The following is a 113,871-nucleotide window of genomic DNA, read 5'->3' as shown; positions in this document are numbered from 1 at the left end:
CATCGAACAGATACACGCTGCAATAGATACACCATCGGAAATCGTTGATGCCGCCTCCAATCGGTGCATCTCCAAAAAACCGATCGTCGAACTCCCAGAAACGGCACAGGGTGCGCTCGATCTCGTTCGGCGAGGCGTGCGCTTTTGTTTCTTGGAGAGCATCATGGGCGAGCTCGTAGCGGTAGTCGGACAGAATCAATTCGCCTTCGTGCAGTCTTTGCAACGCATCGACAGCATTTGGCCAGCTTGCTCGGAACTCCCCCTCAGTCGCGAAAGTTGTGGCCAGCTTCATTTTGACGCCTCATTGACAGGTGTGGCGAAGGCAGAACTGCGAAGCTGACGGGAACACGACGCCATCAGACAGTGGCCTTACGTATACTGGGTAGTCGCTCACAGGTCGCGCTCTCGATCTCCCTAGTCCTTTTCGGACCATTGCCATGCCCTGAAAAGGTCATCGAGGGCCGTGCCAAAGTTGTTGGGGACATTTTGAACACCGACGTCGTAACGTGTCTTTTTGGTCCTCGGCCCGCGCCGTACATCTCCGCACAAGCCGCTCCTTGATGTCATGCCGCGCCAACACCTTCGTCAAGACTTTCCATTCCCGCTCAACCCCGCGACCTCCACGAGGTCACCGTAGCGCAGGCTGAACATGTCCACTTCGCATCCCGGCCTCCCGGCTTCAACCGATGTTACAGATCGCCGCACTGATACAGCTTGATCGTACCGTCCTCGATGTCCTGTTCGGGAATGTCCCACTCATCGCCGTTGTCATCGAGCAAGATCACTCCGAACGCCGAGCGCCCGTTGATGATGCCCTTCTCGCTAACAGCGTCATCGTCTATGGACATAGCCACGGGGCGCCCCAGCGTGAGTTCGTCGAGAGGAATCGGCAGCCAGGTCGCCAGTGGGATGACCTTGCTCATTTCAGTTGCCCCACCTGGCCGATCTCGGTAAGCAGCTCGACATATTGCTGGCGGGCCCCACGCTGTATCATCTCGATCTGCATGTCCGGTGCGCTATACTTGTTTGAGCTCCACTTTTTTCTTTGAGCACCTCTCTTGTTGAGTCAAATGATTGTTAAGTCCGGAGGCTCTTTCAAAACTCGGTTGACGAGCATTGAGCCGAGACACCATTCCGCAACCCTAACGAAAGCGAAACAGCGATCAGGCATCCAATCAAGTCGAGTTTTTCAACAGAATATGCGCAAAGCGTCGCTAAACCATCTCGACCCGCTCGACCAGCTCGGCGTTCCCGACGGAAACGGTCAGATGACGGCAGTCAGCCCCGAAGCGGACCACATCTGGTGACCCGCCGGCCAAGGGAGCACATGCAGGTCGGGCGGATTCCGGACTTTCGCTGCTGCCTCAAGATACACGCTGTTCTGAGAAAAAGCCGACGTCGGACTCGCTTTATGAACTGGGGCGTCTTCATGTTTTCAAAGCAACCTCGGGTGAGTATCGTCCCGAAATGGAAAATGCATCCTTAGATAGGCGGGTCGCCGTACAAGTTCATGACGAGATTGTGGTTCAACCGCTGAGCCAATTGCGCGGTCACCCGTATGTTGTTTTGCTCGGCGAGCCCGGCGCGGGAAAATCGACGGCTCTGGAACAAGAAGCTCTTGCCGAGTGTGGAGAGGTCGCAACTTGCAGGGAAATGATGAACGGCTTTCCGATTGGCGCGTCTGGAACTGCATATCTTGATGCCCTCGATGAATATCGTTCAGGTGATGGTGGCAAAGACAAACTCCTGCGTCTCGCCAACACGATTTCGAAGAGCAGCGTACGCAGATGGCGCCTCACCTGCCGCGCTGAGGACTGGCGCGCAACAGCCGACATGAACGCGATGCGGCGTGCGGCGAACAACGAGCTCATCGTTGTGGCCCATCTCCTGCCGCTGAGCGACGATGAAGCGCAATTGGTCTTGGCCTCTCTGGGAGAACCCGATTCAGAGAGGTTCGTCGGTGAAGCGCGGAACAGGGGTGCCGGTGCATTTCTGGAAAATCCGCTCAGTCTGAGATTGCTTTACTCGGTTGTCGTCTCGAACGGAGTATGGCCGACCTCGCGCTTTGACTTGTTCACGAGAGCCACATCGGCGCTTGCCCACGAATACGACCCGGAGCGCGAAACAGATCCGCGACCTGGGGCGGACGAAATCCTCTCTGCCGCCACTGCCATGAGCTTCTATCTCCTCGCTTCCGGGGCGAAAGGGCTCTGGCGTTCGAACGCGTTACCGCTTGGGTCACCCGAAAACGAGTATGTTGCTACGCATTCCCTAAGGCTCGATAGGCGCGTTCTTGAAGCCGCATTGGACACCCCGCTTTTCAGGGGGGAAGGACACGCATTCGCGCCGTTTCACCGAACGGTCGCTGAGTTTCTGGCAGGCCGATTTCTGGCAAGAAGGGTGGTCGGCGCTGGAGCAACGCACGCTTTTCCGTTGCGGCGGGCGATTAGCCTCATTACCGGAAGCGACCAGAGGGCCCCGAGCGAGCTCAGGGGGCTATATGCGTGGTTTACCGCCCACCTGCAATCGGCAGGAAATTCCCTCGGGGCGAGACGACTCATTGAGCATGATGCCGCAACGGTGCTGGCTTATGGCGACGCCGCGGCGTTCGATACGGCTGGACGAAGAGGTATCCTCTATCACCTGGATCGTGATGACCCGTTCTTCCTCGCCTCGCAGGACGACGCGACTGTCTTAGGCGGGCTTGCCGGCGATGATCTCGCTGACGATTTCAAAGACATTCTCGACGCTGAGGTTCGTAGTCATCTGCAGGTGACGGTGCTTCAGGCTCTCGCGGACGGTCCGCAAGTTAAACACATGTCGGGGAAGCTGCGGGAGATCGTGCTCGACGCTGCCCGACCTCTGTGGATGCGGGAGAGAGCGGCTGAAATCCTCGTCTCAAAAGCCAGCGACAGCAATGGAATTCAACGTGATCTTTTGGACGATCTGGTCGGCATGACGGCGGACCGGGGTCAATTGGCGATCCGTGCCCGCGTCCTGTCGAGCAGGTCAACACAGGATGCTCAGTTCTCGGATCTCCACGCGTTGCTCGAGGATTTCGACAGCTTGCCTGCGAAAACCCTTGATGAGGAGGACTACGACGACACCGGTTCGCTGGTGTCTCTGAGCATTGCGATCGCGCGGTCTCCGCGACCGGATTTGTTCGACAAGGGTATTGGAAGAAGCGATTTTGCGCGCCGGCACAAATCGCAGGTCCAGTCGCTCCTTGATCGTGCGTTTGTCACCACAGTTGAAGCCAACCCGGACATATCCGCCGTTCGACTTTTATCGTGGCTCGGCAATCTCCGAGAACATCGATGGGACATGCTCGACAACGATGTTGCTGAAGCCATTGGAAGGTGGATTGACCACAATTCGGATCGTCGGGAATTGGAGTTGTTCCTCGCTGTCGAGAACCAAAGCTCCCCCGACGAAGGTCCTTGGGTGGTGTGCAACGAATATATCTCGACCGCAAGAAGGCTCCCCTCCGACGCATTGATCCAAGGGTTGTTGGATATCGCCCAAGCGACGAATGGGCGCAAAGCCAGAAAACGAGTGTTTCAGATCGCCGCGTATGCGGCCCGGAGCGAAACGCACTGGCCGAAATGGCAAGAACCGATCGTGTCGCTGCTTGAGCAGGAAGGCGGTTTCAAGGGTTTCATCAAGTCTCTTCTCTCCGACCCGAGCGCGGAATGGAAACGGAAGGAGGCGAAGAGAAAGGCGAACCTGGAAAAGAAAACAGAAAATTCGCGGAAGGCAAATATCGCCGAGCTAACGCCGGTCATTGACATAATCTCAAGAGGCGTACCGGAACAATATGGCGTCTTGAATTGGGCCGCCAAGCACTACCGCTACGCGCAGATCAGCAAAGACAAATCGCCGTTCCAAGACATCGTCAAGTATACAAATGAGGAGATCGCTGCGGCGATCGCGGAAGGCTTCGTCCAATTTGCAATCCATACCGATATCAAGGTTGGTGTCGAAGATCTCGGCAAGGCCCAAGCCAAGCTTGGGCGCTACCCGCAAGAGTATGTCGTAGCGGCGGGGTTGCACCAGGCGCTATTGCATGGCCGTGAAAACGACATCGACGCTTCTCCGTTGATCATCGCCTTGGTCGGGCTTCGGGAAGCCTACTTCAGTGCCGACGACGATCCTTCGATTGCTGTTTGGGCAGCCGACCGCCTTGCCAAGGATCCTGAGCAAGGTGCTGACGTGATGTTGCGGTATTGGAACGCCGCTCTCGATGCTGGCGATGAGGATCTTGACGCCATTCATCGCCTTACGAATGCAGATCAACCGGCACTTGTCTCTCTGTGCATGCTCAACTTGCTCGGCGAGAGGCCAGGGCTGCCGGATCCCGCCCTAAGGCAGGCGATCGAGGCATGCGCCGGCAGTTCGACAATCGGAGAATTGGTCGAACTCGCACGCCGCACATTGGAACGTGATGACCTCGAACAGACCCAACGAAATATTTGGTCGTTCGTCGGTCTGGCGCTGACGCCCGAGGAACTTGCCGGTCGGCTCTCGGAAGAAGATCTCGAAGCTGCTTTGGTGGCTCCAAACGGAGACTTGGCGAAGACATTCAACGAATTAAGTCCAGACATCGACCTGCTGGACAGAATCAGGATTGGGGTTCTTGGGAAAAAACACCCTGCGCGCGACAATGATTGGCAGCACTCTGGTGGAGTGAGCGGGATTATCAGAGCCGCGATCCGGCGTCTCGGAGCTTCAAATTCAGCCGCAGCCGAAGAGCATCTGAAAGAGCTTGCTCCGAGTGTAGACTCGACCTGGGCACCCCATATCGCTCATGCGGCCGCAGAGCATGCCCGCAAGTTGCGCGATGCGCAATTCGCGGCGCCTTCAGTGAGCCAACTGATGGGCGCGCTCGCAGATGGCGCACCGGCGACACCATCGGACCTTTCGGCCATCGTTCTTGAAGAGGTCGAAAGGTACAAGAGGTCGCTCAGGACCGGCAGTGAGACGCCCTGGAAGCGGTTCTGGAACACCGATAAGTACGGGGCGGCGACCGAACCACAGATTGAGAACGAGGACAGGGACCGCCTCCTTGAGTTGCTTCGTCCTCGGTTTGAAGGATACGGAATTGCAGCGAGCCTTCCCGAAGCCCGTCGCGGCGAAAACACCAGGGCCGACATCTTAATGCTGAGCCACGGGGGCAAGAATCTGCCGATCGAGGCAAAACGGCACTACAACGGCGAACTCTGGATAGCCGCTTCGACCCAGCTCGCGGGTTACGCTGCGGATCCGGACGCCTGCGGTTTCGGAATCTATCTCGTCTTTTGGTTCGGCACCGAGTTCAAGGCCCCGAAGAGAAGCGATGGCACCGACGGCCCCGAGAGTGCCGAGGCGCTTGAGGCGATGTTAGAAGATGATCTTCCGCCTCGTTTGAGGGAGAAGCTCTCGGTTGTGGTTCTGGACGTATCTCGACCTCAGTCGATGATTGAGGCCGTCAATAAACGAACAAAAGATGCTTGAAACAGGTGAGTAGGATCACCCCACAGTCAGCAAGTTTCGTCCCAAGTTCCATTAACGACAAAACACCCGATTTCTGTTAAAGTCCATTTTTATTGAACACCCAGCCTACAATGTCGAATCTTGAATGGAAGACCTTGAAGGCTGCAAAGTCCCGCGCTGCTGACCTCGGGCTGCCAGACCATGCTGCACGTGGCCGCGAATGACTGGTTCGGAGTAGCTGCGCTGCAGCGCCGGGCCGGCCCTCGAGCGGCAGGATTGGGCCGGTCAGTCCGGTCCCGGCGCCTGCTGAACCCGACTTTGCAAAGGTCGCTTTCCTGCGCATAGCCGACGCTCATGGCAGCCGAGGCTACACCTATCCCTCGATCCATCTTCCGAGCGACCGAGGGCGCACCGGAGGCAGATGGGAACTTTTTGTCAGGAGGTGAACACACGCTTCAGCGCCTCTGCGTCCAAGAGCTGTCTATTTGTTTGATCGCTTGCGTTCAGCCCGCCACCGAGTCCATCGCTTTCGCTGTGCCTCGGCAATGCGTTGCCGTCCTTCGGGTGTTTTGGGGCCTGTCGAGAGCCCGCCGTGAAACCTGCATCGCGTCTTGCCGGGTATAGCATTTGCGCGGCAAGCGTTGCCACTCCGGGTTCGCGCGCAGCACTGCATCGTGTAAACAGTCATTATATCGAATTGGGGCGCATTTTCTAAGACCTCACCCCCCGCGCGCGCGTAAGCAGGACTATTTCCCCGATGAGAGGTAGGACTGCGGGGCACATCATCATGTAAAAACCTGTCCAAACCCATCGTGCGGAGCAGAAGTTTGGGGGCAAAGCCGCGCAGGTCAACTGTAACCTTGCGCTCCCAGTATCGCACTGTGTCAGCATGCACTCCGGCCAGTGCGGCCAGTGCGGGGCGCGATAGCCCCCTCTGCTTTCTGAGGGTTCGCAATTCTTCACCAGTCATGTGTGTCGCCCTTCTATCGGTGAATTTCGCCATGCATCGGGATTGTGCGGATCGTCCGCGGCAGCGCGCCAGTCATCCAGGGCGATGATCCGCGCCGCGGGTCGGACCTCGGGCCATGCGGCGCGCTCTTCCTGTAGGTCATGGCCGAGGTCCTCGGGCGACATTTCAGGATTCAGGCTGAGCGCGTTTTCCCCTCCGGACAAAACTGACTTTTCTGACAAAACCCCCTCGGGCGAAGGTTTTGTCAGTTTTGTCGGTTTTGTCCCGACCCCGGATGCTCTTTGCGCAGCCTCTAACCAGCGCGTCATGCCTGCCCCCCGAGGATTGCAGGGTTGACCGCGTAGAGACGTTGCGGCCTGCCGCCTTGTGGGCTGACTGGCGATTGCACCGTGCGGATCACATCGCCGTCGAGCAACATGTCGAGCGCGGGGTCGAGCGCGGCTTTCGTGCCCAGCCCGGTCCGGTCGAGCCTCAACACTTCCCGAGACGTAAAGCGCGGCCAGCCCTGTTCGCGGATCACCTGCACAATCCGCCTTGCGGCGCGCTCGGCCTTCGGGCAAGCAGCGTCCGCATAGGCGCGGCGGGCCATCGGCAGGACATAGGCTTCCACAAGGTGAGCGGCCCGGCCAAAGTGCTGCACCGTGATCTGGTGCGGTTCTTCGATCCCTTCGGATGCCCAGTCGAGAAAGGCGAGCACCAACGACAAGCGCGCGGTCAACCCCGGCAATTTGCCGATGAAGGAAAGCATCAGGCCATCGGCCTCGGCTTCCCATTGGCGCACCGCCTGCCGGAATTGGTCCATCAGGTCGCGCGCGTCATCCGTGAAGCCCACAATCCAAGGGCGCTGTTGATCGTGCTCATCGGTCAGCAGGTTGAGCGTCAGCAGCTTCTCGATGATCCGCCGCATCAGGTCTTCATCGGCCCATGCGCCAGGGCGGCGCAGCGGTGCAGGCTCGGGCCAGATCGGCAGGAAGCGTGCGAGCAATCCATCATCATCGGCCTTGAACAAGAGGGTTTTCAGCCGGTCGGGTTGAACGCCCCCCATGACCGCGATGGTGAGCCGGTCGATTGTAAGCGGTTCGCGGCCCATGCGCTCGACGGTGTATCCGCGCCCGCCATATGCCTCCAACCAGAAGGGCCGATCACTGCCCCCGCCGGAATAGCGGGCCATGCCTTCCAGCCATCCGGCCAACTCATCACGCATCTGCAATATGCCGCGAGGCTGATTTGCGAGGATCGCGCCCAGCCGCTCGATTGTGCCGTCATTGACCACAAGCCGCGGGATATGCGGCGGCGGTCCTGCATCAGCCTCTTTCGGCCTGTCTGGTGGCGTCTGGCCCTCCTTGATTGCGGCCTTGACCGCTTCCTTCCATGTGGATTCGGCCAGCTTGGCGATTTCGGCCTTTTCGGACCACGCCTTCTTCTCGGCGTCTGCGGCTTCACGCAAGGGACGCTCGGCAGCGCGCAGCGGTTGCAGGGCGGCGTCGATTGCGGGTGATTTCCCGGCGCTCGGCAAGCCAATCAACATGGCCCAGATCACCGGCGGCTCAGACCAGCCGCGCCACGGCGACACCCACCGGGCGTTGCCGATGACGCTGGACAAAACCGACACAACCGACAAAACCGCATAGTCGAGCGGCGCGCCCTTGGCCTCTGCGGCCTCTCGCGCCCATGTCGCAAAGCGCGAGCCGAACACATCGTCAATCGGCAGTTCCGGGGCGGGCGGGATTTCCGGGCGCAGGAATTTCGCATCCGGCGCGGGCCAATCCGGCGTGAAGTCAATTTCGCGAATATCGGTCATGCCCTCACCGCCTTTCCGGCCAGCACGTCGCACCAGTCCCGGCCATCCGGCGCGGGCAGTAGAGACACGGCCCAGCCGGTCGCATGGGCGCGCTCGGCCAGATCGCGACCGGCGGCCCGGCCCGGATCGTCGCCATCGGTTGCGATGGTCAACCTTCCCGGTGATGGTGGCAGGCGCAGCCCGCGCATCCCGCTTGTCGATAGAGTGGCCCAGATAGTCGCAGGGCGGCCCAGAAGCCCGCTTGCAAGGCTCAGGGCGGTTTCGACGCCCTCGGCCACCACCAGCGGCCCAGGCGCGTCAGTGAGCCTTACAGCGCCGCTAGCGGTTGCCCCGAGCATCATTTTGTCAGGGTCCAGCGGGGCTTTGCCCGAGCCATCGGGGCGCAAATAGGTTCGATGCACCGCAGGCAAGCCCGCGCCCTGCACCGCCGCCACCATTGCCGGATAGCGCTTCGCAGTCGCCCCATGCCAGCAAGCGCCGTGAAAACGCAGCGTGCGGGGCAGGCCGCAGGTGATGCCGCGCCCGAGCAGATACGTCTCCGCGATGGTGCCCGCGATGGGCTGGGCTTCGTTCCAAACCTGTTTTGCTTGTGCCGCCCGCTTTTGCGCTTCGGCCCTTTGTTCAGCTTCGCGCTGGGCCAGTGTTGCCGCGTCCGGGGGAATGTAATCGCCCGAGCGCACGCCAGCCGCTGCCAGAATGTCGAGAAAGGCGCAGCCGCTTTTCTTGCAATCCAGTATTAGCCGCCCGTTGCGGCCATCGGCCAAGGTCAGGGCGTTCTGGCCCTTGTTCCGCTGGGGTTGGCATACGGGGCAAGGTGCCGCCCCGTATTTACGATACCACTTGCCGCCCAACTCTTGTGTCAGTTCGCGTGCGTCGGTCATGTGCCCGCTCCCCATATTAGCACTGCAAGGGCATGCGCGTGCGTTTCGGTCAGGCCATGTGCCTGAACAAGAAAGCGCGTTTGCAGTTCAGTTTTTTGTGCTACTGTCGAATCATCCGCCGCAGTCGCATGGCGATTTTTCCGACCCGGTTCCTGCTCCAACAGGTTCCGGGTCACTTCATTTTCGCCGATCATCTCAAGCGGCCTTGTCCCGCAGATTGCGCAGGTGGGCGTCAACGTCGCCCTCGGGCCAGTAAATCCGGCCACCAAGCTTTATGGGCTGCGGAAGGCGGCCCGCCGCCAAATCGGCATAGATTGCGCTGCGTGAGCGGTTGCCCAGCTTTGCGCGCAGTTCAGATAGAGTGAGGTAAGTCTGCATTCTGCACAGTCCTTTTCTGCTTCGACAAGCGCAGAAAAGCTTGAATTTGCCCGCTTTGGGATTGTGCACGAAAACTAGAAATTAAATCGCAAGGCCTGCGCCGCCTCCCATAAGTCGCGCGCCGCTTGGGGAGGCGGTGGGCGGTATCCGCCTGAAGGGTTCTTGTGACGGCCCAAATGTCCCTGTGAATAGAAGGTTTCGGCAATTTCGGCCCAAGTTGCACCACCCTCGCGTGCATCGAGCGCACGAAGGTATCCGAGCCACTTTGCCCGGTGCCGCCGCATCTGAAGAAGCCGTCCATGACGGTCTTTTTGCAGGGATTTTAAGGCCCGTTCTACATCCTGAAGTTGTTGCGACAAAGGACGATCAATCGAAAATGCGACAACTACTTCGTTTCTTTCCAAGGGCCTTTCCGGCAAATTCCCATCAAACCACGCACCTTCCACGAACCAAACGCAACTGTCGCGCCGCTTATCTTGTTCATCGAACCGGGAGATATCGCCAATTCGGGGATTGTGAAGTCTACTATATCCGATGCGCGCTCTTTCTTCAGCATTACAGCGAACCACAAACTCAGGGTGTTCCGGTTTGACTGGCTCCATGCGAAGAATGGCATCGCGTTCACTTTCTGCCACCCCGGGTCTGTTGCAGGCTATTTTCCAAAAACTATAATCGAATTCATATTGAGCATATTTTTTTGTATCAAATATGTCTCTGACATCAGCTAATCGCCTATAGAACTCCCAACGCCAGCGGCCCAAGCACCACTTGGAGGTGTCTCCATAGGCAGCTTTATCGCGCCAGTCGGGAACGCCCCATTCATTTATGTTTGAATTGACATCATCGTGGTCGTGGGATGGAACGGAGGAGATTTCGCTCGGCTTGATGCGCGCCATCATCCAGCCCCCGCCAGTTGCACCACCTGCCCAGCGCCGCCAGTCACGTGGTCGGCCCATCGGTCTAACAAAGGCGCACGCTTGTCCAGATAGTCTGTGCGACGATAGGCCCGCACCACACCACCATCCACCACATGCGCCAGCATCGCTTCCGCGACTTCATGCTGGGCGCCGGTCGCTTCGGCCAGCCATGTGCGAAGGCTTGTGCGAAAGCCGTGCGGGCGCGCTTCCAGCCCACGCCGTTCCATGTGCCGTGAAAGGGTCATGTCGCTAATCACGCCTTGCCGGTTGTTCGGAAACAGGAAGCCATTGCGGGCATGCGGTCGCGCAAGGTCAATGACGCGCTTGGCTTCATCCGACAGTGGCACGCGAAAATGATCGGTCGCGCCTTTACGGCCCTTCATCGCTTCGGCTGGCACCGTCCACACGTCGTCTTCGATCTGGTCTAGTCGTAGGTTGCGCAGCGGCCCCGAGCGCACGCCGGTCAGGATAAGAAGGCGCAGCGCCAAATGGGTCAGCGTCGGCTCTTCAAGGCTGGCATAGAAGCTTGGAACATCACGCCAATCCATCGCCGGGATATTCTTCGGCTGGTGCCGCGACTTGCCCAAAAGCGCTTTTGCCTTGTCGGTCGCCTGCAAATCCACATCCAAGCCCAGCGCCGCCGCGTGCTTCATCACGATTGAAAGACGGTTCATTGCCTTGCGCGCCGTGTCGGCCTTGGTGTGCCAGATGGGGGCCAGCGTGTCGCGAATGTCGCGCTGGTCGAGGTCGGTCACTGGCACTTTGCCCAGCTTCGGCAAGACGTGAAGGGTCAGAGGCGACAACCACCGCCCAGCCGTGCCATCGCCTTTCAATTCGGCCTTGCGCGCTTCGAACGCATCCGCTGTGATTATGGCCAGCGATATATCCTCGCGCCGTGCCGCGCGTTCTTCGGCTTCACGTTCCTTGATAGGGTCACGGCCCGCCGCCGCGACGTTGCGCCAGCGCTCGCCTTGCTTGCGGGCTTCGGCCAAGGATAGAGCAGGAAAGCCGCCCAAGCCCATTTCGCGCCGCCTGCCGTGAACGGTCACGCGCAGCACCCATTGCGCCCCGCCATCGTTGCGCTTCACCAGCCAGAGCCCAGCGCCATCGCAGTGCTTTCCCACGGGGGCTGATTTCAGAAAGCCCGCCGTCAGCCTGTTTTTCGCGCGCATTATCCGTCCCCCTAAATATCCACCCTAAGCTAGTGGATAAGGCCGGACAGGGCAAGACAGTTTAGGGCAGTTGCCATCTTGTTTTTAAGGTGGATACAGGCGGGGCCGGACAGATAGAAACATTGCAAAACAAGGGGTTGGTGCCTCTCCTGGCACCAGATTCCCCGTTACATCTCTGACTTATGTCTTAGTAAAGAAACAACTTTCTTCGCTTCGCAAGCCAAGATCACCAGCGACTGATCGCTTTTTGATGCACATTCTGATGCACATTCCGACGCACAGGCGCTTGCGTGTGGCGTCGCTTTGCGGCAGCGGATTGGCATGCCGAATTCATCTCCGCGGGTCCACCTACCATCTCCGTCGCCGGGCTCCGAAGCGCTAGTCAGCAGTCGAATCGCGCAAGGTCGTCTACGTCTCGCTCAAGACGGACAGCCTGTCCAAGGCCCGCCGATGGCCGTGCTTTAATGACGAAAGAAGACGCTACCCCGACCCCAATTCTTGCAGGGCGATCTGGCGCAGGGCCATCATCTACTTCCCAGCGCGTCGGTGATCCAAAACTTGACTTGGTGGTCATCACAGACGGGATAGCCGCGCGCGTACAGGCCCTAGCCGCCCTGTCGGACGAGTGACAGCTCTCTTCAATCACCCTGGCACGGTCGAGCAGTGGATCAAGAAGGACAAGATGGCGGAGGGCGACGTGTGTCCGGATGAGGCGGAAAACAGCTCCAAAATGGGTGCCAAAAGCCGTCCGGTGGTCGAAAGTTCGCTCCAGCGGGCGGTAATGCGGTCAAGGCATCGGCCTGGAGCCCGTTCGGCTATCCTCAGGGCCAGGTTCGGGAGCCATCTGGGGAACGTCAGTTATGATGGGTAGAAACATCATTCTTGATATGTATACTGCGCAGTAAAAGAACAACGAACCCATCAACACAGGGAAGGGCTATCCATGAAACAACTCTCTGCCATCCTCCTGTCGGCCGCGTTCTCGACGGTCGTCGCGACGGGCGCCTTGGCGCAGGATCCGGTCAAGATCGGCATGATGCAGGGCTTCACCGGCCCGACAGAGTCACTCGTCAAGCCGATGGCGCTGGGCGGCGAAATGGCGATCAAGGAAGTGTCGGACAGCGGCGTGTTCCTCGGCGGCCGCGAGGTCGTCTCGGTCCGCGGCGACAGCACCTGCATCGACGCCGGTGCCGCCACGGCCGCGGCCGAGCGCCTGGTGACGTCCGAGGGCGTCCACGGCATCAACGGGGCGACCTGCTCCGGTGCCACCACGGCGGTGCTCAACAACGTCGTGCGCGCGAACGGCATCGTCATGATCTCACCGTCGGCGACTTCGCCGGCGCTGTCGACGATCGAAGACGGCGGCTATTTCTTCCGCACGGCCCCGTCAGACGCGCGTCAGGGCCAGATCATCGCCGACATACTGGAGCGTCGCGGAATCGGTTCCGCCGCGCTGACCTACACAAACAACGACTACGGCAAGGGTCTCGCCGATGCGATCCAGGCGGCCTATGAAGCCACGGGCGGTGAAATCACCGCCGTCGCGGCGCACGAGGACGGCAAGGCCGATTACTCGGCCGAGATCGGCACGCTGGCGTCAGCCGGCGGCGAAGTGCTGATCGTGGCCGGTTACCTCGACCAGGGCGGCAAGGGCATGATCCAGGCCGCCCTCGATACCGGCGCCTTCAGCAAGTTCGTGCTACCGGATGGCATGGTCGGCGAGGCGCTGACCAATCACTTCGGCGAGGCGCTGGACGGTTCCATCGGCACCAATCCGGGCACCGACAGCCCGGGCGCCTCGATGTTGGCCGAACTGGCCGAGGGCAAGGACTTCAAGGGCGACGACCCATACGTGCCGGAGGCCTACGACGCCTCGGCGATTATGCTGCTCGCCATGCAGGCCGCCGATTCGACCGACAGCGCCGTCTACAAGGACAAGGTGTTCGACGTCGCCAACGCCCCGGGCGAGAAGATATTCCCGGGTGAGCTTGCCAAGGGCCTGAAGATTCTGGCCGAGGGCGGTGAGATCGACTATGTCGGCGGCACCGCGCTGGAGCTGATCGAGCCGGGCGAGTCCGCAGGCAGCTTCCGCGAGACGGAGGTCAAGGGCGGCAAGTTCGAAACGGTGATGTACCACTAAGGGCATCGCCGGGCGACGGCCTGCCTTCACAGGAACGGCCAGGGAGCTCGATCCCTCGCCGTTCCTTCTTTACCGGAAACCGGGATTGATTGAATGATAACGGTCGAAAGCGTCGCCAAGAATTTCGGCGGCATTCGCGCGGTCGACGGTGTCTCGCTGTCGATCGAGAAGGGCTCGATCACGGGACTTATCGGCCCCAACGGCGCGGGCAAGACGACGCTGTTCAACATCATCGCGGGCGCGTTCCCGCCGTCCTCCGGCGCTATCTATCTGGATGGCGAGGACGTTACCGGCCTGGAGCCGCACGAGCTTTTCCACAAGGGCCTTCTGCGCACTTTCCAGATCGCGCATGAGTTCTCGACGCTCACCGTGCTGGAAAACCTGATGGTCGTCCCCGGCGACCAGCCAGGCGAGCAACTGCGCCACAGCTGGTTCAATTTCGGTCGGGTCCAGGAGATCGAGGCGAAGAACCTCGAGCGGGCGCTGGAGGTGATGGAATTCCTGCAGATCGACCACCTGAAGGACGAACTCGCCGGCAATCTCTCGGGCGGCCAGAAGAAGCTGCTGGAGCTGGGCCGCACCATGATGGTGGACGCCAAGATCGTGTTCCTGGACGAGGTCGGCGCCGGCGTGAACCGCACCCTGCTGAACACCATCGCCACCTCGATCAAGCGCCTCAACGAGGAGCGCGACTACACATTCTGCCTGATCGAGCACGACATGGATTTCATCGCGCGCCTGTGCGACCCCGTCATCGTCATGGCCGAGGGCAAGCTCCTCACCCAGGGCACGATCGAGGAGGTCAAGAACAACGAAGAGGTCATCGAGGCCTATCTCGGCACGGGCCGCAAGCACGAGCGGAAGGCGCCGGCATGAGTTTCCTGAGCGCGACCGGCATGACCGGCGGATACGGCGGTGCCGACATTATCCACGACTGCACCATCACCGTGGAACAGGGCGAGATCGCCGTCGTCGTCGGCCCGAACGGTGCTGGCAAGTCGACGGCGATGAAAGCCGTCTTCGGCATGCTCGACCTTCGTGAGGGCACCGTCACGCTGGACGGCAAAGACATCACCAACATCGCCCCGCAGGACCGGGTCTCCGAGGGAATGGCCTTCGTGCCGCAGAACCGCAACGTCTTCGTCTCGCTGACCGTGGAGGAGAACCTCGAAATGGGCGCCTTCATCCGTGAGGACGACGAGATCGAGGAGACGAAGGAGCAGGTCTTCAGCCTGTTCCCGATTCTGGCCGAGAAACGCAACCAGCCGGCAGGCGAACTCTCAGGCGGGCAGCGCCAGCAGGTGGCCGTCGGCCGCGCGCTGATGACGCGCCCGGATCTGTTGATGCTCGACGAACCGACAGCCGGCGTCTCGCCGATCGTGATGGATGAATTGTTCGACAAGATTCTGGAGATTGCCAAGACCGGCGTCGCCATCCTGATGGTCGAGCAGAACGCGCGCCAGGCACTGGAGATCGCCGACCACGGCTTCGTCCTGGTCCAGGGCCGCAACCGATTCACCGACACAGGCGAAGCGCTTCTTGCCAACGAAGAAGTGCGCCGGTCCTTTCTGGGGGGTTGAATGGAGGTCCTTAACGCACTCGCACTGTTCGCCAACTTCGTCGTCGTTCCGGCGACGGCCTACGGCGCACAGCTCGCCTTGGGGGCGCTCGGCGTTACCATCATCTTCGGAATCCTGAAGTTCGCCAACTTCTCGCACGGCGAACTGATGTCGTTCGGCACCATGATCACGATCCTGGTGACATGGTTCCTTCAGGATATGGGGATAGGCATCGCCCCCTTCCCGACCGCGCTCCTGGCTCTGCCGGTAGGCATATTGGCGGCGATCGGAGTCGCGCTGCTGACGGACCGCATGGTCTTCCGCTTCTATCGCCGGCAGCGCTCCAACCCGATCGTCTTCGCCATTGTCTCGGTCGGCGTGATGTTCGTGCTGGCCGGGCTGATCCGCATCATCATCGGGCCGGCCGACCAGAGTTTCGCCGACGGCCAGCGGTTCATCATCGGCGCTTTCGACTCGCGTGAACTGCTCGGCCTCGACGAGGGCATCGCCATCAAGCAGACGCAGGTGATCACCGTCGTCGTCGCCGCCGTCGTTGTCGCCTGGCTGTTCTGGTTCTTGCAGAAAACACGCTCCGGCAAGGCAATGCGCGCCTATTCGGACGACGAGGATCTGGCGTTGCTCTGCGGTATCAATCCGGATCGCGTGGTCATGATCGCCTGGGTTATCGCCGCCGCGCTCGCGGCCATTGCCGGTACGCTTTACGGCCTGGACAAGACCTACAAGCCGTTCATCTTCCTGCAAATCCTGCTACCGATCTTCGCCGCGACCATTCTCGGCGGTATCGGTCAGCCGGTCGGGGCGATCCTGGGCGCCTTCATCGTCGCCTTCTCCGAGGTGATGGTGACCTACGCCTTCAAGAAGTTCCTGGCCTATCTCGGTCCGGCGGGCTGGGCACCGGACGGCCTCGTCCAGCTGTTGTCGACGGACTACAAGTTCGCGGTCTCCTTCATCATCCTCGTCGCGGTCCTGTTGGTCCGACCGACGGGCATCATCCGCGGGAAAGTGATATGACTAAGAGGGTTGCGCTCCTGTACGGCCTCATGGTCCTGGTGCTGATCGCGATCGGCTTCTACCAGAGCTGGAACGTCGCCTTCGGCATCTTCAATCTGTGCGTCATCTCCGCGGTGATGGCACTGGGCGTCAACATGCAGTGGGGCTATGCGGGCCTCTTCAATGTCGGCGTCATGGGCTTCACGGCGCTGGGCGGGCTGACGGCGGTGCTGATCTCCATGCCGCCGGTCACCGAGGCGTGGGCCGTTGCCGGCGGCGACATCGCGCTGTCGGTTGTGAGCCTGATCGGCACGGTGGCTGCAATCATCCTCGCGCGGCGCACGGTACCGCCGGTGCTAAAGCTGCCGGTAACGCTGGTGCTACTCGTGGTCGGTTATTTCGTCATCGGGTATTTCTTCAATCCGGCGACCGACGCGATCGAGTCGATCGACCCCGCGCTGAGCGGGTATCTCGGCGGCGCCGGGCTGCCGGTGGTGCTGGCCTGGCCGATCGGCGGCCTGGTCGCGGCCGGTGCGGGCTGGTTCATCGGGCGCATTGCGCTGGGGCTACGCGCCGACTACCTGGCGATCGCCACGCTTGGTATCGCCGAGATCATCATCGCCATCATCAAGTACGAGGAGTGGCTGTCGCGCGGCGTGAAGAACGTCACCGGCATCCCGCGCCCCGTCCCCTACGAGGTCAATCTGATCGAGCAGGACTGGTTCATCGGGCTGGCCAACTTCTTCGGCGCCGCGGATATCTCCGATGCCGCCAGCCTCTTTGTCAAGCTGTGCTACGCGGTGCTGTTCATCGCCGTGCTGGCGATCATCATGTGGTTCGCGGAACGCGCGCTACGCTCGCCCTGGGGGCGGATGATGCGCGCCATCCGCGACAACCGCGACGCTGCCGCCGCCATGGGCAAGAACGTCAAGGCCCGTCACCTGCAGACCTTCGTGCTCGGCTGCTTCACCTGCGGCGTCGCGGGCGCGATGCTCACGACGCTCGAGGGTCAGCTCACGCCAACCAGCTACATTCCGCTGCGGTTCACCTTCCTGATTTGGGTGATGGTGATCCTGGGCGGTTCCGGGAACAACTGGGGTGCCGTCCTGGGCGGTTTCATCATCTGGTTCCTGTGGGTCGAGGCAGAGCCATTCGGCAACTGGTTCATGGCGACGGTGACCACGCCGCTGGGCAAGGACTCGGGATTGGCGCAGCACATGATCGAGGGAGCGGCGTATATGCGTTATCTGATGATGGGCGCGATCCTGCTTGTCGTCATGAGGTTCGCACCGAAGGGCTTGATACCCGAACGGTAGCGCCGGATCGCCGGACGGGAGTCTGGCATGGCCGCCCGCCCTGCAATCTCGCCTCAAAGCCCGGTGTCAGGCAAGAACATCATCACCGATCGCGCCGCCAATGCCGAATTCCAGCGCCTCGCACACGCGGAACGCCCGGGCCAGGTCGCGGGTGTAGTCATATGCGGCAAGGCCGAATGGGGCGCCGTTTGCGAGCCGCATCGCCCGGACCGACCGTTAGCGCGTCCACTCGTCTGGATAGCGCGGCAACGAATTCATCATGGATGCCCCCACGGGCTCTTTCCACGCGAGGATCTTCTTGCCCCGTAGCGGCGATGGAATGATCGCACCGTCGATGTGCCGTGCCTCCTCGGCAAACCAGCGGATGAACGATGCGCCATGGGCCACCTCGCCACGCGCCTCGGCCAGCGGTTTGCCCTGTTCTGCTGTCAGAATGCGCGCCAGATCTTCGGTGTTGTCCTGCATGAGGTCATGCCAGCGCATTAGAATGTCGGCCCGCTCGGCAGGGCTCCGGGCACGCCATTCGACCATCGCCCTCTCGGCGGCAGAGATGGCGCGCATTGTCTCTTCTGCGGTGATGTCAGGTATGCTTCCCATCGCTGCACCGCTTGCGGGGTCGATCACCTGCATGTCGGGTCGCGCGATCCAGTTGCCGTCAATCAGGGCAACCTCGCGAAACAGGTCGGGATCGGAGAGTTTCATCGGTCAACCTTTCACTGCGGATATCACCGCTCCGGTGATCTCGTCGGTACCGTGGCTACCGGGTCGCACGCCGATGCCCTGCCCGGTGGTCGCGGCGAGTGCCCTCTCCACCGTTTCCGCAGCTGTGGTCTCGCCCAGATGATGCAACATCATCGCACCCGACCAGATCGCCGCAATCGGATTGGCAATCCCCTGGCCCGCGATATCCGGGGCCGAGCCGTGGACCGGCTCGAACATCGACGGTGCGGAGCGGTCCGGGCAGATATTGGCCGAGGCGGCAAAGCCAAGCCCGCCCTGAATGGCCGCGCCAAGGTCGGTCAGGATGTCCCCGAACAGGTTCGAGGCCACGACCACATCGAGTGTATCGGGCGCCATCACCATCCTGGCGGCCATGGCGTCGATATGCATATGGCTGACCGTAACATCGGGATACTCGGGGGCGAGGATGCGGGTCATTTCGTCCCAGAAGACCATGGAGTATTTCTGCGCGTTCGACTTGGTGACAGAGGTCAGATGCCCGCGTCTTGCGCGGGCCTGCTCGAACCCGAAGCGCAGGATGCGCTCCACACCCTTGCGGGTAAAGATCGAGGTTTCGACCGCCACCTCATTGTCACGCCCCTGATGTACGCGACCGCCCGCGCCAGCATATTCGCCCTCGGTGTTCTCGCGGATGCACAGGATGTCGAATTCGCCAGATTTCAGCGGCCCCTCCACCCCCGGCAAAAGACGGTGTGGGCGGATATTGGCATATTGGTCGAACGCCTTGCGGATCGGCAGCAGCAGCCCGTGCAAGGAAACGGCATCGGGCACCGTGTCCGGCCAGCCGACCGCACCCAGATAAATCGCATCGAACGTGCGCAGCGTCTCGATGCCATCCTCGGGCATCATCGCGCCGGTCTCTTGATAGTGCGCGCAGGACCATGGAAAGGTCTCGGATTCCAGCGCGAAACCGGCAGTGGCGGCCACGGCGTGCAGCACCTTCATGGTTGCATCCGTCACATCTGTTCCGATCCCGTCACCCGGGATCAGGGCAATCTTGTGATTGGTCATGTTCGTTCCCTCAAGGCGGCCGTTCAAAGCGTTGCCAGCACGGATTTCGTGCGGCGATTGGCGGTGTAGGCTTCGCGGCCCAGATCCTTGCCCAGCCCGCTGGCCTTCCAGCCGCCGGTTGGCAGGATGTGGTCACGCGAGCGACCGTAGCGATTGATCCACACGGTGCCGGCCTCGATCCTTCGCGACAGGCGGAGCGCGCGGGCGAGATCGCGGGTGAACAGACCGGCACAGAGCCCGTAGGTCGGGTGCGCGGCCATCGAAATCGCCTCGTCCTCGCTCTCGAAGGTCTGAAAGGTGGCGACGGGGCCGAATATCTCGTCGGTAACAGCCGGGTTGTCCATGGCCGCCCCGGCAAGGAGCGTCGGACGGTAATAGCTGCCTTCGGTGTCAAAGCGCGTCCCGCCACAAAGGATCTCGGCCCCGTGATCGCGGGCGGCGTGCACGATGCCGTCGATCCGCGCGAGCTGCGTCTCCGAAATGATAGGGCAGAAGCCGGGATGCTCGGCCCATGTCGGCGCGGGAACATGCCGGTTGAACCGCTCGGTCAGGCGCTCTGCCAGATCGTCGGCAATTTCGCGGGCCACGATCACGCGCGATCCGGCAACGCAAAACTGCCCGGCATTCGGCAGGATGCCGCGTTCAAGACAGTTCGCCGCAATGTCGAGATCGGCATCGGCGAGAACGACCATCGGGCTCTTGCCACCAAGCTCCAGCGTCATCGGCTTGATCCCGCAGCGGGCGATATTCTCCATGATCGCGGCACCGGCGCGAGTCGAACCGGTAAAGGAAACCTTGTCGATACCGGGATGGCCGGTGATCGCCGCGCCGGTTCCCGGACCGTCCCCCAGAACGACATTGATCAACCCTGCCGGAAGGCCGGCGCGCACCGATAGTTCGGCCATGAAAAGCGCTGACCACGGTGTCATCTCCGACGGCTTCAGAACGACCGCGTTGCCTGCGGCGAGAGCCGGGCCCAGCTTCCACCCGGCCATGGAAATAGGGAAGTTCCACGGCGTAATAGCCCCCACCACACCATGGGGCTCGGAGGTGATCATGCCCAGATGCCCCTCCGCCGTTGGCGCAAGCGTATCGCATTCCTTGTCCGCGAATTCCGCAAAGAACCGGATCTGTTCGGCGGTGACCGGGATATCTCCTGCGATCACCTCGGCGACCGGGCGCGAGGAACAGACAGCCTCCAGACGCGCCAGCGTTTCGGCCTCCTGCTCGATCAGATCGGCCCAGCGGTGCAGTGCGCGCAGCCTGTCTCGCGGCGCCGCGATTCCCCAGCCGGAGGTCCGCAAGGCGGTGCGAGCCGCCTCAACCGCGCGGTCAACCATCGCCGCATCGGCGCGCGGGATCGCCCCCAGTGATGCACCGTTCGAGGGAGCGGAGACCGCGATGTCCTCGGCTGCGGAAACATACTGACCGCCGATGTGATGACCAGGCGGCAGGGTCAACCCCAAAGGATCGAAGGCGAATGTCATGAGAACCTCGTGTCTGTCGCCTTCAACTTGGCGTGGTTGGACTGAAAGCATTTGCCGAAAGCTCCCAGTTGGCAGCATTTTTCGCCGCAAGTGCCAGGTCCGGGCGCAGAAGATGGTGCGACTCAGGCCTGGCTATCGCTGCGTGTCGCGAACGCGGCGAGTGGGGCCGGGCGTGCGGGCGACTGCACCCGCAGCCGGCCCATCTGTGCAGCACGCACCCCCGTTGCCGCCGCCATCACCTCCGCCCCGGCAAGCTGGCAATAGCGCCCCTGGCAGCGCCCCATACCAACACGGCTGAGCGATTTGGCGCGGTTCGCCTCAGACCCGGAGAGAGGCAGGGTCGCGCGCAGTTCGCCGGCCGTGACGCCCTCGCAGCGGCACAGGATTGCATCGTCCGGCAAGGCACGGACCATGTCCGCAGGCCATGGGAAGGCATCGGCGACACCTTTGGCAAAACGGCGCAAGCGACGCGCGCCCCGCAAGTCGCGCGCGTAGCCGCCCATGTCCATCTGGTATCCCAGATCGGCAAGGCAGGCGCGCGCCGCGAGTCGCCCGCTGATTTCTGCGCCGTCGGCCCCGAGCAGCGATATCCCGTCACCCGCGAGATACAGCCCGTCCGCGGCGCGGCCCGCCTCGTCCGTTTCGGGAAGCCATTGCGCCCAGGTATTCGACCACTCGAACGAGGCCCCCGCGAGGTCGGCGAGGGCCGTCTCGGCCCGCAAGTGCCAACCGAGCGCCACCGTGTCACAGGCCGTGCGCTGCATGCGACCGCGCGCATCGCGCCAGTTGATTGCTTGGGGGCCAGTCCCCTCACCCTCGATAGAGGCAAGCGTGACGCCAGCCTTGTAGAGGCGCCCCAAACGCGCGCGCATGCGCAGCCCGCGCAGCGTGACGAAGGGACGAGCCAGCGCCATCCTCGCGCCACCCCTGACCTGTGCGCGCCACGGTGCGGTCTCCAGAACCGCCGCCACCTCGGCCCCCGCGTCGATCAGTTGCGCGGCAACCAGCGTCAGCAGCGGGCCGGAGCCCGCCAGAACCATGCGCCGTCCGAGTGCCACCCCTTGCGCCTTGAGCGCGATCTGCGCGGCCCCCAAGCTGTAGACCCCCGCCATCTGCCACCCGGGTACGGGGGCGAGCCGGTCCGTTGCCCCGGTCGCAATGATCAATCTGTCATAAGGCAGCGATATCACACCGGTCGGTCCCAGCACCTGCGCGACCCCGTCATGCAGACCCAGAATGCTGCATTCGGGGTGATACTCGACCTTCCGGTCGCGCACAAACCCATCAAAGACGTCGTGCAATCGTCGGGCCTTGCCCGCCTCCGAACCATAGAGCGTGCCCGGTGGCCGGGTAAATCCCTCGGGCGGGCGCCGATAAATCTGCCCCCCCGCCCGCGATCCTTCGTCCACGACGGTCGGGCACAGCCCGGCAGCAACGAGCGTCTCAGTAGCGCGGATACCCGCAGGGCCCGCGCCCACGACTAGAATGCGGGTCATGGCAAGGTTCCGGGCCAGTCGTCCGATGGGGATGAACGCAGGCGCATCCCCGCGCGCAACGGGGTTGAACAAGCCCGCAGGCGCGGACCGTCCTCCTGCCACAGCCAGCAATCCTGGCACGCCCCCATCAGGCAGAATCCCGCCCGCCGCTCGGGTCCGAATTCCGCCGCGCGCAAATCAGGTAACGCAGCCAGTACGGCGGTCAGCACCGTGTCGCCGTCCAGCCCTGAATATGCCGCCCCGTCAAAGCGGAAGACCAGCGCTGCGCGGTCCGTCTCGGCCAGCCGCCTTACGCGGCCTGCACTTGGGACGCCGCCCCTCATTCCGCAGCCTCGGCATGGGCGCTAGGGTGTGGGATATCAGGAAACCGCTTGCGGGTTTCGGCGTAGGCGGCGTTCACCCCCTCTGCGCCCTTGCGCGCCTCCATCCGGCGAAAGACCTCTGTCTTGACGAAAAACCGCCAATGCACAGGCAGGGCCATCAGGATATCGGTCAAACGGGCATAGGCGGCGTCGGTCCATTGCGCCTCATAGGCGTCACGCTCCGACCCGAAATGGAAATGTCCATCATGCCCGCGCGCCTCGCCGCGCAACGCAGCGGTCGCGGTCTCGTCGACCTCACCGCCTTGCATGACAACGCCGTAGTCACGGCGCGCGGCCTCTTCCGAAACGTGACCGCGCGCCACGTCCTGCGCCACACGCCATGTCTCGCGGCTCATCGGGTCGCCGCGTCCGCCCCCACCTGCCGAACGGATGGAAAGCACATCACCGGGCTGCAAAATGGCCGTGTCAGCACTGCCCATGCGCCGCGCATCCGGTGTGCCGGGATTGACCACCATTTCCGCCAGTCCAGCCGCGCGCCCCCCCAGAACACCCCAGGGGCGAAAACGCGAGCGGTCGCGGTTACGGGCAGTGATGCGCGTGTCAGGGGCGAAAACGCGAAAGGCCATTTCCGTTGCCAACCCGCCGCGCCAGCGTCCTGCCCCGCCTGTGTCGGGTGCGAGACCGTACTTGACGAACTCCACCGGCACCTCGGTTTCGGTGATCTCGATCGGCGTGTTCTTGAGATAGGCGGCATCCGCGCCCGAGCCGTTGGTGCCGTCGCGATGCGGCATCCCGCCACCGCCGCCGACCACCGGATTGACCGCCGCGATGACCTTTTGCCCGCTGCGCTCGTCATGGGTCATGACATTCACGATGCAGTTGTTTCCCGCGGGAGCAGCGGGCATCCGCTCGGGGATGGCCTGACTGAACGCACCGAAAATCACCGATCGCAGCCGCGCGCAGGTCAGCGACCGCATCCCCACGGCCGCCGGCGCAACCGGGTTGAGCACCGTGCCCTCGGGCGCGATACAGGTGAACGGCCGCGTCAGCCCGGTATTCAGCAAGAGCCGCGGATTGAGCGTGTAGAGGACATAGTAAACCCCGACCAACAGTATGGTATGGCGCGGATCCCCCCCCGAAGGTACGTTGAGAGATGAGCCAAGCTGCGGGTCGGACCCGGTAAAATCCAGCTCGGCGCTGTCGCCCCGAATACGCAGGGTCAAGTGCAGCCGACAGGGATTTGCAAAGTCGCTGTCTTCGTCGGCGTAATCGGCAAACACATAGTCACCATCGGGAACGCCGCGCAGGATCTCGCGTGCCTGCGCCTCGGCCTGATCCTTGAGCGCGGCAACCCCGGAGAGGAAGCCGTCGCCGCCAAATCGTGCCAGCATCGCGTGGACCTTGCGTTCGCCGGTGTTCAGCGCGCCGACCAGCGCCTTGATGTCGCCGATGTTCAGGGCGGGCTTGCGGACATTGGTTTCCATGATACGCAGGATCTGCGCGTCAAAGACCCCCTCGTTGACCAGCTTCATAGGGGGAAACCGCACCCCTTCCTGATGAATTTCGGTCAGCGAGCGCGACAGGGACGCAGGCACCGCGCCGCCCATATCGGTATTGTGTATATGCCCGCCGGTCCATGCCACGATCTCACCATCGTGAAAGACCGGTTTCCAGAGATGGGTATCCGGGGCATGCGTGGCAACATGGCCGGAATAGGGATCGTTGGTAAACGCCACGTCGCCGGGGCGATAATCCTCGACCATGTCGATGGCCCGCCTGTAGCTCAGGCCCGGATACCATGTGGCCCCCAGATCCATCGGCACGGCAAAGGTGTCGCCGTGGCGATCCATCAGCATCACCGTGAAATCCTGTGTCTCCTTGACGAAGGCGGAATGCGCCGTGCGATGCAGCGTATGCGCCATGTTTTCCGCAGCGGCACGGGCATGGTTGGCCAGCACCTGAAGGGTCATCTTGTCAGACATGGGGCTCACTCCGCGAATTCGAGGTGGATATTGAGATGCCTGTCAACGTGGGCGCGTGCGCCCTCCGGAATGGCAAGCGTGGTATCCTCCTGACAGACCACGGCGGGGCCGTCGAAGGTGGCGCCGGCCATGAGATCGGCACGCTCGAAGAGCGGGATATGGCGCGCACCGTTCAGATGCACCTGCACTTGCCGGGCGGGCATGGCGTGGGCGGTCGTCGTGATTGCCTCGGCAAAGTCCGGCTTGGGCGTGACGCCGATCGCCGAAAGCCGCAGGTTCACGATTTCGATTGCGCCCGCCGGGTCGTCGAAATCGTATATCCGGCGGTGCGTCTCATGGAATGCCGTCGCCAGCCGGGCCGGATCGGAGAGCCAATCCGGCTCGAGCGCGGTCTCGATCTCATAGCTCTGACCGGCATAGCGCATATCGGCCGAAAGCCGGATCTGTGCCGCGCCAACATGGCCCTGCGCCTTGAGCCAGGCATCTCCCTCTTTCTGCAAATCCGCGAGCGCAGCGCAAAGTTGGCGGGGGGCGGTGGCGTCGAGATCGGTGAAAACCGTTTGCAGGAAATCGCCCCGCATATCCGCGACCAACCCTCCGAGCGCCGAAACAACGCCAGGTCTGCGAGGCGCCAGAACGCGCGTCATGCCAAGCTCACGCGCGAGGAAGGCACCCAGCATGGGGCCGCCGCCGCCAAACGGCATGAGCGCATAGTCGCGCAGGTCGACGCCCGCGCGCGAGCCCAGTTTCTCGACCTCCACGAACAGTTCGGACACGGCGATGTCGAGAATGGCTTGCGCGGTTTCCTCCACGCTGCGGCCCATCGGCCCGGCAATCCGGGCCACCGCGTCGCGGGCGAGATCGCGGTCGATGCTGAGTTGACCATAGGCCATTTCAGCCTGTCCCAGCCAGCCGCAGACCGCCATCGCATCGGTCACCGTGGGGGCCGTGCCACCACGCCCATAGCAGGCCGGTCCGGGGCTGGAGCCCGCCGAGTCTGGCCCGACACGCAGCACGCCGTGGCTATCGACGCTGGCGATCGAGCCGCCGCCGATCGCGATGGAACTGACCGACACCGAGGGGATATGCAGGGGAAAGTCGCCGATCCGCTCATCGGTCCCGAACTGCACCTCGCCATCGACGATGAGTGCAAAATCGGCCGAGGTTCCGCCGATATCAAGGGTCAGAACATGCGACTCTCCGGCTTGCCGCGCCAGCCAGGCTGCCCCCATCACGCCCGACGCAGTACCCGAAAGCAGCATCGACACACAGTCCCGGCGGCCCTGATGCGCGCTCATCAAACCGCCATTCGATTTGGTCAGCAAGGCGCGCGCTGGCACGCCCCGGCCCGCCAGACGATCCTCCAGCGCGGACAGGTAGCCAGCCACGCGGGGGTGAACATAACCGTTGAGAATAGCGGTCGAACTGCGTTCGTATTCGCGGATCACCGGCCACACCTCAGAGGAAGTAAAGACGAACAGATCGGGGGCCTCGGCCTCGATCGTCGCCTTTACCGTGGCCTCCTGTGCTCCGTTGCGCCAACTGTGCAGAAACGAGACGACAATGCCATCGGCACCGGCCTCTTGGGCCTGCCTCACTGCATCGTGGACAATTTCGGGTGTCGGGGCAACCGGCTCGCTGCCGTCCGCGCGCAGCCGCACCGGGATACCAAAGACCCGATCACGCGGGATCAAAGGCTCTGCCCGGTGGCAGAACAGCGAATACATCTCAGGCATTCCCAGGCGCGCCAGTTCGATCACGTCCTCAAAGCCCTGATTGGTGATGAGCGCCAATCGCGCGCCCTTGCGTTGAAGGATCGTGTTGATGCCCACCGTGGTTCCATGCACGAACCGGGTCACAGCGCCCGGACCGAGCCCTTCACGCTCTTCCAGCAGATCGAGCCCTGTCAGCAACTCGGCCCCCGGATCATCGGGGGTGGTCAGCACCTTGAGCGACGCGATGCGGCCACGACGGGTGTCCAATGCGCAGAAATCCATGAAGGTGCCGCCGATATCGACACCGATCTTCCAATCAGCAGGGGCGGTGTTGCCATCCATCTCTCTTCGATCCTTTCCGGTCATTTGCCGGAACTCGACCAGATCGGGCGCGCGACGTCCAAGACGGATAGAACAGCGGTGTATAAGGTGGGCTTATGTCTCGACGAGCGGGGTGGCATGTAACAGCTTGCGCATGGCCTCTTCGGCGCGCGACAACGTCTTGTCACGTGCGGTCAGGAGAGACACCGGCAAGCCAGGCGCATCCCTCAGCGGAACCGCCACGATGCCGGGAAACTGCGCCCAGGGCAAAAGCGCATCGACCAAGGCGACGCCCAGCCCGGCGCGCACGAACCCGGCCGCCGATATCGAGCTGTCAATCTCGATCTGCGGCGCAAAGATGCCACCGCGTCGGCGCTGGGCCATGTCCAGTTCGTCATGCGGTCGGGTCTGGCTGCGATAGGATATGATCGTCTCGTCTTCCAGATCGGAGAACCCCACCTCTTGCACGCCTGTCAGCCGGTGACCCTCCGGCAAAAGGCAGCAAAAGCTCGTAGTGCCGATATGTTCCACGGCTATATCGGGGGGCAGATCGTCATCGAGCGCAAGGGCCATGGAAGCATCACCAGTGCGCAGAAGGTCCACCATCGCGGCAAGAGGGGCGACATGCGTGCGCAATACGACATCCGGATGCTCGCTACGGAACGTCCTGAGCGCGCGGGGCAGCAGGGACATGCCAGGCGGTGGCGAGGCCGCGATCCGCACCAGCCCGGCTCGGCCAAGCCGCAGATCCGAAGTCTTGCGGCGTAGCCCTTCCAGACCGGCAAACAGGCGCTCAGCCTCTGGATAGAGCTCAAAAGCCTCGGGCGTGGGGCGCAACCTGCCCTTTTCGCGATCAAAGAGGGCAAAGCCAAGTTGCGCCTCCGTATGAATCAGAATCTGGCTGAGCGCGGGCTGCGATATGTTGAGAAGCCGTGCCGCCCCGGTCACGGTTCCGGCCCGCATGACAGCGGTAAAGACTTCGAGTTGGCGTGCGCGCATCCCGCTTCTCCCATAGGTCAGGCTTATATGGTGCCATGTTTCCCGACTTTGACACAACCGGGTTAGCAGGGTCTGATGGTTCAAATTCCTTTGTCAAAAGGGGCATGGCGGCATGGATGTGATCGTTCTGGGTGGCGGTCTGATGGGGACGGCCTCGGCCTTCTTCCTCGCACGCCGCGGCGTCCGGGTGACACTGATCGAGCGTCGCCGGATTGGCGCGGGAGCGACCGTGGCGTCCTTTGGCAACATCCGGCGCAGTGGACGGCATTTGGCGCAATTGCCCCTGGCTGCCCGGTCTCTCGCGATCTGGAACGAGGCGCAGACGCTGTTGGGGCGCGACGTGGAGTTTCGCGCGACCGGGCACCTGCGGCTGATTTTCGACGCGGACGGGTTGGACGACATGCGCAGCTATGCGCGCGCCGCACGGGCCAACGATCTTGCGCTCGAAGAACTCGGGCCCGACGACCTCCGCCGCCGCTTTCCGGGGCTTGGCCCGGACGCCATTGCCGCGTCCTTCTCGCCAAGGGACGGATCGGCCAATCCGCGGTTGGTGGCCCCGGCCTTTGCCGACGCGGCGGCGCGCGCCGGGGCCTGCATCATCGATGAGGCTCCGGTTCTGGACATGCGACAGAGTGAGACCGGCTTTGAGGTGAAATCGGCCAAGGGTGTTCACAAGGCAGCGGTGTTGCTCAATTGTGCAGGTGCCTGGGGCCGGGAGGTGGCAGCGCGGTTCGGCGAAGAGGTGCCGCTTGGCACATGGGGGCCGCAAATGGCCGTGACAGAACCGGTGCCCTATCGCATCTCACCTGTGGTCGGCGTCTGGAGCCGGGCGCATGGGGCTTATCTGCGGCAGGTCGAACGCGGCAACGTGGTGTTTGGCGGCGCTGTCGCGCGCGTTCCGGTGGCACCTGATCCCGGTTTTGCCCAAGCCGATCCGTCCTCTCTGCCCGCTCAGGTGGCGGCTGTGCTGAAGCTGGTTCCGGCACTGGGCGATGTCGCGGTGATCCGCCAGTGGTCAGGCTGCGAGGGCTACGTCGCCGACAACCTGCCGGTGATGGGGGCCTCTGGCACGACACCGGGATTGTTTCACGCTTTCGGGTTCTGTGGGCACGGTTTCCAACTGGGCCCCGGTGTCGGCGACGCCATGGCCGAATTGATCGCCACGGATCGGTGTGCGACACCGTTGGCGGATTTTTCCATCACCCGTTTCGCGGCATGAGATTAGAACTCTGCCACCTTGCCCCACTGGCCCTTGCCAAACCGGCCGAGGCGGTACTGGGCGGTTTCGCAGATCGGGGCGCGTCCGAGGACCATGTCGGCCACCAGATGCCCAACACCTGGTCCGATGCCGAACCCATGCCCCGAGAGGCCCGCCGCCAGCACGAGACCGGGCGTCCCGATATCGGCGTCGATCACCGGCACACCGTCCGGTGTGCTGTCGATATATCCCGCCCACTGCGCCTGGACCGGAATATTCCTGAGTGCGGGCAACAGGCTACGCGCACGCTTGAGCGTCAGCTCAATCAGCGCCTTGCTGGGGCGGGGATCGAGGACGCGGCTGCGCTCCATCGGTGTTTCGCGATCGAAAGCCCATTCCTTGCGCGTTTCGAATTCTGCGCGCCAAGCCTGCGCCCCGCCGGGGCGCAGTGCGCGCCAACGCTTGGCGAATATCGGCAGGAAATGGCGTGCCCCGGCGAGCGCCCCCGGCGTGGGGTCGAGATTGGCCAGTCCCGATACCGCCAGCGTATGCGCGCCGTCGCCACGGCGCGTGACCGACACGGCGGCGGTGTGCAATGCGCGGGGCAGCCCTTCGGCCCCCGGTGCCACGGACAATATCGAACTGCGCACCGCGGCCTGCGGAAACCCGATGCCGTGACGATGCAGAAAGCTGCTGGCCCAGGCACCTCCGGCCATGACCACCACGCGCGTCCGGATCGTGCCGCGCTCGGTAATGACGCCCGAAACGGCACCGGCCTCGGTTTCCAGCCCGCGCGCCGCGCAACCCTGCACAACCGTCCCGCCATGCGCCATGATACCTCGCGCGATCAGCGGTGCCGCGCGCGATGGATCGGCGACGCCATCGCTTGGCGACCAGACACCGCCCTGCCAACACTGACCGGTGGCTGCACCGTGTTCGGTGGCCTCTTCAGGGGTCAGCATCCGGGTATCGACACCTTCACCGCGGGCAAATCGGCCCCATTTGGCCCAGCCTTCGATTTCGTCAGGATCGTTGGACAGGTAGAGCAACCCGCAGCGTCGAAACCCGAGATCAGCACCGATATCGGCGCTCATCTCCTCCCAGAGCGCGAGGCTACGGGTGGACAGCGGCAGTTCCCGGGCATCACGATTTTGCTGGCGGCACCAACCCCAGTTGCGGCTCGATTGTTCCGCACCTATACGGCCTTTCTCGAGCAGAACGACGTGCTGCCCCGCGCGGGCAAGCCAGTACGCGGCGCTGACGCCGACAATTCCGCCGCCAATGACCACACAATCGGCCTGGTCGGAAAGCTCCGAATGGGTTTCGATCTCAAGCAGTGGAGCAGGCATGATTTTCCCATGTGTTTTTCGAAACCTAGCTGTAGGATTTCAGCTATTTGTGCCGCATCTGTAGAGGTGGTCGGCAGATCGTTTCGTATTTGTGATACCGGGTGTACCAATCGCCTCCGGCTTCGCGTGTCGCGCCGTTACATCCAAGGACAGGACCGATGAACAACCTGCAGAAGCTTGACCGAATCGACATTCGCATACTGGCCGAGTTGCAGCGCAACGGCCGCATCACCAATGTCGAATTGGCCGATCTCGTTCACCTGTCGCCCTCGCCTTGTCTGACCCGCGTGAAGAAATTGCAAAAATCCGGCTATATCACCGGATACTCGGCGCTGATCAACGTGGCCAAGCTGGGTGAGACGCTGACCGTGTTCACCGAGTTCACGCTGAAGAACCACCGGCAAATAGATTTTGCCCGTTTTCAGGAATCGCTGGAAAAGATCGACAACTGCGTTGAATGTCACCTGATTTCCGGCGGCTACGACTATCTGGCCAAGTTCGTCACCGCCGGGATCAGTGACTATCAGGAAATCATCGAAGAGCTGATTGACCGCAACTCGGGAATAGATCGCTATTTCAGCTTCGTGGTGATGAAGACCCCGTTCATCAAGCGGCAGCTGCCGTTGACCCGGCTCTTCACAGAGACCGAGTAACAACCAGCAGGCCGGCGCCTCAGCGGTCCGAAAACGCGGCCAGTAGTTCTGGATCCTGTTCCAGGCCAGCGAGCCAACCGGTATCGAGCTGCGGCACCGACGATATCAGCAGCCGGGAATAGGCATGGGTCGCGTCTTGGGACATCCGTGCAGCCGGCAAGGCCTCGACCACCTCACCCTTGTACATGACGAGTACGTCGTCGCAGATCGCCTCGACGGTGGAAAGGTCATGGCTGATGAACATGTAGCTAAGTCCCAGTTCACCTTGCAGCTCCTTGAGCAATTCGAGAATCGCGGCCGCCACCACGGTATCCAAGGCCGAGGTGATCTCATCGCAGAGGATCAGTTCGGGCTCGGCGGCCAGGGCGCGGGCAAGGTTCACGCGTTGCTTTTGCCCGCCCGACAGCTCGGATGGGAGCCGGTGGCGCAACGCCGACGGCAGGTGGACCATATCCAGCAACTCGATCACCCGCTTGTCAGCGACGTCGCCGCGCAGACCCTTGTAGAACCGCAGCGGGCGCGCAATTATGCTGCCCACGGAATGCGCCGGGTTCAGTGCCGTGTCGGCCAATTGAAAGACAATCTGTGCGCGGCGCAGTTCCTGCTTGCTACGTTGACCCAGGGATGGCGCGAGCGTGTGCCCATCCAGCAGCACTTCGCCCCGATAGGCCGGCAAGATGCCGGCAATGGCCCGCGCCAGCGTCGACTTGCCGGACCCCGACTCGCCGATCACACCCAGGTTGCGCCCGCGATAAAGCTTGAAATTCACGTCGCTCATCACCTTGGCCAGCGGTTCGCCATCCTTGATGGGACCGTATCCGGCATAAAGGCCCCGAACTTCGAGTATCGGCGTCTCGGCTTCCGCTTCGACATCCTTCACGGCGACATGTGGCACCGGATCGAAAGCGGCCAGAAGCTCCTTGGTATAGGGATGTTTGGGCGCGCTCAGAATCTGCTCGGTCGTGCCTTGTTCCTGGATCTCACCATTCTTGAGCACCACGATGCGATCCGCGATCTGGGCGACAACGGCTAGGTCATGGCTGACATAGACGCCGGCCATGCCACCTTCCTCCATCACGCGGCGAAAGGCGCGCAGCACCTCGATCTGTGTCGTCACATCCAGCGCGGTGGTCGGTTCATCGAAGATCACCAGTTCCGGATCGCCGATCAGGGCCATCGCCGCCGACAGCCGCTGAAGCTGTCCGCCCGATACCTGGTGCGGGTAACGCTCGCCGATGGTGTCGGGATCGGGCAGCGCAAGCGCGCGAAAGAGACCGCGGGCGCGTTCCTCGGCCTTGGCGCGCGGCATCAGGTCATGGATGCGGGTTGTCTCCACCACCTGGTCCATGATCCGTTTGCTCGGATTGAACGCGGCCGCTGCCGATTGCGGGACATAGGAAATCTCGGTGCCGCGCAGCTTGGCGCGCTGGCTTTCGGTCATTCCCGTGACATCGTGCTCCCCGACGCGGATCGTACCGCCCTCGATGGAACAGCCACGGCGGGTGTGACCCATGAGCGAGAGCGCGATCGTCGTCTTGCCCGACCCGGATTCACCAATCAGGGCCAGGATTTCTCCGGGCGCGATGTCAAAGTCCACGCCACGAATGATCTCGACGTTGCGGCCCGAGTCGGTGACGGCGCCAATCTGCAGGTCGCGGACGGAAACGAGAGGTGTGTCTGTCATCATTCGGCCCTGTCTCTGATCTTCGTGGGTAGGTTGTCGATGAACATGTTGACCGAGATGGTCAGTGACGCGATGGCGATGCACGGAAAAATCACCGCCGGAGCACCGAGGCTAAGCCCCTCGATGTTCTCGCGCACCAGAGCACCCCAATCGGCGTGAGGAGGCTGAACACCCAGACCAAGAAACGACAGGCCCGACAACACCAGAACAATGAAGACGAACCGCAACCCGAAATCGGCAAGCACCGGGCCGAGGATGTTGGGAAATATCTCGAACATGATCATGTAAGGCGTGCCCTCGCCACGGGCACGGGCAACGGTCACGAAATCCATCGTGTTGATGTTCACCGCCAACGCCCGGGCAAACCGGTAGGCCCCCGGCATGTAGATTGCCGCTAGCGTCAACACCAGAACCGGAATGGATGACCCAACGGCGGCCACCACCACGAGACCGAAGAGCAACGAGGGGATACCGTTGAACGCATCCAGAAGCCGCGACAGCAGCGTGTCGAACCAGCCGCCGATCACCGCCGCGATCATCCCGAGGATGACACCCAGGGTGCAAGCTAGCGTCACCGCCGCCAGTGCGATTCCCACCGTATAGCGTGCGCCCATCAAAACCCGCGAAAAGATGTCCCGGCCCAGATAATCGGTACCCATCCAGTGTTTGGCACTTACACCGCTGAAATAGTCCCAGTCGACGATCTTGCCTACCGGGTAGGGCGTGAGCCAGTTTCCGACCAGCGCGACGATGGCCCAGAAAATGATGATCGCGATGCCGATTCGCCCCGTCCAACCAAAGGAATATCCCAGATTGCGCGGCGTCGGCAGACGGAGTTTGCGGGGTGTGATCGTGGGAATCGTCATCACTGGCGCAGCCTTGGGTTCGAGAGGATTGCGATCATGTCCGCCAGTGTGATCAGCGTCAGGTAGCTGACGCAAAAGACCATCGCGCAGGACTGGATCAGCGGCAGGTCGCGGGTGGCGACGGCGTCCACCATAAGCTTGGCAACGCCCGGATAGTTGAACACGGTCTCGACGATGATCACCCCGCCGACGAGATAGGACAGCGACAACGCCACCGCGTTGGCAATGGGACCAAGCGCGTTGGGAAGCGCGTGAACCAGGACCATACGCGGTCTCGACGCCCCTTTGAGCAGGGCCATCTCGACATAGGGGGTTTCGATCGTTTCGATCACGGCTGCTCGGGTCATGCGGATCATCTGGGCCGAGACGACAAAGCTCAGCGTGATGACAGGCATGGCATAGGCTCGCAGCATCGCGCCGATGCTGTCGACATTGACACCGTAGCTGAGTGCCGGCAGCCAGCCCAGCCAAACGGCAAAGACCAGAACGGACAGGGTGGCCACCATGAATTCCGGCACCGAGATCACCGAAATCGTGGCCACAGACACCGCCCGGTCCAGCCAAGAGCCGCGAAACATCGCCGCGATGATGCCAAGGGTGAGTGCCACTGGCACGCAGATGACGGTCACGATCCCTGCAAGGCGCAGCGAGTTCTGCAATCGCCCCCCCAAGAGATCGACCACTTCGATGTCGTTGACGTAAGAGCGCCCCATATCGCCCGTGGCGAGCCCCACCAGCCAACCAAGAAAGCGCTGAAATGCCGGCTCGTTCAGCCCCATCGCCTCGCGTAGCCCGGCAACGGCTTCGGGTGTCGCTGCCTGTCCAAGCAGGATCTGGGCGACATCGCCGGGCAGCATTTCCGTCGCGAAGAACACCGCGAAGGAAACGATTATGAGCGTTATGAATGCGATCCCGAGACGCTGCCCGATGAGACGCCATGTCGTGGTTGACCAGAGCATGGGGCACCCCCTTTTCAGGAATGGAAATGGCCCGCGCATGTTGCCATGCGCGGGCGCCCGTTGGCAGTGGAATTATTCGTCCAGCCAGACGTATTCCGCGAAGGCATAGCCCATCAGGTTGCCCAGAGGATTGGGACGTAGCCCTTTAAGCTCGCTGGCGATCCCATCGATGTTTGAGATATAGGCAGGGATGATCGTGCCCGCCTCATTGGCGACCATCTCCTGCATCTCCCAGTACATGTCGGTCCGCTTGGTCTCATCCAGCAATCCGCGTGCCTCGATCAGCATGTTGTCGAACTTCTCGGATTTGTACTGGCTTTCGTTCCAGGGCGCCTCGGAATGATAGAGCAGCGAGAACAGGATGTCCGGCGTTGGGCGCGGGTTGATGTTGCCGAAATGGACCGGCGCTTTCAGCCAGTAATTCGACCAGTACCCGTCAGAGGGCACGCGCTGAACATCGAATGTCATGCCGATTTCAGATCCTGCCTGCTGCACCACTGTCGCCATGTCGATCGAGGCGTTGGCGGCATCGGATGCGACAATCGGGATTGTCTGTCCCAGAACGCCTGCCTTCTCAAACAGTGCGCGTGCGCGTTCTGGATCATACTCACGGGGCTGCAACTCGGTGTTGTGATAGCGGTTGGCGGGAGAGACCGGCTGGTCGTTGCCGATCTCGGCCAATCCACGCAAGATCGATTTCTGGATCAGTTCGCGATTGACCAAGTGTTTCATGCCCTCGATGAACCCGGCCTTCGCTCCGGGGTCGATGTCCAGACGAATATTGAGATTTGTATAGTTGCCGGTCGTGGTTATTGAGGTGCCCACACCCTGCTGACCTTCCATCATCCGCAAAGAACGTGCATTGATCGCACCCGCGAGGTGGATGTCGTCAGACAAAAGTGCATTGACCCGGGCATTGTTGTCGGAGATCGCAAAGAACTCGAAACTGTCGAGATAGGGACCCGTTGCCTTGAAGTAGTTCGGGTTGCGAGCCGCGATAGAGCGAACGCCCGGCTCGAACTCTTCGAGCACGAATGCGCCGGTGCCGTTTCCCTTGGAGAAATCCGTGGTGCCGTCGGCAACAATCATGAAGTGGTGCAGCGACAGGATGGTCGGCAGGTCGGCATTGGGTTCGGTCAGGACGATCCGGACGTTCAGATCATCGACCGCGGTGATTTCGGCCATCTGCTTGGCGATGGAGTTCACCTTGGAACCGACTTCCGGGTCGAGATGACGCTTGAGCGAGAACACCACATCGGCCGAGCTCAGCGTCTTGCCGTCATGGAAGGTGACACCGGATCTCAGCTTGACGTTCCAGGTCTTGGCATCGCTCGATTCGATCGACTCGGCCAGTTCCATCTCGACTTCGCCGGCCTCATTCAGAAAGGTCAGGCGGTTATAAAGCGCGCAGCAGCGCGTATAGTCGGTCGACAGCGACGCCTTGGCCGGATCCAGCGTGTCGGCGGTAGATGCCGACCAGCCCGCGGCCTTCAGGTGCCCGCCGCGCTTCGGCGTGGCTGCGACCGCCTGAGTGGCCCGCATCAAGAGACCGCCGCCTGCGCCAAGGGCCACGCCCGAGCCCATGAGCATTTTCAGAAGATCACGGCGCGATGCACCGCGGCGGATCGCCTCTTCGACCATCGCGTCATCGCGCGCGGTCCAGTTGTTCGGAGTATCGTTGGTCATGTCTGTGTTCCCTGTGTCAGTTGAGGTTGGTGGTTCAGTCGAGACCCCATCCGGTTCTTTGTGCCGGGTTCGGCCGGGGTTGCGGGCTCAGGTCACGGCCGCACGTTCTGTTGCGTCGGCCAACTCCATGAGCGATCGGAAATGGTAGTCGGGTTCGGTGAATGCCTCGGGCTCTATCGTGGCGCCATAGCCCGCTTGCCCGTGGCGGCGTTCTATCCAGACATTCGTCATGCCCAGCCGTCGCGAGATACCGATATCGTGGTACTGACTTTGCGCCGTGTGCAGGATGTTGTCAGCCGTGCCGCCGGTCGCTTCCACGTGGGCAAACACCTTGTGGAAAAAGGCCGGGGCCGGCTTTTCGGTGCCGGTATCGTCCACGGTGAACCCCGCCCAGAACGGAAAACCCAGTTTTGCCTCGTATTTCTCAAAGGCCCAGCGGCGGGCATTGGTCATGGCGATCAGCTTGTAGTGCTTGCCAAGCCGGGCCAGTGCCTCTGCACTGTCGGGAAATGGGGACGCTTCTCCCACTGCGTCCACCACGCGGGCGCGCAACTCGGCCGTATCGGGCAGGCCAAACCGCGCGGCGATCCGGCTGTAGCAACGACCCAGATCATCCGGGAACAGGCCGGCATCAGGCTCATAGCGTGCCGCACGATAAACCGACAATGCCTCTTCGCCATCGAGATCGACACCAGCCTCCCGGGCGATGGCCGCCATCGCGCCGGTGATCGCAGCTTCGAAATCTATCAGCGTACCCACCACGTCAAAGCTCATGAAGGCGAACGCGGTCAAAGGTTTTGTCATCGTTTCTGTTGTCATCCGACGCTACCTTTTCTTCTCATGTCCCCTTCGGGGGAAGGGGCACCGCCCCGTTTGATTGATCATCGCCCGCCGGACGAAGGCCGTGACGTCGAATTCTGTTGACGCTGCGGCAGATTCTTTCGTTTTGCGGGGGCGCGCGGCGAGAAATGCCGCGCCCCGATTGCGGCCTAGTACCCTTGCTCCCTGTCCACGAGACCTGGGATTGCAGAGCCGTAACGGGTGGCGCGGATCACGGCCAACGCATGACGCGCACCCTCGACCGCATCCGTTTCTGCCGCGGTGTGCGGTGTTATGATGACCCTTGGATCGGTCCATGCCCAATGACTCTGCGGCAATGGCTCGGGCTCCGTCACGTCCAGCATCGCGGCCCGAAGGCGTCCTGCATCAAGCGCGCTGCGCATTGCCTCCATATCAAGCTGCGCGCCGCGCCCGGCATGGACGAGCGCCGCGCCCTCGGGCAGTGACGAGAAGACGTCGGCCCCGAGCAGCCCGCGCGTTTCGTCTGTCAAAGGCAGCAGACAGATCAGCAGGTCGGTCCGGCCGAGAAACGCGGCAAGATCGGCATGGCCGTAGACCTCGATATTGTCGACGGGGTGGCCAGACCGGCTCCATCCCGCGACGTCAAAACCCAGCGACGAAAGGCTCGCCGCCGCCGCACGCCCGATCCGGCCCAGCCCCATGATGCCCACGCGGCCCGCGCTGGCCGGGCGCGGGGGATGCGTGCGCCACTCACCATGCGCGCCCTGCTCCAGATAGCGCGGCATGTCGCGATGCAGCATCAGCGTCGCCATCAGCACCCAGTCGCGTACCATCGCGTCGATCCCGGGCGCCAGTGTACGGGCCAGCGCGACGTCGGGCGGCAGGGCCGGCATCTGATCCACGCCTGCGCCGGTGCTGATCACCGCCCTGAGATTGGAATAACGGCCGACGTCAGCCGGGGGCGTCCAACAGGCCAGATGCGTGATGGCGGACGGATCCTGCACGGCATCCTCGCCCACGACCAGTTCCTCTCCGGCGGCGTCGAAAATTGGCCGCCACGCACGGGCGCGCTCAGGCGGCCCCAGCAGCAAAAGCGTCATGAGCGAAGCACCTCGCGGATTTCAGGGTCCTCCAGTGTCAGGTCCAGTAACTTGCGCGTGCGCTCGACGATCCGGTCGATCTCGGCGTCCGTACAGCACAACGGCGGGGCATAGCCCAGTACCCCCTGCGCAAAGGATCGCAGGATCAGCCCCTGCTCCCATGCGCGATCAAAGAGCCGCGTCGCCGCGTCCAGCGCGGCGGGCAGAGGTGTCTTTTCTTCCTTGTCTGTGACAAGTTCGACCGCCGCCAGCATGCCGCGCCCGCGCACGTCGCCCACCAGCGGATGGTCGGCCAAACCCGCCAACCCTTGCTGCAAGCGGGCGCCCTGAATGCGACCGTTCTCCAGCAGCCCACCCTCGTAGAGCTTCAGTATTTCGAGCGCCACAGCGGCTGAAACAGGGTGCGCGGAATAGGTAAATCCATGCCCGACGGCCTTGGTGCCCGCTCCTTCGGCGATGGTCTGGTAGACATGCTCGCTCATCAACACCGCGCCCATGGGCACATACCCCGAGGTCAAGCCTTTGGCGACGGTCATCAGGTCGGGCACGATGCCTTCGTCTTCGCAGGCAAAGAGCGGCCCGGTCCGGCCAAACGCCGTGATCACCTCGTCGGCGACAAAGAGGATGCCGAGTTCGGTGCAGGCATCGCGCATCGCCTTGATCCAGCCCTTGGGCGGCACGAGAACCCCGCCAGACCCCTGAATGGGCTCGACATAAAAGGCGGCAACCCGTTCGGGGCCAATTTCCTCGGCCTTGGCACGCAAGGCCGCCACCGACGCAGAGATTATGGCCGCGTCATCCGTCCCCACCGGGTTGCGATAGGCGTAGTGCGACGGGATCTTGTGCTGCCAGTCATGGGGCAGCCCAAAGCCGTCGTGAAACACCGGCAGCGCCGTCAGGCCAGCGCCCGCGGAAGTCGAGCCGTGGTAGCCTTGCGCGACCGAGATGAACTGATCGCGTTCCAGCTGACCTCGAGCGTGCCAGTAGTAACGGATGAAACGGATCGTGCTGTCCACTGCGTCCGACCCGCCAAGGCAGAAATACACGTGATCCAGATCACCGGGTGCGCGCTCGGCCAGTTCGGCGGCGAGGCGAATCGGCGCCTCGGCGCCCAGATCGAAATAGCCGGTGGCATAGGGCAAGTCGCGCATCTGCGTCGCAGCGGCCTGAACCACGCTTTCATGCCCGTAACCCGCGTTGACGCACCACAGACCGGCAAAACCGTCGATCAACTCGCGCCCTTCGCTGTCTGTCACGGTAGCCCCGCGCGCCGAGCGGAGCACGCGCACGCCGCGCGCCTCATGCCCGTGGAAGGAAGAGACCGGATGGACAAGGTGCCGACGGTCGAGTTCGACGAGGGAGTTTGTGAGCATGATCGTCTCCGGTAAAATTATCCGAGCGCCTGAGACACAAGGGCGAAGGTCTTGAATTCAGCCGCAGGGGCCACGCCGGGATCGCAGACCATCGCGGTGCCGCCCCCCACATGTGCCAGGCCCAGTGGCGTCACGAAATCCGACAGCCCCGCTGCCTCGGGCAGGTCGATACGCAGGAACGTGCCTGCGTTGCGCAGCACTCCCTCGGCGATCAGCGAACGCGCAGTTGCCGCGTCACGCGCAACCACGGGGCCGATCACACGCCCGCGCCCAAAATCTCGCAAAAGTGCAAAGCCGCCCTCGGCCAGCAGCACTTCGCCCTCAGCCGCGATCCTTTCGAGCAGTGCGCGACGGTCGAGACCGGACGCCGCATGGTCCATTTCCGCCAGCCGCGCCACATCCTGCGCAGTGCCATCCCGCACCGGAAATTCAGGGACGGCTGTCTGCGCGATACCCTGATGCTGGAAAATCCGGTGCGTGGCGCGAAAGCCCAGCTTTTCATACAGCGGCAACCCCTCGAGGGTGGCAACCAGCCGCATTTCCGATCCCCGCGCGAGGTCCATTGCCGCCGCCATAAGCCGCCGGCCAAGGCCGCGTCCGCGCATCGCCTCATCCACGATGATCATGTTGATGAGCGCGACCGCGCCGAAATGGGTGCAACACGCCGTCCCGACAACGCGCGTGCCATGCAGCGCCACGACCCCTTCAGAGACCGCGAGAGCCAATGCCCAATCGTCTTGCGTGTGTGGCCAACCCACCTGTTGCGAGAGGTGCAACGCCTCGGCCACATGGTCGGGCGCAAAAGGGCGGATTTCCATCCCCGATCCAAGCGTGGGTTGCGTGGAAGCGTCTGTCATGAACTCACTCGTCTTGTTGTCGCTTTCACGATAGGGCGCGTGGGTCGGCATGTTGCGCCTGAAGCGTGATCGGTGCGGCAGTTTTCTTTTGCGTCGCCCCGCGTTCGCCGCACGAAATGCTGCCTCTACCCGGCACAGGCCCGACCGAGGGCCAATAGCATGTCATGGCAGGCCCGAAGCTCGGGCAGGGTCAGGTATTCCTCGGGCCGATGTGCGCGGGCGATGTCGCCGGGACCGCAGATGATTGCCGGAATACCCGCCTGCTGAAAAAGCCCTGCCTCCGTCCCGAAACTCACGGCGGCGGTCGCGAGATGACCGGAAACCTCAGACATGAGGGCGGCCAGCGGATGCGCGGCATCGAGGGCAAGGGGCGGATAACTGGAGAGCCACTCCGTATCGACACCGCACTTATCGGCGGCGGCCAGGACCGGGGCGAGCAGCGACCCGGGATCGGTCCCGGCGATGGCGCGGGCCTCGATCTCTGCCTCGGCCCGATCCGGAATGATGTTGAGCGCCTGCCCGCCTGTGACCGTGCCGACTTGCAGGCTGGACCATGGTGGCGCGAACCGGTCATCCCGTGGGCCACGTGCCTGCAACTCGCGCGCCTGTGCCTCGGCAGCGACCAGCGCAGGCAGCAGCGCGTGAATCGCGTTTCGCCCCAGATCAGGACGCGAGCTATGGCCCGCCACGCCCGTCGCGCGCAAACGCAGCGCCGCCTTGCCCTTGTGCGCGAGCACCGGCACCAGCCCCGTGGGCTCTCCGACGATGCAGCCAAGCGGCGCCGCGCACAACGCTGGCAGCTTGGCGATCAGGTGTGGCACACCTTTGCAGCCGGCCTCCTCGTCATACGAGAGGGCAATATGAATGGGGGTGGCCGGAGCCATCGCCGCCAGATCCGGTGCGACGGCAAGGACAGCGGCAACATAGCCCTTCATGTCACACGCCCCACGCCCGATCAGCCGATCGCCGGTCTGGCGCAGGGTGAACGGGTCGGCGTGCCACCCGGGTTCCTCGGCCGGGACGACATCGACATGACCCGACAGGATATAGCCGGGGCGCGTCGCGTCCCCGATCGTGGCAAATAGGTTGGCACGGTCGCCTTCCGGCCCGACGAGGATGCGGCAGGAAATGCCGTGCCCGTCGAGCCAATCCGCGACCGCCTCTATCAACGACAGGTTCGGACGCCCGACAACCGTGTCGAAGCCGACAAGCTGGGCGAGCATCGCATGGGGTGTGCGGGCAAAGGCCATGGTGGCTATGTGTCCTTTTGTCAGATGGCGCGCAGGCATGTTTGATCCTGCACCGAAGCAAGACGGGAGGGGCATTGCTTCGTGCGGTTCCAACGGCACCTTTTGCCGGATCCTGCCCTTACAACGCGATATCCTGCGGCAAGCCCGTCAAACGCGGCAATCCATTCCGCCGCCGAACAGCAAGGATGAAGGCATCGCAGACGCTTTGGAGACCATCATGACCTTCCGCCCCAAGTTCATCACTTTTGACTGCCACGGCACCATGATCTTTTTCGACATGGCCGGCGCGGCGCGCGATCACTACGGTGAGACGCTATCACCCGAGGCGATGGAGGTGTTCATCCGGGATTTCGCGGCCTACCGGCTCGATGAGGTTCTCGGGGCATGGAAACCCTATGCCGAGGTGGTGCACAATTCGCTGGAACGGACCTGCAAGCGCAACGGCGTGGCGTTCGATGCGGATATCGCGACGGCGATCTACCATCGTGTGCCGACATGGGGGCCGCATGCGGACGTCCCGGCAGGCCTCGCCAGGATCGCGGACAAAATCCCGTTGGTGGCGCTGACAAATGCGATGAACAGCCAGATCCCACACAACATCGCCAATCTCGGCGCACCCATTGCCCATGTCTTCACCGCCGAGGATGCACAGGCGTACAAGCCGCAGATGCGCGCGTTCGAGTATATGTTCGATCAGCTCGGGTGCGGGCCGGAGGACGTGTTGCACGTATCGTCGAGCTTTCGCTACGATCTGATGACGGCGCACGATCTCGGCATCACCCACAAGGCATGGGTAAATCGTGGCCATGAACCGGCCAATCCGTATTACGGTTATACCGAGATCCCGGATATCTCCGGGCTGCCCGCCCTGGTCGGGCTATAGGCCAGGTAGAGACGATCATGAAATACGAATCCTACTGGCACGATACCGCCCCCGCCTTCGACGCCGGACACCAAGGCCCGGTCGAGGGCCGCTTTGACGTGGCGGTGATCGGCGGCGGCTTCACTGGGCTGAGCGCGGCGCGTCGACTGGCGCGCGCGGGGGTATCGGTGGCGCTGCTCGAGGCAGAGCATGTCGGGGCTGGCGGGTCGGGCCGCAACGGTGGGCACCTCAACAACGGCATGGCGCACAGTTATGCCGCGGCCAAGGCGCATCTGGGGGCAGAGCGCGCCCACGCGCTCTATCAGGCTTATGACCGCTCGATCGACATGATCGAGGATACCATCGCCGAGGAACGAATTGCTTGCGACTTTCGCCGTTCGGGCAAGCTCAAGCTGGCGTCGAAGCCAAGCCACGTCGCGTCGCTGCGCGCCAATTGCGCGTTGATCGCGCGTGAAGTCGATCCCGAGGCGCGTTGGCTGGAACCTGACGCGCTGCGCGCCGAGATAGGATCGCGCGCATTCCACGGTGCCTGCCTGCAACCGAAATCGGCAATGATGCATATGGGGCGCTATGTGTCGGGGCTGGCGCGGGCGACGGCCGAGCACGGGGCGCTGATCTGGGAGAACGCACCGGTGACGGGGCGGCGCAAACAGGATGGCCTGTGGAGGCTCGACACCCCGCGCGGCCATCTGCACGCGGAGCGGATCATCGCCGCGACAGGCGCCTATGCCGGTGCGGTCAAGGGGGCGCCGCTCAAGCCCTTTTGCAGGCGTATCATATCGGTCGGCTCGTTCATCGTGGCGACGCGCCCGCTGACCGACGCAGAGGTCGCAGCGACCTTGCCCGGCAATCGCACTTGCGTGACCTCGATGAATATAGGCAATTATTTCCGCCTGTCGCCCGACAACCGCCTCATCTTTGGTGGTCGCGCACGGTTTTCAGCCAGTTCCGACCAACGCTCGGACGCAAAATCGGGCGAGATTCTGCGCGCCGGGATGGCGCGGATATTTCCGCACCTTGCAGATATCGAGACCGACTATTGCTGGGGTGGCCTTGTCGGGATGACCAAGGACAGGTTTCCCCGCGCCGGCGAATTGGACGGCATGATCTACGGCATGGGCTACTCCGGGCATGGCGCGCAAATGTCGACCCTGGTAGGTGCGTCGCTAGCGGACATGGCCATGGGGCACCCGGATGCCAACCCCTTGGCCGGTCTGGACTGGCCCACCGTGCCGGGATATTCTGGGCGTCCGTGGTTCCTGCCTTTGGTGGGGCTGTGGTTCTCGATGAAGGATCGGCTATCGTGATGCTACTGCCGGTTAGCCCAGTGAATGGGCGGCAAGCCCAAACATCCTCGGGCCGCTTAGCGAGCGGCGCTGGTTGCCCAGATACATCTCGGTGACCGTGTCGTGGACACCCATTCCGGCCGCTGACAGAAATGCACCGAACTCTTCGCATTCGGCTGGCGTATCAAGACGGACGAAATCACCCTGACTGCGCTGAATGAGCGGCGCCGCAAGCATCATGGCCATGCTCTCGGTTTCGGCGACGAGCGGCCCGATCACCCATCCCCGCCCGAAGCGTCGGCGCAGCGCGAAGCCGCGTATCTCGTCCCCGGATTCGACCACCATCCCGTCGGACAGATGCAGCAGCGCCGCCATCGTGTCATCACGCGCCGCTCCATAAGCGTGCGTGTCCAGTGCGCGAATTTGCGTCGCATCAGCGGGTTCCATGGGACGCAAATCAAGGCCCGGCACAGGCGCGGGCCGGTGGATCTGCCGGGTCACGCCCTGATGCTGCCAGATCGTGCCGAGCGGAACAAAGCCCGCTTCCTTGTAGAGCCGGTACCCTTGGCGCGTCGCGCTCAGCCGCAGATCGATGTCGGGACAGTCGTTCATCACCCTGCGCAACAACCAGCGCCCGGTGCCCATCGTCTGAAGACGGGGCGCAGTGACCATCATGCCCAGCATGGCAAAATCGCTTCCCGCCCGAAAGCACATGGCAGACCCCATCGCGCGCCCGATTTCATCAATCGCCAGATAGCCTTCGCCAAGCGAGATGAGCATGTCGAGATCGCGACGACGGTGCGCCCAGAACACTCCAACCGTCAATTCGTGCAAAAGCGTGCGGTCGGCAGGGCTGATCCGGTGCGCCGTGGCGATGAACTTGTCCACGCGAAAGCTGTCGCGCAGGGTATTGTCCGCCTCCTGCGCGTTTTCGTCTTCCGTCGGTTCGCCGAATTGTCTCGCCATATGTTCGCAAGCCTCTGTTTTTTCGTTGCTATGGCGCCTCAGGCCGGGCCGCGCAGCGTCTAATCACATCTCCTGCACAGTATCGACCATTCGTCACGGTTTTTTCTGCGGTTTCTAGCCCGGATACCACAGCATATGCGCTTTCATTCCTGTCAGGATCACTCACAAATCGGTGCCGGTAAGGATTGAACGTGGCGCCAAAAGTGAAGCCAAGTGTCTTGAAGGAGTTTCCGCGCCATGCGTGACGATCCGTTGTTGCAGCCTTGCCAGGTCGGACATCTGACGTTGAAGAACCGTCTGCTGATCACCGGCCATGAACCCGGCTATGCCGAAGATGGGCTGCCCAAGGATCGCTACCGCGCCTATCACGTGGCGCGGGCGCGGGGCGGTGTGGCGCTGACCATGACCATGGGCTCTGCATCGGTCGCCCCTGACAGCGCGCCCTCTGGCGGGGGTATAGAGGCGTTTCGCGACGAGATCGTGCCCTGGATGCACGCCCTTGCGCAGGAATGTCATGACGAGGGCTGTGCGGTGATGATCCAGCTGACCCATCATGGCCGACGCACACGCTGGGACCGCGGGGACTGGTTGCCCACCGTATCATCGAGCCATGAGCGCGAAATCTCACACCGTCACGCCGCCAAACTGGCCGAGGATTGGGATATCTCCCGGATCATCGAGGATTACGCCACCGCCGCCGCGCGCATGCACGAGGCCGGGCTCGACGGTGTCGAATTTCTCGCGACGGGGCATTTGCTGGATCAGTTCTGGTCGCCGCGCTCCAATCATCTCGATGCGCCCTATGGCGGTTCGCTCGAAAATCGCATGCGGCTGGCGATGGAGGTGCTGACAGAGACGCGCCGCAGGGTTGGGTCCGGCTTCCTGCTGGGGCTGCGCTATGCCGGGGACGAGATGTGCGCGGACGGGGTCGATGCTGAGGAAGGACTCGAAATATCCCGCCGCCTGAAGGAAAGCGGGCTGGTGGATTTCGTCAATGTCACGCGAGGACACATTGATACGGATGCGGGGCTCACCGACATGATCCCCGTGCACGGCATGCGAAGTGCGCCACACCTCGAAGCGGCGGCCCGGCTGCGCGAGGCGACAGGTATCCCCGTATTCCACGCCGCCAAGGTGGCGGATGTCGCCACCGCCCGCCACGCAATCGCAACCGGCATGGTGGACATGATCGGCATGACCCGAGCACATCTGGCCGATCCCGATATCGTCCGCCGGATCGAGGCCGGGCAAGAGGATCGTATTCGCCCGTGCGTGGGCGTCAATTTCTGCCTCGACCGGCGCTTTCAGGGGGCCGCCGCGCTATGTGCACACAATCCGTCCACGGGCCGGGAACAGGAACAGCCGCATTCCATAGCGCCCGCCGACGTGTCGCGCCGGGTGCTTGTGATCGGCGCCGGCCCCGGCGGGCTAGAGGCCGCCCGCGTGGCCACCGAGCGTGGGCATGATGTCGAACTGCACGAGGCGGCCAACGACCCCGGCGGCCAGGTGCGGCTGATGGCCCAATCCGAGCGGCGGCGCGAAATCCTGTCCCTCATCGGCTGGCGCATGGCCGAATGCGAACGGCTGGGCGTTCGGTTTCACTTCAACAGTTTTGCGGAGCCTGAAACGGTGCTGGGCTCAGGTGCGGATCTGGTGATCGTCGCCACCGGCGGGCTGCCACATGACGTGCCGCTGCATGCCGGACAGGATTTACCCGTCTCAAGCTGGGATATCCTGTCAGGGGACGCTCGACCGGGCCAGAATGTGCTGGTCTTTGACAACGCCGGGGATGCCGCCGGCCTTCAGGCCGCCGAGATGATCGCTGCGACGGGCGCGCGGGTCGAGATCGTCAGCCCTGACCGCGCGCTATCGTCCGAGGTAATGCCCATGACATTGACGCCATTCCTGCGCGAGGTGCAGGGCAAAGACGTGCACTTCACCGTCACCTGGCGTCTCAACGCGGTGCGGCGGGAGGGCAACAGGCTGTTGGCCGACCTTTGCAGCGATTACAGCACGGCGCGTATGACGCGCGAGGTCGATCAGGTCGTGGTCAACAATGGCACAGTGCCGCTCGACGATCTGTACTTTGCGTTGAAACCGCATTCGCGCAACCTTGGCGAGGTGGACCGGGATGCGTTGCTCGCGGGACAGGCCCAGAATATAACGCGCAATCCTGGGGCTGGGTTTGCACTGTTTCGTATCGGTGACGCGGTTGTCTCCCGCAACATCCATGCGGCGGTTTACGACAGTCTCAGGCTCATGCGGACCATGTGACATATCTCACATCAGAATGCCCACGCGAGAACTGACGCTGGTCGTGCGCCACGGCGGGGCAAGGTGGGTGGCAAGACCGACCTCGACCCGTCCGTCATGCGAGCGTCGCATGACAGGTCCTCCCGCGAGGTTCAGATCGGTGCAAGGCTCGCCCCCTCGATGGTCGCCCCAGCCGCAAGCGTCTCGATGAAGTCCCGCGACGCGCGCGCCCAGGCCGCTTTTTCCAGCGCCTGCGCGATTTTCGGACGAACCGCGTCATAGGGCAACACCTGCCCCGGTGCGATGGCGTTCAGGCGGATGATGTGCCAGCCATGCCGCGACAACACCGGCGCGGGGCTCACGCCGCCCTCGTCCAGTTTGCGCAGCGCCGCCTCGAATTCCGGCACGGTGTCGCCGGGGCCAAGCTGCCCGAGGTGACCGCCAGACGCCTTGGAACCGCAATCGCTCTCGCGGGCGGCCGCGGCAAAGCCCTTGGCCTCGCCGTCGAGTTTTGCTAGCAGGGCAGTTGCCCTCGCTTCGGCGGCCGCGCGCTCCTCGTCATCGCGCGGATCGCAGGCGCACAGGATATGCGACACATCCCACAGCGGGGCCGAGCGGTAACGCGCCGGATCCTTTGCCCATTCGGCGCGCACCGTCTCTTCCGTGACAGGCGCGATGGTCAGCGCCTCGTCCAGAAGGGCGCGGATCAGCGCCTCCTCGTCGGTCTCGAAGCGGCCCGGGGCCAGTTCCATCGGGTCGGGCACCAGCCCGCGCCGCCGAGCCTCCTGTAACAGAAGCGCCCGGATCGCCAGCGCCTGCGCGGCCTTTCGCCAGGCGATGCCGGGCTTGTCACGGGGGCCAGTGTGGTTCTGGGCCTCGGCGGCAACCGCCGCCGAGGGGATGGTTTCGCCGTTGACGACGACATCGGGGAAAAGCGCCACATTCATGACAGTCACTCCGCCGGGGTCGTCGCCGAGGGGCCGGCTTCACCCTGCACCTCGTCAAACGCGCGGCGGCGCTCGTCGAGCGGACGGCGACGGCGCGAGCGCACGATCTGGTAGCCGGGCCGCGCCAGCAGGTAGCGGAACGGCGCTGCAAAACCCGACCAGATATGCACCAGCCGCGTGAACGGGAACAGGATCGTTATGATGAGCCCGAGGAAGATGTGCAGCTTGTAGAGCCAGTGCACATCGACAACCGTGACCCAGGCATTGATGTTCCACGTCACCACGCTCTGCGACCAGGTCATGAAGCGGACCATTTCCGAGCCGTCCATGTGCTGCAACGTCTGGGTGATGGTCAGAAGGCCGATCGCGAGCTGAAGCCAGATCAGCCCCATGATGATGATATCGGGCCAGGTAGAGGTCACACGGATACGCGGATCGGTGAGACGCCGGTGCAAGAGCATGGTCGAGCCGATCAGCGCGGCGATGCCCGCCGGGCCGCCGATCAGCACAGCCATCCACTGCTTGAGCCCATAGGGAACACCCAGTGCATCCAGCACCCAGATCGGCGTGAAGAGGCCGATGAGGTGGCCGAAGAATACCGTCAGAATACCGACGTGAAACAGAATGGACCCCCAGACCAGTTGCTTGCGCCGCAAGAGCTGGCTGGAAGAGCTTTTCCAGGTGAAGGGATCGCGCTCGTAGCGCGCGATGGAACCTACGAGGAACACCGTCAGCGCGACATAGGGCATGACCCCGAAGATGACGAAGTTGATATCGAAAGTGCCGAACATGTCATGCGCTCCTGTTCATGGGGGCGGGGGCCGGTTTTGACTTGGATGCGGGGGCGTCCATGTCCGCCAGCATCTCGCGGACCTGCGGGCATCCCGCATTCGGGTCGGGGCCAAAGGTGACCTCGGTTTCCTCCCAGACCGCATCGAGAGCTTCCAGATCGGTCGGATCGTCATCGGGCTGCGCCAGCATCTCGGCCAGGGTTTCGGCATCGACCCGCGTCCCGGAAATCTGCGACAGCGCCCTGAAAACGCTGGCATATCCACTCTCACGTCGCTCCAGCCTTGTGCCGAGCGCATCAAGGATATGCGCCGCGTCGGCGAGGATATCCTGTGCCTCCGCGCCGGGGCGCGTCGATAGGAATTCCAGCAGCACCGGCAGGTGATCAGGCAGTTCCGAGGTGGCGGGCTCGACCCCGCCCGCCCGGTAGGTCTCGATCAGGCTGACCATCGCGCCGCCGCGGTCCCGGCTTTCACCATGGACATGCTCGAAGAGGTTGAGCGAGAGCGTGCGCGAGCGGTCGAAGAGCATCACGTAGCCCTCCTGCAGATCGTAGATATCGCCCTGCGCCAGCGCGTCTGCGAGCGTCTGCAACGCCGCCCGGCTGCCCGGGTCGATGCGCGTGTCGTTCACCAGCACCGCCCCGATCTCGGGCATGGCCGCCTGCAACTCCGTTGAAGGGTAGCTGAGCATCAGCGACAGGGCTTTCAATGTGCGATCCATCATCAGAATGTCTCCTGCGGCAGGGCAAAGTTCTTCTTCTTGCCGCCGAAGAGCGTCGTCTTGCCCGTCTCGCCAGAAGAACAGCCATTGCCATCGGTGAAGCCACAGCCGCCACGGATGTCGGCCCCGTCTTCGTTCTGTTCGCGGTGCGCCGTGGGGATCGCGAAACGGTCCTCGTAATCGGCGATGGCCATGATCTTGTACATGTCCTCGATCACCCGGCCCGACATGCCGACGCGGGCAGCGATGGCCTCGTCGCGCACGCCGTCCACGCTGAGCGCGCGCATGTAGAGCCGCATGGCCGACATGCGCTCCAGCGCATGCACGATGGGCTCCTCGTCGCCCGCGGTCAGCATGTTGGCGAGGTATTTCACCGGAATGCGCAAGCTGCGCACGTCGGGCATCTGGTCGCTCATCGCGATCTGGCCGGCCTGCGCGGCGTTCTGGATGGGCGAAAGCGGCGGAATATACCACACCATCGGCAGGGTGCGGTATTCGGGATGCAGCGGAAAGGCCACTTTCCACTCCATCGCCATCTTCCACACCGGGCTGACCTTGGCCGCCTCGATCCAGTCTTCGGGGATTCCGTCGCGGCGAGCGGCGGCGATTACCTCGGGGTCGTTCGGGTCGAGGAACACATCCATCTGCGCGCCGTAGAGGTCGGTCTCGCGCTCAGCGCTCGCCGCCGCCTCGATCTTGTCGGCATCATAAAGGATCACGCCCAGATATCGGATGCGGCCCACACAGGTCTCCGAACACACGGTCGGCTGGCCGCTCTCGATGCGCGGATAGCAAAAGGTGCATTTCTCCGATTTGCCGCTTTCCCAGTTGTAGTAGATCTTCTTGTAGGGACAGCCCGAGATGCACATCCGCCAACCCCGGCACTTCTCCTGGTCGATCAGGACAATGCCGTCTTCCTCGCGCTTGTAGATCGCGCCCGAGGGGCACGACGCCGAGCAGGTCGGGTTGAGGCAATGCTCGCACAGACGCGGCAGGTACATCATGAAGGTATTTTCATACTCTCCATAAATCTCCTTCTGCACATTCTCGAAGTTGTAGTCCTCGGACCGCTTGGAGAATTCGCCGCCCAGGATTTCCTCCCAGTTCGGGCCCTTCTCGATCTTTTCCATCCGCTCGCCTGTGATCTTGGACCGGGGCCGCGCGGTGGGAAAATGATCCATGTCGGGCGCGGATTTCAGGTGGTCATAGTCGAAATCGAACGGCTCGTAATAGTCGTCGATCTCGGGCATCGACGGGTTGGCAAAGATATTCGCCAGGATCCGCCACTTGGCCCCCTGCTTGGGTTGCAGCTTGCCGGAGGCCGAGCGCACCCAGCCCCCGTTCCAGCGTTTCTGGTTTTCCCAGTCGGTGGGATAGCCGGTGCCGGGCTTGGTCTCGACATTGTTGAACCACGCATATTCGACGCCCTCGCGCGTCGTCCACACGTTCTTGCAGGTGACCGAGCAGGTGTGACACCCGATGCATTTGTCGAGGTTCAGAACCTTGCCGATTTGCGCACGAACTCTCATTCCGCTGCCTCCACTTTTCCGGTTGCGGGCCCGGACGCAGGGGTGTCCAGCCAGTCGATCTTCTTCATCTTGCGCACGATCACGAACTCGTCGCGGTTGCTGCCCACGGTGCCGTAGTAGTTGAACCCGTAGCTGAGCTGCGCGTAGCCGCCGATCATGTGCGTGGGCTTGAGCGTGGCGCGGGTGACCGAGTTGTGGATGCCGCCGCGATGGCCGGTCTTTTCCGATCCGGGCGTGTTCACGATCTTTTCCTGCGCGTGGTACATGAAGAGGGTGCCCTGCTTGATCCGCTGGCTCACCACCACCCGCGCAGTCAGCGCACCATTGATGTTATAGGCCTCGACCCAGTCGTTATCGACGAGTCCCGCCTTTGCTGCGTCCACCTCGGACATCCACACGACCGGCCCGCCCCTGTTCAGCGTCAGCATCAGCAGGTTGTCGGAATAGGTGCTGTGGATGCCCCATTTCTGGTGCGGCGTGATGAAGTTCAGCACCACATGCGGGCTGCCCTCGGCGGCATCGTTGTTGACGGCCGCGGTGATGGTCTTGAGATCGACTGGAGGGCGGTAGCTGACAAAGCCCTCGCCGAAGGCGCGCATCCACAGGTGATCCTGGTAGAGCTGTTGTCGGCCCGTCAGGGTCCGCCACGGGATCAGTTCATGCACGTTGGTATAGCCCGCGTTGTAGCTGACCTTGTCGCTCTCGATCCCCGACCATGTGGGGCTTGAGATGATCTTGCGCGGCTGTGCCGCGATATCGCGAAAGCGGATCTTGTTGTGATGCTCGCCCTCGGCCAGGTGGGCATGGTGCCGCCCGGTGGGCTTCTCCAGCTCTTCCCACGCCTTGACCGCGACATTGCCGTTGGTCTCAGGGGCCAGCATCAGGATCATCTCGCAGGCGTCGATGGCCGTTTCCAGCCTCGCGTGGCCCTTGGACACACCCTCGTCCAGCACCACACCGTTGAGGTCGCACAAGGCTTGCACCTCCTCATCGGTGTTCCAGTTGATGCCCTTGCCGCCATTGCCCAAGCGTTCCAAAAGCGGCCCGATTGAGGTGAACTTCTTGTAGAGGTTGGGATAATCCCGCTCCACCGCGATGTAGTTGGGCGCGGTCTTGCCCGGGATCAGGTCGCATTCGCCCTTCTTCCAGTCCTTGACATGGGCCTGCGCCAACTCGCCGGGCGTGTCGTGCAGAAGCGGAAGCTGTACGATATCGGTCTCCACCCCCAGCACCTCGGGTGCCACCTCGGAAAACTTGGCGGCGATCGTCTTGAAGATGTCCCAGTCCGACTTGCTCTCATAGGCCGGATCCACCGCCGCCTGAAGCGGGTGGATGAACGGGTGCATGTCCGAGGTATTCATGTCGTCCTTCTCGTACCAGGAGGCCGTCGGCAGGACGATGTCGGAATAGACGGCGGTGGTGGACATGCGAAAGTCGATGCAGACGAGCAGGTCCAGCTTGCCCTTCGGCGCCTCATCGTGCCAGACCGCCTCTTTCGGCATCACGCCGCCTTCCTCGCCCAGATCCTTGCCCATCACGCCGTGATCGGTGCCCAGAAGGTGCTTGAGGAAATACTCGTGCCCCTTGCCCGAGGAACCCAGCAGGTTCGAGCGCCAGACAAACAGGTTGCGCGGCCAGTTCTCGGGCGCGTCGGGATCCTGACAGGACATTTCCAGATCGCCGGATTTCAGCTTCTCGGCGACGTAATCCTTGATCTCCTTGCCGGCCTTCTTCGCCGCTTTCGACACCTCCAGCGGGTTGGTTTTCAACTGCGGGGCCGAAGGCAGCCAGCCCATCCGCTCGGCACGGATGTTGTAGTCGATGAGGCTCACGTCCCAATCGCCCTCGGGCGCCGTGGGCGACAGGATTTCCCCCGCGCGCAGCGTTTCGTAGCGCCATTGATCGGTATGGGCATACCAGGCCGAGGTCGAATTCATGTGCCGCGGCGGGCGGTTCCAGTCGAGTGCGAACGCGAGCGGTTGCCAGCCGGTTTGCGGGCGCAGCTTTTCCTGGCCCACGTAATGCGACCAGCCGCCGCCCTCCTGCCCGATGCAACCACACATCACCAGCATGTTGATGATGCCGCGATAGTTCATATCCATGTGGTACCAGTGGTTAAGACCGGCCCCGAGTATCACCATGGACTTGCCCCGCGTCTTCTCGGCATTGCCCGCGAATTCGCGTGCGACCGCGATGATCTTCTCACGCGCGACGCCGGTGATCTTTTCAGCCCAGGCGGGGGTATAGGGCAGGTCGTCGTCGAAATCCTTCGAGACCCAGTCGCCCCCCAGCCCCCGGTCGAGGCCATAATTGGCGCAGAAGAGATCAAACACGGTGGCGACCAGAACCTCGTCGCCCCCCGCCAGCGTGACGCGCCGCGCGGGGATGTTGCGCGTGAGCACGTCGGGGTGGTCGCATTTCACGAAATCTCCGGTGGCGACCCCACCGAAATAGGGGAAATCGACGTCCACGACCTCGTCGTGATGCTCTTCGAGGATCTGGCTCAGGCGCAGATTGGTCTCGGTGCCCTTGGCCCTCTCCTCAAGGTTCCACTTACCCTCTTCGCCCCAGCGAAAGCCGATCGAGCCGTTGGGTGCCACGATCTGGTTCGATGCCTCGTCATACGCGACGGTCTTCCAGTCGGGGTTGTTCTTCTCGCCCAGCTTCCCGTCGAAATCCTCGGCGCGCAGCATGCGGCCCGGCACGAGGTGGCCGTCCTTCTCGTCGAGCCGGACCAGCATCGGCATGTCGGTGTACTTGCGGGCATACTCCTCGAAATACTCGGCCTGCCGGTCGAGGTGGTATTCGCGCAGGATGACATGGCCCATGGCCATCGCGAGCGCCGCATCGGTGCCCGCCTGCGGGTTGAGCCAGATATCGCCGAACTTGGCGGCCTCGGAATAGTCGGGGCTGACCACCGCCGACTTGGTGCCGCGATAGCGCACCTCCGTGTAGAAATGCGCATCTGGCGTCCGCGTCTGCGGCACGTTCGAGCCCCAGAGCATCAGGAAGCCTGCGTTGTACCAATCCGCCGATTCCGGCACGTCGGTCTGTTCGCCCCAGGTCTGCGGGCTGGCCGGCGGCAAGTCGCAATACCAGTCATAGAAGGACATGCAGGTGCCACCCAAAAGACTCAGATACCGCGAACCGGCGGCGTAGCTGACCATCGACATGGCGGGGATCGGTGAGAAGCCAAAGACGCGGTCGGGGCCGTAGGTCTTGGCCGTGTAGGCGTTGGCGGCAGCGACGATCTCGGTCGCTTCGTCCCAGCTTGCGCGCACGAACCCGCCCTTGCCGCGGGTCTTGGTGATCGAGGCGCGCAAGTCGGGATCGTTCTGGATTGCGGCCCAGGCAGCCACCGGCGTCATCGTGGAACGCATCCTGCGCCAGGCACGCATCAGGGCGCCGCGAATGAGCGGGTTCTTCACCCGGTTGGCCGAGTAGAGATACCAGCTATAGGAGGCGCCCCGCGCGCAACCGCGCGGCTCGTGGTTGGGCATGCCCGCGCGGGTACGCGGATAATCGGTTTGCTGCGTTTCCCAGGTGACGATGCCGGATTTGACGTAGATCTTCCAGGAACACGAACCGGTGCAGTTCACCCCGTGGGTGGAGCGCACGATCTTGTCGTGCCGCCAGCGGCTGCGATATGTATCCTCCCAGTCGCGGTTCTCGCGGGTGGTCTGACCCCAACCGTCAGAGAATTGCTCCAATTCCTTGCTCTGGAAGAAGTTCAGCTTGTCGAGCAGATGACTCATGGCTCTCTCTCCTTAGTTGGCGGGCTGCGCGGGGGTGGCGCGGCCATGTTCGATGTCGTGAAGCAGCCCACCCTTGCGGGTGTAGACTGCGAAAGTGATCAGCGCGCAGAGCACGTAGAAGATCAGGAAGGTCCAGAGCGCCGCCGCCGGCCCGCCGGTCAGCGCGATCGAGGTGCCGTAGCTCTTGGGAATGAAGAAGGCACCGTAGGCAGCGATGGCCGAGGTAAAGGCGATGATCGACGAGGCCTCGCGCTCGGCCTGCTTGCGCGCCGCCTTCTCGTCCTGCCCGGGATTGAGGCGGGCCACTTCCTTGCGCATGATCACCGGGATCATCTGGAAGGTCGAGGCATTGCCCACGCCGGTCAGGAAGAACAGCGCCATGAAGCAGGCGAAGAAGCCCCAGAAATTGCCCGCGCTGCCACCCAGCGGCAGGAATTGCAGAACGCCCCAGACCGCGGCGATCATGCCGAGGAAGGTCCAGAAGGTCACGCGACCACCGCCCCACTTGTCCGAGATCCAGCCCGTGCCCGCACGGCTCAGCGCACCGACCAGCGGCCCGAGGAACGCCAGGTGCAGCATGTCGAGATCCGGAAACTGCAGTTTCATCAACAGCGGGAAACCCGCGGCATAGCCGATGAAGCTGCCAAACGTGCCGGTATAGAGAATGCACATGATCCAATTCTGCCGACGCTTGAGGATTTGGAGCTGATCCGACAGTGACGCCTTGGCATCGGCAATGTCATCCATCCCGAACCACGCGGCGATCGTGGCGATCACCAGGAACGGCACCCAGACGAATCCCGCGTTCTGCAACCAGATGCGCCCGCCATCCGAAAGCTCCTGCGGCGCACCGCCGACGGCGCCGAATACCCCCATGGTGATGACCACAGGCACGACGAACTGCATCACCGACACGCCCAGATTGCCGAGGCCGGCGTTGAGCGCCAGCGCGTTGCCCTTCTCCGCCTTCGGATAGAAGTAGGAGATGTTGGCCATCGACGAGGCGAAATTGCCCCCGCCAAAGCCGCACATCAGCGCGAGGACCAGGAACCAGGCGTAGGACGTATCCGGGTTCTGCACGGCAAATCCGATGCCCACGGCGGGCAGCAGCAACGAGGCGGTCGACAACGTCGTCCAGAGCCGCCCGCCGAAGATCGGGATCATGAAGCTGTAAAAGATGCGCAGCGTCGCCCCCGAAAGCCCCGGAAGCGCTGCCAGCCAGAACAGCTGACCGGTGGTGAAGTCGAACCCGATGGCAGGCAGTTTCGCGACCACGACCGACCACACCATCCAGACCGAAAAGGCCAGAAGAAGCGCCGGGATCGAGATCCACAGGTTGCGCCGGGCGATACGTGCCCCGCCTTGCTGCCAGAAGCCCGTATCCTCGGGCTGCCAATCGGTCAGCAGGTGACCGGAATTCTTGGATTGGGACGTCATGTCGAATATGTCCTTATGTCTCGGATTGAGGTGCGGCCGCACCGGGCCGCACCGTTGTGTTCGTCATTCCGCGGGTTGCGATCCCGCGCCGCGAGGCGCACCGCCAGACCCGCCCACAGGTTTGGGCAGTGGCGCATCCGGCACGTCGGAGAGGTACTTCTCACCCTCGAGACCGGGGTGACGGCGGCGTTCCATCCGGCGGATCGCGAGGTGCATCCACACGGTCGAGACCAGCACCAGCACGAAAAGCAGCATGAACGGCGCGGTCCACACCCCCGTGAGATCGAGCAGCACCCCGAAGGCGATCGGCAGGAAGAACCCGCCAAGCCCGCCGATCATGCCGACCAACCCGCCGACAGACCCCACGTGATAGGGATAGTAGACCGGGATATGCTTGTAGACGGCGGCCTTGCCGAGGCTCATCAGAAAGCCGAGGATCACCGTTAGAGCGACGAACACGCCCACCGAAAGGCCGAAATCGAAGGTGATCGGCCCGTTGATGCCCTGCACGACATAGCCGGTCTGCGGATAGCTCATGACGAACAGGATCAGCAGCGACCCGATAAACGTCAGATACATCACAAACCGCGCCCCCCAGATATCGGACATCCAGCCGCCGAGCGCGCGAAACACCGATCCCGGCAGGCTGTAAAGTCCGGCAAAGACACCCGCGGTCGTCAGTTCCAGACCGTAGGCCCCGGTGTAGTAGCGTGGCAGAAAGCTCGCGAGGGCCACGAAGGCACCGAAGACAAAGAAGTAATACGTGGCAAACCGCCAGACCTGCAGGTCGCGCAGCGGCTCCAGCATCGAGCCGGTCGAGGCGGGGCCTTCGCCGGTGCGCTTACGCTCTGCCTGCACCGGGTCGGTCTTGGCCAGCAGGTAGAAGAGCACCGCGACCACGGCCAGCACGATGGCATAGACCCGCGCGGTCCCTTCCCAGCCGAGCGCGACAACCAGAAAGGGAGCCGCGAAATTGGTGACCGCGGCGCCCACGTTGCCCGCGCCGAAGATGCCAAGAGCCGTGCCCTGCTTTTCCTTCTCGAACCAGCGCGAGGTATAGGCCACGCCGACGATGAACGACCCACCGGCCAGGCCCAGGCCGAGCGCGGCGAGCAGGAAGACCGGATAGGTCTGCACGCTCGTCAGCAACCAAACCGCGACCGCCGTGATCAGCATCTGAAGCGGAAACATGATGCGACCGCCGAACTGCTCGGTCCAGACACCCAGAAAAATGCGGCTGACCGATCCGGTCAGGATCGGGGTTGCGACCAGCAGGCCGAACTGCGTGTCACTCAGCCCCAGATCCTCCTTGATCTGAACGCCGATTATCGAGAAGATCGTCCAGACGGCAAAGCAGACGGTGAACGCAAACGTGCTGAGCCCCAAGGCCCGGTACTGATCCGAGCGTGAGACACCATCGAGTGTGTGCATGACCTTTTCCTCCGGCCTGTCGTTGTATCCTGCCCGCAACCGGGCTTCGGCCAGTCATGCGGGCAGAGCCGGGAGCAGAGACTTGATCTGGATCAGATTTCTGGAAAAACGTTTGAAAATAAATAACTTACTGAAATCCGTCATGCCGGTCACGTACTGTCGTCAACCCGGTTGAATGCAATGAACAAGTGGCTTATTGACAATAATCAATCCGCGAGCCAGCAAGACGATCGAGAGAGTGATGCCAATACGAATGGGACTACCCGAGTCGGTGCATCGCGACATCCGGGAGCTGCATCTCTTCCGGGATATGGCCGACGCGCATTTCACCGACCTGATGCACGGGGCCTATGTGCAGAACTTTCCGCCACAGATCGAGCTGATCTCCGAGGGCGACACGAGCGATTTCCTGCACATCATCCTATCTGGATCGGTCGACCTGTTCTCGGCCTGGAACAAGCGCGAGACCAGCATGGCCACCGTGCGCCCGATCTCGACCTTCATCCTCGCCGCCACCATCCTCGACGCGCCCTATCTCATGTCCGCCCGCACGCTGACAAAGAGCCGAATCGCTCTGATCCCAAGCCAGGACGTGCGCGCCGTGTTCGATGCCGACAATTCCTTTGCCCGCGCCATCGTGGCAGAGCTCGCACAGTGCTACCGCTCGATGGTCAAAGCACAGAAGGACCTCAAGCTGCGGACCTCGCTGGAACGGCTGGCCAACTTCCTGCTGCGGCAGCGGATACAGTCAGGGGGCTCGGCGACATTCGAACTGGACTTCGAGAAACGCCACCTCGCCGCCGTACTGGGCATGACACCGGAAAATCTCAGCCGTGCCTTCAAGGGGCTGCAGCCCTACGGCGTCGAGGTGGACGGTATGCAGATCACGATTACCGACCCCGGGGACCTGGCCAGCTTTGCGAAACCCAATCCTCTGATCGACGATCATTCCACCTGACGACGGGGCAAGGCCGTGCCAGTCGCCACCTCAGGCCCCGCCGCGACATGCCCGCGGCCCAAACGCACCCTTTATCGCGCCTTGTCGACATGGGGCCGCAACATCACCGGCCCATACAGCCCCGCGAACCCGCCGAAACCCGCGATCCATGCCAGGCCCGACAGGCTATGCAGCCATGCCGCGTGCTCGGGCCAGATACCCGCGCCCACCCGGGCCAGCACGGCAAGGATGAGGGCCGCATAGATGGCGATCGTGCCCGCCCCGGCACTCAGCGCCTGCCCGGTATGGCCCAGCGTCGCGCGCGTCATGACCGCCATCGTCATCAGCCCGACCGCGCCCGCCATCCACAGATGCTGCGCCCCGGCCATGCCCAGGCCACCGGGCAGGAGAATTTCGACACCGATCGCCAGTGCGCCCAGGGGAAGAAAGGCGTAAGCCACATGCAGCACCGTCACCAGCGGCTCGGCGAGGGTCCGGTGCCCCGCCCAACGCCCCAACCGCAACGCATGCAGCGCGCCGGTCAGCACGAGTGCTGCACCCGTTAGCGGGTGCAGTGGCTGCACGACCCACAGCACAAGCGCTCCCAGCATCACGACCAACGCCCCCTTGTCAAAGCGTTGCATTGGCGGAACGGGCAGGACCGCGCTGCGACGTTTGACCAGCCAGTTGCGGGTAAAGGACGGCACGACGCGCCCGCCGATCACGGCGATCATCATGATCGCCGCACCAAGGCCCAGCCGCAGGCCATGGCCTTGCGCGGCATAACCGCCGCGCGCCGCCTCCCAGTGAAAGAGCGCGTTTCCAAGAGTAAAGACCGCGAGCATTCCAAGCACGATCAGGTTGCGCCAGTTCCGGCCGGCCACGATCTCGCGGGCGAGCACCGCCCCGAAAACCACAGGAAAGGCCAGATCTGCCGTGGCCACGAAGAGCGGCGGCAAGCCCGCCGAGACCGCCACCGTGACGCGCCCTGCCAGCCACAGTGCCACCAGCACGCCCAGCGGCCAGCCCACGATGGGCAGGCGTCCGGTCCAGTTCGGGACGGCCGTCAGCAGAAAACCCGCGACCACCGCCCCGAGATAGCCAAATAGAAACTCATGCGCGTGCCAGCTCACCGGATCGAAGGCCGTGGGCAGGGTGATGTGACCAGACAGCATCGGCACCCAGAGCGCCATGGCGAACGCGGCCCAGACCGACGCCCCGAGAAAGAGCGGACGGAACCCGTAGGTCAGGATCGCGGGACCGCGCCAGGCGCGCATCCGCTCAGCCGTCGTCATTCGAGGGCCTCCTTCTTGCCGTCACGTCCGTGCAGCCATGGCGATCCGGCGATAGCCCGCAGCACCATGATAGAAGCCGTTGCTCAGGTTCACAGCCCCGCTCAGTACACCAAGGCGGCCATCCGCCTCATCGACCGGCAGCGCCCCGTCCAACACGTCGCGGAACACACCCGCCACCGCCACCATGTCCACATCCTGCGGCATGAGCCGAAGATGGGTCACACCGTCGGCCACCAACCGATCCGCCTCGGGTAGCAGGTCGACATAGCTCTCGGACTGGGTCTGGATTCCGTTCACGCGCAGGATCGGCGCATCGTCGCGGGTGCGAAGCGGCATCCCGTCAGGATCGTCCTCGCAGACGAAGCGGCAATTGTCCTTGGTCCGCCCGTGCGCCCGGGCGTGGTAGCAGCGGGCCGAAACCGCCAGCGAGGCGCGCCCGAAGACCTGCACCTCGACCCCGAGCCCCACATCTCGCGCGGCTGCGGCAGCCACGGCAATCGCCTCGGCGGGCAATTCGGTGGGCAGGCAGACATGGGTCGCCCCCTGCCCGGCCATCCACGCGATCGTGGCCTCGTTATAAGCGTTCATGAACGGGCCGATGCGATGCGGCCGCCTGCCGCGAGCATATAGCCCGGCGGCGTTGTTCACCTCGATCTCGGGGGTGTCCATCACCGCAAGATCATCTGTTGCCTTGCGCTCACGTTTCAGCATCACCTCGGCCAGGGTCGAGACGATCACGGTCTTGCCCGCACGTTCCAACCGCTCGATGATCTCGGGCAGCTCGCCCTCGTGGAACGGCGCGCGCTTGGAACAGATCACCTCGCCCAGATAGACCTCGTCCACCGGGGCCTCGTCAGCGATGCGTGCGTAGAAGTCGCGGCGCCTCTCGGCGGACCAGTGATAGGCAATCGGCCCGAGGGTCAGTTTCGTCGTCATCTCCGTCACCGCCATTTCTTGGTCTCGAACGCGCCCTGCGTCTGTTTCTGCCCCTCGGTCAGCGCGACCAGATCGGCCATGTTGGCCTCCCGCCCGGCGCGGATATCGTCCACCGCCGCGCGGAAGGCACGCACCACGCCCCGCACATAAGATTTCGATCGCTGCCGCCCCTCGATCTTGAATGCGTGCACACCCGCATCGATCAGTTCGGGCAAAAGCCGTGAAAGGTTCAGGCTCACCGGCTCCTCGAAGGCGTAATACCCCTCTGGTCTATGGGGCGCGGTGTAGCGGCCCTTGCAGATAGTGGGATACCCGGCCTTCTCCTCTGGGCCGAACCGGTCGATGGTGAACCCCGCCAATTGCGAGGACATCGACCCATCCTCATGCCGCGCATACTCAACGTCCGAAGCGGGCGAACACACGCCGTCCATGTTGGTGGATTGCCCGGTCAGGTAATTGGTCAGGCTGCACCGCCCCTCGACCATCAGACCGTGATTGCCAAAGATGAAGGTCTCGATCTCGCAGGGGATTTCGCGCTTGATCTGGCGTATTTCCGGGATGGTCAGGATACGCGGCAGCACCACACGCCTGACCCCGAAATGCTCGCAATAGTAGCGGATCGCCTCGGGCGACGAGGCCGCCGCCTGCACCGACAGGTGCAGCCTGACGCCGGGATGCGTGCGCGCGATGTAATCGGCCACGCCCATGTCGGCGACGATAAAGGCATCCACCCCCAGCCGCGCGCCGGTATCCGCCGCCTGCCGCCAGAGATCCACCTTGCCCGCGGGCGGGTAGGTGTTGAGCGCCAGCAGCACCTTTGTCCCCCTGGCATGGGCATAGTTCACCGCCTCGGCCAGCTCATCGGGGGTAAAGTTCAGGCCCGGGAAATTGCGCGCGTTGGTCGCATCCTGAAACCCGCAATAGACCGCGTCGGCACCCGCATCGACGGCGGTGCGCAGGGCGGCAGGGGTGCCCGCGGGGCAGATCAGTTCGGCAAGGCTCATCTCGGATCAGGTCCTTTCCATCTCGGGGGTATAGGCACGGCGCAACCGTGCCAGGACGGCCCGCCCGGGCGGGCCGAACATCGCCGCCGTCTCCTCGGCGATGGAGCCGTCCACGTCATCCAGCGCGTTGCGCAGCCGCACCACCGCCTCGGTGTCGCCGGTCACCTCCAGATCGCGCGAGAAGAAGGCGGCATCGCCATCCTCCTCGGAATCCACCAGTTCCAGCAGCAGCAGGAACCGCCCCCGGATCACCGCACCCGCCTGCGGCACGGCATCGCGCGGCACGGCGCGAAACAACAGCGCGCCGGGGTCGGGGCGCAGGTGCAGGGCAAAGGGCAGATCGACCGGGTCGATCAGGAAATCGGTGCCCTGATGCGGGCCCAGGCGGGCAAAGAGCGACGGGTGCCGTGCCGCGATCCGCCGCACGACACGCGACAGGATCGGCTGCACCACAGCACAGGCCAGACGCGAGACTACGCCACCTCCGGGCAATCGGGCCGGAGAGACAGTGTGAACTCCAGTGCTCATGACGTGGCCGTCCTTTCTGCGACTAGCCCCTCCTCGGTCACGATCAGATCGAGCGGGATATCGTGGGGTTGCGGATAGATCGTGGTCAGGTTCGCGGCACCGAGCGCGATGCCGATGGCCACGGGGCGCGGGTCGAGCGACGCCAGCGTGCGGTCGAAATACCCCCCGCCCCAGCCCAGCCGATAGCATCCCTCGGACCAGCCAAGGCAGGGCGCCAGCGTGATGTCGGGGATCAGCGGGTCGGCCTCGGGTGGCGGAACGGGGATGTTCCAGTCGCCGCGGACCATCTTGGTATCAGGTGTCCAGCGCCGAAAGATCAGCGGGGCCGCGCGGGTTTCCACAATCGGCAGGGCTATGGTAACGCCCGCACGATGTAGCCCTTTCAGAACCGGGCGCAGATCGGGTTCGCCCTTGATCGGCCAGTAGCCGGCGAGGACGGTCCCTTGTCCTACACCGCGTTCCTCCAGCACACGCGACAGGTGCCGGCCGATTTGGCCTGAGACCCGGGCACGCCCCGCCTGGCCCAGATCCTCCCTCAGCCTGGCCAGCCGTATCCGTTCCGCCCGCCGCCAGCGCGCCACGTCGCGCGCTTGATCTGGATCGACGCTCATCGGATCGAAATAGGTGGGATCGACCTCCGAGGCCATGCAGGGCGGCGAGGCATATGTCTTGCTCTGGGTCATGCAGCAGGCCCTAACCCGTTGATGAACATACAGTTTTCCAGCGTGTTTTGACCAATCAGGTCGCCCATCTCATACGGTCTTGCGATGGCGGCATCTTGTTGCATGCGCAGCCCTTTCACCCGCGATTCGCCCGAGCCGAACGCATTGGTATTTGATTTACTCGTTACCGCGCTATAATACGCATTGCAAATACCAATTCAGGAGCGCGACCTTGCGCCTCACCTCCTTTACCGATTACGGGCTGCGCGTGCTCATGCGCATGGCGGGCGATCCGGCCCGCGCCTTTACCGCCGCCGATCTCGCCGCTGAACTCCGGGTCTCACGCAACCACCTGGCCAAGGTGATCTCGGCACTGGCCGCGGCAGGCCTGCTGGAAACCCGGCGCGGCGGAGGTGGTGGCGCTATGCTGGCCCGCCCCTCCGAGGATATCCGCCTTGGCGATGTGGTGGCCGTGCTCGAGGCCGACCAGGCGCTGGTGGAATGTTTCGCGACCGGCAGCAACGCCTGCATCCTGTCCCCGAAATGCCAGCTGAAATCCCGGCTGGCCCATGCCGAGGCCGCGTTCGTCGCGGACCTTAACCGCAGCACCCTGGCCGATTGCGTCTATCGCCCGGAAGGTGCCTGACGTGCGATCTACCCGCGTCCGATATAGGGCATCTTGGTGGCCATCAGCGTCATGAACTGCACGTTGGCCTCGGGCGGTAATTCGGCCATCGACAGGACCGCGTTGCCCACGTGGGCCACCTCCATCACCGGCGGCGGAGAGTCAGGGTTGGCCGCGATGATTCCTTCCAGCAATTCAGTGCGTGCATTGCCGATGTCGATCTGGCCGCAGGCAATGTCAAAGGCGCGCCCATCGAGGCTGAGCGTCTTGGTCAGCCCGGTGATCGCGTGCTTGGTGGTGGTATAGGCGACCGAGCCCGCGCGCGGAGAATGAGCCGAGATCGAGCCGTTGTTGATGATCCGCCCGCCTTGGGGCGATTGCCGCCGCATCTGGCCGAACGCCGCCTGCGCGCAGAGAAACATGCCGTGGAGGTTCACATCCACCACCTGCCGCCACTCGTCATAATCCAACTCGTCGATCATCGCCGCGCGGCCGAAGCTGCCGGCGTTGTTGAAAAGAACGTCGAGCCGGCCCGCCTTGGCCACGAAATCGTCGAAACAACGCGCCACATCCTGCGGATCAGTCACGTCGCCGGGCAGGATCACGGCATTGCCATGCCCCCCGGCCACCGCCTCCAACGCCTCCGCGCGACGCGCCATCAGCCCGACCTTCGAGCCCGCTTCCAGAAAGGCCCGCGCGCAGGCGGCCCCAATCCCGGCGCTCGCGCCGGTAATCAGCACGGATTTCATGCTTCGTCCTCCCGTTCCAGTTCCAGCGCCACCGGCTTCGCGCGCAGGTCGTCCACGCTCAGCGGCGCGGTGGGTTTCGACAGCCGGTTGCGCACCACCCAGTGCAGCCGTTCCTCGGCGCGGGTGATCGCCACATAGGCCAGCCGCTTCCACAGCGGCTGCCCGGCTTCCGACCGGCCCATCCGCGCGGCGGCATAAATGTCAGGGGCAAAGACCTGAACATCGCGCCATTGCGATCCTTGCGCCTTGTGGATCGTCACCGCCGCGCCATGCAGGAACACCGCGCCCATATTGGCGGCATAGGGGATGAACGGTTCTTCCTCGCCCGGTTTCTCGATCTTGACGATCGAGGCCGCCGATAGGCGCGGGTCCTCGGCCCCGATGACATGCAGCCGCGAGAATCCTGCCCGCTTGCCAGGGCCCAGATAGATCACCTGCGCCCCCTTGATGAGACCGCGCGCCTCCAGGTCCAGCCGCTTCTTGCGGTGCTTGAGCGGCAACTCGATCCCGTCGCAGATCAGCGGCTCGCCTTCCAGGAGCGCCGTCTCGGGAGCGCCATGCACCGCGCGGAACGCATTGATGAGGCGAATGCGCGTTGCGTTGCGCCACACGAGGACCGGCGAGCGCGCCATCAGGTCCACCTCGACTCGCTCGGCCCATCTCACCCGCTCGTCGCGGCGGGCGGCGTCCTCGATCATTCGCTCGAAATGGTGGAATTCCAGCGCCGGGTCGGCCAGCGCATGCGCAAGATCGAGGATCGGGTTGTCGGCGTCCTGCCTGTGGATACGGCTGAGCGTAAGGCGCGCGGGCGCGGGCAGGCTGTCGAACACCATGCCGCCGGTGGATTTGACGGGGGGCAACTGCGCCGGGTCGCCGAACAGGACGAGCGTCGGGAAAATCTCCTGCAAATCCTCGAATTGCTGCGCGTCGAGCATGCTCGCCTCATCGACGAGGCCGATATCGAGCGGCTCCTCGCGACGCGTCCAGCCGGTAATGAAATCCGAGCCGCGGAGCCCCGCCGCCGCCAGCGCGCCGGGGATCGACTTGTGATTCTGGTAAAACGCCAGTGCCCGGTCGAGCGCCTGCTCGGTCAGCCCCTCGATCTCCGGCTTCGCGCCCTGCCCTGCCAGCCATTCGGCAATCTTCGCGTATTCCGGGTCATAAACCGGGGTATAGAGAATGCGGTGAATGGTCGTCGCGGGCACGCCGCGCATCCGCAGCACGCTCGCCGCCTTGTTGGTGGGCGCGAGAATGGCCAGCGTGCGCCGGTCGCGGCGGCGCCGCCCCTCCCAATCGCCCGAGACCACATCGACGCCCGCCTCCTCGAGCGCACGGTAAAGCGCGGCCAGAAGCAGCGTCTTGCCCGACCCGGCCTTGCCGACGACGGCCATCACCGCGCGCCCGCCTTCACGCGGCGGCATGAGCGTTCCCTCGACGATATCAACCCCCACGCCGCGCAGCGCCTCGGCAATGCGGTCATGGGCCTCGGCCTGGTCGGGAGAATAGGTAAGCGCGGTCTCGGTCATGTGCGCGACCCTAGCCGTGGCATCGGCGAGGTGCCAGCGAAAGCCACGCGAAGCGGCTTGACCCTGCGCCACGCTTCCCCGATTGAGAACCAGAGGGTAGGATCGGCGGAAAAACGCCGCTGGGGAAAGGCAAGGCATGGCGCATATCATCGTGGTCGGCAACGAGAAAGGCGGAGCTGGCAAATCCACCGTCTCGATGCACGTGGCAACCGCGCTCGCTCGCATGGGCCACCGCACAAGCGCCCTCGACCTCGACCTGCGGCAGCGCAGCTTCGGGCGCTACGCCGAGAACCGTACCCGGTTCCTTGAAAAGGAGGGACTCGACCTGCCAAGCGCCCGGCTCGTCGAGTTGCCCGAGGTCGCCGAGGCCGATCTCAAGCCCGGCGAGAACCTCTATGACCGCCGCCTCGCCGCGGCAATGGCGGCCGCCGAGCCCGAGAGGGATTTCATCGTGATCGACTGCCCCGGCTCGCATACCCGCCTCAGCCAGGTCGCCCACAGCCTCGCCGATACGCTGATCACGCCGCTCAACGACAGCTTCATAGATTTCGACCTCCTGGCACGGACCGATGCCGACGGGCAGACGATCCTCGGGCCATCGGTCTATTCCGAGATGGTGTGGAACGCGCGGCAATTGCGCGCGCAGGCGGGATTGCGGGCGATCGATTGGGTTGTGCTGCGCAACCGGGTGGGCGCACAGGCGATGGTTAACAAGGAAAAGATGGGCCGCGCGCTCGACGCGCTGGCGCGCCGGATCGGCTTTCGCGTGGCGCCGGGCTTCAACGAGCGGGTGATCTTCCGCGAACTGTTCCCGCGCGGGCTCACGCTGCTTGATTTGCGCGATATCGGGGTAAAGGGGCTCAACATCTCCAACATCGCGGCACGGCAGGAATTGCGCGACCTCGTCAAGGCGCTAAACCTGCCGGGTGTGACGGTCAATTTCTAGCCGACCATCCGCTCCTGTTGGGCGAACGGGCTGAGGCCCAGCCATTCCTGCATTCTGGCGGCGATTTCGCGTGGACCGGTCAAATTCAGCCTGCCATCCTTTACCGCTTTCTGGACGGTATCCAGACCCATCCAGATCGCCGTCATGGTGCGCAGGCTCGATTCGGAAAACAGGTCAACCTCGTAACCCGGATCAGAATAGCAGGCCTCGACGCCGGATTGCGGATCAACCAGCAACCAGTAATTCTGTCGCGTGACGGGCAAATCGCCAAACACGAACTGAAGGCATACCCGGCGCTCCGGCAGCGGATCAATATTCAGGCCGCGATGCATATCCCATATCAGCAATTGGGGATCCAGGTTGTTGAGGGAAATCTCGCTTTCCACCCATCGCTGCCCCCACGCCCCGATCCCCATCACAAGCGGGCGAAGCTCTTCGCCGGCCTGTGTCAGGCGGTACTCCTTGACGCCGTGAGCGCCTTTGACGGAATGGATGACCCCGGCCGTTTCCAGCTCTCCCAAGCGCTTCGACAATAGCGATGGCGACATCCGTGGCAGGCCCCGCCGCAAATCGTTGAACCGCGTGCTTCCGCACAGGAGTTCTCGCAGCAATAGCGGCGTCCAGCGCGCGCACAGGACCTCCGAGGCCATCGAGATCGGACAAAACTGACCGTAGCTGCCACTCATGAGATGTCTCCTTTTCCTGCGAAACCAGGATCGGTCGAGACTAGGGGTTCGGACCGCCCCGATCCAGTACAGTTTCAGGACTATCGCGGAAGGGACATAGCAACGACATTGACAGCGTATCTTGACGCCAATCATCGGCGACAGGCTGATCAATGGGAGAAACCGCCATGAAGATCGCAATCGTTCAACAGCCGCCAGTCTATCTCGACCTCGCTGCCAGCATGGATCGCGCGGTCGAACTGGTTGCGCAAGCCGCCAGCGAGGGGGCGCGGCTGCTGGTCTTTCCCGAAGCCTGGTTTCCAGGGTATCCAACGTTCTGCTGGCGCCTTTCACCGGGCGCCGACATGGGCAAGACGGACGAGCTATTCGCCCTGTTGCAGGCCAATTCGATCGATCTGAGCCGCAACGGCATGGCTCCTTTGCAGGAGGCGGCGGCAGAGCACGAGATGGTCATCGTGGCCGGGTACCAGGAACTCGATGGTGCCGTGTCGGGCTCAACCCTCTATAACTCATGCATCATCATCGACGCCGACGGCACCATAGCCAACAACCACCGCAAGCTGATGCCGACCAACCCGGAACGCATGATCTGGGGCTTCGGCGACGGGGCGGGCCTCAACGTGGTCGATACCGCGGTGGGGCGGATCGGCGCGCTGCTATGCTGGGAAAACTACATGCCAATGGCGCGCGCCGCGCTCTATGCCCAGAACATCGACATCTATGTCGCGCCGACCTGGGATAGTGGCGACACCTGGCTGGCCACGATGCAGCATATCGCCCGCGAAGGCGGCTGTTGGGTGATCGGATGCGCCACCGCATTACAGGCGTCGGACATTCCCACGAACATCCCGCATTACGATACCCTGTTTCCCAACAAGGATGAATGGGTGAACCCCGGCGATGCCGTGGTCTACAAACCCTTCGGCGGGGTCGCCGCCGGGCCGATGCACCGCGAAAAGGGCTTGCTCATGGCCGAGATCAACGTCGCCGATGCCCGCGCCTCACGCCGGAAATTCGACGCCAGCGGCCACTACTCCCGCCCTGACGTGTTTTCGCTAACGGTCGACAGAAGCCCGAAGCGCCCGGTCAATTTCGTCTGAGCGGCACCGCGCCGCCAAGCCCGCTCCTAGATAAAGATCCGCCTGTCTCAGAGCGGCGGCCCGGTGCGCGGCTGCGGTCGAATGCGCATCCGGCGGCTCATCCTGAGCGCCCAGATATTCGACACGGCCAGCACCGAGATCACCACCGCCCCGCCAATGAGCGCCCAACGTCCCGGGTCCTCGCCGATCACCGCCCAGGCGAGCAGCGGTGCCAACACCGATTCCAGCAGGATCAGCAGCGCCACCTCTGCCGCGGTGATATAGCGCGGCCCCAGCGTCATCAGCGAGGTCGCTACGCTGATGAACGCCCCGTGCGCCAGCAGGAGCGGCCAGCTTGCCTGCCACGCCTCCAGCGGTGACGCCAGCGGCCAGACCAGCAGCGAGGCCCCGATCATCGCCACCGGAATGGTCGGCACGAGCGACACCGCCCGCAGCCGCCGCGCCGTGGTCATCGCCGCCGCATATGTCGCCGAGACGCCGAGCGCCACGAGGTCGCCGCTCCAATGCGCTCCCGCCGTCTCGTGCGAGCCGCGCAGGATGAGCGCCAGCCCGGCGAACACCCCGATCATCGTCAGCACCATCCGCAGGCTGATCGTCTCGCCCAGGAAAACGCGGCTGAAGAGCGCAGCAAAGACCGGCATGGAGGCGAGGATGAGCACCACGTTGGCCACGCTCGTCCAGCTCACCGCCAGCACGAAGCCCGACAGGGACATGCCCAGCAGCACCGTATAGAGCGCGCCGCGCCCCCCCGTCGCCGCCACCTCGCGAAAGCCTGTCGGCCCACGGGTGAGCAGCACGCCGATCAGGATCACGCTGCCTGCGGTGATCCCGCGCCAGAAGGTGATCGACGCGGCGTCGCCCTCGATCAGCCGCACGAACAGCGAGTCCGGCACGATGAACAACACGCCGGTCGCGGTGATGAGAAGGCCCTTGAGATGATCGGTCACGGCGCACCATCCGCTTTCTGGTGAACCTCGATCACGTTGCCGTCCGGATCATAGAAGAATATCTGGTGCCACCCCGCCATCGCCCGGTTGCCCCAGTCCGAATAGGGAATGCCGTGCGCCTCGAGATGCGCGCCAAAGGTGGCGAGATTGACGTGGTGCAGCGTGAGTTTCATGGCTCCCTCCCTGACGTGGAGAGACCGAAGCACGCACACAGCGGATTGTCCATGCACCCCCTCGCCAGCCACGGCCACCGCGGTCTATGCTGGCCCCGACCACCTGAGAGGAGAGAACCATGCCCGCCCCCGAAAACCGCCTGAAATCCGCGCTTGCGCGCGGCGAGACACTCTATGGCTGCTGGGCTGGCTTTGCCGCGCCCTACCCGACCGAGGTGCTGGCCGAGGCCGGCTTCGACTGGCTGGTGATCGACGCCGAACACGCGCCCAACGACCTGCGCACGATCTCGGCGCAGCTTGGTGTGCTGCGCGGCGCGGAAACGCAGCCGGTTGTGCGTCTGCCCATGGGCGAGACATGGGCGATCAAGCAGGTGCTGGACGCGGGCGCGCAGACCCTGCTCATCCCGATGGTCGAGAGCGCGGCGCAGGCGGAGGGCCTCGTGCGCGCCATGCGCTACCCGCCCGAGGGCGTGCGCGGATCGGGCGCGGCATTGGCGCGCGCCTCACGGTTCTCCGGCATTCCCGATTACATCCGCACGGCCAACGCGCAGACATGCCTGATGGTGCAGGTCGAGACGCGCGCAGGGCTCGCCGCGCTTGACGAGATCCTCGCCGTCGAGGGGGTGGACGTGGTCTTTATAGGCCCCTCGGACCTTGCCGCCGACATGGGCCATCTCGGCGATGCCTCGGTCCCCGAGGTGCAAGAGGCAATCAAGGACGCGCTGGGGCGGATCGCGGCGGCTGGGCGCGCGCCCGGCATCCTCGCGCTCGACCCGGAAACGGCTGCGCGCTACCGCGACTGGGGCGCGCGCGCCCTTGCCGTGGGGATCGACGTGGTGCTGCTGGCCGAAGCGGCGCGGGCGCTGGCCGCGCGCTGGCGCGATGGCTGAGTGGGTGCTGGCCGATATCGGCGCAAGCCACACCCGGCTGGCACTGGCCACCGGGGACGGGCTGCGCCCGGAAACCGCGCAGCGGCTGGCCAATGCCGATTTCGCCACGCCAGAGGCGCTGGTCGCGGCCTATCTGGGCGGGGCGAAGGTCTCGGCGCTCTGCGCGGGCGTCGCCGGGCCGGTGCGTGCCGGGGCGGCGCAACTGACCAACCTCGACTGGCGCATTGAGGCGGCGGCGCTCGCCGCCCTCACGGGCGCGGCGCCGGTGTACCTGATGAACGATCTTCAGGCGCAGGCGATGGCGCTCGACGATCTCGACCCGGGCTGTTTCACCCCCATCCTGCCCGGCACGCCCGACCCAGACGGCGCGCGCATGGTGCTGGGCCTCGGCACCGGCAGCAACATCGCGGTGGCGTACCGCGTGGGCGACCGCCTCTTCGTGCCGCCCGCCGAGGCGGGGCATTCCGGTCTGCCGCATCTGGATGAGGCCGCGAATGCCGTGATCGCAGCCCTGGGCCGCGAGGTGGCGCACAAGCCCTACGAGGCGCTTCTCTCGGGGCCGGGGCTGGCGCGGCTGCACCGGCTGCGCACCGGCGAGACGCGCGACGCCCCCGCGATCGTCGCGGCGGCGGGCGACGGTGGCCCGGCGCGCGACACGCTGGCGCTCTTCGCGCGGCTTCTGGGCGCGGTAGCGGGCAACCTCGCGCTCACCCACATGGCCACCGGTGGTGTGTACCTCATCGGCGGTACCGCGCGGGCGGTCGCCCCACACCTGACCGGGACGGATTTCGCCTCGACCTTCACCGCGCGCGGCCCCTATGCCGGGATCATGCAGGCAATGCCGGTCACGCTTATCACCGACGACATGGCCGCGCTTCGCGGTTGCTGGCGGGCGCTGCGGCAGCGCACGTAAAAAGGCGGCACCGGATCGTCCCGGCGCCGCCCCTTGTCATTCGCCCAGGCCGCAATCAGCCCAGATCGTAGCGGTCGGCCTCCATCACCTTGGTCCACGCAGAGACAAAGTCGTAGACGAAACGCTCTGCCGCATCGTCCTGTGCGTAGACCTCCGAATAGGCGCGCAGGATCGAGTTCGAGCCGAATACCAGATCAACCCGCGTCGCGGTGTGGCGGGTCTTGCCGGTTTTGCGGTCCACGATATTGTAGAGACCTCCGCCCGCGGGCTCCCACTTCAGGCCCATATCGGTGAGCGTGGTGAAGAAATCGGTCGTCAGCGCGCCCACCCGGTCGGTAAAGACGCCATGCGCGGTGCCGCCGTGATTGGCACCCATGGCCCGCATCCCCCCGATCAGGCAGGTCATCTCGGGCCCGGTGAGGCCCATGAGCTGCGCCCTGTCGAGGAGCATCTCCTCGGAGGTGACGATGTAGTCCTTCTTCATCCAGTTGCGGAAACCGTCGGCGAGCGGCTCCAGCACGGCAAACGAATCCGCGTCGGTCATCTCGTCGGTGGCATCCCCGCGACCGGGCGCGAACGGCACCTCGATGTCGAACCCGGCGGCCCTGGCGGCCTGCTCGACACCCACGTTACCCGCCAGCACGATAATGTCGGCCACACTCGCGCCGACCTCGTCCGCAATCGGCTCCAGCACGCTCAGCACGCGCGCCAGACGGTCGGGCTCGTTGCCCTCCCAGTCCTTCTGCGGGGCGAGGCGGATGCGCGCGCCGTTGGCGCCGCCGCGGAAATCCGACTGCCGGAAGGTGCGCGCCGAATCCCACGCGGTGGCGACCATGTCCGAGACCGACAGCCCGCTCCCGGCAATCAGGCGCTTGGCCTTGCCGATATCGTAATCGACGGTGCCCGCCGGGACCGGATCCTGCCAGACCAGCTCTTCATCGGGCGCATCGGGGCCGATATAGCGCGTCTGAGGCCCGAGATCGCGGTGGGTCAGCTTGAACCATGCCCGCGCGAAGGTATCGGCGAAATACGCCTCGTCCTGCATGAACTTCTCGCAGATGGCGCGATAGCTCGGGTCCATCTTCATCGCCATGTCGGCATCGGTCATGACCGGCATAACGCGCTTCGAGGGATCGGTGGGGTCGACCGGCATGTCCTCTTCACGGATGTCGACCGGCTGCCACTGGTTGGCACCCGCAGGGGATTTGGTCAGCTCCCATTCATAGCCGAAGAGCAGCTTGAAATAGCCCATGTCCCACTGCGTCGGGTTGGTCGTCCATGCGCCCTCGATGCCCGAGGTGATGGCGTTGGTGGCCGCACCCTTCAGGTTGGGGTTGATCCAGCCAAGCCCCTGCGTCTCGACATCCGCGCCCTCGGGTTCGGGCCCAAGCGCCTCGGCGTCGCCGTTGCCGTGGCATTTGCCGACGGTGTGCCCGCCACAGGTCAGCGCCGCAGTCTCCTCGTCGTCCATCGCCATCCGGGCAAAGGTCTCGCGCACCTGGCCGGCGGTCTTGAGCGGATCGGGCTGGCCGTTGACGCCCTCGGGATTGACGTAGATGAGACCCATCTGCACGGCGGCCAGCGGGTTCTCCATCGTGTCGGGCTTGCCCACATCCTCGTAGCGGCTGTCCGACGGTGCGAGCCACTCGCGCTCGGCGCCCCAGTAGGTGTCCTTCTCCGGGTGCCAGATATCCTCGCGTCCAAAGGAAAAGCCGAACGTCTTCAGCCCCATCGATTCATAGGCCATGTTGCCCGCGAGGATGATGAGATCGGCCCAGCTCAGCCTGTTGCCGTATTTCTTCTTGATCGGCCACAGGATGCGGCGTGCCTTGTCGAGGTTACCGTTGTCGGGCCACGAGTTGAGCGGCGCGAAACGAATATTGCCGGTGCCCGCGCCGCCGCGCCCGTCGGCGAGGCGATAGCTGCCCGCCGCGTGCCATGCCAGCCGGATCATCAGACCGCCGTAATGGCCCCAATCGGCCGGCCACCACTCCTGGCTGTCGGTCATCAGCGCCTTGAGGTCATCCTTGACCGCCTCGACATCGAGGCCACGAACCGCGTCACGATAGTCGAACTCCTGGCCCAGCGGATCGGTCTTGGTGTCATGCTGGTGCAGGATGTCGAGGTTGAGCATCTTGGGCCACCAGTCGGTGACGCTCTTGCCGCTCTCGGTCTGTCCGCCATGCATCACGGGGCATTTGCCTATGTCGTTGCCGTCCATCTTTTCCTCCGGTTCGGTTTGCATCTCTCGCACGCCGCACGGATTGCACGGCGCGAATCTGGAATGGTTCTAACAAATCAAAAGAATTAGGTAAAATTCTCTTTTTAGATCATTTCTATAGGTTTTAATTATGCGTCGCACCCTGCCGCAGCAACGCCTCCGCCTCGGCAGTCATGCGCGTGATGATATCGGCCACCGGCGGGCGGTCATGGATGAGGCCCGCGGCCTCGCCCACGAAGGTGTTGGCGCGCGCGGGATCGCCCTCCGCCCAGCCCGCGACCCACTCCGCCTGCGCCGCCCCGTCGGCGCGCAGGCCCTCGGGGTCATCGTGCCACCGCTCGGTCACCGGATTACGCAGCACCCGCGCGGTATAGCGGGCAGGCCAGCGCAGGCCGCGCGCGGCATCCATCACGGTTGAGCGGATGGTCTCGTCGCCGGTGGCGGCGATGGCGGCATCGGTCATCGCGTCGCTGACCTGCGCCTCGCGCGCGGCCCAGAGCCGCGAGCCAATGAGCACGCCATCCGCCCCCAGCATCAGCGCGGCGGCAAGCCCCCGCCCATCGGCGATCCCACCTGCCGCGAGCAGCAGCACGTCGGGCGCATGGCCTGCCAGCCAATCGGCCACTTCGGGCACCAGCGTGATCGTGCCGCGCCGCTCGCCATGCCCCCCGGCCTCGGACCCTTGCGCCACGATCACCCGGGCGCCGCACTCGGCGGCGCGCTGCGCGTCGCGAAGCGTTTGCACCTGACAGATCAACGGCACACCCGCATCATGGATGCGCGGCGCGAACGGGGCCGGATCGCCAAACGACAGGCACAGCGCCGCCGGATCACGCGCCAGCACCTGGTCCAGCACCGCCGGGTTCTCCGCCATCTTCCAGGTGATAAAGCCGCAGCCCACCCGCGCGTTCCCCGCCTCGGCAAAGGCGCCCTCGATCCAGCCCGCATCGCCATAGCCTCCGCCGATCAGGCCCAGCCCCCCGGCATGGCTCACAGCCGCCGCCAGCCTGCCACCAGCGGCCATAGCCATCGGAGCCGACACGATGGGATGCTCAAGGTCAAATGCGTCGGTAAGCCGTGTCCTCATGACAGAATCTCCGCCACGATCCCCGGCAGATCGGCGAAGTCCGCGAATGCGCGGGCATGGGGCAAGTCCGCCACCGCGCCCTTGCGATATCCCTCGGTGTAGAGCGCAAAGGGCAGTCCCGCCCGCGCCGCCGTCTCGGCATCCACCTCGCTGTCGCCGACAAAGATCGCGTCCCGCGCGCCCAGACCGGCCACCGCCGCTTGCAATGGCGCGGGATCGGGCTTGCGCGTGGTCAGGCTGTCGCCGCCGATCACCACCGGGAAATGCGCGTCGAGCCCCAGATGTGCCAGCACCGCGCGGGCAGGTATAACGGGCTTGTTGGTGCACAGCCCGAGCGCATATGGCCCGGAGGAGAGCGCCGTCAGCGTTTCGGCCGCGCCGGGATAGACCCGCGTCAGCGTCACCGCCGTCTCGTAGAGGTCGATGAACTCCGCGATCATCTGAGCGCGCAGCGCCGCGTTGCCGGCCTCTCCCCGCGCGCGCAGGCAGCAGGTTATGAAATGCGGCACACCGCTGCCGATAAAGCTGCGCGTTTCCTCAGGGGGGAAAGGCACCAACCCATGCCGGTCCATCAGGCTATTGGCGGCGGCGTGGATGTCGGGCGCGCTGTCGATGAGCGTCCCGTCGAGATCGAAAATGACCGCCCGGCTCATGCCATGGCGCCGGTCGCGGCCTCTGCCGCCCGGCGGATGGCGCGGATGTTGTCACCATAGGGCGCCGGATTCGCGACGCTGCCGCCCTTGAACACCGCCGACCCGGCGACCAGCACATCGGCCCCCGCGGCGGCCATGAGCGGCGCGGTCTCGGGCGTGATGCCGCCGTCGATCTCGATATGAATGGGCCGGTCACCGATCATGGCGCGCAGGCGCTTCACCTTGTCGATCTGGCTGTGGATGAACTTCTGACCGCCAAATCCGGGATTGACCGTCATCACGCAGACGAGGTCGATCATGTCGAGCAGGTTCTCGACGCCATCGAGCCCGGTGCCGGGGTTGAGCGCCAGCCCCGCCTTGCAGCCGGCGCCGCGAATGGCCTGCAATGTGCGGTGGATATGCGGGCCGGCCTCCATGTGCGCGGTCAGCACGTCGGCCCCGGCCTGCGCGAAGGCGTCGATATAGGGATCGACCGGCGCGATCATCAGGTGCACGTCCATCACCGTCTTGATATGCGGGCGAATGGCGGCACAGAGCGGCGGGCCGAAGGTCAGGTTCGGCACGAAATGCCCATCCATCACATCGACATGCACCCAATCGCAGCCCTGGTCCTCGATGGCCCTGATCTCGGCTCCGAAATTGGCGAAATCGGCCGACAGGATCGACGGGGCGATCTTGATGGAACGGTCGTGGGGCATGGCAGCTCTCCTGCGGCGGGGATGCGATGGAAATGCGCGCTCGGGCGGCGAAGGTCAAGCCCCGCGCACCGCGATTGATCCCCCCGGTCATTCGTGTAACCGTCTGGTCAAAACCGAAGGGAGGAGCGCGATGCAGGGTCTCATGATGCACCGTGACCTGCGGATCATCGACATCCTGCGCCATGCCGCCGAGGCGCATGGGGACGCGGGGATCGTCTCGGCGCGGGTAGAGGGCGACCTGCACCGCCAGAGCTATCCGCAGACGCTTGGCCGCGTGGCGCAGCTTGCCCATGCGCTGACTGGCCTCGGCGTAAAGACCGGCGACCGGGTGGCAACGCTGGCATGGAACGGGCACCGGCATTTCGAGCTTTACTACGCCGTCGCCGGGATCGGGGCGGTGTGCCACACGCTCAATCCGCGCCTCGCGCGCGAGCAACTACTCTACATAATCGCCCACGCGGACGACCGGCTACTGTTCGTCGATGCCGATCTCGTGCCTCTGGTCGTGGACCTGCTGCCCGACCTGCCCGAGGGCCTGCGCATTGTCGTTCTCACCGACCGCGCGCGCATGCCCGAAACCCCGCACGGGGCACTCTGCTACGAGGAACTGATCGCAGGACAGCCCGCCACCTATGACTGGCCCGACCTTCCCGAGGACACGGCATCGGGCCTCTGCTACACCTCTGGCACCACCGGGCACCCCAAGGGCGCCCTCTACTCGCACCGCTCTACCGTGCTGCACGCGATGCAGGTGCCACTGTGCCAGACCAGCAGTTTCCGCGCCGGGCACTGCGTGCTGCCGGTGGTGCCGATGTTCCATGTCAACGCCTGGGGTCTGCCCTACACCGCACCGCTCACGGGCATGACGCTGGTCATGCCGGGGCCAAACCTCGACGGGCCGAGCCTGTTTCGCCTGATGGATGGCGAGGGCGTCTGGTCGGCCTGGGGCGTGCCCACGGTCTGGGCCGGGCTTCTCTCGGAGATCGACGCGCGGGGACGGATCCCGCAGGGCTTCGGCGATTTGGTGGTCGGCGGGTCCGCCGCCCCGCGCGTCATGATCGAGGCCTACGAGGCGCGCGGCGTCAACGTGGCACAGGCCTGGGGCATGACCGAGATGAGCCCCATCGGCAGCCATGGCGTGCTGCCGCCACGCTATGACGGCGCGGACGACGAGGACCGCATCACCGCCAAGTGCTGTGCCGGGCGGCGCATTTTCGGGCTGGATTTCAAGATCGTGGACGATGACGGCTCCCGCCTGCCCCATGACGGCAACGCCACGGGCGAGTTGTATGTGCGCGGCAACACCGTGATCTCGGGCTATTTCGAGAATGCGGACGCGACGCGCGCGGCGATGGATGCCGAGGGATGGTTCGGCACCGGCGATGTCGCCTCGGTGGATGCCGAGGGGCGACTGTTGATCCGTGACCGCGCCAAGGACCTCGTGAAATCGGGGGGCGAATGGATCAGTTCGATTGATCTGGAAAACGCCGCGCTCTCGCATCCCGCCATCGCCGCCTGCGCCGTGGTGGCGATGCCGCACCCGAAATGGGACGAGCGCCCCGTGCTGGTCGCGGTGGCGTCGGGCGCGGAACGGCCTGCCCTCGAGGAGATGCACGCCCACATGGCCGGCCATTTCGCGCACTGGCAACTGCCCGACGATCTGGTCTGGGTGGAGGAATTGCCGTTGACCGCCACCGGCAAGATATCGAAACTCTCCCTACGACAGCGTATGGCCGATTACGTGCTGCCCGAGCTGCGTGGGGGCGCGGCATGAGCGGGCTGGATACTGCCGCGCTGGCGACTTGGTTGGAAGATCACATGCCGGGGATCACGGGGCCGGTGGAGGCCGAGAAATTCAGCGGCGGGCAATCCAACCCAACCTATCGGTTGAGCACGCCAACCGGGAGGTTCGTCCTGCGCCGCAAGCCACCCGGCGTGCTGCTCAAGTCCGCCCACGCCGTCGAGCGCGAGTTCCGCGTGCAGCGCGCGCTGGCCGGAACGGACGTGCCGGTGGCAATGGTCCACGTGCTGTGCGAAGACGAGACCGTGATCGGCACCCCCTTCTACATCATGGAGGAAATCACTGGCCGCATCTTCGACGCGCCCGCGATGCCCGGCCTCGCGCCGCCCGAGCGCGGCGCGATCATCGACGAGATGAACCGGGTGCTGGCCGCGATCCACGATGTCGACCTGGCGGCAGCGGGGCTCGACGATTACGGCCCCGGCGGCAATTACTATGCCCGCCAATGCGATCGCTGGACCACGCAATACCGCGCCACCGCCACCGATGACCTGCCCGAGATGGAGCAACTCACACATTGGCTGACCGACAACCTGCCCGAAGACGACGGGCAACGCTGTCTGGTGCATGGCGACTACCGTCTCGACAACCTGATCTTTGCCCCCGATGCCCCGGAGATCCGCGCGGTGATCGACTGGGAGCTCTCGACAACCGGGCACCCCTATGCCGATCTCGCTGCCGTGCTGATGCAATGGGCCATGCCCGCGACCACCGAGGGGCGCGGGCTGGCGGGCGTGGACCGCGCGGCGCTTGGGCTGTGGTCCGACGAGGCATTCGTCGCACGCTATTGCGAACGGCGGGGGATCGCGCCGATCGCGGATTTCGGCTTTTACCTCGCCTTTGCCCATTTCCGCATGGCGGCAATCCTTCAAGGGGTGAAGAAACGCGCGATGGACGGAAACGCCGCTGACCCTGAGCGCGGGCTGCGGCTGGGTGAATACGTACCCGAGTTTGCACGCGCCGGGCTGGCGGCGGCGCAGGAGGGGCGGGCATGACCGGCTGGCAGGAACCGCCCTCGGGTCTTCAGACGCACCTGGGATATGAACTGACCGCGTGGGAACGCGATTTCGCGCGGGTGGAATTACCCCTCGCACCGCACCTGATGAATCGGCAGGGCCTGCCACATGGCGGCATCCACGCAACGCTGCTGGACACGGCGATGGGGTTCGCCGGGTGCTACACCGGCGATCCTGACCGACGTCAGATGGCACTGACGCTTTCACTCACGGTTAACTTTCTGGGGCAAGCACAGGGCGACCGGCTCATTGTCGAGGCGCACCGGACAGGGGGCGGCAAGAGCACCTATTTCGCCGAAGCCACGGTGCGTGACGAAACCGGCACGGCCGTCGCCACCGGCACCGGGGTGTTCCGCTATCGCCGGAGCGGCTGACGGTGAAGAACCCTGCCCATCGCGCCGCCCCTGTGCTAGCCATCGGGAAACCGGATCAACCGCGCCCGACGCAGGAGCCGCAGCATGGCTGTCAACGCGAACGCAGCCCGGACCGTGACCGACAGGCAGGCGGTGGCGAAGATCGACGCCGTATGAAACCGACACGCGACTCGACATTGCCGTGAAGCGATTTGGGGCGAAAATTGCCGGAGATAAAGACATGAGCATGGATCGGGAGAGCATTGCGAAACCGGAACTGACATTTTCGCCCGAGGTGGCCGACCTTGTCCGCGATACCTATGCCAGGGCGCGCGTCATCCTCGAATATGGCAGCGGCGGCTCGACGGTGCTCGCCTCGGAGATGCCGGGAAAGACGGTGTTCTCTGTGGAGAGCGACAAGTGGTGGACGCGAAACCTGCAAGCATATCTCGATCAGGCGGGGACAGCCTCCGAGGTGCATCTGCACCACAGCGCGATCGGCAAGACCGGGAAATGGGGGCGTCCGGTGGATCATTCGGGCTATCGACGCTATCACCGCTATCCGCTCGAGGTCTGGGACCGGCCCGATTTCATTGCTCCCGATACCGTGCTGATCGACGGTCGCTTTCGCGAGGCGTGTTTTTACGCGGTGATGCTGCGCAGCACCCGCAAGACCGTGGTGCTGTTTGACGACTACGGCGACCGACCGCGTTATCACGCGGTGGAACGTTTTGCAGAGCCGGTCGAGATGCGCGGACGCATGGCGAAATTCGTGCTGAGAAAACGTGCCCTGCCGCGCGAGGCGCTTACGCAGATCGTCGGCGCATTCACCAACGCATTCTGAGCTTCACGCGGCCTCGGGCAGGAGCGCCCGCATCAGGGCATCGAAATCGGGGCGCGCGCGTAGTTCCGCGATCATCTCGCGGTGGCGGGAGCAGCACGCCTCGTGCCGGCGGCGCAGCTCGGGATCGGCGAGCAAATCCTCGAAGATTTTCGCCTTGCGCGGACGGATCGCGTCAATGCTGCGATCTTCGATCCGGTTGTGATTCATCTTTTGCCAGTAGTCGAGGCCAAGCGCCTCGCCACCGTGATGGGCGCGTCCGCGCGCCTTTTTCACGAGATAGGATTCGCAGGATTTTAGAGCATAGTGGTTGAGTTGCACGAGGTCGTAGCCGAGCGAGTCGGGCCCCGAACGCCAACTGCCCTCCATGTAGCGGTCGGGCATCGGCTGGCCCGATCCGTTGTACCAATGCGTTTCAGCAAATGTCTCGACGGTGGGCCGCTTCGGCCGGTGCACACCGATATGCCCCCAGAGTTCGCGGTGGAACATCGTCTTGAGCCCCCAGGCCTGCGGCGGGCGGCGGGTCATGTCGGCCGCAGCCATGCGGAACTGGTCGGTGAGGAACCCCTCGTCATAAGCGGTGACCCCGGCATTGCCGAAGAGACGCCAGGTCATCGAGAGGGTGCGTGCCTCCGGCACGGCATCGGTGAGCGCGCGCAGGGTGTGATCACCGGTCTTGACGTTGATGAACTCGTCGGCATCGATGGGAATGACCCAGTCTGCCGGCCCAGCGAGATCCATCTTGAGAAACCGGCGATAGGCGCGGCGCTGCGGGGCGGGCTTTTTCGAGCTGTTATCGAAATGGCGCAGCTTGCCCATCTCGTCCAGGCGATCAAGCAGCGCATCGGAACCATCCGTACAGTCATTCGAGAAGATCGCGATCACATCCGCGCCAATGGCGAGATTGTGCGCCACCCATTCAAGGATGAACGGCCCCTCGTTCTTCATCGGTGTGACGATGACAAATCGGTTCATGCAGCGCTCCTCTCGTCGGCTTCAGGCGGTCACGCCGTGGCGTTCGGCCAGTTCCGCAAGAATCGACCCCGGCGGCGGCACCCCGTCATGGCGCAATTCCAGCCGCCGTCGGCAACGCCGCCCGTAGAAATGGATCGACACCGTATCCTCGCGCACGCGGCCCCACGTCATCGCCGCCTTGCGAAAATAGAGCTGCCGATCGCCGAACGACACCGGGTAGAGCACATGCGGTGGCAGGGCGTGGCGAAACTCGTCATGCTCCTTGAGAAAATGCGACAGCGCACGCGGCCCCCACACACCCCACGGCATTTCCGAGACATGCATCGGATCAGATTCTGCTGCGCGGCGCTCGATCTCGGCAAGATGCCTGTGTCCCATCCAAACGGGAATAGCGTATTCGTCATCGCAAAACGCGATGAGAGATTTCAGCGTGGGCGAGGCGGCGGGCAGTGCCAGCACGCCATTGGCGACCACCGCGTCGTTCTCGCGACCGAAGAAATAGCCTGCGTGCGGCTCGAACGGGCGCAAACAGTACGCATCCGTATCTGACCAGATGATGCCGTCATGCCGCGACAGAAGGTGATAGCGAAACTTGTCGCTATAGGGTGCGGGACTGCCGGTGCGCGCGTGACGGATCATGGTTTTCGGGTTGGGCAGGATATCGGTGGCCGGTGCCGCCTCGACCCCGGCGGGCAGACCTTCAACCGGGCCGTATGAGAACATCACGACCGGGTGACCCGCATCCACGAAGGATTGCACGCAGAGCCGCTCGATGAAGCCGAGCGGCGGACCGTCCCAGAACATGGCGATGGTGGCAAGTGTCATGTTTACGCCCCTTCAACTATTGCCAGACCAGGCCCGATCTGTCGAAACCTAGGTCAGACGGCGCACGGTGTGCCAGCGGTTTTCGACAAGCCCCAATTCGTCGAAATCGATCTCCTGCGTGATCTTGATGCGGCGAAGCTGACGGTCTGACAGTCTGACGGGCCGCGCGTTGAAATCGTCGTGGACGACATAAGCACCACTCTTCATCACGTCCCGCAGGCCAAGAACTTCGCGCAAATGCGTGTTTTTCGCGCCGTCAAGATGAAGAAAATCAATCCCGGCATCAGGATGGTCGAGAGCATACTGAGGAGCGACAACAAGCGAGTTTCCGACTATTGTCTCGACTCTTCCGGGAAAGTTGTTTTCGAGCCACCGAAAAGCAGCGGGCACATAAATATCAACGCGGGCCCAGCTTGGCTCAAGCTGCGCGCACACATCAACACCGACGCATTGCAAATCGGGATTAGCCATCAGCGCCAGGAGCATGCTGTGCCCCCCGTTCACGCCGATTTCGAACAGTTTCGTCGAACGTTGCGCGAGGGTAAAAAAGTTTCTGCGCTTGGGATCGAAGTCCGGCACAAAAGGTTGGTTGTAGAAGTCGATTTGCTTGTGACGGTAGAACAGGTTCCCGTTCATCCTGACAGGTTCGTCGATTTTCCGAAGGCAGTCGGCAATTGTTTCGTTCAAATCCGCAAGCTTGTCATGCCAGTCTTGCGCGTTCATCAAATCATCGTAGCTCTCGTAAGCCAGTTTCAGCTCCATATCTCAGTCTCTTGAAATTGCCTCCTATTGGTTGAACAGGAGTTGCGGGCGGTCAAGTTCTTAAGCTAGGCGGCGTTCCTGCTGGCCCGATTGCATGTTGTCGTTTCCCTGACAATAGACCACGGTCGGCGGCTTGCCGCCAAGGCCGGAATGCTGGCGTTTGCGAATAAGGACGGCGTGTTGCCGGGCAGAGAGCGGGGACATGGCGAGCGGGCGGATATATCCACCCCGATCACCTAGCCGCGTGCCCCCTCGAACCGGGCAACCCGCACCCCCGCAGCTTCGAGCCCGGCGCGCAAGGACTTGGCGATGCCCACGGCCTCGGGCGTGTCGCCATGCAGGCAGATGGTGTCGATGCGCGTGGGGATATGCGTGCCGTCCTCGGCAATGATCGCGCCTGCGCGCAGCATCTCCAGGATGCGGGCGGCGGCGCGGTCGGCGTCGTGGATCACCGCACCGGGCTGTCGCCGGTCCACGAGCGTGCAATCGGCATTGTAGGCGCGGTCGGCGAATATCTCGCAGGCCATGCGCGCGCCGAGGGAGCGCGCCGCCGCCTCCTGCGCGGTGCCCGCGAGCACCATGATGATGATGTCGGGATCGACCGACAGCGCTGCCTCGTAACACGCGCGGGCGAGGTTTTCGTTCTCGGACGCCATGTTGGCCAATGCCCCGTGGAGTTTCAGATGCCGAACAGCGCCGCCCGCCGCGCGGGCTATGCCTTGCGCCGCGCCCACCTGGTAACGGACCTGGTTGGCCAGCGTGGCATGGGGCACGTCCATGCGGTGGCGGCCAAAGCCCTGAAGGTCGCGAAAGCCTGGATGCGCGCCGATGCCGACATCATTGGCCACCGCGCGCGCCATCGTCGCGGCCATCACGTCGGCGTCGCCCGCGTGAAAGCCGCAGGCAATATTGGCGGAGCTGACCACGTCCAGAAGCGCGGCATCGTCGCCCATCTTCCACGGCCCGAAGCTTTCGCCCATGTCGGCATTGAGGTCGATACTTTCCTGCATGGCTCATTCCTCCTCGTTCCCGGCGATGGCGCCGCTGATGAGTTGATAGGACAAAAGATCGCGGATGTCGTGGGGGTCGCGCGTGAGGTGCGTGAGGCGGCGGCGCAGCCCGTCGCGCGCCTCTGCCGCGCGGCGCTCGGCGGCCAATGCCTCTTTCGAGGGGACGAAGCGCAGGCGCAGCGCCGTGCCGGGGGCTGCCTGCGCCACGCGCGGCAGGTCGCAGGGCAGCACCGCGCCGATGCGCGGATAGCCACCCGTCGTCTGGCACTCGGACATCAGCACGAAGGGCGCGCCGTCGCCGGTGACCTGGATATCGCCCGGAACGATCGCCTCTGAAAGCACCGTGAGGCCCGCGCGGCTGGCGAACCCGTCGCCATCGGGGGCGAGGCGCACGCCCATCCGGTTGCCGCGCGCGTCGCGGGTGAAGCGCGTCTCCTCGAACCGCGCCACCTCCTCGTCGGGAAACATCCCGGTCTGATAGCCCGCCACCACGCGGACCTCGCCGCCCGAAAACCGGTCGTCTGCGTCGAGGACAAGGCCGGTCTCTCCGCCCCGGTCCGGCCCCACGGGCAGGGTATCGCCTGCTGCAAGCGGCGCGCCGATCCCGGCGGCGAGATGGGCGGAGCGTGCGCCGAGAATTTCCGGCGTGGCGATACCGCCGCCCACATGCAGATAGCCATAGACCCCGGCGGTGGCCGGGCCAATGGTGAGCCGGGCACCGGCGTGCAGCGGATGAGAGGCGTTCCACGCCAAAGCCGCGCCGTCGATGCTCGCGCGCATGGGCGCGCCGGTGAGGGCGATGCGCATGTCCTCGGTCGCCTCGAACGTGCCGCCCATCCCCGCCATTTCCAGCGCGGCGCTGTCAACCGCCTGCCCCAGAAGCGCCGCGCCCTCGTAAAGCGCCAACCGGTCCGCCGCGCCGCCGCGCGAGAGGCCATAGGCCAGGTATCCCGGTCGCCCGAGATCCTGCACGGTGACGCCTGGCCCGGCCTGATGCACGATCAGCGCGCGGCTCATCGGATCGGCTCGCAAGTGGCGCCGCCATCGGGGCCCGCGTCGCACAGGCGATCATAGGCCTCGCGCTCCACCGAATCAAAAATCACTTCGTCGCCGGGGCGCAGCACGAAAGGCTCCTCTGTCTCGGGGCGAAAGAGGCGAAAACCCGTCTGCCCGATGTGCCGCCAGCCGGTCGGCGTCGAGACCGAAAACAGCACAAGCTGCCGGATCGCCAGCACCAGTGCGCCCACCGGAACCCGCTCTGTCAGCGCCTGCTGGCGCGGGATGTTCCAATGTTCCGGTAGCTCGCCCAGATAGGGCTGTCCGGGGGCGAAGCCGATGGTCTGCACTCGCACGCGCGTGCCCGCGATCTCGCGCGCGGCGGTCTCGGGCGAGAGGCCCGCCTCCTCCGCCGCCTCCTCCAGTTGTGGCGCGAGATCGGTGCCGTAGATCGTGGGGATGCGCCAGAGGCGGCGACCCTGCGGCAGATCGGCACTGTACCAATCTCGGCTGTCGAGAAGCACCTGCATCTCGCGCGCCACAGCGTCCGGATCGGCGTGCAGCGCATCGAGGCGCAGGAAGGTGGAGACGAGGGATGTAGAGGTCTCCGCCACGCCCTCGGGGCTTTCCCGCTCCACCGCCGCGCGAAAGGCGAGCGCCGCGCGGTTGCCCGCCTCGCTCAGCCGGTCACCAAAGGAGACGAGCAGCCCGTCCAGCCCCACGCGCCCGATGCGGGGGAAGGCGGTCTTGCCGTTGGAGCGCTCCGTATCGGTCACGTCAGTCCTGTCCTTGCCTTGTCGCGCCTTGGTCTACTGCACCGCGTTCGGCAAAAACAGGGCGATCTGCGGAAAGGCGATCAGCAGCCCCGCCATCACCAGCATGGTCAGTGCGTAGGGTGCCGCGCCCACCATCACCTCTGACATGCGCCCGCCCTGCCGCGCGCCCTGCACCACGTAGAGGTTTAGCCCCACGGGCGGCGTGATGAGCGCCATCTCTATCAGCACGATCATCAGGATGCCGAACCAGATCGGGTCGAACCCCTGCGCGACGACGAGCGGCACGACGATGGGGATGGTCACGACCATGAGCGACAGCGTCTCGATGAAGAAGCCGAGCACGATGTAGATGCCGACGATGACGAGGATCGTGCCCAGGGGCGAGAGGCCGAGATTGCCCAGCATCGTCTGCAATTCATTGCCCAGCCCGGCGGCGGCGAGGGTGAAGTTCAGGAACGACGCGCCGATGACCACGAGCATGATCATCGCGGTGATCTTGACGGTGCCCAAGAGGCTCTGGCCCAGCACGTCGCGGTTGAGGGTGCCGAAGAGCGCGGCAATGAGCAGCGCGCCGGCGACGCCCACCGAGGCCGCCTCGGTCGGCGTCGCCCAGCCCTTGTAGATCGAGCCGATGATCGCGGCGAAGAGCAGGATGATCGGGATCAGTTGGACGAGCGCGCGCAGCATCTCGGCCAGCGGAAAGATGCGCCGCGTGCCGCCAAGGGAGGGGCGCACGATGCAGATGAGCACGGTGACCACCATGAAGGCGAGCGCGAGGGCCACGCCAGGGACGAGCCCCGCGAGAAACAGCTTGGGGATCGAGCTTTGGGTGAGGAAGCCGTAGACGATGAGGTTGATCGAGGGTGGGATCATGATGCCGAGCGTGCCGCCCGCCGCGATCGCGCCGGAGAACAGCCGCGGGTCGTAGCCCAGCTTTTCCGCCTGCGGCATGGCGACGGTGGCGACGGTAGCGGCGGTGGCAACCGAACTGCCGGAGGTGGCCGAGAACATGGTCGCCGTGGCGACGTTGGCGTGGACGAGGCCGCCGGGCAGCCAGCTCACCCAGCGGTCGAGCGCGGCGTAGGTGCGCGTAGCGATGCCGGAGCGCACGAGGATTTCGCCCAGCAGGACGAAGAAGGGGATAGCGATGAGCGTGGGGTTGTTGGAGGTGGACCAGACGAGATTGCCGAGGCCCCGGATCAGCGGGAAGGGCGTGAAGAAGATGTCGAGGCCAAAGCCCAGCAGGAAGAGCACGATGCCCACCGGGATCGAAAGGCTGAGCAGGCCAAGAAGGCCGAACGTGGCATAGGCGATCATTGCGGGGCCTCCCCCTCACCCACCACGCCGATGGCGCGGTCGGCGGCATCGAAGCGGCCTTGCAGCACCAGAACGAGCGCCGCCGCAAAGGTGAGCCACGCCATCAGAGCGAACCAGATCCAGCCCGCGAACCACGGCAGTTGCACCAGTGCGAGCGGCGTCTCCAGAGGGGTGTTGGCGCGCGAGGAATTGGCGAGCGAGCGAGCGACCACCGGCCACGCCTTGATCGCCACGAGGCTCACCGTGCCCGCCAGCACCAGCGCCGCAAAGAGGTCGAACATCGCCCGCACGCCCGCGCCGCCGCGCGTGCGCAGGATGTCGATGCGCACATGGCCCAGCTCCGTCAGCGCATAGCCCATGCCCCAGGCGGTGGCGATTGCCATGACATAGCCGCTGATCTCGTCGGTGCCGCCAAAGGATGCGTGAACCCGGCGCAGCGCGATGTCCGACAGCACCAGCGCGGCGCAGGCCATCAGGCCCGCACCCACCAGCACCGCGACCGCGCGGTTGATCCGGCGCAGCGCGCCGAGGAGGGCCTCTGCCCGGTCCGCTGCGCCGGTCATGCTTAATTCACCCCGGGGATGGTGACGCCGACGGTTTCGCCCACGCTGGCATTCCAGCGCTGCGCCCATTCGTCACCGGCGCGCTCGGCCCAGTCGGGCAACACGGTATTCACCAGCACCTCGCGGGCGCGCTCGAAATCGGCGTCGGAGACCTCGACAAGTGTCATGTCGCGGGCCTCGCCCGAGGGGCACTCGCCGTTGCCAGTGAGGCAGGCGATGTCGTTGACCAGCGCATCTTGCGCCGTGGCCCAGGCGGGATCCTCGAACTCGGTCTCGATCTGCGATTCGATCAGCGATTGCGTCTCGGAATCGAGGCTGTTCCAGCGGTCAAGATTCATCGCCGTTACCACGCTGTCCCAGCCGCCAAGGGGGATGGGCAGCAGGTGGGTGGAGACCTCCCACCAACCGGCGCTGTAGCCCGAGCCGGCGCCGGTGACGGCGCAATCCACCACGCCATTTTGCAGCGCGCCGGGCACCTCGCCGAAGCTGACGTTGATGCCCTCGGCGCCCAGCGCCTCGAGAAATTGCGCGGTCATCCGGCCCGAGGCGCGGACCTTGAGCCCTTCAAGATCAGACAGTTGCGTCACAGGCGCGTTGCAGAACACCACCTGCGGCGGGTAGGGCGCGATGGCGAGAACGTGGGAGTTGAACCGGTCGTTGAAGATATCCTCGACCATCGGGCGCGCGGCATCGACCATCGCGCGCGCCTCGTCCGCCGTCAGAGCCAGCAGCGGCACATCGAGCCCTTCAAGCTCGGGCGCGTCGGCGACGGCGTAATCGGCCACGGTCATGCCCACGTCATAGACACCCTGGCCCAGCAGGCGGAACACGTCGCCCACGCCGAGATTCATCTGGTTATGCGTGGTGAGCGAGACGCTGATCTCGCCGTTCGAGGCTTCGGGCAGCGTCTCGGTCCAGAACGGCGCCTCGTATTGCTTGTGGAGCGGCAGGCTCGACCAGCTTCCGACGACGGACAGCTCCTGCGCCGCGAGCGGCGTGGCGAGGATGGTGGTGGCAGTGAGGATTGCGGTGAATTTCATGGTCTCTCTCCTTGTCGGTTTATTGTCGGTATTCCGTCGGTTTTCCGGCGGGTCTTTCGGGTTACGCGGCCTGCGGTGCCAGTACCGGCACTTCGGCCTCTTCGGAAATGTCGGTGATCAGCATGTGGCCGGGGCGGTGGGTGATGCAGAGCGGCGGCGCGGCGGCCTCGATCGCCACTTGCGGCGTCACCCCGCAGGCCCAGAACACTGGCACATGATCGCCCGCGACCGGTGCGGGATCGCCCCAATCGGGGCGCGTGATGTCGGTGATACCGATTTCCGCCGGGTCGCCCACATGCACCGGCGCGCCATGCGCGAGTGGGTAGCGGCGCGACAGTGCCACTGCCTCGTCCACGCGATCAGGCGGCAGGGCGCGCATGCTGACCACCATCCGCGCCGAGAACGGCCCGGCGGGCACGCAAGCGCGGTCGGTGCGGAACATCGGCACCGTGGTGTCATTCTCGACATGCCAGAGCGGGATGCCCGCCTGCATCAGCGCGTGCTCGAAGGTAAAGGAACAGCCAAGCGCGAAGGCCACCATGTCGTCGCTCCACAGAGCGGTGATGTCGGTCACCGAGCGCTCAAGCCGCCCGTGGCGATAGATGTTGTAGGCGGGCACGTCGCTGCGGATGTCGATATCGCGACCCAGCGTGCGCATCATCGCATCACCGGTGTCCGACACGCCCACCAGTGGGCAAGGCTTGGGGTTGCGCTGGCAGAACCGCATGAAATCGAGCGCCATGTCGGCGGGCAGGATCACGAGGTTGGCCTGCAGATACCCGCGCCCGAGCCCGGCGGTGTGCCCAGCATAGCGCCCGGTGCGGATCGCACCGCGAAGGGTGGGCAGATCGGTCCGTCTCAGATGATCGAAATCGGTGGTCACAGGGGCGCCTCCTTGAGCGACCCCGCCACCGTGACCGCGTCGAAGTATAAAATCAAATCGAATAAATTTGTCGGATGATATAGAAATTATCTATCGCCCATCCTGTCATCGAGCGTCGCGCGATACTCCTGTGCCACGTCGCGTGCCGCGTGCGCCGCGAATTCGACCATGTGGCTACGGGGCTCGGCCAGCCATGAGGCGGTAAAGCGCAAGGGCGGCGGCACCCAGCCGGGATGAAACTCGCGGATGCGTCCCGCCGCGACGTAATCCGCGCCCAGCGCGCGCGGCAGGGCGGCGATGCCCAGGTCGGCCTCGACCAGCCGGAAACAGGCCGAGAGCGACGAGGAGGGAAAGATCGAGACGTCGGGGCCGACATGCTCGTAGAGCAGTTCACGCAGCTCGCGGTAGGGGCGGGTGTTGCGCGCATAGGTCAGCACCGGACGGGTGAGATAGGCGCCCGGGTCTGCCTCGACCGGTGCCGAGGCGGCGACATACCATGCGAGATCGAAGCCCGGCAGCTCGATATTGTCTACCGTGTACTCGGAAATCGGCCCCAGCAGGATCGCCAGGTCGATCTCGCGGCCCAACAGGCGCTCGCGCAGATCGAGCGAGATATCCACGTTGAACTCGATCTCCAGCCGGGGAAACCGGCGGTGCAGCCGGGCGATGAGATCGGGCAGCCAGCATTGCGCGATGGTCTCCGAGACGCCGATCCGCAGATGCCGCTCAAGCGCCTCGGGGTCGATCACGTCCTTCTCGATCATCTCCTGCAATCGCTCGAACTTTTCGGCATAGACCAGCAGCCGCTCGCCCTGCTTGGTCAGCGTCATGCCACCGGCCTCGCGGTCGAACAGCGTGCCTTGCAGGCTGTCCTCGAGATTGCGGATGCGGGCGGTCACGGCGGGTTGCGTGAGGTTCAGGCTGACCGCCGCGCGCCGGACGCCCCCGGTCCGGACGACGGCAAGAAACGTGTGCAGATGGGCAAGGTTGAGCGGGGTCATGCGCGGTGTCCTGTGCTGTCGCGTGGCCACCCTAGCCCCTGCGCGCGCGCCATGCCACGGCTCTCACGCCTCGGTGGAGAGCGCGTAGCCCGGGGGGGCGAGCGCGGTGACGCAGGTGATCGGCGCAATGCCCAGCCAGGTGCCGCGCTCGATGACGAAGAGCGCGTCGCCCGCCCGCGTACCCAGCAATTCGGCCTGTGCATCGGTGGCGTTCGCCGCCGAGAAACGCAGCGTGCAGCGGCTATAGGGACGGTGCGCGAGCAGCCATTCATTGGCGCTCTCACGGGTGAGGTCCACGTCCACGATTTCGGGCACTGTGGCGAGACTGATCCAGCGGTCCTCGTACATGAAGGGTCTGCGGTCGGCGAGGTGCAGCGCCTGCGCGCGCAGCATCTGCTCTGGCGCTGCCAGCCCCATCGCGGCGGCGACCGAATGCGGCGTCTGCAAAATCTCGCGCGCCACAAGCTGATAGCCATATGCGCGCCCGGTCGCCTCGACCTCCTCGCGCGCAACGGGGATGTCAAAGGTGGCGCGGGTGACGGGCCGCGCCAGTACCCGGCTCCCGCCCTTGCGCTTACGTTCTATCAGCCCGTCGTCGGCCAGTGCGCGCATGGCGCGCTGTACGGTGGCGCGGGCGCAGCCCAGTTGCTCTGCCAGGTCGGCGTCGCGCGGCAGCCGCGCACCGGGCGGATAGGCCCCCGACAGGATGCGCTCGTGGATGATCTCGCGCAGCGCGCGCCAGCCCTGCCGGTCGCTGCCTTTATCCGGGGCGCTCATGCCCGGGCCTCCAATTCGGCCATGACCGCGCGGAACCGCGCACAGATCGTGTCGCGCCTGATGTGGCGACCCTCGCGCACGACGTGGCGCCCGCCGCTCCACACATCCGTGACGCAGACCGCACCGTGGCCTCCGAAGATGGCGGTGTCGAGCGCGGTATCGCCGGTGCGGTTGCAGAGCCATTCGTTGTCGGTGGCGAGCGCCACGAGGTCGGCCAACGCCCCCTTTGCGATCCGCCCCGCGTTGCGCCCGCCCGCCTGCGCCCCACCCGCGAGCGCCGTGTCATAGAGCCGCCGACCGGTGGACACCCCTTGCATGGCAAGCGCGGCGCGGCTGCGGTCGCGCAGGCGTTGCGAATATTCCAGTGTGCGCAGTTCGTCGAAGAGGGCGATATGGACGTTGGAGTCGGAACCGATCCCGGCGTGCCCCCCTGCCCCAAGGTGGCGCACCCCATCGAAAATCCCGTCGCCGAGATTGGATTCGGTGATCGGGCAGAGCCCAGCCACCGCGCCGGTGGCGGCAAGGCGGGTCGTCTCTTCGGGCGTGATCTGCGTGCAATGAATGAGGCACCAGCGCGCGTCAACGTCGTGATTGTCGAGCAGCCATGTCACGGGTCGCGCGCCCCGGTGGGCCTGCACCTCTTCCACCTCGGCGACCTGCTCGGCCAGGTGCATGTGGACGGGGCCGTCGCCGACCAGCGCCAGCGCCGCCGCCATGCCACCCGCGTCCACCGCGCGCAGCGAATGCGGGGCCACGCCGATCCGGTCATCGGCATGGCCATGCGCCGCGACGTGCCGCGCCGCGCCCGCGTGGAGCCGCGCGAATTGGTCCGGGTCGTTGCCGAACCTGCGCTGCCCGCCCGCGAGCGGGCGCGCGTCGCAGCCACCCCATTGGTAGAGCACCGGCAGGAGCGTGAGACCGATCCCGGCCTGCTGCGCCGCCGCCACGATCCGCGCCGACATCTCGGCGGGGTCGTCATGGGGCTGCCCCCCGGCGGCGTGGTGGAGGTAGTGAAACTCGGCCACCGCGCCATAGCCCGCCTCGAGCATCTCCATGAACACCATCGCCGCGATGGCCTCCACCCGGTCGGGATCGAGCCCGCCCAGAAAGCGATACATCTGCTGCCGCCATGTCCAGAACGTGTCCGCCGGGTCGGGGCCGCGCGCCTCGGTCAGCCCCGAGATCGCCCGCTGAAACGCATGGCTGTGCAGGTTGAGCGGCGCGGGCAGGAGCAGGTCGAGGTGATGCGCGACGCGGGCGGTCATGGGGCCAACGGACTCGATTCGCCCATCGTCGCCGATCCGGATTTCGACGTCCCGCTGCCAGCCCTCCGACATAAGGGCCTGACTTGCCGTGAGAATTTGCATGGCGCGACTCCGTTGACAAAATATGTGCATACATATTACTGTTAAATACGCTGATAATCAAGGACAGGTGTCATGACCGCGCCCCTTTTGCTCACCGATCTTCGCGCCGCCACCCTGTCGCCGGGCGGTGCCGCCTACGGTCTGATCGACGAGGCGGCCATCGCCATCGACGGCGGCACGATCCGCTGGGTGGGCCCCGCCCAGGACCTTCCCGCCGGCATGGCTAGCTGGCCCGCCCGCAGCCTCGGAGGTCGGCTGGTCACGCCTGCGCTGATCGATTGTCACACCCATATCGTGCATGGCGGCAACCGCGCCCGTGAGTTCGAGATGCGGCTGGAGGGGGCGAGCTATGAAGAGATCGCGCGTGCGGGAGGCGGTATCGTCTCTACGGTGAGTGCCACGCGGGATGCGGATGAGGCGACGTTGTTCGCCGAGGCGCTGACCCGCGTCGATGCGTTGATCGCCGAGGGCGTGGCAACGGTCGAGATCAAGTCGGGCTATGGCCTTGATCGCGAGACCGAACTCCGGATGCTGCGCGTGGCGCGGCGGATCGGCGAGATGCGGCCCGTGACCGTGGTCACGAGCTTTCTGGGCGCGCACGCGGTGCCCGCCGGGGAGGATGCCGACCGCTATATCGACGAGGTGTGCCTGCCCGCGCTTGAAGCGGCGCACGCCGAGGGCCTCGTCGATGCGGTGGACGGGTTCTGCGAGGGGATCGCGTTTGACGCGACGCAGATCGCGAAGGTCTTTGACCGAGCGACGGCGCTGGGCCTGCCGGTCAAACTCCATGCCGAGCAGTTGAGCCACATGGGCGGCACCGCGCTCGCCGCGCGTTACGGCGCGCTCTCAGTTGATCACGTGGAATACGCGACGGCGGCGGATGCCGAGGCGCTGGCGCGGGCGGGGTCGGTCGCTGTGCTGTTGCCGGGCGCGTTCTATACGCTGCGCGAGACGCAAATCCCCCCTGTGCAGGCCTTCCGCGAGGCGGGGGTGCCTATGGCGGTGGCCACCGATCTCAACCCCGGATCGTCGCCGCTCGGCTCACTGCTGCTGGCGATGAACATGGCCTGCACCCTCTTTCGCCTGACGCCGGAGGAGGCGCTCGCCGGTGCCACGCGGCACGCGGCCCGCGCACTCGGGTTGCGCGACCGGGGCGAAATCCGCGCCGGGCTGCGGGCCGATCTGGCGGTGTGGAACGTGGAGACGCCTGCGGAACTCTCCTACCGGATCGGCACCAATCCCCTGCACACCCGCATCGTTGGAGGACAATCGTGACCGAAACGCTCACTCCCGGGGCCACAACGCTGGCGCAACTGGAAATACTTTGGCGTGACGGGGATGCCGCGCGGCTAGACCCGGCGTCGCGCGAGGGAATCGGACGCGCGGCGGCGCTGGTCGAACGGGCGGCGCAAGGGGAGGCTGCGGTTTACGGCGTCAACACCGGCTTCGGCAAACTCGCCTCGGTCAAGATCGCGCCCGGGGACACCACGCAGCTTCAGCGTAACCTGATCCTGTCGCATTGCTGCGGCGTTGGTGAAACGCTGGATACCCCGACCACGCGGCTGATGATGGCGCTGAAGCTATTGTCATTGGGGCGTGGCGCGTCCGGTGTGCGGTGGGACATATGCGCGCTGATCGAGGGGATGCTGGCCGCCGGTGTCGTACCGGTTATCCCGGCGCAAGGCTCGGTCGGCGCATCGGGCGATCTGGCCCCATTGGCGCATATGGCGGCGGTCATGATCGGCGCGGGCGAGGCGGTATACGAAGGCGAGACGCTGCCGGGCGGCGTGGCGCTGTCGCGGGCGGGGCTCGCCCCCGTGGTGCTCGGCCCCAAGGAGGGGCTGGCGCTGATCAACGGCACGCAGTTTTCCACAGCCTGCGCGCTAGGCGGGCTGTTCGAGGCGATGACGCTCACGCGCGGGGCGGTAGTGACCTCGGCGCTCTCGACCGACGCGATCATGGGCTCGACCGCGCCGCTGCACCCGATGATCCACGATCTGCGCGGGCATCGCGGGCAGATCGACGTGGCCGCCGCGATGGCCACGCTGATGGACGGCAGCGTCATTCGCGAGAGCCACCGCGAGGGTGACACCCGGGTGCAGGACCCCTATTGCATCCGCTGTCAGCCGCAGGTGACGGGTGCGGCGCTCGACCTGATCCGCTGGGCCGCGCGGACGCTGGAGGTGGAGGCCAACGCGGTGACGGATAATCCGCTGGTGCTGACCGATGACGGCGCGATCCTGTCGGGCGGGAATTTCCATGCCGAACCGGTGGGATTCGCCGCCGATACGATGGCGATGGCGATTTCCGAGGTGGGGGCCATCGCGCAACGGCGCGTGGCGCTGATGGTCGATCCGACGTTGTCCTTCGACTTGCCGCCGTTCCTCACGCCCGATCCGGGGCTGAATTCGGGCCTGATGATCGCCGAGGTGACGACCGCTGCGCTGATGAGCGAGAACAAGCACCTGGCGCATCCCTGCACCATCGACAGCACGCCCACATCCGCCAATCAGGAAGACCATGTGAGCATGGCGGCACACGCCGCGTATCGGCTTAGGCACATGACCCGCAACCTGTCGGTGATCCTGGGTGTCGAGGCGATCTGTGCCGCGCAGGGCATTGAGGCGCGCGCGCCGCTGGAGACCTCTGGGCCGTTGCGGGATGCCGTGGCGTGCCTGCGGGGGGTGGTGCCGAGCCTCGGGGCGGATCGCTACATGGCCCCCGATCTGGAGGCGGCCGCCGCGCTGATGCGCGAGGGCGCGCTGGTGCGGGCGGCGGGGCTGGAGCTGGCGCTATGATCGAGGTGATGCAAGGGGATGGCCCGCTGGTGCTGGGTCTGCCGCATACGGGCACGTATGTACCGCCGGAGATAGAGACGCGGCTCAATGAGACGGGTCGGGCACTGGCGGATACCGATTGGCATATCGAGCGGCTTTACGATGGGCTGGTCGAGGGCGTGACGACGGTGCGCACACGCGCGCATCGCTACGTGATCGACGTGAACCGCGCGCCCGACGACGAGACCCTCTATCCCGGGCAGAACACAACGGGGCTGGTGCCGCTGACCGATTTTGATGGCCTGCCGATCTGGCAGGATGGGAAAGAGCCGGACGCAGCGGAGGTGGAGGCGCGGCGCGCGGCGTATCACGCGCCCTACCACGCCGCGCTGGCGGCGGAATTGGAGCGCGTGCGCGCGCGGAACGGCTTTGCCATTCTTTACGATTGCCATTCCATACGCTCACGTATTCCATTCCTGTTTGAGGGCACCCTGCCCGATCTGAATATCGGAACCAACGGTGGCTCGACCTGCGCGCCGGGGATCGCGGAGGCGGTCGAGGCGGTCTGCCGCGCGGCGGACGGATACACGACCGTCACCGATGGCCGCTTCAAGGGCGGCTGGACGACGCGCCACTATGGCCGCCCCGGCGAGGGGCTGCACGCGATCCAGATGGAACTGGCGCAGAGCACCTACCTCGCCGCCGAGACGCCACCGTGGGCCTATGACGCGCGCCGCGCAGAGCGCCTGCGCTCCACACTGCGCCCCATCTTTGATACCCTGTCGGACTGGAGACCGTGATGACCGATCCCCGCAAGAATACCCGCGATGTCTATCCCCCCACCGGCCCCGAACTGAACGCCAAGAGCTGGCAGACCGAGGCGCCGCTGCGGATGCTGATGAACAACCTGCACCCCGACGTGGCCGAGAACCCGCACGAGCTAGTCGTCTATGGCGGCATCGGGCGCGCGGCGCGGACGTGGGCGGATTTCGATTGCATCGTGGACAGCCTGAAGGACCTGGAGGCTGACGAGACGCTGGTGGTGCAGTCGGGCAAGCCGATTGCCATCGTCAAGACGCATGCCGACGCGCCCCGCGTGCTGATCGCCAACTCGAACCTCGTGCCGCATTGGGCCACCTGGGACCATTTCAGCGAGTTGGATCGCAAGGGGCTGATGATGTACGGGCAGATGACTGCCGGATCATGGATCTATATCGGGTCTCAGGGCATCGTGCAGGGCACCTACGAGACCTTTGCTGAGGCCGGGCGGCAGCATTACGGCGGTGACCTGGCGGGCAAGTGGATCCTGACCGGCGGGCTTGGCGGCATGGGCGGCGCGCAGCCGCTGGCCGCCGTGATGGCCGGGGCCTGCTGCCTCGCAGTGGAGTGCAACCCTGACAGCATAGATTTCCGCCTTCGCACGCGATACGTGGACGAGCGGACCGATAGTCTCGACGAGGCGCTCGCCATGATCGAGCGCTGGACCGCGGCGGGCGAGGCGAAATCCGTGGGCCTTCTCGGCAACGCCGCCGATGTCTTCCCCGAGATTTACCGGCGCGGCATCCGGCCCGATATCGTCACGGACCAGACGAGCGCGCATGACCCGGTCAACGGCTACCTGCCGCAGGGCTGGAGCATGGCGGAGTGGCGCGAGAAGCGCGAGAGCGACCCGAAGGCGGTGGAGCGCGCGGCGCGGGCAAGCATGAAGACCCATGTCGCCGCGATGGTGGATTTCTGGAACGCAGGCGTGCCGACGCTCGATTACGGCAACAATATCAGGCAGGTGGCGCTGGATGAGGGGTTGGAGAATGCCTTTGGCTTTCCCGGCTTCGTGCCCGCCTATATCCGGCCGCTGTTCTGCCGGGGCATCGGCCCGTTTCGGTGGTGTGCGCTGTCGGGCGACCCGGAGGATATCTACCGCACCGACGCCAAGATGAAGGAGCTGTTCCCCGAGAACACCAAGCTGCACAATTGGCTCGACATGGCGCGTGAGCGGATCGCCTTTCAGGGCTTGCCTGCGCGGATCTGCTGGATCGGGCTGGGCGACCGGCATCGAGCGGGGCTGGCGTTCAACGAGATGGTGGCGAGTGGCGAGTTGAGCGCGCCGGTGGTGATCGGGCGAGACCATCTCGATTCCGGCTCGGTCGCCTCGCCCAACCGCGAGACGGAGGCGATGAAGGACGGCTCGGATGCCGTGTCCGACTGGCCGCTGCTCAACGCGCTGGTGAACACCGCCTCGGGCGCGACCTGGGTGAGCCTGCATCATGGCGGCGGCGTGGGCATGGGATTTTCGCAGCACGCGGGCATGGTGGTGGTGGCCGATGGCACGCCAGAGGCGGCGAAACGGCTGGAACGGGTGTTGTGGAACGACCCGGCGAGCGGGGTCTGGCGGCACGCGGATGCGGGCTACGAGGACGCGCTCGCCTGTGCCCGAGAACACGGGCTGCGCCTGCCGCGCATCCTTGGGTAAGGTTCTGTCATAAATCTGTCACATCATCGTTACATTACCCTGACGCGCGTGCTATGCCGATTGCATCCGGCGGCGGTAGGGAGCAGGTTATTCCTCCGCGCAAATCAACGCGATATGGAAGGTCGGTTTGGATAGCCCTAGTCTCACCGTGTTTTTTCTACAGATTGCAGGGGCCGCGGCGCTGCTGATCTGGTCGGTGCGTCTGGTGCGCACCGGGGTCGAGCGTGCCTTCGCGGCGCGGTTGCGCCTGTGGCTGCGCCGGTCGGGGCAGAGCCGCCTGCTCGCTGCGATGACGGGGGGCGGCTGCGCGATGGCGCTGCAAAGTTCGACCGCCGTTGCCATACTCGTGGCCAATTTCGTCGCGGCGGGGGCCGTGCCGGCGGCGGCGGGGCTGGCGATGGTGCTCGGTGCCGATCTTGGCTCGGCGCTGGTGGCCAAGCTGCTGATGGTACGGCTGTCCTGGCTGATTTCGGTGCTGTTGCTCGTGGGCGTTGTGCTGTTCCTGCGCGGGCGACAGAGGCGCGTTCGCCAGACCGGGCGTATCCTGATCGGGCTGGGGCTGATCTTCGTGTCCCTGGACATGCTGCGCATGGCGACCTCGCCGCTTCTCGATAGCGCGGCGGCGGGCGCGGCGATGCAGTATCTGGCGCGCGACACGCTCTCCGCCTTCGTGATCGGTGCGCTGTTCGCATGGCTGGTGCATTCCTCGGTCGCTGCGGTGCTGCTCTTCGTGACGCTGGTGGCACAGGGATTGATGCCGCTCGCGGCGGCGATCGCGCTGATCCTCGGCGCGAACATGGGCGGCGCGGCCATCGCGGTGGTGCTGACGCTGGCCGCACAGCCCGAGGCGCGCCGTGTCGTCATGGCCAATCTGGTACTGCGGGGCGGGGCGGCCGGCCTCGTGCTGGCCGTGCTCACCGCGCTACAGCCACCGCTCGACTGGCTGGGCGCGTCGCCGGTCACGCAGGCGATCAACCTGCACATCGCGTTCAATCTCGGGCTTCTCCTGTTCTGCCTGCCGCTGGTGACGCTGGCCGACCGTCTGGCGCGGCACCTCGTCAACGCCCCGGGCGCGCCATCGGGGCTGGTGCACATGACCGCGCTCGACCCCGCCGCGCTCGACGCGCCGGACCGCGCCCTCTCGTGCGCCATGCGCGAGGTGATCCGCATCGGCGAAACCGTCGAGACGATGCTGCGCCCGGTGCCAAAGCTGTTCGAGCAGTGGGACGAGGCCGGGGCACAGGCGGTGACCGACAGCGCCGAGAGCGTGCGCAAGCGCCACCTCGAGACCAAGCTCTACCTCGCGCAGCTCAACCGCGCGGGTCTCGATGCCGAGCGTAGCCAGCGCGCGATGGACCTATCAGGGATCGCCGCGCATTTCGAAGCTGCGAGCGACACGATCGCGACCTCCATGCTGGGGCTGGCGCAGCGGCTTCACCGCGAAGGTGTGCATTTCTCGCGCCCCGGCTGGGAGGAAATCTGCGACTTCCACGACCGCGTGCTGGCCAACGCGCAGCAGGCGCTGGCGCTGATGATGTCCCAGCATCCCGATGACGCGCGCGACCTCGTGGCTGAAAAGGACACGATCCGCGATATCGAGGCACGCCTGCAGCGCGCCCATCTTGGGCGGCTTCGCGAGGGGCTGACCGAAAGCATCGAGACCAGCAACATCCACCAGGAGACGTTGCGCTCGCTCAAGCAGGTCAACACCGCCTTTACCATGGTGGCCTACCCGATCCTGACCGAGACAGGCGATCTGCTGTCGAGCCGCATGTCCAGCCGCGCCTGAGCGCGATTGCGGCTGGCGCGCGGCAACTGAGTTCAGGCGCTGTTGCGCATGAGCCGTGCGCGCCGGTTGGCGTAACGTTGCTGGTTGGGGGCGATTTCGGCGGCGCGGTCGAGGGCGGCGATCGCTGCCGCCTCGTCGCCATCCGCGCGGCAGAGATCGGCAAGGCGGCTGTGCAGTTCGGCGGTGCTGTCATCCATCTCAGCCGCGCGCTCCATCGCCGCGCGCGCCGCCGCCGCATCGCCCGCCGCGAGGTGAATCCGCCCCGTCAGGTAGTGCCAGAAGGCATGATCCGGTGCCATGGCGCGGCACGCCTCGATTTCCTTGAGCGCACCCGCGTGATCGCCTCCTAGCGAAAGGATTTCCGCCTGCCGCTTGGCAATGAGGGGTGCGTCGGGGTTGGCTGCGCGCGCCTCGGAGTTGCGCGTCAGTGCCGCCTCTATCCGGCCCATCCGCGCCTCGAGAAGCGCGCAGAAACTGTCGGGCAGCGTGCCGGGGGCAAAGCGCGGATCGGCCTCGATCCGGTCGCGCAGGGCGGCGAGATCGCGGGGGCTGTCCAGAAGCCGCGCCACCTTGCCGTCGATAGCGAAATCCGGCCACTCGATGGCGATGGTCGAGAGATCCGAGGCGCGCCGGCGCAGGATGCGCGCCTGCTGTACGAGGATGTTGGTCTGCTGGTAGGGGATGGGCAGCATCAGGAGCGTGTCGCGGTCGAAGGGCAGCACACGTCCGGGGCGCAGGCGACGCCGCTTGATCATGAAAGTGCCGATCACGGTCACGTCGGGCAGCATCGGTTTTTGCCAGAACGCCCGCAGAAAGGACCGCCGCGCCCCGTGCCGACGCCCCAGCGCGCCGAGGATATGCGCCTCCACCGCGAGCGCGGTGACGGTGTTTTCCTGCCATAGGTTGGGATGGGCAAGGGCGGCGCGGACATGGGCGAGGGCCTCGTCCCAGCGGTGCAGGTAGATGCCGCAAATCGCCTGCATCAGGGGCAGGAACGCGTTGTCGGCGCCCGCTGCGAGGATCGCCTCGCCGATGTCCCATGCGGCCTCGTCCCGGCCGGATTCCTGCAACCGGCGGGCCAGCTTGATATAGACATGCGCGGCCTCGCTCGGGGTGATGAATTCCGACACGCCGCGCCCGAACCGCTCTAGCAGGCGCTCGTAGGCGGCCTCGCGCTCGGGGACGGTCATGACCTCATGAAAGCACTTGCGCTCCTGCCCGCTCAGGCGTGCAGCGGCGCGGCTGAAGGCGCTGATCGGCGGCGCCACGATCTCGCTGGCGCGGGACATGGCGTAAAGCTCGAGGAAATCGCGCTGCACCGGCTTGCAGGCGGAGATGTCCACCAGATCGTCGATCCGCGCCACCTGTGCGTGCGCGGCGGTGAAGCGGGCGATGCTCTCGGGCTGATCGGAGAAGACCAGCGCGCCGGCATCGGCGTTCTTTTCGAGGTAGGCCGAGTAAAGCTCGTCCGGCTCGATCTTGGCGGGCCATTCCTTGTGCTTCCACGGTTCTTCGTTGAGGATGTCGCCGCGGCGGATGTGGTAGGCGATGGTGCGACCGCCCTGCGCGGCCATCGCCGCCTCGATTGCTGCCATGTGGCGCGCGACCACCGGGTTGAACCCGATCCGGGCGATGAAGCCGCGGAACCGCCCGCGCAGATCGCCGCCGTCCTCCCAAGGGAACTCCACGATCTCGAAACCCTCGTCGAGCAGCACATGCCCCCCGCCCGCGAGATGCGCCTCGAGCCGGTCGGGCGTGCGGTCCTTCAGAAAGGTTCGGAGCGGTTCGGTCTGCGCATCCAGCGCCTCGAAATCGGCGTTGTCGATGAAATGCCGCTTGATGAAGTCCGGGGCAAAGAGGTCTGCGGGCGTGTCGAGCTTGGGCGCCATCGCCCCGCGCGGGAACCAGTTGATGCGGAAATCGGTGCCGTAATCCTCGGCCAGACGGATGCTGTTGAGCATCATCAGCAGCCGCGCGCCAAGCTGATCCTTGCGCAAACCGATAAACAGGCCGCGGCCCGGATCGGCAGCATTGTCGGGCGCATTCGACATAAAACAACCTTTTCCCGTTGTGGAAAACTCTATACACTCAAGGGAAACAGTCGCAAGCGCTCCCGCTGCCGGGCAGTGGCGAAGGAGTAGGTCGGTTTATGCCAGCAGGGTCCAGGCTAGTGCTGAGCACCTCTCTGGTGCGCCCCACCTCCGCCTTCCTGGAATGGCTGGCGTGGCACCGAATGCTGGGGGCCAGCATCGTCAACGTGCTGATCGACCGCAGGCAGGCCACCGCGCACCCCCTTTTGAATGCGCTTGAGGCGGCGGGGCTGGTGCGGATCGTGCCGGTGGGCGTCGATCCCGACATGAAGGAAGAGCCGCACAATTCCGCCCTGCGGGCAGGCGGCATAGAGGGCGCGGAGAGTGGTGGCTATGGCCTCTTTCTAGGGCCGGACGAGTATTTTCGCATCCACAGCACGGCACAGACCATCCCCTCGCTGATGCGCGGGGCCGGGGGGGCGGATGTCCTGTCGGTGCCGGTCTGCGAGGCGGGGATCGGGGGGCACGAGCATCACGCACCGGGACCGGTGCTGCACTTGGCCCGCCCGGTGGCCACGCCCGGATCAGGCGCGCCCTTGCGCAGCGTGGTGCGGCTGGGCCTCTTTTCGGCACGCACCCCCGAGGTGCCGGTGGGGCCGGTTACGGGTGGCAGGCCGGTCAACTGGGTGGACGGCGACGGCAAGGCCCTGCCCGAGCCGCATAGCCGCGTGGCCTGGGCACGGTCCGGGCATGGCGATGCGATGGCGCGCGCCTCGGTCCTGCACATAGCGGCCCCCACCTCGGAAACCCTGCTTCTGCGCGCGCAGCACCTGCCGGCCAAGCAACAGCCCGGCCCCGAGGCAATGCTCGCCCGCCTCGCCGATCTGGCGGCGATCGACGGGCCGCCGCACGCGATCGGGCCACGCGCCGCGGCGCTGGAGGCGCAGATTGCAGAGCTGATGGCGCTGCACGGGGTGGCCGGCGCGCAAACCGCCCTCGTGGCCGAGGAGCGCGAGACGCTGGCGAAGATTCTTCCCGCAGCGGCCCCGCCCCCCGCCCCCGAGACAGAGAGCGCGGGCGAAGCGCAAGATACGGCGTCTACGGAACCCGCGCTGCCCGAGTGGTTCGCCGAGATTCATACCGGCGGTGACCGGCAGGGGTTTTACACCCGGCTCGAACATCATGCTGTCATGTGCATCCGCCGCGATCCCGCGCGGCTTGTCGTGACCTTCGACAACCTGTCCAACGTCAACGACCTCTCGCCCGGGCGCGAGCCCTGGGCCTATCGCTTCGTACGCGAGAACGGCTGCTCGCACCTGTCGGTCATGGCGCGGCGCAAGGACTGGTACCGCTGCCCGCAACTCATCGCGTATCTCGAAAAGCTCAGCGATGACGGGCTGTTCGCGGAGTTCGACAAGGTCTGGCTGACCGGCACCTCTATGGGCGGTTTCGCGGCGCTGGCCTTCTCGTCGCTCGCACCCGGCGCCACGGTCATCAGCTTCAACCCGCAGACCACGCTCGATGAAGCGCTCGTGCCGTGGGAAGAGCGGTTCGGCATGGGGCGCGCGCGCGACTGGTCCCTGCCGCATTCCGATGCCGCCTTCGAGATCGACGAGGCAGAACGCGTCTTCGTGCTCTACGATCCGTTCTTCCCCCCCGACCGCCGCCACGTCGAGCGGCTGGAGGGTGACAACGTCACCCCGCTCAAGACATGGTGTTCGGGGCATTTCTCGCCGGTATTCCTGCGCCGGGCCAACCTATTGAAGCCGGTCATGCAGCACGCGCTCGACGGGACGCTGACGCCCTCGGTGTTCTATACCCTCTACCGCGAGCGCCGCCTCCTGCCGTGGTATCGCAAGGCCTTGCAGACCAACCTTCAGGAGCGCGGGCACGATCGGCTCGCGCGGATCGTCAGTCCTGCTTTTCGCAAGATCAAGCGCGAGGCCGCCGAATGACCGTGCCGCAGGAGTTTGCAGCCGCGCTTCCCGCGCCCGCCCTCGGCGGCAGCCATGTCATCATGACCACGATGAAGAATGAGGGGCCGTTCATCCTCGAATGGGTGGCGCACAACCTCGCCATCGGGTTCACCGGCTTCGTCATCTTTACCAATGATTGCGAGGACGGCACCGACCTGATTGCCGACCGGCTGACCGAGCTGGGCTATGCCAGCCACCGGCCCAACGATGTGTCGGACGGGTCGCCGCCGCAGCACAAGGCGCTGCGCCGTGCCACCGCGCATCCCTGGGTGCGCGAGGCCGATTGGCTGATGTGCCTCGACGTGGACGAGTTCATCAACCTGCGCGAAGGTCTGACGACCCTGCCGGGAATGATATCCGCCATGGGCGATTGCGATGCGGTGTCGTTCGTGTGGAAGCTCTTTGGCTGCGGCGGGGTCGAGGGCTACGAGGATCGCCCGGTGACCGAGCAGTTTACCCTCGCCGATATCGAGGACGATCCCGCCAACGGCCGCGCCACGGGTTTCAAGACCCTGTTCCGCAACAACGGGCTTTTCCGCAAGTATAACCCCCACCGCCCCAAGGGCGTGCCCGAGGATCGCGAGGGGGATGTGCGCTGGTCCGATTGCGGCGGCAACCTGCGGGAGATGAGCCAAGTGGGATGGCGCGCCTGGCCCGGCTTCAGCCACCGCTTCGCGCGGCTGCACCACTATTCGGTGCGCTCCATCGACAGCTTCCTCGTCAAGCGCGACCGCGGGCGCACCAACCACATCGCCCGCGAGCAGACCGAGCATTACTGGTCCGACATGAACGTGAACCGCACCGAGGATCGCAGCATCGCGCCCCATGCCGCGCGGATGCGCCCCATCCTCGACGCGCTCCGCGCCGATCCGGTGCTTGGCCCGCTTCATGTGGAGGCCTGCGACTGGCACCGCGCCAAGATCGCCGAATTACGCGGTCGCCCCGGCTGGGACGAGTTCCGCGACTGGCTGCGCGAGAACCGGATCGTGACGACAAGTGACATAAAAACAAGGGATTACTGAGCGAGAGACGCGCTCGCAACGTCGGAGCATCTGCCAGGATCGACGGCGCGACTGTATGTCGAACGCGAACGGTAACCCAACGCATACCAAACGCCGCTTGGCCGGGACCACTCAGGTGGATTTCTTGTAGAGCCGCGTGAGGTCGAAGATACCATCCAGTTCCTCGAACCGGGCGCGGGTGTCGGTCCAGGAGGTCTCCTGCACCGCGGCGATCAGCGCCTCCAGCAACATCATGGTGGAGATGTTTGAATCCCAGGCCGACGGAATCTCGCCCCAGCAGTTGAATATCTGGTCGGCGATCTTGCTCACCGGCGAGGTCCACTGATCGGTGATCAGGATCACGGTCACGCCGCGATCCTTGGCCAGTTCTGCCAGCCGCAGGAGGTTCGTTTCATAGCGGCGGATATCGAACATCAACAGAACGTCACCGTGCGTCATGTCCAGCACGTAATGCGGCCAGGTGGCGGCCGAAGAGGTCATATGCGTGACCCGCGGGCGAATCGCCTGAAGATGGGTGAAGGCGTAATCCGCCAGCGCCCGGGTCACCCGACCGCCGACCACGAATAGCTGCCCATCGCAATCGGCCATGCGGTGCACCGCGGCGTCGAATCGTCCGGTGTCCACATGCGACAATGTCTGGCGCATGTTCTGCATCACCGCATCGGCGAAACGGTTGAGGATATGCGATTCCGGCGCTTCGGATGCCCAGCGCTCGCGCTTCTTCACCGGGCCCGAGACCGTCGCCTCCAACTCGTCGCGAAGCACCTGGTGGAACTGCGGAAAGCTCTGGAAACCCAGCTTCTTGACCATCCGCGCAACCGTCGGGGTCGAAACGCCGGCATTCGCGGCCACGATCGTGATCGAGGCCAGCCCCGCCGCCGGGTAATTCTCGAGCAGCGCATTGGCGAGCTTGCGCTCGGACTGGGTGAGCTGATCGTATTCCGTGCGGATCAGGTCGCGCACTGTCTTGGTCGGCTCGGGCATTGTGGCGTTCCCGTCTTGCCCCCATGCAATCACTGCGCCCGCGCCTCGCACAAGATCCGTGCATCGGGGACGGCCATGAAATTCTCTTCTGAAGATATATTGACAGAATAAAAAAATACAGAAAATAATTGAACAAAGCTCGGGGGGTGTCTTGACCACTGTCAGCAACGCGAATTTTGGACCGGCCGCAGATGTCATCAACCCCGATGGCACGGGCGATGTCGTGCTGATCTGCGAACACGCCTCGAACGCGATTCCCGCACCGCTGAACGGCCTTGGCCTGACCGACGAGGTGCGCGGCAGCCATGTCGCCTGGGATCCGGGCGCGCTGGGCGTGGCGCGGCACTTGTCGCGGGCGCTGAACGCGCCGCTGATCGCCGGACGGGTGTCGCGGCTGGTCTATGATTGCAATCGCGCGCCCGAGAGCCCCAGCGCCATGCCCGCGCAGACGGAGAGGGGCGACATTCCCGGCAATGCGGGGCTGGACGCCGCGGCACGCGCGGACCGCCTCGCCGCCGTGTATCGCCCGTTCTGCGCGGCGGTCAGCCGGGTGCTGGATTCCCGCGCCGCGCGCGGTGCCCGCACCGCGCTGGTCACGATCCACAGCTTTACGCCAGTGTTCCACGGCCAGCCCCGGGACGTGGAAATCGGCATCCTGCACGACAGCGACAGCCGCCTCGCCGATGCCATGCTTGCAGCGGCCGACGCCCTGCCCGGGCGCGACATCCAGCGCAATGCTCCCTATGGCCCCGGGGACGACGTGACCCACAGCCTTGGGCTGCACGGCGTCGCGCGCGGGCTACCCAACGTGATGATCGAGATTCGCAGCGACCTGCTGGCCGACACGCGCGGCGAGGAACGGATGGCCAGTGAAGTGAAGCGCCTGCTCGACCCCGCGCTCATGGTCGAATCGGTCTGGTCGCGGGAGGGAGCCCATGCCTAGGCTTGTTTGGGCCTATGTCCGCGGTGTTGACCGGGTGAACCGGGCACTCGGCCGGTGCGCGATGTATCTCATCTTCGTGCTGATCGGCATCCTGTTGTGGTCCTCGGTCTCGAAGACGTTCTTTCTGCCCTCGCTCTGGACGCTCGAAATGGCCCAGTTCACGATGGTGGCGTATTACATCCTCGGCGGCCCCTACTCGATCCAGCTTGGCTCCAACGTGCGCATGGATCTCTTCTACGGCCAATGGTCGCCCCACACGCGGGCCTGGGTGGATGCGTTCACGGTGTTGTTCCTGCTCTATTTTCTCGTCGTTCTACTGCTGGGCGGCCTCGGGTCGATGGCCTATTCCCTGGGCTATTTCGGCATGACGCCGTCGGAATTCTACGGCGCGCTGATCTCGTCCTTCTTCAGCGACGGGCTGTCCGGCGTCGGCGAGATTCTGGGCCGCATGGAACGGAGCCCGACCGCCTGGCGCCCCTATCTGTGGCCCATAAAGCTGGTGATGTGCATCGGCATCGTGATGATGATCCTTCAGGCCAGCGCGGAGTTCCTCCGTGATATCGGCCGCATTCGCGGAGAAGAAATCTGATGGCGCACGAGATGATCGCGCTGGTGATGTTCGCGGGCATGATGCTGATGCTCATGACCGGGCAGCGGGTCTTTGCCGCCATCGGATTCGTCGGCGCCCTGGCCGGGGTCCTGTTGTGGGGCACGGGTGGCGTCACGATCCCGTTCTCGGCGGCGATGAAGCTGATGAAGTGGTATCCGCTACTGACGCTGCCGATGTTCATATTCATGGGCTATGTGCTGTCGGAAAGCCGCATCGCCGACGACCTCTATCGCATGTTTCACGTCTGGATGGGGCCGATACGCGGTGGGTTGGCGATCGGTACGATCGGGCTGATGGTGCTGATCTCGGCGATGAACGGGCTGTCCGTGGCCGGCATGGCGATCGGCGCGACCATCGCCCTGCCCGAGTTGCTGCGCCGCGGCTATGACAAGACCATGGTCACCGGTGTAATTCAGGCCGGGTCCAGCCTGGGCATCCTCGTGCCACCCTCGGTGGTGCTGGTTCTGTACGCGATGATCGCGCGCCAACCGGTTGGCCAGTTGTGGCTGGCGGGGGCGCTGCCCGGCCTGATGATGGCGGGCCTCTTCATCCTCTACATCGCGCTGCGCTGCCGGATTCAGCCGGAGCTGGGTCCGGTTCTGCCCGCGGCAGAGCGCGAGGGCATTTCCCGGCGTGAGAAGATCCGCCTGCTGGGCGCGGGCATCCTGCCGCTGGTCATATTCATGACGATGATGGTCCCCTTCGTGAACGGCTGGACCTCGCTCGTCGAAAGCTCGGCCATCGGCGCGATGACGGCGTTCTTGGCAGCGGTGGTGAAGGGCCGCATGACGCGCGAGGTCTTCGAGAACTCGGTGCGCAGCACGCTGGCCATATCCTGCATGTTCATGTGGATCATCCTGGCGGCACTGGCCTTCGGCGCGATCTTTGACGGGCTGGGCGCGGTGCGCGCGATCGAGGGGGTGTTCACCAATTTGGGCCTCGGCCCCTGGGGGATCCTGATCCTGATGCAGCTCAGCTTCATCGTGATGGGCACGTTCCTCGACGATACGGCCATGCTGGTCATCGTTGCGCCGCTCTATGTTCCGCTGGTCGATCAACTCGGTTTCGACCTGATCTGGTATGGCGTGCTCTACACGATCACCACGCAGATCGCCTACATGACGCCGCCCTTCGGCTACAATCTTTTCCTGATGCGGGCAATGGCGCCGCCGGAAATCGGCCTCAAGGACATCTACCGCTCGATCGTTCCGTTCGTTCTGGTGATGGCGCTGGCGCTGGCGCTGGTGATGGTATTTCCGCAAATCGCGCTGTGGCTGCCCGGGCAGGTCTACGGAAACTAACCCAGAACCCCGATAAAACGGGGCCTCAACCAATAGGAGAGAGAAAATGACGACGACAAGACGCAAGTTCATCGCGAGTGCCGGTGCCGGTGCGGTTGGCGCTTCGCTCGCCGCGCCCGCGATCGCGCAATCCAGGATCACGTGGCGCATGCAGACCTATGCCGGCGCCGCGCTGGCCGAGCATGTGGTCAAGCCCGCGATCGACAAGTTCAATGCGATCGCCGGCGACGAGATGCAGATCGAACTCTACTTCGCGGACCAACTGGTGCCCACGGGCGAGCTGTTCAGCGCCATGCAGCGCGGCACGATCGACGCGGTGCAGTCGGACGACGATTCGATGGCCTCGCCCACGGCGGTGCGGGTCTTCGGTGGCTACTTCCCCTTCGGCACGCGCTATTCGCTGGATGTGCCGGTGTTGTTCAACCAGTATGGCCTGAAGGAAATCTGGGAAGAAGAATACGCCAAGGTCGGGGTCAAGCATATCTCGGCCGGGTCCTGGGATCCCTGCCATTTCGCGACCAAGGATCCGATCCACAGCCTGGCTGACATGAAGGGCAAGCGCATCTTCACCTTCCCGACCGCCGGACGCTTCCTGTCGCAGTTCGGCGTGGTGCCCGTCACCCTGCCATGGGAGGATATCGAGGTCGCGGTGCAGACCGGCGAGCTCGACGGTATCGCCTGGTCGGGCATCACCGAGGACTACACGGTGGGCTGGGCCGACGTGACCGATTATTTCCTGACCAACAATATCTCGGGGGCCTGGATCGGCCACTTCTTTGCCAACATGTCGCGTTGGGAGGAGCTGCCCGACCGGCTCAAGACGCTGCTGACAGTCTGCATGGAGCAGTCGCACTACTACCGTCAGTGGTGGTATTGGGGCGGCGAGGCAGGGCTTCGCGTGAATGGCGAGAAGATGAAGCTGACCACGATCCCCGACGAGGAATGGGAGACCGTGGAAAGCGCCGCCCAGACGTTCTGGAACGAACTCACCGAAGGGGACCCGGTCCGTGAGAAGGTGGTCGGCATCATCCGCGAGTACAACGAGGTCATGCGCCTCGCCGGTCGGCCCTATCGCTACGGCTGAGGCCCTCGGGCCACCCACCAACCAGGGATGCCCCGGCCCCATGCCGGGGCATCCGCACAGATGATCGAACCCGACAGGACAGGATCCGACCCATGCCCGCGCCTCTGACATTCGAAACTCTCAAGGAAAAGACCGCCCGCGGCGAGATCGACACCGTTCTCGTCTGCCTCGTGGACATGCAGGGCCGCCTGATGGGCAAGCGCTTCGTGGCCGAGCATTTCATCGAAGGCGCGTGGGAGGAAACCCATTGCTGCAACTACCTGCTGGCCACCGATCTCGAGATGTTCACCGTCGAGGGCTATGCCGCCACCAGCTGGCGCAGGGGCTATGGCGATTACGTGATGAGGCCCGACCTCGACACGCTGCGCCCGGTGCCGTGGCTGGAGGGAACGGCGATGGTGCTGTGCGACGTGCTGGACCACCACACCCACGAAGAGGTGCCGCACAGCCCGCGCACCATTCTCAAGCGCCAGATCGCGCGGCTGGCCGGTATGGGCCTGACCCCGATGATGGCGACCGAGCTGGAATTCTTCCTGTTCGCGAAAGGCTATGACGAGATCCGCAAGTCGGGCTTTCGCGACCTGGAGCCGATCAGCGCCTATAACGAGGATTACCACATCCTCCAGACCACCAAGGAAGAGCATGTGCTGCGCCCGGTGCGCAACCATCTTCGCGCGGCCGGGATTCCGGTCGAGAACACCAAGGGCGAGGCCGAAACCGGCCAGGCCGAGCTGAACATCAAATACGGCCCGGCGCTGGATTGCGCCGATTATCATGCGATCGCCAAGAACGCGGTCAAGGAAATCGCCTGGGCACAGGGCCACGCGGCCAGCTTCCTGCCCAAGTGGCACGCCGACCGGGTCGGCAGCTCCAGCCATGTGCATCAGTCCTTGTGGGCCGATGGCCACAACGCCTTTCACGACGCCGAGGGCTCGCATGGCATGTCGCAGCTGATGCACAACTACCTGGCCGGGCTGATCGCCCACGCGCCCGACATGACCGTGTTCCTCGCGCCCTATGTGAATAGCTACAAGCGGTTCCAGAAGGGCACGTTCGCCCCTACCGGTGCCGCCTGGTCGGTGGACAACCGCACCGCCGGGTTCCGCCTGTGCGGCGAAGGCACGAAGGCGGTGCGGATCGAATGCCGGATCGGTGGGTCCGACCTCAACCCCTATCTCGCGATGGCCGCGCAGATCGCGGCCGGAATCAAGGGGATCGAGGACGAGATGGACCTGCAGCCGCCTCTGTCCGGCGACGCCTACGAGGCAGAGGATGACAACCACATTCCCCGCACCCTCCGCGACGCCGCCGACGCGCTGGAGGGCTCGGCCATGCTGCGCGCGGCCTTCGGCGATGCGGTCGTCGATCACTATGTGCGCGCCGCCCGCTGGGAGCAGGAGGAATTCGACCGCGTGGTGACCGATTACGAGATCGCCCGCGGCTTTGAGCGCGCCTGAAGAGGATATCATGACGCAAACACTGACATGCATCTCGCCGATCGACGGATCGGTGTTCGCCGAACGCCCGGTCCTGAGCCGCGCAGAGGCGGACGGCGCGGTGGCGCGGGCGCGCGCCGCACAAGCCGACTGGGCAGCCCGGCCACTGGCCGATCGGGTCGACCTGGTGCGCAAGGGCATCGCCCGCGTGGGCGAGATGAACGACGAGATCGTGCCGGAACTGGCCCGGATGATGGGCCGCCCGGTCCGCTACGGCGGCGAATTCGGCGGCTTCGAGGAGCGCGGCAGCCACATGGCGGACATCGCCGAGGCGGCGCTGGCGCCCATCGTGATCGAATCCAGCGGCGCCTTCGAGCGCCGGATCGAGCGGGAGCCACACGGGGTGGTGCTGGTGATCGCCCCCTGGAACTATCCGTGGATGACGGCGATCAACACCGTCGCCCCGGCGCTGATCGCGGGCAACACGGTGATGCTGAAACATGCCACGCAGACGCTCCTGGTGGGCGAACGCATGGTCCGCGCCTTTGTCGAGGCGGGCGTGCCAGCCGACGTGTTTCAGAACGTCTTTCTCGACCATGACACCACCAGTGCCCTGATCGCCGCGCGCAGCTTCGATTTCGTCAACTTCACCGGCTCGGTCGGGGGCGGTCGGGCGATGGAACGGGCCGCGGCGGGCACCTTCACCCCGCTGGGGCTGGAACTGGGCGGCAAGGATCCCGGTTACGTGCTGGACGACGCCGATCCGGCCGCGGCCGCGGCCGGACTCATCGACGCGGCGATGTTCAATTCGGGGCAGTGTTGCTGTGGGATCGAACGGATTTATGTCCACGAAAGCCTTTATGACGATTTCGTCGCGCAGGCGGTCGACATCGTGCGCACCATGAAGCTGGGCAATCCGCTGAACAGTGAAACCACCATCGGACCGATGGCCAGCCGCCGCTTTGCCGATCTGGTACGCACCCAGATCGCCGAGGCCGTGGCCGCCGGTGCCACCGCGCATATCGACCCCTTCCCCGAGGATGACGGCGGTGCCTACCTGACACCGCAGATATTGACCGGCGTCACCCACGAGATGCGCGTGATGCGCGAGGAGAGCTTCGGACCGGTCGTGGGCATCATGCCGGTCCGCGACGACGCCCACGCCATCGCGCTCATGAACGACAGCGAGTTCGGGTTGACCGCCGCGCTCTGGACCCCGGACGCCGGGCGCGCGGCGCGGATCGGTCGACAGCTTCAAACCGGCACCGTGTTCATGAACCGCGCCGATTACCTCGATCCCGCGCTGTGCTGGACCGGCTGCAAGAATACCGGGCGCGGCGGCGGGCTGAGCGTGATTGGCTATCACAACCTGACCAGACCGAAATCCTATCATTTCAAGAAAGGGGCATCATGAACCTGACAGGCAACTGGACCTATCCCACCGCCATCAAGTTCGGCGCCGGCCGCATCGACGAACTGCCCGGCGCCTGCGCCGACGCGGGGATCACCAGACCGCTGCTGGTCACCGACAAGGGGTTGGCCGACCTGCCGATCACGCGCCAGGCGCTGAATATCCTCACGCAGGCCGGCATCGAGGTGGCGCTGTTCGCGCAGGTCGATCCCAATCCGAACGAGATCAACCTCGCCGACGGCGTCGCGGCGTTCCGCGATGGGGGCCATGACGGGGTGATCGCCTTCGGCGGCGGCTCGGGACTGGACCTGGGCAAGATGGTCGCCTTCATGGCCGGGCAGACCCGCCCGGTCTGGGATTTCGAGGATATCGGCGACTGGTGGACCCGCGCCGATGCAGAGGCCATAGCGCCGATCATCGCGGTGCCGACCACCGCAGGAACCGGCTCCGAGGTCGGGCGGGCCAGCGTCATCACCAATTCGCAAACCCACGTGAAGAAAATCATCTTTCACCCGAAGGTGCTGCCGCGCGTGGTGATCTGCGACCCGGAACTGACCGTGGGAATGCCCAAATTCATCACCGCGGGCACCGGCCTCGACGCCTTCGCCCATTGTGTCGAGGCGTTCTCCAGCCCGCACTACCACCCGATGAGCCAGGGCATCGCGCTCGAGGGGATGCGGCTGGTCAAGGAGTATCTGCCCCGCGCCTATGCCGACGGCACCGATATCGAGGCCCGCGCCCATATGATGAGCGCGGCGGCGATGGGATCGACCGCGTTCCAGAAGGGCCTGGGCGCGATTCATGCCCTCAGCCACCCGATCGGCGCGATCTACGGCACCCATCATGGCACCACCAACGCGGTCTGCATGCCGGCGGTTCTGGAGCTGAACGCAACGGAAATTGCGGACCGGTTCGACAAGGCCGCCGCCTATCTCGGCATCGAAGGCGGCTTCGACGGGTTCCGCGATTTCGTGCAGCGGCTGAACGACCGCTTGAACGTGCCCCGCCGTCTGTCAGAGATGGGCGTGGGCCGCGACCGGATCGACGATCTGACCGCGTTGGCGCTGACGGATCCCAGCTGCGGCGGCAACCCGGTAACGCTGACGCGCGAGAACGTGCGGGCGCTGTTCGACAAGATCATCTGACGCCGAACGTTGCCTTTCTAAGCGAAAGCCTTCGAGGTCCCCTCAGGGACACGGCTCCGATGATGCCGTGGTCTGGGCCGTTGCCCTGCGACACGGAGCCCGCCCGTGCGATGGGCACATCGGTATGGCGTTGAACCAGTATCATGTCGGTGGCCAGCGCCCCGACCTCGGACCGAAGTATGCATCCGGGGTGATCTCGACCGAAAGCAAGCGCGTGCGGGAGGGCGACGAAAACTGGTCGGTTCAGCCAAAAGCGCTTTCGCGCGCAGGCCTGTTGCGCCCAAAACGACTTTACCCGGACAGCCCCGTTACCGGCATCCTGAGCCAAATCTTCAAACACCTGATCCGGAAAATGGCGGAGGGAATGGGCGGGATTCAACTTTCTCCACCTTAGGGTCAGGATGCACTGATTTCCAACGCGCTGCGTGATTCACGGCCCGAAAAACGGAGCGGTGACATGAGCGAACTCTACTGGCTGACCGACGAGCAGATGGCCAAGATTTCACCTTTCTTCCCGAAGTCGCACGGCAAGCCACGGGTCGATGAC

At 64.5% G+C, this 113,871-nt stretch carries 102 protein-coding genes and 1 pseudogene (1 of these 103 only partly in view); 37 read left to right on the top strand and 66 right to left on the bottom strand.

What is annotated here, in order from left to right:
* Both AC13D8_RS06320 and AC13D8_RS06315 read right to left on the bottom strand, forming a co-directional pair.
* A protein-coding gene (locus AC13D8_RS06320; protein WP_482968139.1) for a hypothetical protein crosses the window boundary here: on the bottom strand, positions 1 to 292 show its beginning. It extends 452 nt beyond the left edge of the window; only the first 292 of its 744 coding nucleotides appear in the window; it begins with the start codon at positions 290 to 292; its stop codon lies beyond the left edge, outside the window.
* A gap of 397 nt (positions 293 to 689) precedes the next feature.
* Positions 690 to 923: a hypothetical protein gene (locus AC13D8_RS06315; RefSeq protein WP_482968138.1), complete on the bottom strand. Its 234-nt coding sequence runs from the start codon at positions 921 to 923 to the stop codon at positions 690 to 692.
* Between the two features lie 544 nt (positions 924 to 1,467).
* Here AC13D8_RS06315 and AC13D8_RS06310 point away from each other — a divergent pair.
* Complete coding sequence (locus AC13D8_RS06310) at positions 1,468 to 5,493, top strand: NACHT domain-containing protein (RefSeq protein WP_482968137.1); 4,026 nt, start codon at positions 1,468 to 1,470, stop codon at positions 5,491 to 5,493.
* 460 nt (positions 5,494 to 5,953) lie between these two features.
* Here the strand turns inward: AC13D8_RS06310 and AC13D8_RS06305 are convergent, their stop codons facing one another.
* The 8 genes from AC13D8_RS06305 to AC13D8_RS06270 form a co-directional block, all read right to left on the bottom strand.
* Positions 5,954 to 6,442 (bottom strand): HGGxSTG domain-containing protein, encoded by a 489-nt coding sequence (locus AC13D8_RS06305; RefSeq protein ID WP_482968136.1) that lies wholly within the window; start codon positions 6,440 to 6,442, stop codon positions 5,954 to 5,956.
* On the bottom strand, positions 6,439 to 6,750 hold the full coding sequence (locus tag AC13D8_RS06300) for a hypothetical protein (protein WP_482968135.1): 312 nt from the start codon (positions 6,748 to 6,750) through the stop codon (positions 6,439 to 6,441). The genes AC13D8_RS06305 and AC13D8_RS06300 overlap by 4 nt, the downstream gene beginning before the upstream one ends.
* On the bottom strand, positions 6,747 to 8,243 hold the full coding sequence (locus AC13D8_RS06295; RefSeq protein ID WP_482968134.1) for a DUF3987 domain-containing protein: 1,497 nt from the start codon (positions 8,241 to 8,243) through the stop codon (positions 6,747 to 6,749). The genes AC13D8_RS06300 and AC13D8_RS06295 overlap by 4 nt, the downstream gene beginning before the upstream one ends.
* Positions 8,240 to 9,124 carry a DUF7146 domain-containing protein gene (locus AC13D8_RS06290; protein WP_482968133.1) on the bottom strand — a complete coding sequence of 295 codons (885 nt, stop codon included), beginning with the start codon at positions 9,122 to 9,124 and terminating at the stop codon, positions 8,240 to 8,242. The genes AC13D8_RS06295 and AC13D8_RS06290 overlap by 4 nt, the downstream gene beginning before the upstream one ends.
* Positions 9,121 to 9,318: a hypothetical protein gene (locus AC13D8_RS06285; protein ID WP_482968132.1), complete on the bottom strand. Its 198-nt coding sequence runs from the start codon at positions 9,316 to 9,318 to the stop codon at positions 9,121 to 9,123. Before AC13D8_RS06285 ends, AC13D8_RS06290 begins: the two co-directional genes overlap by 4 nt.
* A 1-nt stretch (position 9,319) precedes the next feature.
* Positions 9,320 to 9,502, bottom strand: a complete 183-nt coding sequence (locus AC13D8_RS06280; RefSeq protein WP_482968131.1) for a helix-turn-helix transcriptional regulator — start codon at positions 9,500 to 9,502, stop codon at positions 9,320 to 9,322.
* Positions 9,503 to 9,576: 74 nt separating this feature from the next.
* Entirely contained in the window at positions 9,577 to 10,398 is an 822-nt protein-coding gene (locus tag AC13D8_RS06275; protein ID WP_482968130.1) for a hypothetical protein, read from the bottom strand.
* A complete protein-coding gene (locus tag AC13D8_RS06270) occupies positions 10,398 to 11,591 on the bottom strand; it encodes a tyrosine-type recombinase/integrase (protein WP_482968129.1) in 1,194 nt (397 codons plus the stop codon). The genes AC13D8_RS06275 and AC13D8_RS06270 overlap by 1 nt, the downstream gene beginning before the upstream one ends.
* A gap of 943 nt (positions 11,592 to 12,534) precedes the next feature.
* Between AC13D8_RS06270 and AC13D8_RS06265 the strand changes: the two genes are divergently transcribed.
* The 5 genes from AC13D8_RS06265 (at position 12,535) to AC13D8_RS06245 (ending at position 17,617) form a co-directional block, all read left to right on the top strand.
* Positions 12,535 to 13,731 carry an ABC transporter substrate-binding protein gene (locus AC13D8_RS06265; RefSeq protein ID WP_482968128.1) on the top strand — a complete coding sequence of 399 codons (1,197 nt, stop codon included), beginning with the start codon at positions 12,535 to 12,537 and terminating at the stop codon, positions 13,729 to 13,731.
* 93 nt (positions 13,732 to 13,824) lie between these two features.
* Positions 13,825 to 14,607 carry an ABC transporter ATP-binding protein gene (locus AC13D8_RS06260; protein WP_482968127.1) on the top strand — a complete coding sequence of 261 codons (783 nt, stop codon included), beginning with the start codon at positions 13,825 to 13,827 and terminating at the stop codon, positions 14,605 to 14,607.
* A complete protein-coding gene (locus AC13D8_RS06255; protein ID WP_129432315.1) occupies positions 14,604 to 15,311 on the top strand; it encodes an ABC transporter ATP-binding protein in 708 nt (235 codons plus the stop codon). Before AC13D8_RS06260 ends, AC13D8_RS06255 begins: the two co-directional genes overlap by 4 nt.
* The gene (locus AC13D8_RS06250) at positions 15,312 to 16,322 is read left to right on the top strand and encodes a branched-chain amino acid ABC transporter permease (RefSeq protein ID WP_129432316.1); all 1,011 of its coding nucleotides are present in this window, start codon (positions 15,312 to 15,314) and stop codon (positions 16,320 to 16,322) included.
* Entirely contained in the window at positions 16,319 to 17,617 is a 1,299-nt protein-coding gene (locus AC13D8_RS06245; protein WP_482968126.1) for a branched-chain amino acid ABC transporter permease, read from the top strand. The genes AC13D8_RS06250 and AC13D8_RS06245 overlap by 4 nt, the downstream gene beginning before the upstream one ends.
* 66 nt (positions 17,618 to 17,683) lie before the next feature.
* Here AC13D8_RS06245 and AC13D8_RS06240 read toward each other — a convergent pair whose 3' ends face one another.
* The 9 genes from AC13D8_RS06240 to AC13D8_RS06200 form a co-directional block, all read right to left on the bottom strand.
* Entirely contained in the window at positions 17,684 to 17,818 is a 135-nt protein-coding gene (locus tag AC13D8_RS06240) for a hypothetical protein (RefSeq protein WP_482968125.1), read from the bottom strand.
* A 15-nt stretch (positions 17,819 to 17,833) separates the two neighbouring features.
* A complete protein-coding gene (locus tag AC13D8_RS06235) occupies positions 17,834 to 18,319 on the bottom strand; it encodes an aldehyde dehydrogenase family protein (RefSeq protein ID WP_482968124.1) in 486 nt (161 codons plus the stop codon).
* 3 nt (positions 18,320 to 18,322) lie between these two features.
* A complete protein-coding gene (locus AC13D8_RS06230; protein WP_482968123.1) occupies positions 18,323 to 19,369 on the bottom strand; it encodes a tartrate dehydrogenase in 1,047 nt (348 codons plus the stop codon).
* Between the two features lie 23 nt (positions 19,370 to 19,392).
* A complete protein-coding gene (locus AC13D8_RS06225) occupies positions 19,393 to 20,856 on the bottom strand; it encodes an aldehyde dehydrogenase family protein (protein ID WP_482968122.1) in 1,464 nt (487 codons plus the stop codon).
* Between the two features lie 122 nt (positions 20,857 to 20,978).
* Positions 20,979 to 22,352 carry an FAD/NAD(P)-dependent oxidoreductase gene (locus tag AC13D8_RS06220; protein WP_482968121.1) on the bottom strand — a complete coding sequence of 458 codons (1,374 nt, stop codon included), beginning with the start codon at positions 22,350 to 22,352 and terminating at the stop codon, positions 20,979 to 20,981.
* Complete coding sequence (locus AC13D8_RS06215; protein ID WP_482968120.1) at positions 22,349 to 22,675, bottom strand: (2Fe-2S)-binding protein; 327 nt, start codon at positions 22,673 to 22,675, stop codon at positions 22,349 to 22,351. Before AC13D8_RS06215 ends, AC13D8_RS06220 begins: the two co-directional genes overlap by 4 nt.
* Positions 22,672 to 24,657, bottom strand: coding sequence for a hydantoinase B/oxoprolinase family protein (locus AC13D8_RS06210; RefSeq protein ID WP_482968119.1), 1,986 nt, complete (start codon positions 24,655 to 24,657; stop codon positions 22,672 to 22,674). Before AC13D8_RS06210 ends, AC13D8_RS06215 begins: the two co-directional genes overlap by 4 nt.
* A 5-nt stretch (positions 24,658 to 24,662) precedes the next feature.
* Entirely contained in the window at positions 24,663 to 26,714 is a 2,052-nt protein-coding gene (locus AC13D8_RS06205) for a hydantoinase/oxoprolinase family protein (RefSeq protein ID WP_482968118.1), read from the bottom strand.
* A 93-nt stretch (positions 26,715 to 26,807) separates the two neighbouring features.
* Positions 26,808 to 27,692, bottom strand: coding sequence for a LysR family transcriptional regulator (locus tag AC13D8_RS06200; RefSeq protein ID WP_482968117.1), 885 nt, complete (start codon positions 27,690 to 27,692; stop codon positions 26,808 to 26,810).
* Positions 27,693 to 27,804: 112 nt separating this feature from the next.
* Here AC13D8_RS06200 and AC13D8_RS06195 point away from each other — a divergent pair, with 112 nt between their 5' ends.
* Positions 27,805 to 28,911, top strand: coding sequence for an NAD(P)/FAD-dependent oxidoreductase (locus AC13D8_RS06195; RefSeq protein WP_482968116.1), 1,107 nt, complete (start codon positions 27,805 to 27,807; stop codon positions 28,909 to 28,911).
* Positions 28,912 to 28,913: 2 nt separating this feature from the next.
* Here the strand turns inward: AC13D8_RS06195 and AC13D8_RS06190 are convergent, their stop codons facing one another.
* Complete coding sequence (locus AC13D8_RS06190; protein ID WP_482968115.1) at positions 28,914 to 30,239, bottom strand: NAD(P)/FAD-dependent oxidoreductase; 1,326 nt, start codon at positions 30,237 to 30,239, stop codon at positions 28,914 to 28,916.
* A gap of 158 nt (positions 30,240 to 30,397) precedes the next feature.
* Between AC13D8_RS06190 and AC13D8_RS06185 the strand changes: the two genes are divergently transcribed.
* A complete protein-coding gene (locus tag AC13D8_RS06185; protein WP_104017857.1) occupies positions 30,398 to 30,892 on the top strand; it encodes an Lrp/AsnC family transcriptional regulator in 495 nt (164 codons plus the stop codon).
* Between the two features lie 19 nt (positions 30,893 to 30,911).
* Here AC13D8_RS06185 and AC13D8_RS06180 read toward each other — a convergent pair whose 3' ends face one another.
* From AC13D8_RS06180 to argE, 9 genes are all read right to left on the bottom strand, one after another.
* The gene (locus AC13D8_RS06180; RefSeq protein ID WP_482968114.1) at positions 30,912 to 32,576 is read right to left on the bottom strand and encodes an ABC transporter ATP-binding protein; all 1,665 of its coding nucleotides are present in this window, start codon (positions 32,574 to 32,576) and stop codon (positions 30,912 to 30,914) included.
* Positions 32,576 to 33,442 carry an ABC transporter permease gene (locus AC13D8_RS06175; RefSeq protein ID WP_129432330.1) on the bottom strand — a complete coding sequence of 289 codons (867 nt, stop codon included), beginning with the start codon at positions 33,440 to 33,442 and terminating at the stop codon, positions 32,576 to 32,578. Before AC13D8_RS06175 ends, AC13D8_RS06180 begins: the two co-directional genes overlap by 1 nt.
* Positions 33,442 to 34,401: an ABC transporter permease gene (locus tag AC13D8_RS06170; RefSeq protein ID WP_482968113.1), complete on the bottom strand. Its 960-nt coding sequence runs from the start codon at positions 34,399 to 34,401 to the stop codon at positions 33,442 to 33,444. The genes AC13D8_RS06175 and AC13D8_RS06170 overlap by 1 nt, the downstream gene beginning before the upstream one ends.
* Positions 34,402 to 34,473: 72 nt before the next feature.
* Positions 34,474 to 36,087: an ABC transporter substrate-binding protein gene (locus AC13D8_RS06165; protein WP_482968112.1), complete on the bottom strand. Its 1,614-nt coding sequence runs from the start codon at positions 36,085 to 36,087 to the stop codon at positions 34,474 to 34,476.
* Positions 36,088 to 36,174: 87 nt separating this feature from the next.
* Positions 36,175 to 36,891, bottom strand: a complete 717-nt coding sequence (locus tag AC13D8_RS06160; protein WP_482968111.1) for an HAD-IA family hydrolase — start codon at positions 36,889 to 36,891, stop codon at positions 36,175 to 36,177.
* 185 nt (positions 36,892 to 37,076) lie between these two features.
* The gene (locus AC13D8_RS06155) at positions 37,077 to 37,988 is read right to left on the bottom strand and encodes a 2-hydroxyacid dehydrogenase (RefSeq protein WP_482968110.1); all 912 of its coding nucleotides are present in this window, start codon (positions 37,986 to 37,988) and stop codon (positions 37,077 to 37,079) included.
* A complete protein-coding gene (locus AC13D8_RS06150; protein WP_482968109.1) occupies positions 37,985 to 39,361 on the bottom strand; it encodes an aminotransferase class III-fold pyridoxal phosphate-dependent enzyme in 1,377 nt (458 codons plus the stop codon). The genes AC13D8_RS06155 and AC13D8_RS06150 overlap by 4 nt, the downstream gene beginning before the upstream one ends.
* A 17-nt stretch (positions 39,362 to 39,378) precedes the next feature.
* Entirely contained in the window at positions 39,379 to 40,218 is an 840-nt protein-coding gene (locus AC13D8_RS06145) for a GNAT family N-acetyltransferase (protein WP_482968108.1), read from the bottom strand.
* Between the two features lie 125 nt (positions 40,219 to 40,343).
* Positions 40,344 to 41,468, bottom strand: a complete 1,125-nt coding sequence (argE, locus tag AC13D8_RS06140) for an acetylornithine deacetylase (RefSeq protein ID WP_482968107.1) — start codon at positions 41,466 to 41,468, stop codon at positions 40,344 to 40,346.
* 217 nt (positions 41,469 to 41,685) lie between these two features.
* On the opposite strand from argE, the gene AC13D8_RS06135 reads away from it, so the two are divergent.
* Both AC13D8_RS06135 and AC13D8_RS06130 read left to right on the top strand, forming a co-directional pair.
* Complete coding sequence (locus AC13D8_RS06135) at positions 41,686 to 42,351, top strand: haloacid dehalogenase type II (protein ID WP_482968106.1); 666 nt, start codon at positions 41,686 to 41,688, stop codon at positions 42,349 to 42,351.
* A gap of 17 nt (positions 42,352 to 42,368) precedes the next feature.
* Positions 42,369 to 43,658 carry an NAD(P)/FAD-dependent oxidoreductase gene (locus tag AC13D8_RS06130; protein WP_482968105.1) on the top strand — a complete coding sequence of 430 codons (1,290 nt, stop codon included), beginning with the start codon at positions 42,369 to 42,371 and terminating at the stop codon, positions 43,656 to 43,658.
* 12 nt (positions 43,659 to 43,670) lie between these two features.
* On the opposite strand, the gene AC13D8_RS06125 is transcribed toward AC13D8_RS06130, so the two are convergent.
* Entirely contained in the window at positions 43,671 to 44,525 is an 855-nt protein-coding gene (locus AC13D8_RS06125) for an N-acetyltransferase (protein ID WP_482968104.1), read from the bottom strand.
* Between the two features lie 315 nt (positions 44,526 to 44,840).
* Here AC13D8_RS06125 and AC13D8_RS06120 point away from each other — a divergent pair, with 315 nt between their 5' ends.
* The gene (locus AC13D8_RS06120) at positions 44,841 to 46,877 is read left to right on the top strand and encodes an oxidoreductase (protein WP_482968103.1); all 2,037 of its coding nucleotides are present in this window, start codon (positions 44,841 to 44,843) and stop codon (positions 46,875 to 46,877) included.
* Between the two features lie 131 nt (positions 46,878 to 47,008).
* On the opposite strand, the gene AC13D8_RS06115 is transcribed toward AC13D8_RS06120, so the two are convergent.
* The 7 genes from AC13D8_RS06115 to AC13D8_RS06085 all read right to left on the bottom strand — a co-directional run bounded on the left by AC13D8_RS06115 (position 47,009) and on the right by AC13D8_RS06085 (position 57,467).
* Positions 47,009 to 47,803, bottom strand: a complete 795-nt coding sequence (locus AC13D8_RS06115) for a peptidylprolyl isomerase (protein ID WP_482968102.1) — start codon at positions 47,801 to 47,803, stop codon at positions 47,009 to 47,011.
* A gap of 5 nt (positions 47,804 to 47,808) precedes the next feature.
* Positions 47,809 to 48,594, bottom strand: coding sequence for a respiratory nitrate reductase subunit gamma (narI, locus tag AC13D8_RS06110; protein ID WP_104017870.1), 786 nt, complete (start codon positions 48,592 to 48,594; stop codon positions 47,809 to 47,811).
* Position 48,595: 1 nt separating this feature from the next.
* A complete protein-coding gene (narJ, locus tag AC13D8_RS06105) occupies positions 48,596 to 49,315 on the bottom strand; it encodes a nitrate reductase molybdenum cofactor assembly chaperone (protein ID WP_482968157.1) in 720 nt (239 codons plus the stop codon).
* Between the two features lie 2 nt (positions 49,316 to 49,317).
* Complete coding sequence (narH, locus tag AC13D8_RS06100; protein ID WP_129432344.1) at positions 49,318 to 50,844, bottom strand: nitrate reductase subunit beta; 1,527 nt, start codon at positions 50,842 to 50,844, stop codon at positions 49,318 to 49,320.
* Positions 50,841 to 54,599, bottom strand: coding sequence for a nitrate reductase subunit alpha (locus AC13D8_RS06095; protein WP_482968101.1), 3,759 nt, complete (start codon positions 54,597 to 54,599; stop codon positions 50,841 to 50,843). The genes narH and AC13D8_RS06095 overlap by 4 nt, the downstream gene beginning before the upstream one ends.
* A gap of 12 nt (positions 54,600 to 54,611) precedes the next feature.
* A complete protein-coding gene (locus tag AC13D8_RS06090; RefSeq protein ID WP_482968100.1) occupies positions 54,612 to 56,036 on the bottom strand; it encodes a NarK family nitrate/nitrite MFS transporter in 1,425 nt (474 codons plus the stop codon).
* Between the two features lie 63 nt (positions 56,037 to 56,099).
* A complete protein-coding gene (locus AC13D8_RS06085) occupies positions 56,100 to 57,467 on the bottom strand; it encodes an MFS transporter (protein WP_482968099.1) in 1,368 nt (455 codons plus the stop codon).
* Between the two features lie 253 nt (positions 57,468 to 57,720).
* On the opposite strand from AC13D8_RS06085, the gene AC13D8_RS06080 reads away from it, so the two are divergent.
* Positions 57,721 to 58,425 (top strand): cyclic nucleotide-binding domain-containing protein, encoded by a 705-nt coding sequence (locus AC13D8_RS06080; protein WP_482968098.1) that lies wholly within the window; start codon positions 57,721 to 57,723, stop codon positions 58,423 to 58,425.
* 71 nt (positions 58,426 to 58,496) lie between these two features.
* On the opposite strand, the gene AC13D8_RS06075 is transcribed toward AC13D8_RS06080, so the two are convergent.
* The 5 genes from AC13D8_RS06075 to AC13D8_RS06055 are packed head-to-tail and all read right to left on the bottom strand — an operon-like array spanning position 58,497 to position 62,850.
* Positions 58,497 to 59,699 carry an NnrS family protein gene (locus AC13D8_RS06075; RefSeq protein WP_482968097.1) on the bottom strand — a complete coding sequence of 401 codons (1,203 nt, stop codon included), beginning with the start codon at positions 59,697 to 59,699 and terminating at the stop codon, positions 58,497 to 58,499.
* A gap of 21 nt (positions 59,700 to 59,720) precedes the next feature.
* Positions 59,721 to 60,635 (bottom strand): ubiquinone anaerobic biosynthesis protein UbiV, encoded by a 915-nt coding sequence (gene ubiV, locus AC13D8_RS06070; RefSeq protein ID WP_482968096.1) that lies wholly within the window; start codon positions 60,633 to 60,635, stop codon positions 59,721 to 59,723.
* 5 nt (positions 60,636 to 60,640) lie between these two features.
* The gene (gene ubiU, locus AC13D8_RS06065) at positions 60,641 to 61,639 is read right to left on the bottom strand and encodes a ubiquinone anaerobic biosynthesis protein UbiU (protein ID WP_482968095.1); all 999 of its coding nucleotides are present in this window, start codon (positions 61,637 to 61,639) and stop codon (positions 60,641 to 60,643) included.
* Positions 61,640 to 61,645: 6 nt separating this feature from the next.
* Positions 61,646 to 62,167 (bottom strand): ubiquinone anaerobic biosynthesis accessory factor UbiT, encoded by a 522-nt coding sequence (ubiT, locus tag AC13D8_RS06060; RefSeq protein ID WP_482968094.1) that lies wholly within the window; start codon positions 62,165 to 62,167, stop codon positions 61,646 to 61,648.
* Entirely contained in the window at positions 62,164 to 62,850 is a 687-nt protein-coding gene (locus AC13D8_RS06055; protein ID WP_482968093.1) for a 5-formyltetrahydrofolate cyclo-ligase, read from the bottom strand. Before AC13D8_RS06055 ends, ubiT begins: the two co-directional genes overlap by 4 nt.
* A 211-nt stretch (positions 62,851 to 63,061) precedes the next feature.
* Between AC13D8_RS06055 and AC13D8_RS06050 the strand changes: the two genes are divergently transcribed.
* On the top strand, positions 63,062 to 63,475 hold the full coding sequence (locus AC13D8_RS06050; protein WP_482968092.1) for an RrF2 family transcriptional regulator: 414 nt from the start codon (positions 63,062 to 63,064) through the stop codon (positions 63,473 to 63,475).
* Positions 63,476 to 63,483: 8 nt separating this feature from the next.
* Here the strand turns inward: AC13D8_RS06050 and AC13D8_RS06045 are convergent, their stop codons facing one another.
* A complete protein-coding gene (locus AC13D8_RS06045; RefSeq protein WP_482968091.1) occupies positions 63,484 to 64,203 on the bottom strand; it encodes an SDR family oxidoreductase in 720 nt (239 codons plus the stop codon).
* Positions 64,200 to 65,729 carry an AAA family ATPase gene (locus AC13D8_RS06040; protein WP_129432354.1) on the bottom strand — a complete coding sequence of 510 codons (1,530 nt, stop codon included), beginning with the start codon at positions 65,727 to 65,729 and terminating at the stop codon, positions 64,200 to 64,202. Before AC13D8_RS06040 ends, AC13D8_RS06045 begins: the two co-directional genes overlap by 4 nt.
* A gap of 136 nt (positions 65,730 to 65,865) precedes the next feature.
* Between AC13D8_RS06040 and AC13D8_RS06035 the strand changes: the two genes are divergently transcribed.
* Positions 65,866 to 66,675, top strand: a complete 810-nt coding sequence (locus AC13D8_RS06035) for a division plane positioning ATPase MipZ (RefSeq protein ID WP_482968090.1) — start codon at positions 65,866 to 65,868, stop codon at positions 66,673 to 66,675.
* Here AC13D8_RS06035 and AC13D8_RS06030 read toward each other — a convergent pair.
* On the bottom strand, positions 66,672 to 67,361 hold the full coding sequence (locus tag AC13D8_RS06030; RefSeq protein ID WP_482968089.1) for a winged helix-turn-helix transcriptional regulator: 690 nt from the start codon (positions 67,359 to 67,361) through the stop codon (positions 66,672 to 66,674). The genes AC13D8_RS06035 and AC13D8_RS06030 overlap by 4 nt on opposite strands.
* Before the next feature lie 167 nt (positions 67,362 to 67,528).
* Here AC13D8_RS06030 and AC13D8_RS06025 point away from each other — a divergent pair, with 167 nt between their 5' ends.
* The gene (locus AC13D8_RS06025; RefSeq protein WP_482968088.1) at positions 67,529 to 68,461 is read left to right on the top strand and encodes a carbon-nitrogen hydrolase family protein; all 933 of its coding nucleotides are present in this window, start codon (positions 67,529 to 67,531) and stop codon (positions 68,459 to 68,461) included.
* A gap of 47 nt (positions 68,462 to 68,508) precedes the next feature.
* On the opposite strand, the gene AC13D8_RS06020 is transcribed toward AC13D8_RS06025, so the two are convergent.
* Complete coding sequence (locus AC13D8_RS06020; protein WP_482968087.1) at positions 68,509 to 69,408, bottom strand: DMT family transporter; 900 nt, start codon at positions 69,406 to 69,408, stop codon at positions 68,509 to 68,511.
* Complete coding sequence (locus AC13D8_RS06015) at positions 69,405 to 69,581, bottom strand: VOC family protein (protein WP_482968086.1); 177 nt, start codon at positions 69,579 to 69,581, stop codon at positions 69,405 to 69,407. The genes AC13D8_RS06020 and AC13D8_RS06015 overlap by 4 nt, the downstream gene beginning before the upstream one ends.
* Positions 69,582 to 69,700: 119 nt before the next feature.
* Between AC13D8_RS06015 and AC13D8_RS06010 the strand changes: the two genes are divergently transcribed.
* Together AC13D8_RS06010 and AC13D8_RS06005 are read left to right on the top strand one after the other, a co-directional pair.
* A complete protein-coding gene (locus tag AC13D8_RS06010) occupies positions 69,701 to 70,471 on the top strand; it encodes an HpcH/HpaI aldolase family protein (RefSeq protein ID WP_482968085.1) in 771 nt (256 codons plus the stop codon).
* On the top strand, positions 70,464 to 71,384 hold the full coding sequence (locus AC13D8_RS06005; protein WP_482968084.1) for a glucokinase: 921 nt from the start codon (positions 70,464 to 70,466) through the stop codon (positions 71,382 to 71,384). Before AC13D8_RS06010 ends, AC13D8_RS06005 begins: the two co-directional genes overlap by 8 nt.
* A 55-nt stretch (positions 71,385 to 71,439) precedes the next feature.
* Here the strand turns inward: AC13D8_RS06005 and katG are convergent, their stop codons facing one another.
* The 4 genes from katG to rpe all read right to left on the bottom strand — a co-directional run bounded on the left by katG (position 71,440) and on the right by rpe (position 76,043).
* On the bottom strand, positions 71,440 to 73,605 hold the full coding sequence (gene katG, locus AC13D8_RS06000) for a catalase/peroxidase HPI (RefSeq protein WP_482968156.1): 2,166 nt from the start codon (positions 73,603 to 73,605) through the stop codon (positions 71,440 to 71,442).
* Between the two features lie 124 nt (positions 73,606 to 73,729).
* Positions 73,730 to 74,692: an NAD(P)H-dependent flavin oxidoreductase gene (locus AC13D8_RS05995; protein WP_482968083.1), complete on the bottom strand. Its 963-nt coding sequence runs from the start codon at positions 74,690 to 74,692 to the stop codon at positions 73,730 to 73,732.
* Positions 74,689 to 75,345 (bottom strand): phosphoglycolate phosphatase, encoded by a 657-nt coding sequence (gene gph / locus AC13D8_RS05990; RefSeq protein ID WP_482968082.1) that lies wholly within the window; start codon positions 75,343 to 75,345, stop codon positions 74,689 to 74,691. The genes AC13D8_RS05995 and gph overlap by 4 nt, the downstream gene beginning before the upstream one ends.
* On the bottom strand, positions 75,342 to 76,043 hold the full coding sequence (rpe, locus tag AC13D8_RS05985) for a ribulose-phosphate 3-epimerase (protein WP_104017892.1): 702 nt from the start codon (positions 76,041 to 76,043) through the stop codon (positions 75,342 to 75,344). Before rpe ends, gph begins: the two co-directional genes overlap by 4 nt.
* Positions 76,044 to 76,173: 130 nt before the next feature.
* Between rpe and AC13D8_RS05980 the strand changes: the two genes are divergently transcribed.
* From AC13D8_RS05980 to AC13D8_RS05965, 4 genes are all read left to right on the top strand, one after another.
* Complete coding sequence (locus AC13D8_RS05980) at positions 76,174 to 77,817, top strand: long-chain fatty acid--CoA ligase (RefSeq protein WP_482968081.1); 1,644 nt, start codon at positions 76,174 to 76,176, stop codon at positions 77,815 to 77,817.
* Positions 77,814 to 78,839, top strand: a complete 1,026-nt coding sequence (locus tag AC13D8_RS05975) for a phosphotransferase family protein (protein ID WP_482968080.1) — start codon at positions 77,814 to 77,816, stop codon at positions 78,837 to 78,839. The genes AC13D8_RS05980 and AC13D8_RS05975 overlap by 4 nt, the downstream gene beginning before the upstream one ends.
* The gene (locus AC13D8_RS05970) at positions 78,836 to 79,234 is read left to right on the top strand and encodes a PaaI family thioesterase (protein ID WP_482968079.1); all 399 of its coding nucleotides are present in this window, start codon (positions 78,836 to 78,838) and stop codon (positions 79,232 to 79,234) included. Before AC13D8_RS05975 ends, AC13D8_RS05970 begins: the two co-directional genes overlap by 4 nt.
* A 220-nt stretch (positions 79,235 to 79,454) precedes the next feature.
* On the top strand, positions 79,455 to 80,057 hold the full coding sequence (locus AC13D8_RS05965) for a hypothetical protein (protein WP_482968078.1): 603 nt from the start codon (positions 79,455 to 79,457) through the stop codon (positions 80,055 to 80,057).
* Between the two features lie 3 nt (positions 80,058 to 80,060).
* Here AC13D8_RS05965 and AC13D8_RS05960 read toward each other — a convergent pair whose 3' ends face one another.
* The 13 genes from AC13D8_RS05960 to AC13D8_RS05900 form a co-directional block, all read right to left on the bottom strand.
* Positions 80,061 to 81,029 (bottom strand): glycosyltransferase family 2 protein, encoded by a 969-nt coding sequence (locus tag AC13D8_RS05960; RefSeq protein ID WP_482968077.1) that lies wholly within the window; start codon positions 81,027 to 81,029, stop codon positions 80,061 to 80,063.
* Positions 81,030 to 81,050: 21 nt separating this feature from the next.
* Positions 81,051 to 81,854, bottom strand: coding sequence for a hypothetical protein (locus AC13D8_RS05955; protein WP_482968076.1), 804 nt, complete (start codon positions 81,852 to 81,854; stop codon positions 81,051 to 81,053).
* Positions 81,855 to 81,902: 48 nt separating this feature from the next.
* Complete coding sequence (locus tag AC13D8_RS05950; protein ID WP_482968075.1) at positions 81,903 to 82,616, bottom strand: class I SAM-dependent methyltransferase; 714 nt, start codon at positions 82,614 to 82,616, stop codon at positions 81,903 to 81,905.
* Between the two features lie 236 nt (positions 82,617 to 82,852).
* A complete protein-coding gene (locus AC13D8_RS05945; protein ID WP_482968074.1) occupies positions 82,853 to 83,626 on the bottom strand; it encodes a LamB/YcsF family protein in 774 nt (257 codons plus the stop codon).
* 3 nt (positions 83,627 to 83,629) lie between these two features.
* Entirely contained in the window at positions 83,630 to 84,643 is a 1,014-nt protein-coding gene (locus AC13D8_RS05940; RefSeq protein ID WP_482968073.1) for a 5-oxoprolinase subunit C family protein, read from the bottom strand.
* Complete coding sequence (locus tag AC13D8_RS05935; RefSeq protein WP_482968072.1) at positions 84,640 to 85,398, bottom strand: 5-oxoprolinase subunit B family protein; 759 nt, start codon at positions 85,396 to 85,398, stop codon at positions 84,640 to 84,642. The genes AC13D8_RS05940 and AC13D8_RS05935 overlap by 4 nt, the downstream gene beginning before the upstream one ends.
* Positions 85,399 to 85,431: 33 nt before the next feature.
* On the bottom strand, positions 85,432 to 86,715 hold the full coding sequence (locus tag AC13D8_RS05930) for a TRAP transporter large permease (protein ID WP_482968071.1): 1,284 nt from the start codon (positions 86,713 to 86,715) through the stop codon (positions 85,432 to 85,434).
* Entirely contained in the window at positions 86,712 to 87,278 is a 567-nt protein-coding gene (locus AC13D8_RS05925; protein WP_482968070.1) for a TRAP transporter small permease subunit, read from the bottom strand. The genes AC13D8_RS05930 and AC13D8_RS05925 overlap by 4 nt, the downstream gene beginning before the upstream one ends.
* 2 nt (positions 87,279 to 87,280) lie before the next feature.
* Positions 87,281 to 88,318: a TRAP transporter substrate-binding protein gene (locus tag AC13D8_RS05920; RefSeq protein ID WP_482968069.1), complete on the bottom strand. Its 1,038-nt coding sequence runs from the start codon at positions 88,316 to 88,318 to the stop codon at positions 87,281 to 87,283.
* 61 nt (positions 88,319 to 88,379) lie between these two features.
* Positions 88,380 to 89,201: a putative hydro-lyase gene (locus AC13D8_RS05915; protein ID WP_482968068.1), complete on the bottom strand. Its 822-nt coding sequence runs from the start codon at positions 89,199 to 89,201 to the stop codon at positions 88,380 to 88,382.
* 86 nt (positions 89,202 to 89,287) lie between these two features.
* Complete coding sequence (locus AC13D8_RS05910) at positions 89,288 to 90,202, bottom strand: LysR family transcriptional regulator (RefSeq protein ID WP_482968067.1); 915 nt, start codon at positions 90,200 to 90,202, stop codon at positions 89,288 to 89,290.
* A 63-nt stretch (positions 90,203 to 90,265) separates the two neighbouring features.
* Positions 90,266 to 90,979 carry a GntR family transcriptional regulator gene (locus AC13D8_RS05905; RefSeq protein ID WP_482968066.1) on the bottom strand — a complete coding sequence of 238 codons (714 nt, stop codon included), beginning with the start codon at positions 90,977 to 90,979 and terminating at the stop codon, positions 90,266 to 90,268.
* On the bottom strand, positions 90,976 to 92,346 hold the full coding sequence (locus tag AC13D8_RS05900; protein WP_482968065.1) for a formimidoylglutamate deiminase: 1,371 nt from the start codon (positions 92,344 to 92,346) through the stop codon (positions 90,976 to 90,978). The genes AC13D8_RS05905 and AC13D8_RS05900 overlap by 4 nt, the downstream gene beginning before the upstream one ends.
* Positions 92,347 to 92,418: 72 nt before the next feature.
* Here AC13D8_RS05900 and hutI point away from each other — a divergent pair, with 72 nt between their 5' ends.
* The 5 genes from hutI (at position 92,419) to AC13D8_RS05875 (ending at position 99,382) form a co-directional block, all read left to right on the top strand.
* Positions 92,419 to 93,621, top strand: coding sequence for an imidazolonepropionase (hutI, locus tag AC13D8_RS05895; RefSeq protein ID WP_482968064.1), 1,203 nt, complete (start codon positions 92,419 to 92,421; stop codon positions 93,619 to 93,621).
* Positions 93,618 to 95,144 carry a histidine ammonia-lyase gene (gene hutH / locus AC13D8_RS05890; protein ID WP_482968063.1) on the top strand — a complete coding sequence of 509 codons (1,527 nt, stop codon included), beginning with the start codon at positions 93,618 to 93,620 and terminating at the stop codon, positions 95,142 to 95,144. Before hutI ends, hutH begins: the two co-directional genes overlap by 4 nt.
* On the top strand, positions 95,141 to 95,923 hold the full coding sequence (hutG, locus tag AC13D8_RS05885) for an N-formylglutamate deformylase (RefSeq protein WP_482968062.1): 783 nt from the start codon (positions 95,141 to 95,143) through the stop codon (positions 95,921 to 95,923). Before hutH ends, hutG begins: the two co-directional genes overlap by 4 nt.
* Positions 95,923 to 97,593: a urocanate hydratase gene (hutU, locus tag AC13D8_RS05880; protein WP_482968061.1), complete on the top strand. Its 1,671-nt coding sequence runs from the start codon at positions 95,923 to 95,925 to the stop codon at positions 97,591 to 97,593. The genes hutG and hutU overlap by 1 nt, the downstream gene beginning before the upstream one ends.
* 148 nt (positions 97,594 to 97,741) lie before the next feature.
* Positions 97,742 to 99,382, top strand: a complete 1,641-nt coding sequence (locus tag AC13D8_RS05875) for a Na/Pi cotransporter family protein (RefSeq protein ID WP_482968060.1) — start codon at positions 97,742 to 97,744, stop codon at positions 99,380 to 99,382.
* Between the two features lie 32 nt (positions 99,383 to 99,414).
* On the opposite strand, the gene AC13D8_RS05870 is transcribed toward AC13D8_RS05875, so the two are convergent.
* Positions 99,415 to 101,433, bottom strand: a complete 2,019-nt coding sequence (locus AC13D8_RS05870; RefSeq protein WP_482968059.1) for a hypothetical protein — start codon at positions 101,431 to 101,433, stop codon at positions 99,415 to 99,417.
* 98 nt (positions 101,434 to 101,531) lie between these two features.
* Here AC13D8_RS05870 and AC13D8_RS05865 point away from each other — a divergent pair, with 98 nt between their 5' ends.
* Positions 101,532 to 103,367, top strand: a complete 1,836-nt coding sequence (locus AC13D8_RS05865) for a hypothetical protein (RefSeq protein ID WP_482968058.1) — start codon at positions 101,532 to 101,534, stop codon at positions 103,365 to 103,367.
* On the top strand, positions 103,364 to 104,410 hold the full coding sequence (locus AC13D8_RS05860) for a glycosyltransferase family 2 protein (protein ID WP_482968057.1): 1,047 nt from the start codon (positions 103,364 to 103,366) through the stop codon (positions 104,408 to 104,410). Before AC13D8_RS05865 ends, AC13D8_RS05860 begins: the two co-directional genes overlap by 4 nt.
* 111 nt (positions 104,411 to 104,521) lie before the next feature.
* Here the strand turns inward: AC13D8_RS05860 and AC13D8_RS05855 are convergent, their stop codons facing one another.
* The gene (locus AC13D8_RS05855; protein ID WP_482968056.1) at positions 104,522 to 105,394 is read right to left on the bottom strand and encodes a MurR/RpiR family transcriptional regulator; all 873 of its coding nucleotides are present in this window, start codon (positions 105,392 to 105,394) and stop codon (positions 104,522 to 104,524) included.
* Between the two features lie 151 nt (positions 105,395 to 105,545).
* Here AC13D8_RS05855 and AC13D8_RS05850 point away from each other — a divergent pair, with 151 nt between their 5' ends.
* From AC13D8_RS05850 to AC13D8_RS05810, 9 genes and pseudogenes are all read left to right on the top strand, one after another.
* Positions 105,546 to 106,337, top strand: a complete 792-nt coding sequence (locus tag AC13D8_RS05850; RefSeq protein WP_482968055.1) for an N-formylglutamate amidohydrolase — start codon at positions 105,546 to 105,548, stop codon at positions 106,335 to 106,337.
* Positions 106,330 to 106,926, top strand: coding sequence for a TRAP transporter small permease subunit (locus AC13D8_RS05845; RefSeq protein WP_482968054.1), 597 nt, complete (start codon positions 106,330 to 106,332; stop codon positions 106,924 to 106,926). The genes AC13D8_RS05850 and AC13D8_RS05845 overlap by 8 nt, the downstream gene beginning before the upstream one ends.
* Positions 106,926 to 108,248 (top strand): TRAP transporter large permease, encoded by a 1,323-nt coding sequence (locus tag AC13D8_RS05840; RefSeq protein ID WP_482968053.1) that lies wholly within the window; start codon positions 106,926 to 106,928, stop codon positions 108,246 to 108,248. Before AC13D8_RS05845 ends, AC13D8_RS05840 begins: the two co-directional genes overlap by 1 nt.
* Before the next feature lie 46 nt (positions 108,249 to 108,294).
* The gene (locus AC13D8_RS05835) at positions 108,295 to 109,332 is read left to right on the top strand and encodes a TRAP transporter substrate-binding protein (protein ID WP_129432393.1); all 1,038 of its coding nucleotides are present in this window, start codon (positions 108,295 to 108,297) and stop codon (positions 109,330 to 109,332) included.
* A 92-nt stretch (positions 109,333 to 109,424) separates the two neighbouring features.
* On the top strand, positions 109,425 to 110,789 hold the full coding sequence (locus tag AC13D8_RS05830) for a glutamine synthetase family protein (protein ID WP_482968052.1): 1,365 nt from the start codon (positions 109,425 to 109,427) through the stop codon (positions 110,787 to 110,789).
* 10 nt (positions 110,790 to 110,799) lie between these two features.
* A complete protein-coding gene (locus AC13D8_RS05825) occupies positions 110,800 to 112,182 on the top strand; it encodes an aldehyde dehydrogenase family protein (protein ID WP_482968051.1) in 1,383 nt (460 codons plus the stop codon).
* The gene (locus tag AC13D8_RS05820) at positions 112,179 to 113,324 is read left to right on the top strand and encodes an iron-containing alcohol dehydrogenase (RefSeq protein ID WP_482968050.1); all 1,146 of its coding nucleotides are present in this window, start codon (positions 112,179 to 112,181) and stop codon (positions 113,322 to 113,324) included. The genes AC13D8_RS05825 and AC13D8_RS05820 overlap by 4 nt, the downstream gene beginning before the upstream one ends.
* 124 nt (positions 113,325 to 113,448) lie before the next feature.
* Complete coding sequence (locus AC13D8_RS05815; RefSeq protein ID WP_482968049.1) at positions 113,449 to 113,718, top strand: hypothetical protein; 270 nt, start codon at positions 113,449 to 113,451, stop codon at positions 113,716 to 113,718.
* Positions 113,719 to 113,781: 63 nt separating this feature from the next.
* Positions 113,782 to 113,871, top strand: a pseudogene (locus tag AC13D8_RS05810) (IS5/IS1182 family transposase); the annotation flags it as partial.

Source organism: Roseovarius sp. B-10 (assembly GCF_056859295.1).
Note: the sequence above shows the minus strand (reverse complement) of the source record. Positions and strands in the feature narration are given on the sequence as shown.

What these genes read in the sequence shown, in the direction of transcription:
- AC13D8_RS06195 (WP_482968116.1), top strand. Translation starts at nt 27,805, where the DNA reads ATGGATGTGATCGTTCTGGGTGGCGGTCTGATGGGGACGGCCTCGGCC.
- AC13D8_RS06180 (WP_482968114.1), bottom strand. Translation starts at nt 32,576, where the DNA reads ATGACAGACACACCTCTCGTTTCCGTCCGCGACCTGCAGATTGGCGCC.
- AC13D8_RS06205 (WP_482968118.1), bottom strand. Translation starts at nt 26,714, where the DNA reads ATGGATGGCAACACCGCCCCTGCTGATTGGAAGATCGGTGTCGATATC.
- AC13D8_RS06130 (WP_482968105.1), top strand. Translation starts at nt 42,369, where the DNA reads ATGAAATACGAATCCTACTGGCACGATACCGCCCCCGCCTTCGACGCC.
- AC13D8_RS05920 (WP_482968069.1), bottom strand. Translation starts at nt 88,318, where the DNA reads ATGAAATTCACCGCAATCCTCACTGCCACCACCATCCTCGCCACGCCG.
- AC13D8_RS05970 (WP_482968079.1), top strand. Translation starts at nt 78,836, where the DNA reads ATGACCGGCTGGCAGGAACCGCCCTCGGGTCTTCAGACGCACCTGGGA.
- ubiT (WP_482968094.1), bottom strand. Translation starts at nt 62,167, where the DNA reads ATGAGCACTGGAGTTCACACTGTCTCTCCGGCCCGATTGCCCGGAGGT.
- AC13D8_RS05830 (WP_482968052.1), top strand. Translation starts at nt 109,425, where the DNA reads ATGCCCGCGCCTCTGACATTCGAAACTCTCAAGGAAAAGACCGCCCGC.
- AC13D8_RS06030 (WP_482968089.1), bottom strand. Translation starts at nt 67,361, where the DNA reads ATGAGTGGCAGCTACGGTCAGTTTTGTCCGATCTCGATGGCCTCGGAG.
- AC13D8_RS05845 (WP_482968054.1), top strand. Translation starts at nt 106,330, where the DNA reads ATGCCTAGGCTTGTTTGGGCCTATGTCCGCGGTGTTGACCGGGTGAAC.
- AC13D8_RS06230 (WP_482968123.1), bottom strand. Translation starts at nt 19,369, where the DNA reads ATGACCAATCACAAGATTGCCCTGATCCCGGGTGACGGGATCGGAACA.
- katG (WP_482968156.1), bottom strand. Translation starts at nt 73,605, where the DNA reads ATGGACGGCAACGACATAGGCAAATGCCCCGTGATGCATGGCGGACAG.
- AC13D8_RS05905 (WP_482968066.1), bottom strand. Translation starts at nt 90,979, where the DNA reads ATGAGCGCCCCGGATAAAGGCAGCGACCGGCAGGGCTGGCGCGCGCTG.
- AC13D8_RS06260 (WP_482968127.1), top strand. Translation starts at nt 13,825, where the DNA reads ATGATAACGGTCGAAAGCGTCGCCAAGAATTTCGGCGGCATTCGCGCG.
- AC13D8_RS06295 (WP_482968134.1), bottom strand. Translation starts at nt 8,243, where the DNA reads ATGACCGATATTCGCGAAATTGACTTCACGCCGGATTGGCCCGCGCCG.
- AC13D8_RS06165 (WP_482968112.1), bottom strand. Translation starts at nt 36,087, where the DNA reads ATGACCAACGATACTCCGAACAACTGGACCGCGCGCGATGACGCGATG.
- AC13D8_RS05825 (WP_482968051.1), top strand. Translation starts at nt 110,800, where the DNA reads ATGACGCAAACACTGACATGCATCTCGCCGATCGACGGATCGGTGTTC.
- AC13D8_RS06035 (WP_482968090.1), top strand. Translation starts at nt 65,866, where the DNA reads ATGGCGCATATCATCGTGGTCGGCAACGAGAAAGGCGGAGCTGGCAAA.
- AC13D8_RS06005 (WP_482968084.1), top strand. Translation starts at nt 70,464, where the DNA reads ATGGCTGAGTGGGTGCTGGCCGATATCGGCGCAAGCCACACCCGGCTG.
- AC13D8_RS05975 (WP_482968080.1), top strand. Translation starts at nt 77,814, where the DNA reads ATGAGCGGGCTGGATACTGCCGCGCTGGCGACTTGGTTGGAAGATCAC.
- AC13D8_RS06250 (WP_129432316.1), top strand. Translation starts at nt 15,312, where the DNA reads ATGGAGGTCCTTAACGCACTCGCACTGTTCGCCAACTTCGTCGTCGTT.
- hutG (WP_482968062.1), top strand. Translation starts at nt 95,141, where the DNA reads ATGATCGAGGTGATGCAAGGGGATGGCCCGCTGGTGCTGGGTCTGCCG.
- AC13D8_RS05945 (WP_482968074.1), bottom strand. Translation starts at nt 83,626, where the DNA reads ATGCAGGAAAGTATCGACCTCAATGCCGACATGGGCGAAAGCTTCGGG.
- AC13D8_RS06255 (WP_129432315.1), top strand. Translation starts at nt 14,604, where the DNA reads ATGAGTTTCCTGAGCGCGACCGGCATGACCGGCGGATACGGCGGTGCC.
- AC13D8_RS06170 (WP_482968113.1), bottom strand. Translation starts at nt 34,401, where the DNA reads ATGCTCTGGTCAACCACGACATGGCGTCTCATCGGGCAGCGTCTCGGG.
- AC13D8_RS06270 (WP_482968129.1), bottom strand. Translation starts at nt 11,591, where the DNA reads ATGCGCGCGAAAAACAGGCTGACGGCGGGCTTTCTGAAATCAGCCCCC.
- AC13D8_RS06090 (WP_482968100.1), bottom strand. Translation starts at nt 56,036, where the DNA reads ATGACGTCCCAATCCAAGAATTCCGGTCACCTGCTGACCGATTGGCAG.
- AC13D8_RS06280 (WP_482968131.1), bottom strand. Translation starts at nt 9,502, where the DNA reads ATGCAGACTTACCTCACTCTATCTGAACTGCGCGCAAAGCTGGGCAAC.
- ubiU (WP_482968095.1), bottom strand. Translation starts at nt 61,639, where the DNA reads ATGAGCCTTGCCGAACTGATCTGCCCCGCGGGCACCCCTGCCGCCCTG.
- AC13D8_RS06225 (WP_482968122.1), bottom strand. Translation starts at nt 20,856, where the DNA reads ATGACATTCGCCTTCGATCCTTTGGGGTTGACCCTGCCGCCTGGTCAT.
- AC13D8_RS06240 (WP_482968125.1), bottom strand. Translation starts at nt 17,818, where the DNA reads ATGCGGCTCGCAAACGGCGCCCCATTCGGCCTTGCCGCATATGACTAC.
- AC13D8_RS06150 (WP_482968109.1), bottom strand. Translation starts at nt 39,361, where the DNA reads ATGCTCACAAACTCCCTCGTCGAACTCGACCGTCGGCACCTTGTCCAT.
- AC13D8_RS05955 (WP_482968076.1), bottom strand. Translation starts at nt 81,854, where the DNA reads ATGACACTTGCCACCATCGCCATGTTCTGGGACGGTCCGCCGCTCGGC.
- AC13D8_RS05930 (WP_482968071.1), bottom strand. Translation starts at nt 86,715, where the DNA reads ATGATCGCCTATGCCACGTTCGGCCTTCTTGGCCTGCTCAGCCTTTCG.
- AC13D8_RS05940 (WP_482968073.1), bottom strand. Translation starts at nt 84,643, where the DNA reads ATGAGCCGCGCGCTGATCGTGCATCAGGCCGGGCCAGGCGTCACCGTG.
- argE (WP_482968107.1), bottom strand. Translation starts at nt 41,468, where the DNA reads ATGGCCTTTGCCCGCACACCCCATGCGATGCTCGCCCAGCTTGTCGGC.
- narH (WP_129432344.1), bottom strand. Translation starts at nt 50,844, where the DNA reads ATGAGAGTTCGTGCGCAAATCGGCAAGGTTCTGAACCTCGACAAATGC.
- AC13D8_RS06210 (WP_482968119.1), bottom strand. Translation starts at nt 24,657, where the DNA reads ATGTCTGACAAGATGACCCTTCAGGTGCTGGCCAACCATGCCCGTGCC.
- AC13D8_RS05815 (WP_482968049.1), top strand. Translation starts at nt 113,449, where the DNA reads ATGGCGTTGAACCAGTATCATGTCGGTGGCCAGCGCCCCGACCTCGGA.
- AC13D8_RS05960 (WP_482968077.1), bottom strand. Translation starts at nt 81,029, where the DNA reads ATGAACCGATTTGTCATCGTCACACCGATGAAGAACGAGGGGCCGTTC.
- rpe (WP_104017892.1), bottom strand. Translation starts at nt 76,043, where the DNA reads ATGCCCCACGACCGTTCCATCAAGATCGCCCCGTCGATCCTGTCGGCC.
- AC13D8_RS06045 (WP_482968091.1), bottom strand. Translation starts at nt 64,203, where the DNA reads ATGAAATCCGTGCTGATTACCGGCGCGAGCGCCGGGATTGGGGCCGCC.
- AC13D8_RS05820 (WP_482968050.1), top strand. Translation starts at nt 112,179, where the DNA reads ATGAACCTGACAGGCAACTGGACCTATCCCACCGCCATCAAGTTCGGC.
- AC13D8_RS06025 (WP_482968088.1), top strand. Translation starts at nt 67,529, where the DNA reads ATGAAGATCGCAATCGTTCAACAGCCGCCAGTCTATCTCGACCTCGCT.
- gph (WP_482968082.1), bottom strand. Translation starts at nt 75,345, where the DNA reads ATGAGCCGGGCGGTCATTTTCGATCTCGACGGGACGCTCATCGACAGC.
- AC13D8_RS06190 (WP_482968115.1), bottom strand. Translation starts at nt 30,239, where the DNA reads ATGCCTGCTCCACTGCTTGAGATCGAAACCCATTCGGAGCTTTCCGAC.
- AC13D8_RS06300 (WP_482968135.1), bottom strand. Translation starts at nt 6,750, where the DNA reads ATGACGCGCTGGTTAGAGGCTGCGCAAAGAGCATCCGGGGTCGGGACA.
- AC13D8_RS05835 (WP_129432393.1), top strand. Translation starts at nt 108,295, where the DNA reads ATGACGACGACAAGACGCAAGTTCATCGCGAGTGCCGGTGCCGGTGCG.
- AC13D8_RS06310 (WP_482968137.1), top strand. Translation starts at nt 1,468, where the DNA reads ATGGAAAATGCATCCTTAGATAGGCGGGTCGCCGTACAAGTTCATGAC.
- AC13D8_RS06245 (WP_482968126.1), top strand. Translation starts at nt 16,319, where the DNA reads ATGACTAAGAGGGTTGCGCTCCTGTACGGCCTCATGGTCCTGGTGCTG.
- AC13D8_RS06115 (WP_482968102.1), bottom strand. Translation starts at nt 47,803, where the DNA reads ATGAATGTGGCGCTTTTCCCCGATGTCGTCGTCAACGGCGAAACCATC.
- narI (WP_104017870.1), bottom strand. Translation starts at nt 48,594, where the DNA reads ATGTTCGGCACTTTCGATATCAACTTCGTCATCTTCGGGGTCATGCCC.
- AC13D8_RS06220 (WP_482968121.1), bottom strand. Translation starts at nt 22,352, where the DNA reads ATGACCCGCATTCTAGTCGTGGGCGCGGGCCCTGCGGGTATCCGCGCT.
- AC13D8_RS06275 (WP_482968130.1), bottom strand. Translation starts at nt 10,398, where the DNA reads ATGGCGCGCATCAAGCCGAGCGAAATCTCCTCCGTTCCATCCCACGAC.
- AC13D8_RS05900 (WP_482968065.1), bottom strand. Translation starts at nt 92,346, where the DNA reads ATGCAAATTCTCACGGCAAGTCAGGCCCTTATGTCGGAGGGCTGGCAG.
- AC13D8_RS05860 (WP_482968057.1), top strand. Translation starts at nt 103,364, where the DNA reads ATGACCGTGCCGCAGGAGTTTGCAGCCGCGCTTCCCGCGCCCGCCCTC.
- AC13D8_RS05950 (WP_482968075.1), bottom strand. Translation starts at nt 82,616, where the DNA reads ATGGAGCTGAAACTGGCTTACGAGAGCTACGATGATTTGATGAACGCG.
- AC13D8_RS06155 (WP_482968110.1), bottom strand. Translation starts at nt 37,988, where the DNA reads ATGACGCTTTTGCTGCTGGGGCCGCCTGAGCGCGCCCGTGCGTGGCGG.
- AC13D8_RS06235 (WP_482968124.1), bottom strand. Translation starts at nt 18,319, where the DNA reads ATGAAACTCTCCGATCCCGACCTGTTTCGCGAGGTTGCCCTGATTGAC.
- AC13D8_RS06185 (WP_104017857.1), top strand. Translation starts at nt 30,398, where the DNA reads ATGAACAACCTGCAGAAGCTTGACCGAATCGACATTCGCATACTGGCC.
- AC13D8_RS06010 (WP_482968085.1), top strand. Translation starts at nt 69,701, where the DNA reads ATGCCCGCCCCCGAAAACCGCCTGAAATCCGCGCTTGCGCGCGGCGAG.
- AC13D8_RS05925 (WP_482968070.1), bottom strand. Translation starts at nt 87,278, where the DNA reads ATGACCGGCGCAGCGGACCGGGCAGAGGCCCTCCTCGGCGCGCTGCGC.
- AC13D8_RS06135 (WP_482968106.1), top strand. Translation starts at nt 41,686, where the DNA reads ATGACCTTCCGCCCCAAGTTCATCACTTTTGACTGCCACGGCACCATG.
- AC13D8_RS06015 (WP_482968086.1), bottom strand. Translation starts at nt 69,581, where the DNA reads ATGAAACTCACGCTGCACCACGTCAATCTCGCCACCTTTGGCGCGCAT.
- AC13D8_RS06055 (WP_482968093.1), bottom strand. Translation starts at nt 62,850, where the DNA reads ATGACCCAGAGCAAGACATATGCCTCGCCGCCCTGCATGGCCTCGGAG.
- AC13D8_RS06080 (WP_482968098.1), top strand. Translation starts at nt 57,721, where the DNA reads ATGGGACTACCCGAGTCGGTGCATCGCGACATCCGGGAGCTGCATCTC.
- AC13D8_RS06315 (WP_482968138.1), bottom strand. Translation starts at nt 923, where the DNA reads ATGAGCAAGGTCATCCCACTGGCGACCTGGCTGCCGATTCCTCTCGAC.
- AC13D8_RS06145 (WP_482968108.1), bottom strand. Translation starts at nt 40,218, where the DNA reads ATGACAGACGCTTCCACGCAACCCACGCTTGGATCGGGGATGGAAATC.
- AC13D8_RS06305 (WP_482968136.1), bottom strand. Translation starts at nt 6,442, where the DNA reads ATGACTGGTGAAGAATTGCGAACCCTCAGAAAGCAGAGGGGGCTATCG.
- AC13D8_RS06200 (WP_482968117.1), bottom strand. Translation starts at nt 27,692, where the DNA reads ATGCGCGCACGCCAACTCGAAGTCTTTACCGCTGTCATGCGGGCCGGA.
- AC13D8_RS06075 (WP_482968097.1), bottom strand. Translation starts at nt 59,699, where the DNA reads ATGACGACGGCTGAGCGGATGCGCGCCTGGCGCGGTCCCGCGATCCTG.
- hutU (WP_482968061.1), top strand. Translation starts at nt 95,923, where the DNA reads ATGACCGATCCCCGCAAGAATACCCGCGATGTCTATCCCCCCACCGGC.
- AC13D8_RS06160 (WP_482968111.1), bottom strand. Translation starts at nt 36,891, where the DNA reads ATGACAAAACCTTTGACCGCGTTCGCCTTCATGAGCTTTGACGTGGTG.
- AC13D8_RS06265 (WP_482968128.1), top strand. Translation starts at nt 12,535, where the DNA reads ATGAAACAACTCTCTGCCATCCTCCTGTCGGCCGCGTTCTCGACGGTC.
- AC13D8_RS06085 (WP_482968099.1), bottom strand. Translation starts at nt 57,467, where the DNA reads ATGCACACACTCGATGGTGTCTCACGCTCGGATCAGTACCGGGCCTTG.
- AC13D8_RS05910 (WP_482968067.1), bottom strand. Translation starts at nt 90,202, where the DNA reads ATGACCCCGCTCAACCTTGCCCATCTGCACACGTTTCTTGCCGTCGTC.
- ubiV (WP_482968096.1), bottom strand. Translation starts at nt 60,635, where the DNA reads ATGACGACGAAACTGACCCTCGGGCCGATTGCCTATCACTGGTCCGCC.
- AC13D8_RS05840 (WP_482968053.1), top strand. Translation starts at nt 106,926, where the DNA reads ATGGCGCACGAGATGATCGCGCTGGTGATGTTCGCGGGCATGATGCTG.
- AC13D8_RS05980 (WP_482968081.1), top strand. Translation starts at nt 76,174, where the DNA reads ATGCAGGGTCTCATGATGCACCGTGACCTGCGGATCATCGACATCCTG.
- AC13D8_RS06120 (WP_482968103.1), top strand. Translation starts at nt 44,841, where the DNA reads ATGCGTGACGATCCGTTGTTGCAGCCTTGCCAGGTCGGACATCTGACG.
- narJ (WP_482968157.1), bottom strand. Translation starts at nt 49,315, where the DNA reads ATGGATCGCACATTGAAAGCCCTGTCGCTGATGCTCAGCTACCCTTCA.
- AC13D8_RS06175 (WP_129432330.1), bottom strand. Translation starts at nt 33,442, where the DNA reads ATGACGATTCCCACGATCACACCCCGCAAACTCCGTCTGCCGACGCCG.
- hutI (WP_482968064.1), top strand. Translation starts at nt 92,419, where the DNA reads ATGACCGCGCCCCTTTTGCTCACCGATCTTCGCGCCGCCACCCTGTCG.
- AC13D8_RS05995 (WP_482968083.1), bottom strand. Translation starts at nt 74,692, where the DNA reads ATGAGGACACGGCTTACCGACGCATTTGACCTTGAGCATCCCATCGTG.
- AC13D8_RS06285 (WP_482968132.1), bottom strand. Translation starts at nt 9,318, where the DNA reads ATGATCGGCGAAAATGAAGTGACCCGGAACCTGTTGGAGCAGGAACCG.
- AC13D8_RS05865 (WP_482968058.1), top strand. Translation starts at nt 101,532, where the DNA reads ATGCCAGCAGGGTCCAGGCTAGTGCTGAGCACCTCTCTGGTGCGCCCC.
- AC13D8_RS06095 (WP_482968101.1), bottom strand. Translation starts at nt 54,599, where the DNA reads ATGAGTCATCTGCTCGACAAGCTGAACTTCTTCCAGAGCAAGGAATTG.
- AC13D8_RS05870 (WP_482968059.1), bottom strand. Translation starts at nt 101,433, where the DNA reads ATGTCGAATGCGCCCGACAATGCTGCCGATCCGGGCCGCGGCCTGTTT.
- AC13D8_RS06040 (WP_129432354.1), bottom strand. Translation starts at nt 65,729, where the DNA reads ATGACCGAGACCGCGCTTACCTATTCTCCCGACCAGGCCGAGGCCCAT.
- AC13D8_RS05965 (WP_482968078.1), top strand. Translation starts at nt 79,455, where the DNA reads ATGAGCATGGATCGGGAGAGCATTGCGAAACCGGAACTGACATTTTCG.
- AC13D8_RS05855 (WP_482968056.1), bottom strand. Translation starts at nt 105,394, where the DNA reads ATGCCCGAGCCGACCAAGACAGTGCGCGACCTGATCCGCACGGAATAC.
- AC13D8_RS06215 (WP_482968120.1), bottom strand. Translation starts at nt 22,675, where the DNA reads ATGAGGGGCGGCGTCCCAAGTGCAGGCCGCGTAAGGCGGCTGGCCGAG.
- AC13D8_RS06290 (WP_482968133.1), bottom strand. Translation starts at nt 9,124, where the DNA reads ATGACCGACGCACGCGAACTGACACAAGAGTTGGGCGGCAAGTGGTAT.